The organism is Thioclava sp. PTB-PU3-1 (assembly GCF_055666785.1).
In genome coordinates, this window is the sequence record NZ_JBVNVL010000004.1 from 1 (window position 1) to 112,026 (window position 112,026).

The 112,026-nt window shown below is 62.9% G+C and carries 102 protein-coding genes, 2 tRNA genes, 1 other RNA gene and 4 pseudogenes (1 of these 109 only partly in view); 59 read left to right on the forward strand and 50 right to left on the reverse strand.

Going from position 1 to position 112,026, the window contains the following annotated elements; all coding sequences use genetic code 11:
• Window positions 1-20: 20 nt before the first annotated feature.
• The 3 genes from tnpC to tnpA form a co-directional block, all read right to left on the reverse strand.
• Window positions 21-1,586 (reverse strand): IS66 family transposase, encoded by a 1,566-nt coding sequence (gene tnpC, locus ACZ7GB_RS11935; protein ID WP_472158831.1) that lies wholly within the window; start codon window positions 1,584-1,586, stop codon window positions 21-23.
• A 71-nt stretch (window positions 1,587-1,657) separates the two neighbouring features.
• Window positions 1,658-2,011, reverse strand: a complete 354-nt coding sequence (tnpB, locus tag ACZ7GB_RS11940; protein WP_472158832.1) for an IS66 family insertion sequence element accessory protein TnpB — start codon at window positions 2,009-2,011, stop codon at window positions 1,658-1,660.
• A complete protein-coding gene (tnpA, locus tag ACZ7GB_RS11945) occupies window positions 2,008-2,445 on the reverse strand; it encodes an IS66-like element accessory protein TnpA (protein ID WP_472158834.1) in 438 nt (145 codons plus the stop codon). Before tnpA ends, tnpB begins: the two co-directional genes overlap by 4 nt.
• A 258-nt stretch (window positions 2,446-2,703) precedes the next feature.
• Between tnpA and ACZ7GB_RS11950 the strand changes: the two genes are divergently transcribed.
• Window positions 2,704-3,828: a hypothetical protein gene (locus ACZ7GB_RS11950; protein ID WP_472158835.1), complete on the forward strand. Its 1,125-nt coding sequence runs from the start codon at window positions 2,704-2,706 to the stop codon at window positions 3,826-3,828.
• Between the two features lie 810 nt (window positions 3,829-4,638).
• On the opposite strand, the gene ACZ7GB_RS11955 is transcribed toward ACZ7GB_RS11950, so the two are convergent.
• On the reverse strand, window positions 4,639-4,854 hold the full coding sequence (locus ACZ7GB_RS11955) for a DUF5678 domain-containing protein (RefSeq protein ID WP_472158836.1): 216 nt from the start codon (window positions 4,852-4,854) through the stop codon (window positions 4,639-4,641).
• 3 nt (window positions 4,855-4,857) lie between these two features.
• Complete coding sequence (locus ACZ7GB_RS11960) at window positions 4,858-5,169, reverse strand: trypco2 family protein (protein WP_472158838.1); 312 nt, start codon at window positions 5,167-5,169, stop codon at window positions 4,858-4,860.
• Between the two features lie 256 nt (window positions 5,170-5,425).
• Between ACZ7GB_RS11960 and ACZ7GB_RS11965 the strand changes: the two are divergent.
• Window positions 5,426-5,821: pseudogene (locus tag ACZ7GB_RS11965) on the forward strand (ParB/RepB/Spo0J family partition protein); the annotation flags it as partial.
• 746 nt (window positions 5,822-6,567) lie between these two features.
• Here the strand turns inward: ACZ7GB_RS11965 and ACZ7GB_RS11970 are convergent.
• Window positions 6,568-6,657: transfer RNA gene (locus ACZ7GB_RS11970), tRNA-Ser, on the reverse strand.
• Between the two features lie 109 nt (window positions 6,658-6,766).
• A complete protein-coding gene (locus tag ACZ7GB_RS11975) occupies window positions 6,767-7,513 on the reverse strand; it encodes an SDR family oxidoreductase (RefSeq protein WP_472158839.1) in 747 nt (248 codons plus the stop codon).
• 251 nt (window positions 7,514-7,764) lie between these two features.
• Between ACZ7GB_RS11975 and ACZ7GB_RS11980 the strand changes: the two genes are divergently transcribed.
• The gene (locus ACZ7GB_RS11980) at window positions 7,765-8,358 is read left to right on the forward strand and encodes an outer membrane protein (protein WP_158522152.1); all 594 of its coding nucleotides are present in this window, start codon (window positions 7,765-7,767) and stop codon (window positions 8,356-8,358) included.
• Window positions 8,359-8,458: 100 nt separating this feature from the next.
• On the opposite strand, the gene ACZ7GB_RS11985 is transcribed toward ACZ7GB_RS11980, so the two are convergent.
• From ACZ7GB_RS11985 to ACZ7GB_RS12015, 7 genes are all read right to left on the reverse strand, one after another.
• Window positions 8,459-9,067 carry a TetR/AcrR family transcriptional regulator gene (locus ACZ7GB_RS11985; protein WP_472158841.1) on the reverse strand — a complete coding sequence of 203 codons (609 nt, stop codon included), beginning with the start codon at window positions 9,065-9,067 and terminating at the stop codon, window positions 8,459-8,461.
• Entirely contained in the window at window positions 9,060-9,956 is an 897-nt protein-coding gene (gene ppk2, locus ACZ7GB_RS11990) for a polyphosphate kinase 2 (protein ID WP_472158843.1), read from the reverse strand. The genes ACZ7GB_RS11985 and ppk2 overlap by 8 nt, the downstream gene beginning before the upstream one ends.
• A 134-nt stretch (window positions 9,957-10,090) precedes the next feature.
• Window positions 10,091-11,074: an alpha/beta fold hydrolase gene (locus tag ACZ7GB_RS11995; protein WP_472158844.1), complete on the reverse strand. Its 984-nt coding sequence runs from the start codon at window positions 11,072-11,074 to the stop codon at window positions 10,091-10,093.
• On the reverse strand, window positions 11,049-11,969 hold the full coding sequence (locus ACZ7GB_RS12000) for a homoserine O-succinyltransferase (RefSeq protein WP_472158845.1): 921 nt from the start codon (window positions 11,967-11,969) through the stop codon (window positions 11,049-11,051). Before ACZ7GB_RS12000 ends, ACZ7GB_RS11995 begins: the two co-directional genes overlap by 26 nt.
• A gap of 54 nt (window positions 11,970-12,023) precedes the next feature.
• The gene (locus tag ACZ7GB_RS12005) at window positions 12,024-12,878 is read right to left on the reverse strand and encodes an ATPase (protein WP_472158846.1); all 855 of its coding nucleotides are present in this window, start codon (window positions 12,876-12,878) and stop codon (window positions 12,024-12,026) included.
• 50 nt (window positions 12,879-12,928) lie between these two features.
• Window positions 12,929-13,834 carry a DMT family transporter gene (locus ACZ7GB_RS12010; protein ID WP_472158847.1) on the reverse strand — a complete coding sequence of 302 codons (906 nt, stop codon included), beginning with the start codon at window positions 13,832-13,834 and terminating at the stop codon, window positions 12,929-12,931.
• 118 nt (window positions 13,835-13,952) lie between these two features.
• The gene (locus ACZ7GB_RS12015; RefSeq protein WP_078523201.1) at window positions 13,953-15,071 is read right to left on the reverse strand and encodes an outer membrane protein transport protein; all 1,119 of its coding nucleotides are present in this window, start codon (window positions 15,069-15,071) and stop codon (window positions 13,953-13,955) included.
• A gap of 469 nt (window positions 15,072-15,540) precedes the next feature.
• Between ACZ7GB_RS12015 and ACZ7GB_RS12020 the strand changes: the two genes are divergently transcribed.
• On the forward strand, window positions 15,541-16,443 hold the full coding sequence (locus ACZ7GB_RS12020) for a GNAT family N-acetyltransferase (protein ID WP_472158849.1): 903 nt from the start codon (window positions 15,541-15,543) through the stop codon (window positions 16,441-16,443).
• A gap of 39 nt (window positions 16,444-16,482) precedes the next feature.
• On the opposite strand, the gene speB is transcribed toward ACZ7GB_RS12020, so the two are convergent.
• Complete coding sequence (gene speB / locus ACZ7GB_RS12025; RefSeq protein ID WP_472158850.1) at window positions 16,483-17,472, reverse strand: agmatinase; 990 nt, start codon at window positions 17,470-17,472, stop codon at window positions 16,483-16,485.
• Between the two features lie 107 nt (window positions 17,473-17,579).
• On the opposite strand from speB, the gene ACZ7GB_RS12030 reads away from it, so the two are divergent.
• From ACZ7GB_RS12030 to ACZ7GB_RS12060, 7 genes are all read left to right on the forward strand, one after another.
• On the forward strand, window positions 17,580-18,542 hold the full coding sequence (locus ACZ7GB_RS12030) for a TDT family transporter (RefSeq protein WP_472158852.1): 963 nt from the start codon (window positions 17,580-17,582) through the stop codon (window positions 18,540-18,542).
• 300 nt (window positions 18,543-18,842) lie between these two features.
• Complete coding sequence (guaB, locus tag ACZ7GB_RS12035) at window positions 18,843-20,291, forward strand: IMP dehydrogenase (RefSeq protein WP_078605199.1); 1,449 nt, start codon at window positions 18,843-18,845, stop codon at window positions 20,289-20,291.
• Window positions 20,292-20,461: 170 nt separating this feature from the next.
• Complete coding sequence (locus tag ACZ7GB_RS12040) at window positions 20,462-20,947, forward strand: TrgA family protein (RefSeq protein ID WP_472158854.1); 486 nt, start codon at window positions 20,462-20,464, stop codon at window positions 20,945-20,947.
• Window positions 20,948-21,034: 87 nt separating this feature from the next.
• On the forward strand, window positions 21,035-22,168 hold the full coding sequence (locus ACZ7GB_RS12045; RefSeq protein WP_472158855.1) for an NUDIX domain-containing protein: 1,134 nt from the start codon (window positions 21,035-21,037) through the stop codon (window positions 22,166-22,168).
• An 86-nt stretch (window positions 22,169-22,254) separates the two neighbouring features.
• Complete coding sequence (locus tag ACZ7GB_RS12050) at window positions 22,255-23,286, forward strand: cysteine synthase A (RefSeq protein WP_078601507.1); 1,032 nt, start codon at window positions 22,255-22,257, stop codon at window positions 23,284-23,286.
• On the forward strand, window positions 23,283-25,832 hold the full coding sequence (locus ACZ7GB_RS12055) for a DUF3772 domain-containing protein (protein WP_472158857.1): 2,550 nt from the start codon (window positions 23,283-23,285) through the stop codon (window positions 25,830-25,832). Before ACZ7GB_RS12050 ends, ACZ7GB_RS12055 begins: the two co-directional genes overlap by 4 nt.
• Window positions 25,816-26,562 carry an alanyl-tRNA editing protein gene (locus ACZ7GB_RS12060; protein ID WP_472158859.1) on the forward strand — a complete coding sequence of 249 codons (747 nt, stop codon included), beginning with the start codon at window positions 25,816-25,818 and terminating at the stop codon, window positions 26,560-26,562. The genes ACZ7GB_RS12055 and ACZ7GB_RS12060 overlap by 17 nt, the downstream gene beginning before the upstream one ends.
• Window positions 26,563-26,702: 140 nt before the next feature.
• Here ACZ7GB_RS12060 and fumC read toward each other — a convergent pair whose 3' ends face one another.
• From fumC to ssrA, 5 genes are all read right to left on the reverse strand, one after another.
• The gene (gene fumC / locus ACZ7GB_RS12065; protein ID WP_078550727.1) at window positions 26,703-28,097 is read right to left on the reverse strand and encodes a class II fumarate hydratase; all 1,395 of its coding nucleotides are present in this window, start codon (window positions 28,095-28,097) and stop codon (window positions 26,703-26,705) included.
• Between the two features lie 96 nt (window positions 28,098-28,193).
• Window positions 28,194-28,595 (reverse strand): ester cyclase, encoded by a 402-nt coding sequence (locus tag ACZ7GB_RS12070; RefSeq protein WP_281480113.1) that lies wholly within the window; start codon window positions 28,593-28,595, stop codon window positions 28,194-28,196.
• Window positions 28,596-28,599: 4 nt separating this feature from the next.
• A complete protein-coding gene (locus ACZ7GB_RS12075) occupies window positions 28,600-29,064 on the reverse strand; it encodes an SspB family protein (RefSeq protein ID WP_078601505.1) in 465 nt (154 codons plus the stop codon).
• A 154-nt stretch (window positions 29,065-29,218) separates the two neighbouring features.
• Complete coding sequence (locus ACZ7GB_RS12080) at window positions 29,219-29,644, reverse strand: ester cyclase (RefSeq protein ID WP_472158861.1); 426 nt, start codon at window positions 29,642-29,644, stop codon at window positions 29,219-29,221.
• Between the two features lie 95 nt (window positions 29,645-29,739).
• Window positions 29,740-30,095: a transfer-messenger RNA gene (gene ssrA / locus ACZ7GB_RS12085) on the reverse strand.
• Between the two features lie 89 nt (window positions 30,096-30,184).
• On the opposite strand from ssrA, the gene ACZ7GB_RS12090 reads away from it, so the two are divergent.
• The 3 genes from ACZ7GB_RS12090 to ACZ7GB_RS12100 are packed head-to-tail and all read left to right on the forward strand — an operon-like array spanning window position 30,185 to window position 33,902.
• Complete coding sequence (locus tag ACZ7GB_RS12090) at window positions 30,185-31,753, forward strand: glycosyltransferase family 4 protein (protein WP_472158862.1); 1,569 nt, start codon at window positions 30,185-30,187, stop codon at window positions 31,751-31,753.
• A complete protein-coding gene (locus tag ACZ7GB_RS12095; protein WP_472158864.1) occupies window positions 31,750-32,895 on the forward strand; it encodes a glycosyltransferase in 1,146 nt (381 codons plus the stop codon). The genes ACZ7GB_RS12090 and ACZ7GB_RS12095 overlap by 4 nt, the downstream gene beginning before the upstream one ends.
• Window positions 32,892-33,902 carry a sulfotransferase family 2 domain-containing protein gene (locus tag ACZ7GB_RS12100; protein WP_472158865.1) on the forward strand — a complete coding sequence of 337 codons (1,011 nt, stop codon included), beginning with the start codon at window positions 32,892-32,894 and terminating at the stop codon, window positions 33,900-33,902. The genes ACZ7GB_RS12095 and ACZ7GB_RS12100 overlap by 4 nt, the downstream gene beginning before the upstream one ends.
• Before the next feature lie 19 nt (window positions 33,903-33,921).
• On the opposite strand, the gene ACZ7GB_RS12105 is transcribed toward ACZ7GB_RS12100, so the two are convergent.
• A complete protein-coding gene (locus tag ACZ7GB_RS12105) occupies window positions 33,922-35,103 on the reverse strand; it encodes a hypothetical protein (RefSeq protein WP_472158867.1) in 1,182 nt (393 codons plus the stop codon).
• A 103-nt stretch (window positions 35,104-35,206) separates the two neighbouring features.
• Window positions 35,207-36,259 carry an ABC transporter substrate-binding protein gene (locus tag ACZ7GB_RS12110; RefSeq protein WP_078550536.1) on the reverse strand — a complete coding sequence of 351 codons (1,053 nt, stop codon included), beginning with the start codon at window positions 36,257-36,259 and terminating at the stop codon, window positions 35,207-35,209.
• A gap of 206 nt (window positions 36,260-36,465) precedes the next feature.
• Here ACZ7GB_RS12110 and ACZ7GB_RS12115 point away from each other — a divergent pair, with 206 nt between their 5' ends.
• Window positions 36,466-37,878 carry a cryptochrome/photolyase family protein gene (locus tag ACZ7GB_RS12115; protein WP_472158868.1) on the forward strand — a complete coding sequence of 471 codons (1,413 nt, stop codon included), beginning with the start codon at window positions 36,466-36,468 and terminating at the stop codon, window positions 37,876-37,878.
• Window positions 37,879-37,900: 22 nt separating this feature from the next.
• Here the strand turns inward: ACZ7GB_RS12115 and nusG are convergent, their stop codons facing one another.
• Window positions 37,901-38,407: a transcription termination/antitermination protein NusG gene (gene nusG, locus ACZ7GB_RS12120; RefSeq protein ID WP_472158869.1), complete on the reverse strand. Its 507-nt coding sequence runs from the start codon at window positions 38,405-38,407 to the stop codon at window positions 37,901-37,903.
• 195 nt (window positions 38,408-38,602) lie between these two features.
• On the opposite strand from nusG, the gene ACZ7GB_RS12125 reads away from it, so the two are divergent.
• The 4 genes from ACZ7GB_RS12125 (at window position 38,603) to ACZ7GB_RS12140 (ending at window position 43,367) form a co-directional block, all read left to right on the forward strand.
• Complete coding sequence (locus ACZ7GB_RS12125; RefSeq protein WP_472158870.1) at window positions 38,603-40,033, forward strand: mannose-1-phosphate guanylyltransferase/mannose-6-phosphate isomerase; 1,431 nt, start codon at window positions 38,603-38,605, stop codon at window positions 40,031-40,033.
• A 140-nt stretch (window positions 40,034-40,173) separates the two neighbouring features.
• Window positions 40,174-42,288, forward strand: a complete 2,115-nt coding sequence (locus tag ACZ7GB_RS12130; RefSeq protein ID WP_472158872.1) for a YjbH domain-containing protein — start codon at window positions 40,174-40,176, stop codon at window positions 42,286-42,288.
• Window positions 42,285-42,932, forward strand: coding sequence for a YjbF family lipoprotein (locus ACZ7GB_RS12135; protein WP_472158873.1), 648 nt, complete (start codon window positions 42,285-42,287; stop codon window positions 42,930-42,932). The genes ACZ7GB_RS12130 and ACZ7GB_RS12135 overlap by 4 nt, the downstream gene beginning before the upstream one ends.
• Window positions 42,933-43,031: 99 nt before the next feature.
• On the forward strand, window positions 43,032-43,367 hold the full coding sequence (locus ACZ7GB_RS12140; protein WP_078541095.1) for a hypothetical protein: 336 nt from the start codon (window positions 43,032-43,034) through the stop codon (window positions 43,365-43,367).
• Between the two features lie 462 nt (window positions 43,368-43,829).
• Here the strand turns inward: ACZ7GB_RS12140 and ACZ7GB_RS12145 are convergent, their stop codons facing one another.
• Complete coding sequence (locus tag ACZ7GB_RS12145) at window positions 43,830-44,915, reverse strand: MraY family glycosyltransferase (RefSeq protein WP_472158875.1); 1,086 nt, start codon at window positions 44,913-44,915, stop codon at window positions 43,830-43,832.
• A 387-nt stretch (window positions 44,916-45,302) separates the two neighbouring features.
• Here ACZ7GB_RS12145 and ACZ7GB_RS12150 point away from each other — a divergent pair, with 387 nt between their 5' ends.
• The 4 genes from ACZ7GB_RS12150 (at window position 45,303) to ACZ7GB_RS12165 (ending at window position 50,133) form a co-directional block, all read left to right on the forward strand.
• Window positions 45,303-46,460 (forward strand): polysaccharide biosynthesis/export family protein, encoded by a 1,158-nt coding sequence (locus ACZ7GB_RS12150; RefSeq protein WP_472158876.1) that lies wholly within the window; start codon window positions 45,303-45,305, stop codon window positions 46,458-46,460.
• 3 nt (window positions 46,461-46,463) lie between these two features.
• Entirely contained in the window at window positions 46,464-46,910 is a 447-nt protein-coding gene (locus ACZ7GB_RS12155) for an arsenate reductase/protein-tyrosine-phosphatase family protein (RefSeq protein WP_472158877.1), read from the forward strand.
• A gap of 61 nt (window positions 46,911-46,971) precedes the next feature.
• Window positions 46,972-49,188, forward strand: coding sequence for a polysaccharide biosynthesis tyrosine autokinase (locus ACZ7GB_RS12160; RefSeq protein WP_472158878.1), 2,217 nt, complete (start codon window positions 46,972-46,974; stop codon window positions 49,186-49,188).
• Between the two features lie 39 nt (window positions 49,189-49,227).
• Window positions 49,228-50,133: a glycosyltransferase family 92 protein gene (locus ACZ7GB_RS12165; RefSeq protein ID WP_472158880.1), complete on the forward strand. Its 906-nt coding sequence runs from the start codon at window positions 49,228-49,230 to the stop codon at window positions 50,131-50,133.
• Here the strand turns inward: ACZ7GB_RS12165 and ACZ7GB_RS12170 are convergent.
• From ACZ7GB_RS12170 to ACZ7GB_RS12185, 4 genes are all read right to left on the reverse strand, one after another.
• The gene (locus tag ACZ7GB_RS12170; RefSeq protein WP_472158881.1) at window positions 50,130-50,942 is read right to left on the reverse strand and encodes a glycosyl transferase; all 813 of its coding nucleotides are present in this window, start codon (window positions 50,940-50,942) and stop codon (window positions 50,130-50,132) included. The genes ACZ7GB_RS12165 and ACZ7GB_RS12170 overlap by 4 nt on opposite strands.
• 72 nt (window positions 50,943-51,014) lie before the next feature.
• Window positions 51,015-51,710 (reverse strand): sulfotransferase, encoded by a 696-nt coding sequence (locus tag ACZ7GB_RS12175; RefSeq protein ID WP_472158882.1) that lies wholly within the window; start codon window positions 51,708-51,710, stop codon window positions 51,015-51,017.
• A gap of 113 nt (window positions 51,711-51,823) precedes the next feature.
• Window positions 51,824-53,170 (reverse strand): TadG family pilus assembly protein, encoded by a 1,347-nt coding sequence (locus ACZ7GB_RS12180; RefSeq protein WP_472158883.1) that lies wholly within the window; start codon window positions 53,168-53,170, stop codon window positions 51,824-51,826.
• 1 nt (window position 53,171) lies between these two features.
• Window positions 53,172-53,561: a TadE/TadG family type IV pilus assembly protein gene (locus ACZ7GB_RS12185; RefSeq protein ID WP_158522156.1), complete on the reverse strand. Its 390-nt coding sequence runs from the start codon at window positions 53,559-53,561 to the stop codon at window positions 53,172-53,174.
• A 230-nt stretch (window positions 53,562-53,791) separates the two neighbouring features.
• Between ACZ7GB_RS12185 and ACZ7GB_RS12190 the strand changes: the two genes are divergently transcribed.
• Both ACZ7GB_RS12190 and ACZ7GB_RS12195 read left to right on the forward strand, forming a co-directional pair.
• Window positions 53,792-54,952 (forward strand): RsmB/NOP family class I SAM-dependent RNA methyltransferase, encoded by a 1,161-nt coding sequence (locus ACZ7GB_RS12190; RefSeq protein ID WP_472158884.1) that lies wholly within the window; start codon window positions 53,792-53,794, stop codon window positions 54,950-54,952.
• 153 nt (window positions 54,953-55,105) lie between these two features.
• Window positions 55,106-57,472: an ATP-binding response regulator gene (locus ACZ7GB_RS12195; protein WP_472158886.1), complete on the forward strand. Its 2,367-nt coding sequence runs from the start codon at window positions 55,106-55,108 to the stop codon at window positions 57,470-57,472.
• Here the strand turns inward: ACZ7GB_RS12195 and ACZ7GB_RS12200 are convergent.
• Window positions 57,464-58,066, reverse strand: coding sequence for a hypothetical protein (locus ACZ7GB_RS12200; protein WP_472158887.1), 603 nt, complete (start codon window positions 58,064-58,066; stop codon window positions 57,464-57,466). The two genes, ACZ7GB_RS12195 and ACZ7GB_RS12200, sit on opposite strands and share 9 nt — an antisense overlap.
• A gap of 215 nt (window positions 58,067-58,281) precedes the next feature.
• Here ACZ7GB_RS12200 and recA point away from each other — a divergent pair, with 215 nt between their 5' ends.
• The 9 genes from recA to ACZ7GB_RS12245 all read left to right on the forward strand — a co-directional run bounded on the left by recA (window position 58,282) and on the right by ACZ7GB_RS12245 (window position 71,427).
• A complete protein-coding gene (recA, locus tag ACZ7GB_RS12205; protein WP_078523378.1) occupies window positions 58,282-59,349 on the forward strand; it encodes a recombinase RecA in 1,068 nt (355 codons plus the stop codon).
• A gap of 125 nt (window positions 59,350-59,474) precedes the next feature.
• Entirely contained in the window at window positions 59,475-62,129 is a 2,655-nt protein-coding gene (gene alaS, locus ACZ7GB_RS12210; protein WP_472158889.1) for an alanine--tRNA ligase, read from the forward strand.
• Window positions 62,129-62,434, forward strand: coding sequence for a DUF1330 domain-containing protein (locus ACZ7GB_RS12215; RefSeq protein ID WP_078523379.1), 306 nt, complete (start codon window positions 62,129-62,131; stop codon window positions 62,432-62,434). The genes alaS and ACZ7GB_RS12215 overlap by 1 nt, the downstream gene beginning before the upstream one ends.
• A 258-nt stretch (window positions 62,435-62,692) precedes the next feature.
• Window positions 62,693-64,132 (forward strand): cysteine--tRNA ligase, encoded by a 1,440-nt coding sequence (gene cysS, locus ACZ7GB_RS12220; protein ID WP_472158890.1) that lies wholly within the window; start codon window positions 62,693-62,695, stop codon window positions 64,130-64,132.
• Window positions 64,133-64,262: 130 nt separating this feature from the next.
• On the forward strand, window positions 64,263-65,885 hold the full coding sequence (gene cimA / locus ACZ7GB_RS12225; RefSeq protein WP_078572269.1) for a citramalate synthase: 1,623 nt from the start codon (window positions 64,263-64,265) through the stop codon (window positions 65,883-65,885).
• Complete coding sequence (locus tag ACZ7GB_RS12230; RefSeq protein ID WP_472158891.1) at window positions 65,882-66,646, forward strand: squalene/phytoene synthase family protein; 765 nt, start codon at window positions 65,882-65,884, stop codon at window positions 66,644-66,646. The genes cimA and ACZ7GB_RS12230 overlap by 4 nt, the downstream gene beginning before the upstream one ends.
• Before the next feature lie 124 nt (window positions 66,647-66,770).
• On the forward strand, window positions 66,771-69,824 hold the full coding sequence (locus ACZ7GB_RS12235) for a methyl-accepting chemotaxis protein (RefSeq protein WP_472158892.1): 3,054 nt from the start codon (window positions 66,771-66,773) through the stop codon (window positions 69,822-69,824).
• Between the two features lie 20 nt (window positions 69,825-69,844).
• The gene (locus tag ACZ7GB_RS12240) at window positions 69,845-70,909 is read left to right on the forward strand and encodes a protein-glutamate methylesterase/protein-glutamine glutaminase (protein ID WP_274963627.1); all 1,065 of its coding nucleotides are present in this window, start codon (window positions 69,845-69,847) and stop codon (window positions 70,907-70,909) included.
• A complete protein-coding gene (locus ACZ7GB_RS12245) occupies window positions 70,906-71,427 on the forward strand; it encodes a chemotaxis protein CheD (RefSeq protein WP_472158893.1) in 522 nt (173 codons plus the stop codon). The genes ACZ7GB_RS12240 and ACZ7GB_RS12245 overlap by 4 nt, the downstream gene beginning before the upstream one ends.
• An 80-nt stretch (window positions 71,428-71,507) precedes the next feature.
• Here ACZ7GB_RS12245 and ACZ7GB_RS12250 read toward each other — a convergent pair.
• The 13 genes and pseudogenes from ACZ7GB_RS12250 to ACZ7GB_RS12310 all read right to left on the reverse strand — a co-directional run.
• Window positions 71,508-71,792 (reverse strand): annotated as a pseudogene (locus tag ACZ7GB_RS12250) (IS3 family transposase); the annotation flags it as partial.
• A 13-nt stretch (window positions 71,793-71,805) separates the two neighbouring features.
• Window positions 71,806-72,498 (reverse strand): annotated as a pseudogene (locus tag ACZ7GB_RS12255) (integrase core domain-containing protein).
• Window positions 72,499-72,561: 63 nt separating this feature from the next.
• Window positions 72,562-73,441 (reverse strand): annotated as a pseudogene (locus ACZ7GB_RS12260) (transposase); the annotation flags it as partial.
• A 41-nt stretch (window positions 73,442-73,482) separates the two neighbouring features.
• Window positions 73,483-73,845, reverse strand: coding sequence for a hypothetical protein (locus ACZ7GB_RS12265; RefSeq protein ID WP_078550487.1), 363 nt, complete (start codon window positions 73,843-73,845; stop codon window positions 73,483-73,485).
• Entirely contained in the window at window positions 73,845-74,231 is a 387-nt protein-coding gene (locus tag ACZ7GB_RS12270; RefSeq protein WP_078550485.1) for a response regulator, read from the reverse strand. The genes ACZ7GB_RS12265 and ACZ7GB_RS12270 overlap by 1 nt, the downstream gene beginning before the upstream one ends.
• A gap of 24 nt (window positions 74,232-74,255) precedes the next feature.
• The gene (locus ACZ7GB_RS12275) at window positions 74,256-75,095 is read right to left on the reverse strand and encodes a CheR family methyltransferase (protein WP_472158895.1); all 840 of its coding nucleotides are present in this window, start codon (window positions 75,093-75,095) and stop codon (window positions 74,256-74,258) included.
• The gene (locus ACZ7GB_RS12280; RefSeq protein WP_347431153.1) at window positions 75,092-75,562 is read right to left on the reverse strand and encodes a chemotaxis protein CheW; all 471 of its coding nucleotides are present in this window, start codon (window positions 75,560-75,562) and stop codon (window positions 75,092-75,094) included. The genes ACZ7GB_RS12275 and ACZ7GB_RS12280 overlap by 4 nt, the downstream gene beginning before the upstream one ends.
• A gap of 3 nt (window positions 75,563-75,565) precedes the next feature.
• Window positions 75,566-77,803, reverse strand: coding sequence for a chemotaxis protein CheA (locus tag ACZ7GB_RS12285; RefSeq protein WP_472158896.1), 2,238 nt, complete (start codon window positions 77,801-77,803; stop codon window positions 75,566-75,568).
• Between the two features lie 10 nt (window positions 77,804-77,813).
• The gene (locus tag ACZ7GB_RS12290) at window positions 77,814-78,179 is read right to left on the reverse strand and encodes a response regulator (RefSeq protein ID WP_078520611.1); all 366 of its coding nucleotides are present in this window, start codon (window positions 78,177-78,179) and stop codon (window positions 77,814-77,816) included.
• Complete coding sequence (locus ACZ7GB_RS12295) at window positions 78,170-78,460, reverse strand: STAS domain-containing protein (RefSeq protein ID WP_472158898.1); 291 nt, start codon at window positions 78,458-78,460, stop codon at window positions 78,170-78,172. The genes ACZ7GB_RS12290 and ACZ7GB_RS12295 overlap by 10 nt, the downstream gene beginning before the upstream one ends.
• A 113-nt stretch (window positions 78,461-78,573) precedes the next feature.
• Window positions 78,574-79,530, reverse strand: a complete 957-nt coding sequence (locus ACZ7GB_RS12300) for a glucokinase (RefSeq protein ID WP_472158899.1) — start codon at window positions 79,528-79,530, stop codon at window positions 78,574-78,576.
• Entirely contained in the window at window positions 79,527-80,855 is a 1,329-nt protein-coding gene (locus ACZ7GB_RS12305) for a GH1 family beta-glucosidase (protein ID WP_472158901.1), read from the reverse strand. Before ACZ7GB_RS12305 ends, ACZ7GB_RS12300 begins: the two co-directional genes overlap by 4 nt.
• Window positions 80,856-80,902: 47 nt before the next feature.
• Window positions 80,903-81,934 (reverse strand): LacI family DNA-binding transcriptional regulator, encoded by a 1,032-nt coding sequence (locus ACZ7GB_RS12310; RefSeq protein ID WP_472158902.1) that lies wholly within the window; start codon window positions 81,932-81,934, stop codon window positions 80,903-80,905.
• A gap of 256 nt (window positions 81,935-82,190) precedes the next feature.
• Here ACZ7GB_RS12310 and ACZ7GB_RS12315 point away from each other — a divergent pair, with 256 nt between their 5' ends.
• From ACZ7GB_RS12315 to ACZ7GB_RS12340, 6 genes are all read left to right on the forward strand, one after another.
• Entirely contained in the window at window positions 82,191-83,555 is a 1,365-nt protein-coding gene (locus tag ACZ7GB_RS12315; protein WP_078520615.1) for an ABC transporter substrate-binding protein, read from the forward strand.
• A gap of 73 nt (window positions 83,556-83,628) precedes the next feature.
• Window positions 83,629-84,606, forward strand: coding sequence for a carbohydrate ABC transporter permease (locus tag ACZ7GB_RS12320; RefSeq protein WP_078520616.1), 978 nt, complete (start codon window positions 83,629-83,631; stop codon window positions 84,604-84,606).
• Window positions 84,606-85,763 (forward strand): carbohydrate ABC transporter permease, encoded by a 1,158-nt coding sequence (locus ACZ7GB_RS12325; protein ID WP_078605265.1) that lies wholly within the window; start codon window positions 84,606-84,608, stop codon window positions 85,761-85,763. Before ACZ7GB_RS12320 ends, ACZ7GB_RS12325 begins: the two co-directional genes overlap by 1 nt.
• Entirely contained in the window at window positions 85,763-87,403 is a 1,641-nt protein-coding gene (locus tag ACZ7GB_RS12330) for an alpha-glucosidase (protein WP_078550466.1), read from the forward strand. Before ACZ7GB_RS12325 ends, ACZ7GB_RS12330 begins: the two co-directional genes overlap by 1 nt.
• 10 nt (window positions 87,404-87,413) lie before the next feature.
• The gene (locus ACZ7GB_RS12335; protein WP_472158904.1) at window positions 87,414-88,499 is read left to right on the forward strand and encodes an ABC transporter ATP-binding protein; all 1,086 of its coding nucleotides are present in this window, start codon (window positions 87,414-87,416) and stop codon (window positions 88,497-88,499) included.
• Window positions 88,500-88,570: 71 nt separating this feature from the next.
• Window positions 88,571-90,127: a trimethylamine methyltransferase family protein gene (locus ACZ7GB_RS12340; protein ID WP_472158905.1), complete on the forward strand. Its 1,557-nt coding sequence runs from the start codon at window positions 88,571-88,573 to the stop codon at window positions 90,125-90,127.
• A gap of 4 nt (window positions 90,128-90,131) precedes the next feature.
• Here ACZ7GB_RS12340 and ACZ7GB_RS12345 read toward each other — a convergent pair whose 3' ends face one another.
• The 6 genes from ACZ7GB_RS12345 to ACZ7GB_RS12370 all read right to left on the reverse strand — a co-directional run bounded on the left by ACZ7GB_RS12345 (window position 90,132) and on the right by ACZ7GB_RS12370 (window position 96,304).
• A complete protein-coding gene (locus ACZ7GB_RS12345) occupies window positions 90,132-90,407 on the reverse strand; it encodes a putative quinol monooxygenase (RefSeq protein WP_078520621.1) in 276 nt (91 codons plus the stop codon).
• A gap of 52 nt (window positions 90,408-90,459) precedes the next feature.
• Window positions 90,460-92,022, reverse strand: coding sequence for a glutamine-hydrolyzing GMP synthase (guaA, locus tag ACZ7GB_RS12350; RefSeq protein ID WP_078601468.1), 1,563 nt, complete (start codon window positions 92,020-92,022; stop codon window positions 90,460-90,462).
• 148 nt (window positions 92,023-92,170) lie between these two features.
• The gene (locus ACZ7GB_RS12355; protein ID WP_078550460.1) at window positions 92,171-93,493 is read right to left on the reverse strand and encodes an HlyC/CorC family transporter; all 1,323 of its coding nucleotides are present in this window, start codon (window positions 93,491-93,493) and stop codon (window positions 92,171-92,173) included.
• Window positions 93,494-93,526: 33 nt separating this feature from the next.
• Window positions 93,527-94,504: a site-specific tyrosine recombinase XerD gene (locus ACZ7GB_RS12360; RefSeq protein ID WP_472158906.1), complete on the reverse strand. Its 978-nt coding sequence runs from the start codon at window positions 94,502-94,504 to the stop codon at window positions 93,527-93,529.
• Window positions 94,501-96,105, reverse strand: coding sequence for a hypothetical protein (locus ACZ7GB_RS12365; RefSeq protein ID WP_472158907.1), 1,605 nt, complete (start codon window positions 96,103-96,105; stop codon window positions 94,501-94,503). Before ACZ7GB_RS12365 ends, ACZ7GB_RS12360 begins: the two co-directional genes overlap by 4 nt.
• Window positions 96,095-96,304: a hypothetical protein gene (locus ACZ7GB_RS12370; RefSeq protein ID WP_078520626.1), complete on the reverse strand. Its 210-nt coding sequence runs from the start codon at window positions 96,302-96,304 to the stop codon at window positions 96,095-96,097. Before ACZ7GB_RS12370 ends, ACZ7GB_RS12365 begins: the two co-directional genes overlap by 11 nt.
• A gap of 234 nt (window positions 96,305-96,538) precedes the next feature.
• On the opposite strand from ACZ7GB_RS12370, the gene ACZ7GB_RS12375 reads away from it, so the two are divergent.
• The 5 genes from ACZ7GB_RS12375 to ACZ7GB_RS12395 all read left to right on the forward strand — a co-directional run bounded on the left by ACZ7GB_RS12375 (window position 96,539) and on the right by ACZ7GB_RS12395 (window position 100,265).
• Complete coding sequence (locus tag ACZ7GB_RS12375) at window positions 96,539-97,111, forward strand: shikimate kinase (RefSeq protein WP_472158909.1); 573 nt, start codon at window positions 96,539-96,541, stop codon at window positions 97,109-97,111.
• Window positions 97,104-98,210, forward strand: coding sequence for a 3-dehydroquinate synthase (gene aroB / locus ACZ7GB_RS12380; RefSeq protein WP_472158911.1), 1,107 nt, complete (start codon window positions 97,104-97,106; stop codon window positions 98,208-98,210). The genes ACZ7GB_RS12375 and aroB overlap by 8 nt, the downstream gene beginning before the upstream one ends.
• A gap of 51 nt (window positions 98,211-98,261) precedes the next feature.
• Window positions 98,262-98,338: transfer RNA gene (locus ACZ7GB_RS12385), tRNA-Arg, on the forward strand.
• Between the two features lie 87 nt (window positions 98,339-98,425).
• On the forward strand, window positions 98,426-99,424 hold the full coding sequence (gene dusA, locus ACZ7GB_RS12390) for a tRNA dihydrouridine(20/20a) synthase DusA (RefSeq protein WP_472158912.1): 999 nt from the start codon (window positions 98,426-98,428) through the stop codon (window positions 99,422-99,424).
• Window positions 99,425-99,449: 25 nt separating this feature from the next.
• Window positions 99,450-100,265, forward strand: a complete 816-nt coding sequence (locus ACZ7GB_RS12395) for a sulfite exporter TauE/SafE family protein (RefSeq protein ID WP_472158913.1) — start codon at window positions 99,450-99,452, stop codon at window positions 100,263-100,265.
• A gap of 60 nt (window positions 100,266-100,325) precedes the next feature.
• Here the strand turns inward: ACZ7GB_RS12395 and mazG are convergent, their stop codons facing one another.
• Window positions 100,326-101,168 (reverse strand): nucleoside triphosphate pyrophosphohydrolase, encoded by an 843-nt coding sequence (gene mazG, locus ACZ7GB_RS12400; protein WP_472158914.1) that lies wholly within the window; start codon window positions 101,166-101,168, stop codon window positions 100,326-100,328.
• 63 nt (window positions 101,169-101,231) lie between these two features.
• Here mazG and ACZ7GB_RS12405 point away from each other — a divergent pair, with 63 nt between their 5' ends.
• The 10 genes from ACZ7GB_RS12405 to ACZ7GB_RS12450 all read left to right on the forward strand — a co-directional run bounded on the left by ACZ7GB_RS12405 (window position 101,232) and on the right by ACZ7GB_RS12450 (window position 109,048).
• Window positions 101,232-102,395 (forward strand): M20 aminoacylase family protein, encoded by a 1,164-nt coding sequence (locus ACZ7GB_RS12405; protein ID WP_472158915.1) that lies wholly within the window; start codon window positions 101,232-101,234, stop codon window positions 102,393-102,395.
• Window positions 102,396-102,651: 256 nt separating this feature from the next.
• Complete coding sequence (gene yajC / locus ACZ7GB_RS12410; RefSeq protein WP_078520633.1) at window positions 102,652-102,990, forward strand: preprotein translocase subunit YajC; 339 nt, start codon at window positions 102,652-102,654, stop codon at window positions 102,988-102,990.
• A gap of 21 nt (window positions 102,991-103,011) precedes the next feature.
• The gene (gene secD, locus ACZ7GB_RS12415) at window positions 103,012-104,682 is read left to right on the forward strand and encodes a protein translocase subunit SecD (protein ID WP_078541013.1); all 1,671 of its coding nucleotides are present in this window, start codon (window positions 103,012-103,014) and stop codon (window positions 104,680-104,682) included.
• 13 nt (window positions 104,683-104,695) lie between these two features.
• Window positions 104,696-105,682, forward strand: coding sequence for a protein translocase subunit SecF (gene secF / locus ACZ7GB_RS12420; RefSeq protein ID WP_078541011.1), 987 nt, complete (start codon window positions 104,696-104,698; stop codon window positions 105,680-105,682).
• Window positions 105,666-106,046 (forward strand): Mth938-like domain-containing protein, encoded by a 381-nt coding sequence (locus tag ACZ7GB_RS12425; RefSeq protein WP_472158916.1) that lies wholly within the window; start codon window positions 105,666-105,668, stop codon window positions 106,044-106,046. The genes secF and ACZ7GB_RS12425 overlap by 17 nt, the downstream gene beginning before the upstream one ends.
• On the forward strand, window positions 106,043-106,675 hold the full coding sequence (gene ccmA, locus ACZ7GB_RS12430; protein WP_472158918.1) for a heme ABC exporter ATP-binding protein CcmA: 633 nt from the start codon (window positions 106,043-106,045) through the stop codon (window positions 106,673-106,675). Before ACZ7GB_RS12425 ends, ccmA begins: the two co-directional genes overlap by 4 nt.
• 163 nt (window positions 106,676-106,838) lie before the next feature.
• The gene (gene ccmB / locus ACZ7GB_RS12435; protein ID WP_078550436.1) at window positions 106,839-107,495 is read left to right on the forward strand and encodes a heme exporter protein CcmB; all 657 of its coding nucleotides are present in this window, start codon (window positions 106,839-106,841) and stop codon (window positions 107,493-107,495) included.
• 80 nt (window positions 107,496-107,575) lie between these two features.
• Window positions 107,576-108,304: a heme ABC transporter permease gene (locus ACZ7GB_RS12440; RefSeq protein WP_078520639.1), complete on the forward strand. Its 729-nt coding sequence runs from the start codon at window positions 107,576-107,578 to the stop codon at window positions 108,302-108,304.
• Window positions 108,301-108,519 carry a heme exporter protein CcmD gene (ccmD, locus tag ACZ7GB_RS12445; RefSeq protein ID WP_078601456.1) on the forward strand — a complete coding sequence of 73 codons (219 nt, stop codon included), beginning with the start codon at window positions 108,301-108,303 and terminating at the stop codon, window positions 108,517-108,519. Before ACZ7GB_RS12440 ends, ccmD begins: the two co-directional genes overlap by 4 nt.
• Window positions 108,512-109,048, forward strand: a complete 537-nt coding sequence (locus ACZ7GB_RS12450; protein WP_143594747.1) for a DsbE family thiol:disulfide interchange protein — start codon at window positions 108,512-108,514, stop codon at window positions 109,046-109,048. Before ccmD ends, ACZ7GB_RS12450 begins: the two co-directional genes overlap by 8 nt.
• 88 nt (window positions 109,049-109,136) lie before the next feature.
• Here the strand turns inward: ACZ7GB_RS12450 and ssb are convergent, their stop codons facing one another.
• Entirely contained in the window at window positions 109,137-109,655 is a 519-nt protein-coding gene (gene ssb, locus ACZ7GB_RS12455; RefSeq protein WP_472158919.1) for a single-stranded DNA-binding protein, read from the reverse strand.
• A gap of 275 nt (window positions 109,656-109,930) precedes the next feature.
• Here ssb and ACZ7GB_RS12460 point away from each other — a divergent pair, with 275 nt between their 5' ends.
• From ACZ7GB_RS12460 to ACZ7GB_RS12475, 4 genes are all read left to right on the forward strand, one after another.
• Window positions 109,931-110,194, forward strand: coding sequence for a PepSY domain-containing protein (locus ACZ7GB_RS12460; RefSeq protein WP_158522159.1), 264 nt, complete (start codon window positions 109,931-109,933; stop codon window positions 110,192-110,194).
• 85 nt (window positions 110,195-110,279) lie between these two features.
• On the forward strand, window positions 110,280-110,879 hold the full coding sequence (locus ACZ7GB_RS12465; RefSeq protein ID WP_078601454.1) for a cytochrome b/b6 domain-containing protein: 600 nt from the start codon (window positions 110,280-110,282) through the stop codon (window positions 110,877-110,879).
• 54 nt (window positions 110,880-110,933) lie between these two features.
• Complete coding sequence (locus ACZ7GB_RS12470; RefSeq protein WP_232621768.1) at window positions 110,934-111,425, forward strand: helix-turn-helix transcriptional regulator; 492 nt, start codon at window positions 110,934-110,936, stop codon at window positions 111,423-111,425.
• A gap of 116 nt (window positions 111,426-111,541) precedes the next feature.
• Window positions 111,542-112,026: the 5' portion of a lytic transglycosylase domain-containing protein gene (locus tag ACZ7GB_RS12475; RefSeq protein ID WP_472158921.1), read on the forward strand. It continues 139 nt past the right edge of the window; the window shows 485 of its 624 coding nt (coding positions 1-485); its start codon is at window positions 111,542-111,544; its stop codon lies beyond the right edge, outside the window.

The following is a 112,026-nucleotide window of genomic DNA, read 5'->3' on the forward strand; positions in this document are numbered from 1 at the left end:
GTAAGCGTTTTGCCGATCCCCTACGCGGCGATGCTTGACGGGATCTGGTAGTTCCAGGGCATGAGTGCGTCGATGCGGCTTTTGGGATGCCCATCGAGCAAGGCGCGCAAGGTGTCGGAGAGGTAGCTGACCGGATCGACGTCGCACATCTTGCAGTTTGCGATCAGGCTCGCGAGCAATGCCCAGTTCTCTGCTCCGACCTCGTGCCCCGCGAAGAGCGCGTTTTTCCGTGTCAGAGCGATCTTCCTGATCTGGTTCTCGACCGGGTTGGTATCCAGCTCCAGACGGCCGTCTTCAAGGAAACGCGTGAGGCTGGGCCAGCGCGCCAGAGTGTAACGGATGTCCTCGGCCAACTTGGATGAACGCGGGATGCGCGAGAGCTGTGCCTCGAGCCAGGGACGGAAAGCGGCGATGACCGGTGCCGAGAGGTCGCGCCGGGCAGCAAGTCGGGCGTCTGGAGCAAAGCCGCGCACGGATTTTTCGACGGCATAGAGCTCGGCGATCTGGCGCAGAGCTTCCTCGGCAATCGGCGACCCATCTTTTTCCAGACGCTTCACGAACCGCCGACGCGCATGCGTCCAGCAATGGACGAGCGTCCATGGGCCTTCAGGCCGGTCGACCTTGGTGAGCTTGTCATAGGCTTCATAGCCGTCGCATTGCACGAACCGCCCGCGATAGCCCTCAAGGAATCGAAGTGCATGCACGGCACCGCGGCCGGGCGCGTAGTGGAACATCACCACGGGAGGGTCTGCGCCACCGTGCCCCCGATCATCGGCAACGATGGCCCAGAAGTAACCGGTCTTCGTCTTCCGTCGCCCGGGGTCGAGCACCGGTGCTCTTGTTTCGTCCATGAAGATCCGGTCCGCACCTTTCAGCCGCTCCTTCAGGTGATCGGCGATCGGACGCAGGTGGAAACAGGCGCGTCCCACCCAGTTGCCGAGCGTGGCCCGGTCCAGGGTGATCCCCTGCCGGGTATAGATTTCGGCCTGCCTGTAGAAGGGAAGATGATCGCCGAACTTGGCCACCATGACCTGCGCGATCAGGGCCTCTGTGGGCAACCCGCCGGGCACGACATGTTCCGGGGCGTGGGCCTGCGCTACCGTGCCGGAGCAGCGCCGGCAGGCATATTTGGGCCGGCGGGTGACAAGCACGCGGAGCTGGGCCGGAACCACGTCGAGCCGCTCGGAAACGTCCTCGCCGATCCTGGCCATCTCGCCGCAACCGCAGGGGCAGAGGGTGCTTTCGGGTTCGATGATCCGTTCGATCCGGGGCAGATGTTTTGGAAGGTGACCCCGGTTTCGGTTCGGCCTGCCGCTCTCGGCAGCGCCTTGTCCCTTCAGGGCGCGTCGCGCCTTCTCCTGCGCCGCCTCCAGCACACCCTGCGCCAGTTCAACATCTTCGAGCGGCAAATTGAACTGCTCCGGATCGAGCTTCTCGGATCTCCGCCCGAACTTCTCCCGCCGCAGTTCGCTGACGATGCTTTCCAGTCGTCGCTGCGACTCGACCGCATCGACAAGCGCCGCCTCGGTCTCGGCGAGGCGGGCTTTCAGAAGTGCGTTTTCTTCGGCCAGAGCGGTGTCGGTCATGACTGCGATCAAGCACACGGGGCGGCGCCCTGCCACCGACAAATCATCCCCGAGTCATTCTGCCGCAGCTCCTACCCCGCCAAGTCTGGTCGCCGCACACGCTCGGGGCGAACAAGCCGCCAGTCGAGCCCTTCGAACAATGCCGAGAACTGTGCTGGCGATATCTTGATCACACCCTCCTGCGCCTTGGGCCAGACGAATTTCGCACCTTCCAGGCGCTTGTGGATCAGCACGATGCCGGTCTGGTCCCAGACCAGCACCTTGATGCGGTCCGCGCGCTTGGCGCGGAATACAAAGGCCGCGCCGCTGAACGGATCGAGATCCATCGCCTCCTGAACCAACAGCGCCAGACCATCCATGCCCTTTCGGAAATCGGTCGGACGCGTGGCCACATAGACGCGCAGCCCACCAGCCGGCGAGATCATTGCGATGCCGCCCGGATCGCGCGGATTATCCGGGTTAATTGCGCGTCGTCGATATCCGGCGGCACATGCAGGGTCACACCGTCGACCACCATCTCGATCCTGCCGGGTTTGATCGCACTGCCGCACCCTTTCGGGATGGATGCAGGCCGAGCCGGCTTCGGCTCCACGACAAGCGCCGCGAACATCGGTTCGTCAGTTGCCCCAGCGGGCAGAGCCAGCGCCCCGGCCATCAACTTCTTGCGCCAATCGTAGACCTGCCAGCGGGTCACGTCATGTCGCCGTGCGACATCCGCCACCTTCGCTCCGGGCGCCATGCTTTCCGCCGCGATCCGAGCCCGTTCCGCCTCGCTCCGCATTCGCCGGCCCGACCGGCCCTCGTAAATCTCGATCCTGCCCGCGTAGCCATCCGCTGAGCTGCCTAAAGAGCCGTCCATTTTGCCGTCCTCTCCTATGCCTCATCTCGGCACAGGACTCCCACAGATGATCCCAGAGCGGCAGGAGGGGGGCGGCAAAGCGCTTACGCTGCCATCGACTCTGAGTTTGGCGAGCAGTCACCAAGCATATGGTCTTTCAACCTTTCTGGCGCTTCCAAGTTCACAAAAAACCCCAAGGCTGTCGCGGTAAGTGATGGGTCGTTTGTCAGCCTGCCTGAGTTTGGCGCAGCAGGCCTTCCCAGCCTAAATGCAGAGTCCATGGAAAGCCTCTGGCGGCTTTATATGGACGTAACAAATGAAGTTGATGTTCGCGGACTGCAAGTGCGGCTTGAAACAGTCATCTCTGAACTTGAAGACAGCGCGGATCAGGCAGGGATGTTGGTTGGATTATCTGAAAGCTTCTCAGCGAGAGCAGCAACTTCAGACGACAGTTTTGCATCCACGCAGTCCTTGTGTGCTTTCCTTTTTGCAGCTCAAGCTATTGATGATCAAGCAATACGCAGCGATGTGATCACTTATCTTCTAGCCCAGGTTGATCGTAGCCTTTTCAATGCTCTGGAAGAAATCTCCGCTGCGTTAGACGAGGGTTTTGGACTCATTGCAAAGGGCGGGGCGTATGCGGAGTTCTTTTCCCTTCCTATTCGTATTTCCCAAGTTGCGGCGTGGTCGCTAACTTCTGTCTTCCTTGCGGGAGACATGGAGGCAGAGGCGACGAGTAGGCAGGCGGCTGCCTCCAGTGTGTTGGATAGGCTGAAAGAGCAATACGCTGACTCCTTCTCGCTTATGTCCGAGGAGCAAGCAGCATTTTTGTTCGTAATTTCTGAATTGGCTCAACGTTATGGGCTGAGCGACTGGAGTGAGGAATATCTATCTACGCTTTACTTCAACTACTTCACAGTCAAACGACGCATCGCAAAAACATACCTGCCGCCCGACAAAGTCTTTTCCTTTCTGCGCTGGCGCTGTGGAGACGACAAAATTGATGGCTCACAGTTCACCGCGAAGCCTACTGAGCTGCTATTCGTGCTGCTTTACCACTATTCGGCGCGCGGCATGATGGAAGTAATTAGGTATGACTTTGAAGAACTTGATCATACGATCGTTAGCACCTTTGTTCCTGCGAAATATGACCATTTCTCAGATCAGATGATCTACGACGGTGCAAATATTCACTTTCACATTGGCTTTGATCTCTTCACCGCAAAAGAATTCGAAGACTTCCTTGCTCTGCATTTGGCTCCTGCCGTTGAAAGCGCCGCTGCAGGGCTGGACCAGAAGGCCATTGCTTTGGCGCTTCTTGCGTCTCTGATTTATCCAGATCGCGTTCCTTGGCTCCTAAGACAGTCAGATCAGAAGTCGCCTGATAAGAGCAGCGACGAATGAGGAATGCTTTTGATCAATATGGACTGCCTGAGAACCGTTTGACCCATGCCCTGTTTACGGAATTGAACCAAGATGAGCGTCTTCTAAAGTCCTTTATTCAGGATGTTTGTGGTTTCAACCGTCATGCAAAAGCTCAAAAGGAGACAGTCTCTGTTCAGACCTATCCAGACGGAACTGAATACAGTGATGATGAGGCTCTGAATTCGCGTATCCTAGATGCTTGTCACGAAGCTCATCGAGCATTGAGAAACCACTAAAGAGAGGATACTCGCTGCGAGCTAACTAAGGTTCAACTTGGCCTGAAAGCCGTCATTTGCCGCGAAGCGGTCAAATTAGATGTAGAAAAGTCGGCTCTTGCCTCAATGATCTTTTTCGAATGGATTGGCAAACTCCACTAGGTTCGAAATAGCCAGCCACACCTGTCAAAACCGACATCCATAGCGGCTAGGAATGCAGACCTACCCAGCAACGGAGGAACATTGTGGTTCGAGATCAACCAAGGCAGGATAAACCGTTTGCCTTCGATTTCGATTTCGACGTCCTTATAACGCTTGAATGCAAAGTTGCAGAAGGAAGCATCCATAACGTTCACCGTTCCCCAAGCAGGATCCCAAGAAATTCCGATCGCGTTGAGCGCGTGCTCAGGAACCTGTAAATAGTCTGCACCACTGTCCACAATGCAGAACTGCCGGTAACTAGCGGGGCCGTAAGGACCATAGAGAATGACCTCGCAGTATGGCCGATTTGCAGGCATATTTCCCGGCTGGGAATGCCATGGGTAGTCACCGCTAAAAGTGACAGTACGCGACATTATTGAAACGCCCCGCTGTAGCAGAAGAAGAAGAGTGGGGATTGTCCTTCCTTGATTTGACCAGAGAACCGCTCAATCATCTCCGCCACATCTCGACCGGCCGCAACCACTTCAGATCGGAATATCGCAATCCATTGCCCATCATACTGTAAGATGAAATCTTGGTTCTCCATTACTCGATTACGCAGCCAATGTGCGTCTTCACTTTCTGCCATGGCTCACACTCGATCTGGAATTGGCGGCGCATCGCCGTTGCTATCAGTTTGCGCAAACTGGCTAGCTTTCCCCGGCAGAGATTTGAACCGGAGTTTAATTTTACTCACGGTTGACGATGAGGCATCTGCGCCAACTGAAATAATTGAGAATTTAAGCGCCCCACCACCGGACACCGAAGCCGTTACAGCAAGTTCAATCTCACAATCTTCAAGCTGAATCACGGGCTGATGGCTTTGTGTTTCAGCGCTTGCATCCCTGATTCCATCAGACAAACTCTTGATTAAATCAGATATTCCAATTGCATTTGTCGTCATGGCACTCCCCAAAATAGCTTACAGCCTTCGCCGACTCCGCAGGACGGCTCCGTCCCGCAGCAGGCAAAGCATAAGCGAAGGCAGACCTTGTCGCAAAGCCAGTAGTAGCCAATCAAACGGTTTTCTTGGCGATTGGGGGCGTGTCTATCTCCCAAGAGAGTGAGAGGGGTGCCGGGTTTTCCGTGACGGGTTTGGAGGTTGGGGGGAGAGGCTTCCGGCTGGCCCGTCCGGAGATAGCCCGTCGGGAGATATCCCGATGACCAAGCAACAGAAAATCACCCTCAGCGCCTCGCGCGACATCCCCTTCAACAAGCTGATGCTCAGCCAGTCGAACGTGCGCCACGTGAAGGCGGGCGTGTCGATCGAGGAACTGTCCGAGGACATCGCCCGGCGGACGCTGCTCAGCTCCATCACCGTGCGGCCCGTGCCGGACGACAGCGGCGCCGAGACCGTAATGTATACGATTCCCGCCGATGGACGGTGGTCCCGGGCGCTCGAACTGCTCGTCAAGCAGAAGCGCATGAACAAGACCGCGCTGGTGCCTTGCATCGTGCGCACCGACGGGCTCGCCCAAGCGGACAGCCTCGTCGAGAAAGTCCAGCGCGCGCCGCTGCACCCGCTCGACCAGTTCCGCGCCTTTCAGGCGATGCGCGTCGCCGACAACTGAATTATCGGTTTTCCAAGAGCCACCTTTGATCGAACGGCAGCGTCACACACTGCGGACCTTGCACTGTCGACCTATGCTAGGTGACTCCACCAATGGCCGGTTTGCGTAAGCTGCGCCGCAGCGATGACCACCCCTGCGAAGGTCGGCACTGGGCCGAAACCTGTTGTCTTGAGAGGCAGGAGAAGCTTGCGCAGCCACTAGGTTTATTTGTCCTGCATCGCGTAGATTCTAATTTGACCATTGAACGTCGTCGACTACGGCGGGTGGTTGAGAAGTGGATAGGCATTCGATCTGGTCGGCGGCGACATCGTCGCCCGGGGCTTTGAAGTTCTTGGGAGTTGGTGTGTCGCGGAATATGATCCAAAGGCGGTTCATAAGAACGGAAGCTATCAGCTCCTCGTTGAAGGACAGCATGTCGTGATGTTTGCCGCGGAATTTGCGTTGCTATCCATTTGGGCCGGTGGGGGGCTTGCGCTTTCAGGGCGAACGCGGGCGATCAAAGCATGACATGACTCGCTGCGCCAAGGGCGACCCAGCATATATCTATCTTCCTGCCATGATTGCGACAAGGCGCGCCGTTGCTCAGAGCCAACTCTTAGCTTGCAGCGATCGCTCAATTCATGGCCAACTAGAATCTCTGAATTAGTCCAACTTTGCTGCACAAATTGCTGCACATTTCGCAACACGGAAAGGCCGTTATGGCCTTATTTTATTGATGTCGTGAAAATGGATGGCGGAGAGACAGGGATTCGAACCCTGGGTCGGCTCTCACCGACAACGGTTTTCGAGACCGCCGCATTCGACCACTCTGCCACCTCTCCGCATCAGGGGTCGTCTTGTAGGGCGGGATTTAGCCGCCCTCGCGCGCCCTTGCAACCCGTTTTTCGACGAAATTTTCAGATACTTCGCAAAGCCGTCATAAACGTGAGGTCAACGCATCCGCAGCGCCCCGTCGAGGCGGATGACTTCGCCGTTCAGATAGCCGCTCTGGACGATGAAACCGGCGAGTTTCGCGTATTCCGACGGATCGCCGAGCCGTTTCGGGAAGGTCACTTCCTCGGCGAGGCTGTCTTGCACCTCCTGCGGTAGGCCCTTCATCATCGGGGTGGCGAAAATGCCCGGCGCGATGGCACAGCAGCGCACGCCCTGGCTGGCGAGATCACGGGCCAGCGGTAGGGTCATCGCGACGATACCGCCCTTTGAGGCCGCATATGCTGCCTGACCCTTTTGCCCGTCGAAGGCGGCGATGGAGGCTGTGTTGACGATCACGCCGCGCTCGGGGCCGGGGTTGCGGGCCATCTCGGCTGCGGCGAGGCGGGCGACGTTGAAGCTGCCCACGAGGTTGATGTCGATCGTGCGCGCGAAGCTCTCGAGCCGGTGCGGACCCTCGCGGCCCACGACGCGCTCTCCGGTGGCGATGCCCGCGCAATTGACGGCGACGTCGATGCCACCCATCGCCCTCACAGCGGCGGCGATCCCGGCGGCGACGCTGTCCTCGGAGGTCACGTCGACCTCGGCGAAGGTCGCGCCGATCTCGGCGGCAAAGGCCTCGCCGCCGGCGCGGTCGCGGTCGAAGAGCGTCACCTGCGCCCCCGACTCAGCGAAGTGCCGGGCGGTCGCAGCCCCGAGACCCGAGGCTCCGCCGGTGATGACGGCACGAATTTCACTCAACTCCATGTGATCCTCCCTGGAAATGAACGTGTGTTCATTAACCAAAGGAACCCCCGCTTTGTCCAGTCTTGCCAATGCATTTTGCGCCTGCAGCATTCGTCACTTCGATCACGTCTTGTGACACGTTCGGCAAAGCGCCGCTCATGCTTGGAACCAACCGGATTGATTTCGCATTCAGGGGGCATAGGTCCGGGCAACGGATCTGATCCAAAACGTCTCAACGGGGGATGAACCCCCAAGACAGGAGAGAGAGAAACATGAAACGTATCATCGTTACGTCGAGCATTCTGGCACTCGCTGGCTCCGCCGCAATGGCGGGCGGTTACACCACCCCGGCACCGGCCCCCGAGGTCACCCCGGCTCCGGTCGCAGTGGCGCCCGCACAGTTCAGCTGGGACGGCTTCTACGCCGGTGTTCAACTCGGCTACGGCAAAGCCAACGAGTCGATCGACGGCGACGGCGTCGTCGGCGGTGCCCACGCTGGCTACCTCTATGACTTCGGCAACTATGTCCTCGGTGGCGAACTGGCCTATAACGCTGCGAACATCGACGACAGCAACTCCGGTGCGAAGGTCAAATCGATGACCGACCTCAAGATGATCGCCGGTGCGCCCTACAACAACATGCTGTTCTACGGCACGCTCGGTGCGTCCTATGTCGACGCCGAAGACGGTGCGGGCAACGGCTATTCCGACACCGTTCCGCTGGTTGGTATCGGCATGAAATATGCCATCAACCCGAAGTGGACCGTCGGGACCGAGCTCGACTATCGTGACGGCAACAACTTCGACGGCACCACCAACGATCTGAACACCACGACGCTGAACCTCACCGCGTCCTACAAGTTCTGATCTCAGGCGGATCGTCTGATCTACGCGGGCGGGGGGAAACCTCCGCCCGTTTTCTATGCGCGGGTGATGCCGCGGCGCGGCAAGATCGGGGCAGGGTGGCTCAATCCGGGGCGATCAGGCCGAGGCCCCGCAGATAGACGCCGATGCCGCTTTCCAGCAAATCTTCGGGCGCATAGGGCGAGCGATTTCCCTCGCGCGCGTAAAGCTCCACCACGCCGTGGCTCATCGCCCAGACATGGGCTGCGACCATCGCGACGGGTGGGCGTTTAGCCGGCGGCACATGTTCCATCAGGGCCCGCGTTGCGCGTTCCATCGCGGTGCTCGATTTACTCGCCACCGCCGCCAGATCGGGCGAGCGGTTGGGCGAGATGCCGCTTTCGAACATCGCCATGTAGTGACCCGGATATTTCCGGGCGAAAGCCAGATAGGCGCGGCCCACGGCAGAAAACGCCGCCAGCGCCGAAGGCTTCCCACCGTTCCACGCATGATCCAGAAGATCGCCGAAAATCATATAGCCCTGACGCGCGCATTCCGCGATCAGGTCCTCGCGCCCCTCGAAATGGCGATAGACCGCAGCCGGAGTCACGCCCGCGCGTTTGGCCGCCTCCGAGAGCGTGAACCCGGTCGGGCCCTTCTCCTCGATCAGCTCTAGCGCGGAGGCTACGAGCGCCTGACGCAGATTGCCGTGATGATAGCCTTGCTTAGACATTCAGAACGTCGATGCCGCCGCAGATTTTTTCGTCGATCTCGCCAATCGCCTCAGGGTCCTTATGCGCGTAATCGACCGCGTTCAGCACCGTCTGGATCGCGGCGATCCGGGCGCGTTTCTTGTCGTCCGAACGGATCACGGTCCAGGGTGCATGGTCGGTGTCGGAGCGCTCGAGCGTCTCTTGGATCGCCTCGGAATAGGCATCCCAGCGCTTGAGCCCCTCGACGTCGATCCAGCTCAGTTTCCACTGCTTGAGCGGATCCTTCTCGCGCTTGAGGAAGCGGCGCAGCTGCTCTGCACGATCCACGTTCAGCCAGAGCTTCACGAGGATGACCCCGTCATCGACCAGCATTTTCTCGAAATCGGGGAGCTGGTAGAAGAAATGCTCGCGCTGCTGGGGCGTGCAGAAATCGAAGACATGCTCGACCACGCCCCGGTTGTACCAGCTTCGGTCGAACATCGCGATCTGGCCCGCCGCGGGCAGCCAGTCGATATAGCGCTGGAAATACCATTGCGTGGCTTCGGTCTCGGTGGGTTTGGGCAGCGCCACGACATAGGCCGAACGCGGGTTCAGGTTCTGCCGCATCCGCCCGATCGTGCCGCCTTTGCCCGCCGCGTCGCGCCCCTCGAAGATCACCGCGATGCGTTTGCCGGTTTCCTTGGCGTCCCAGAACATCTTGACCAGTTCGACCTGAAGCGCCTCCATCTGGCGGTCGTATTTCTTGCGCTTCATCTCTTCGTCATAGGGATAGGAGGGCGAGAGCATGTCATCCTTGCCCGCCTCCTCGATCGCCTCGCGCACGGCATCGGGCGCTTCGTCTTCAAGGTAGCGGGTGATGTCGCCCACGAAGGGGATGTCGAACGGCGGTTCGCTCTTGTCCTTGGCCATGATCTGCCTTTTGTCGTTTCACGGCAGTATGCTGCGCGGGCCGAGGCGGTGCAAGCGGCGCCGCATCCGGAGAAAGCGGCGCCATATGTCTGTGACGTGCGTGCAAAGCCGGGGGCCGGGCGCTCAGGCGGCCCTCATTCCGCCGCCGGGCGCATCGGGATCGAATAGCCCGCGCGCTCGGCCACACGATCCACCGCGGCGACCGTCTGCTGCAACGCGACATGCGGAACCATATGGCCGATCCCGTCGAGCGAGATCAGCTCCGCTCCCGGCACCTCCTTCGTGAACGGCACCGCATGGATCTGCTCGCCCACGATGGTGTCGGCCGTGCCATGAACCGAGACCACCGGCAGATCGAGATCGGGGTAATGCGGGATCATCGCCTGAATTTCCGACTTCAGGCTGGCGCGCTGACGGGCATTCACCCGCATCGTCTGCACCCGCAGCGTCATGCCGGGGCCGAACCAGTGCAGATAGCCGATGGGCATCTCCTGCGGCGTGAAAACGCTCTCGACTTCCGAGCGGATGATCGCAGGCGGTGTCCAGGCCGAGATCAGCGGCACCACAACCGCCTGACCCAGCGGCGGCGAGGTGATCTCATAGAGCAGCGGCAGTCCGGTATCCCAGCTATGCGAAGGCGCGGAGACCGGCACCAGACCCGAGAGCGTGTCGGGCTGATACACCGCCCAGGCAATCGCCACCGCGCCACCATAGGAATGGCCGAGAACGATGGGATCGTCCGCGCCCGCCATCTTGGTCGCTTTCTGCAGCAGCTTGGCCTGGTTCTCGATCGTGTCCTGATCCGCGGGCAACGGGTCGGAATAGCCGAAGCCCGGACGGTCGGGAACGAAGACGCGATAGCGTTTCGCCAGTTCCGGGGCGAGATCGAAGGTCAGATCGCGGGCCGAGCCCGACGCGCCGTGGATCAATACCACCGCCGGGCCGTGATCGCCTTTGATCACCATATGAACGCGCTGATCGCCGACATCGACAAATGTGCCGTTGGGCGGGTAGCGCTGCTCCGCCATTCGGGCCCGCCAGCTCTCCAACCCCCAAGTCGCGCCGCTCAGGATGAGCAGCAGCACGACAAGGCTAGTTACCAATCTCGGCCAGATCATACGGCGTTTCCTGATAAATCTCGTTTATCCAGTTGCCGTAAAGCAGGTGGGCGTGACTTTTCCACCTGTTGGTTGGCACCCGGCTCGGGTCGTTCTCAGGATAGTAATTCGCGGGGACGTTGATTGGTTTCCCCGACGCGACGTCACGATCGTATTCTTCCTTCAGCGTGCCGCTGTCATATTCGAGATGGTTGAAGATATAGAGCGCACGATGGGCGCGATCTTCGACCAGACAGGGCCCGGTTTCGTCGGAATGAATCAGCGTGACCAGCCCCGCCGCTTCCAGCTCGTCGCGCCGCATCTCGGTCCAGCGGCTGACCGGGATCAGCAGATCGTCCGAGAAGCCCCGCAGATAGGGCGAGGCAGGCGCGCAATTGCGGTGCCGGAAGCAGCCGAAGGCCTTGTGATCGAGCATATGCTTGTTCACGCCGTGGAAGTAATAGGCCATCGCCATGCCGCCCCAGCACACGCCGAAAGTCGAGAAGACATGGGTCTGGGTCCAGTCGAAGATCCTCTTGAGCTCTTCCCAGTAAGTCACCTCTCCGAAGGGCAAATGTTCGATCGGGGCGCCGGTGATGATCAGCCCGTCGAACTTCTCGCCAGTGGCTTCGACCTCCTCGAACGGACGGTAGAACTCTTCCATATGCGCGGCGGCGGTGTTCTTGGTCTGGTGCTCGCTCATGCGGATCAGCTGGAAGTCGATCTGCAGCGGCGTCGCACCGATCAGCCGGGCGAACTGGTTCTCGGTCTGGATTTTCTTCGGCATGAGATTGAGAAGACCGATCCGGATGGGGCGGATTTCCTGCCGGGATGCCCGTTCGGGCGACATCACCATCACGCCTTCCCGCGACAGGATGTCGAAGGCGGGGAGGTTTTCAGGCAACTTGATCGGCATTGTTTCTCAGTCTCTTGCAGGGTGAAGTTAAAGTGATGCGTGAAGTGTCTTGGTTCACGCGGGCAAAGCATCAGCGATCAGCGATGTAAAATCTTTTGCATCGCGGACAAGGTAGAGATCTTCGGCACGGATCGTCACGCCCCAGTATTTCGCCATCGCCGCGTAGCGCGGCTGACGGTGCGCCAGCGCCTGCGCATAGGTCCAGCGCACGAAATCGTCTGGGTCGACCTCCGTCTCCGCCACGCCTTTCAGATCGCGATATTCGGCCCATTTCGCGGCCAGAAATTCGGGCTGATAATACATCGGCTTCGGCGCACGCGAGAAGCGGTTGATCAGCTCCTCGGTATGCGCCTCCGACCCTTCGATCCAGACCATCAGCAGGTTCTGCGACAGCGAGGTGAGGATCGGGTCCGCGGGATCGTCGGGGTCCACCACCTCGCAGATCGAGCCGCCGGAATCGCACAGGAAATTCTCGATCCCGTAGATTTGCTTCGCGCGGTCGATGAAATGCGCCGTATCCAGAAGCGCCGCCATCTCCGCCGTGCGGTGCTGGCTCTGCCGTTCCAGATATTCCTCGAAGGGCAGCCCGCCCTTCGCCGGATCGCCCGGCTTGCCGAGATAGGTCGAAAGCGGCGCGAGGTTCTCAAACGTGATGTTCGACGCGATATAGACCGAGTCCGACAGCAGAAGCTCCGCCAGAAACGGGTTCTTCATCGCCTCGCGCTTGAAGTTGTCAGCGATATATTCGCCCATGTAGCGCGTGCCGATCCGGTAATCGACGGAGTAGTGGAACCAGCCCTCGTCGCGCAGCAGGTTCGCAGCCCAGGTCTTGCCGAGGCCGGACATGCCGAACAGCGCAACCTTCCTCGATTTGGCGGCCAGCCACTCGGCGCGATTGGAATAGATCATGTCGTCCCCATTGGTCTTTCGCCCCGGTGTAGCCCGGCAAGGCGCGCGCGTCACGGGGTTTTGGGGCGGCGGTTGAGGATCATCAGGCCAAGCGCGAGGATCGCGAAGCCCAAGGCCTCCGCCCAGCCCAGACGTTCGCCATAGACCGCCCAGCCCGCGAGGATCGCGACGGGCGGGATCAGGAGCGTGACGAGGGCGAGGTTGGCAGCGCCTGCAATCGCGAGAATGCGGTAATAGAGCAGGTAGGCCAGCGCCGAACAGCCAAAGCCGAGCCAGAGCATCGCGATCCAGACCGAAGGCGCGTAGTCGAAGCTCGGCACGCCTTCGGTGAACAGCAGGATCGGCAGGGTCCAGATCGCGCCGCCAGTCAGCATGCCGGCCGCGGCAACTTCGGGTCGTAACCCCTTGATCGCAAAGCGCGCATAGGCTCCGGCGAAGCCGTAGCTCAGCGCCGCGCCCAGCACGGCAAGCTGGCCCGCCGAGGTCAGATCGAACCCTTTCAGCGCATCCGGTCCGATCGCCACCACGACTCCCGCGAAGCCCACCGCGATGCCGGTGGCCTTACGCGCGCTCAGCCGCTCGTCGGTGAAGACAACAGCCGCGACGAGCGCCCCGAAAATCGCGGTCGATGCGTTCAGGATCGAGGCCAGCCCGCTATCGATATGCTTCTGACCCCAGACGATGAGCGAGAAGGGAATGGCGTTGTTCAGCAGCCCCATGATCAGGAAATGCCCGAGATAGATCGGGTGCCGCGGCACCGTCAGGCGGCGCAGCGCGACATAGGCCCAGATCAGAACCGCCCCCGAGGCGACCCGCAGGAAGACCACGGTAAAGACGCCCGCACCTGCCAGCGCCGCGCGGTTCGACAGGAAGGACGACCCCCAGATCAGCGCCAACGCTGCGAGCAGCGCCCAGGCAAGCGGGGTGAGGGATAAAGGGGCGGGTGCGTGTTTCATCGCTTCGATCTAGCGGGCGACGGCGATGCGCACCACCCGGAACTTGCGGCATTGCCGAGGAACAAAGAAATAGCCCCGCACGAGGCGGGGCTATTCCTAATTTTTCAGTGACTTGCGATCAGAAGTTGATCCCGACGCGCAGGCCCGCGCCCCAACCGTCATTGCCGGTGAAGTCGCCGTTGATGCCATTGGTGGTCGCGTCGCCGATATCGACGTAGCGAACGCCGCCGGTCACCTTGATGTTCTGGGTCGCCTGGTAGCTTGCAGCCAGCGAGACCGACTTGAAGCCATCGGTCGGGCCGAGGTTCCCGGTCGGTTTGCCGGTGTGCTTCTCGTAGCCGAACATGATCGCACCCGACCACTGGTCGTTGAAGCGACGGCCAACGCCGAGGTTATAGGTGATCGTGTTGTCCGTGTATTCGACGAGCGCACCTTGACCATAGACGCCGCCATTCAGAGGGCTCTGCGTGTATGCGTTGGGCGAGATATCGAACTGGGTCCAGTGCACCCAGCGAACCGAGCCCATCAGCAGAGTATCCTTCATGATCCCAGTCTGGAATTCGAGGTTGACCGATTCCGGTACGGTGGTTTCGAAGTTCGAATTGAAGGTACCGGCGACGGTTTCTTCGGTTGCGCTGAAATCATGCGTGATCTTGGAGTTGTAGGTCAGAGCCACGCGGGCCGCGATTTCCGGCTTTTCCCAAGCCACCCCGACGACATAACCGAAATCGGTCTCGTCCGAAGTCTTCATCTTGTAGTTCAGGAACGGAAGCGAAACCTTGCCCGACGCGCTCTCGCTACGAACACCGCCGTAGAACGATACGTTGTTCGGCATCTTGTAGCGCAGCAGTGCCGTAATAGCCGCGGACTTGATCGATGCCTGAGAACCACCGAGCGGATAGCCTGCCGGCGGAGCGGGCTGAGCGGGATAGTTCACTTTTGCACCGATCGGCTGATCGAAGATAACCGCGAGGTCCCATTGATCGCTCAGATGCTGCTTGTAACCAAGGCTCACCGTGCCATAGCCGGGCGCCATGTCGCCCGAAGAGGGGTTGCCAAAGGGTCCGTAGCTCACCGAACCCGACACGTCCGGATTGAACGCGCCGAAGCTCACTTCGCCGTAATTGCCCTGTTCGAACAGGATGCCGACCGATTGCGTCGAGCGCTCCACCCCGCCCGCATGGGCCGCGCCTGCGCCAATCGCAAGTGCGGCCATCGAAGTCATCACACGTTTCATAATGTTCCTCTTCCCTAACGTGTCCCGAAGGAGATCCTAACGTCTCGAAGGAATTCCTTTCGGTGACGCTATCAGCCGGAAGGTGTAAATCAATCTGCGCTTCACGATGACGTCACGTTCTGTTGCCGGCATGCACGGAAAAATGTGTCTTTGCGGCCACTCGAAGGTGACGTTTGCGTCAAGTTCTGAACTGAAGCGTTTAGAAGCCGTTGGAAAACTTGAGAATCGCAAGAAGGCCGAGCCAGAGAGCCGCGCCGAAAAGCGCGACCAGAAGCGCACTCCAAAGCGTGGCGCGCGGAGCTGGCAGGTGTGGCGGCCCGTCGGTCTTGCGCGCCTGCAACGATGTCCCGGCAGGCGGGGGCTGTCTGCGCTTTGCGCGCGATGGATTTTCAGGAGCGCGGGCCATTTCGCCTCAGGGTTGTCATGTTTCACGCCGTCATTAACCCCAGCTTAGGTAAAGCAAGCCTTAATGGCGGCGATGAAACCTGTCCGTCTCACGCAACTGTCAGGCCCCGATGCGGGCTGGGATCGGGCGTTGCGCGCGCTCGCACCGGGGCAGGCGCCGGCCTTTCAGCAGGCGGCGCTCTATGGGACGCTCGTCGCCGCGAGGGGGCGGCGCGTTCTGCGGCTCGAGATCATGCATGAGGGCAGGCGGATCGCATTGGCCCAGATGATCGGGCGCGGCGGGCTGTGGCTCTTGTCGCGCGGACCGGTCTTCGGTCCCGGTCTGGATCACTCTCTCCGGGTCGCCGTGCTCCGCCGGATCGCGCGCCGATGGGGGATCATTCTCGCAACGCCGGACGCGCCGCTGGCGGGGGGCGGGCTGGTCCCGCTGATCACGCCCCGCCACCATGCGCTTTGGTCCTTGCAGCCCAATCCGGAGGCGCTACGCGCCGGGCTGGCCGGTAAATGGCGCAATCGCTTGGTGGCGGCGGAGCGCGCGGGGCTGCGGGTGAAGTTAGCGCCCAAGATCGACTGGCTTCTCGCCGCCGATGCGGCCCAGCAACGGGCGCGTGGCTACCGTGCCCTGCCGCCCGGCTTCACGCGCGCTTGGGCGGATCACAACCCGGCGGATCTTCTCGCGCTGCACATCGAGGATACCAAGGGACAGCGCCTCGCGGGCGGTATCTTTCTGCTCCATGGCGACGGGGCGAGCTATCATATCGGCTGGACCGGGCCGGAGGGGCGCGCGTCGGGCGCGCACAACCTGATGCTCTGGCACGCGGCGCTGCGGCTGAAGGCGCGTGGGATCCGGCAGCTCGATCTCGGCGCGGTGGATAGCGAGGACGGGGCAGGGCGGATGCGCTTCAAACTGGGTACCGGCGCGCAGCCGCATAGCCTCGGGCCGACCCTGTGGGTGCTGCCGGGGTAACCCTTCCCCTTGAGGAAAATATCCCCGCCGGAGGCTCCCTCAACCTGCTGCGGGCGCACCGCCGGACTGTCGTGCATGAAAGATGAAGCCGAGGAAATTCAGCAGCACTTGCGCGGCAAGGATCGGGGTGGAGCCGGTGGGGTCGTAATCGGGGGCGACCTCGACCAGATCGATGCCCACGACCTCGTGCCGCTTCGCCACGCCCTGCAGGACCTCCAGCACCTCGTAATAGAGAAACCCGCCATGGCTCGGCGTGCCGGTGCCGGGCGCGATCGAGGGGTCGAACCCGTCGATATCGATCGTGACATAGATCCGCGCGCCGTCGGGGATGCGGGCCAGCACGCCCTCGGCCCCCAGCTTGCGCACCTGCCGCACACTCAGGAAATCGTCGCCCATCGCGCGGGCGGCGTCATAGCCCTCCTTCGAGGTCGAGGAGACGTTGCGAATGCCGAGTGCGGTGATCCCCGAGACGTACCCCTTCTCGGCGGCGCGGCGCATCGGGTTGCCGTGGCCCTCGGTCACGCCGTGACGCTCGTCCACGAAATCGAGATGAGCGTCGATCTGCAGGATATGGATCGGGCCCTTCTCGGCGCAATCGCCCTCGAAGGCGCGGATGCAGGGGATATTGATCGAGTGGTCGCCGCCGATCACCACCGGCAGCGCGCCCGCCTTCAGCATCGCCCGCACGCCGGTCTCGATATTGGCATGGCTCTTCACCGTGTCGGTATGGACGATATCCGCATCGCCGATATCGACGATCGTGACCTCCGGCCCGAGATAGGTCGCGTCATCCTCGTGATCGTAAGCCCCGGCATGGCCGAAGGAGAATAGGGTCGAGGCCTCGCGCACCGCCCGCGGCCCGAACCGCGCGCCGGGGCGGAATTGCGTGCCGAAATCGAACGGCGCGCCCATCACCGCCACATCCGCCTCGATCGCGTCCCAGTCGGAGACATATTGCCGCTTGCCGAAAGTGGAAATCCCCACGAAGGGCAGGTTCAGCCGCCCCGATTCATACCCATGTCCCGCCATCTTGCCTCCAGACACCCTGTCGCACCTCGGACAGCTTTCCGCCGCGCGCGAAATATTGCAAGCTTCTGCGCGACCGAAATGATTTGCCGATTGCCCGAGGTAAGCACATGTCCTTCGCCCCGCCCAAGATGACGCCCAAGGGCCTGTTTCGCCGCACGCCTCCCGCGATGTTCCCGCCCGTGCTGGGGCTGATGGGCCTCGGGATCGCGTGGCGGCGCGGCGTCGGGCAATTCGCGCTGCCGCCCGATCTGGCGGAGCTGTTTCTGGGCGCGGTGACGCTGCTCGCGCTGTTCACGCTGCTGGCCTATGGCGCGAAGGTGGTGCGGCGTCCGGGCGTAGTGTTCGAGGATCTGCGCGTACTTCCGGGGCGTGCGGGGCTCGCCGCGGGAACGCTGACGATCTACCTGATCGCGGCCTCGCTCGCGCCCTATGGCGGGCTCGCCACCGTCATCTTCTGGCTGGGCGTCATCTTGCATCTGGGGCTGATCGCGGCGGTGATCTACACGCTCGCCACCGGCCCGGCCGAGCAGCGCCGCGTCAATCCAACATGGCAGCTGACCTTCTCGGGCTGGATCGTCGGCGCGGTGGCGGGCGTGATCCTCGGGCTCGATACGGTGGCGCTGGTGATGTTCTGGGTCGCGATGCTGTCGGCGGTCGTGATCTGGATGATCTCGCTGCAGCAATTCTCCCGCGAGCGCGTGCCGGCACCGCTGCGCCCGCTGCTGGCCATTCACCTCGCGCCTGCGGCGCTGATCGGCACCGTGGCGAGCGCGTTCGGCGCGATGGGGATCGCGCAGGCGATGGCGATCCTCGTGGCGGCCTTTCTTCTGGCGCTGGTCGTGTCGATACGCTGGCTGCTCGCAGGAGGCTTCTCGCCGCTCTGGGGGGCGTTCACATTTCCGGCGGCTGCGACGGCGGGGTGCTGGCTCGCGCTTGGCGGGGTCTGGGCGCTACCCGGCGCACTGATGCTGACGGCGGCGACGCTGATCGTGATGCCGATTGCGCTGAAAGTGTTGCAGCTTTGGGCGAAGGGGCAGCTTGCGATGAAGACCAACGCCGCGATTGCCTGAGCGCGGAGGGCGGCGCCCGAGCCTCGAGTGGGCGCTTTGCTCCGCACGTGCTGGGCGGTTTATCCCGCAAGCCCGTAAGTCGGTCGTTCCCGCGATGATAGCGCCAATGCGCCCTCCCGTGGGGAGGGTCGGGCGCGGCCCGGGGCTGGTCGCCCCGCGCCACCGTAGGAGGCTGACACGATGGCGCCATACCCCTCGTTCGCGCACACCCCCTGCGCACCGCGTCCGCGAGGGGTTGCCTTCGCGTCCATTGCGTGAAACAGCAAACTGCCAAACGCATCTGGACACTGGAGACCCCCCATGCAGATTCGCGAGGCGCTCACCTTCGACGACGTTCTTCTTCTTCCCGCAGCCTCTTCGGTGCTTCCTGCGACCGCAGATGTCTCGACCCAGGTGACGAAGAAAATCCGGCTCAACATCCCGCTTCTGTCCTCCGCAATGGACACCGTCACCGAGGCGCGCATGGCGATCGCGATGGCGCAGGCGGGCGGCGTGGGCGTGATCCACAAGAATCTCACCGTCGAGCAGCAGGCCGATGAGGTCCGCCGCGTGAAGCGTTTCGAGAGCGGCATCGTCTACAACCCGATCACGCTGCGCGCCGATCAGACGCTCGCCGATGCGAAGGCGCTGACCGAACGCTACGGCTTCTCCGGCTTCCCGGTCGTCGATGAAAACCGCCGCGTCGTTGGCATCGTGACGAACCGCGATATGCGGTTTGCCCAGAAGGACGAAACCCCGGTCTCGGTGATGATGACCACCGACCGTCTCGCGATCCTGCAAGAGCCTGCCGACCGCGCCCAAGCCATCGCGATGATGCGCGAGCGCCGGATCGAGAAGCTGCTGGTGACCGATGACGAAGGCAAGCTGACGGGCCTCCTGACGCTGCGCGACACCGAGCAGGCCGTCCTCAACCCCACCGCCTGCAAGGACGATCTGGGCCGCCTGCGCGTGGCCGCTGCGACTTCCGTGGGCGATGCGGGATTTGAGCGCTCCGAGGCGCTGATCGACGCGGGCTGTGATATCGTGGTGGTCGACACGGCACACGGCCACAGCCAGGGCGTGATCGACGCGGTGAAACGCATCAAGCAACTGTCGAGCGACGTGCAGGTGATCGCGGGCAACGTGGCCACCGCCGACGCCACGAAGGCGCTGATCGACGTGGGCGCGGATGCGGTGAAATGCGGCATCGGCCCGGGCTCGATCTGCACGACGCGTATGGTCGCGGGCGTGGGCGTGCCGCAGCTGACCGCGATCATGGATTGCGTAAGTGCGGCGGGCGACGTGCCGATCATCGCCGATGGCGGCATCAAGTTCTCAGGCGATTTCGCGAAAGCCATCGCGGCAGGCGCAAGCTGCGCCATGGTCGGCTCGATGATCGCGGGCACCGATGAAAGCCCCGGCGAGGTGATCCTCTATCAGGGCCGCTCGTTCAAATCCTATCGCGGCATGGGCTCGCTCGGCGCAATGGCGCGCGGCTCGGCGGATCGCTACTTCCAGAAGGATGCGGCGAACGACAAGCTCGTGCCGGAAGGCATCGAGGGGCAGGTGCCCTACAAAGGTCCCGCAGGCGCGGTGATCCACCAGCTCGTGGGCGGTCTGCGCGCGGCGATGGGCTATACCGGCTCCGCTACGGTCGCCGAGATGCGCACGAACTGCAATTTCGTCCGCATCACCGGCGCGGGCCTCAAGGAAAGCCACGTCCACGACGTCGCTATCACCCGCGAGAGCCCGAACTACCGGATCGGCTAAGGCGCGCTGCGCCGCATTGCGATAGACACGAAAGGCCCGGCCAGCGATGGTCCGGGCCTTTTTTACGGCATATTACGCTGCGTAAACTTTTCATAGTTTCGCCGTAATCGCCCGTTAACCAGAGGGGATCACCCTCAAACCGTTCCTTGGTTTCGAGATGGAGGCCCGACATGATGCACCGAATTGCCGTGCGCAACTCTCAGGCGCAAATCCCTACGATCGCGAAACTTTTCGCGGCGCTGGCGCTTGGGGCGACCGGGTTCTTCGCCGCGCAGCAGATCATGCCCGCGATTCCCGCCGGGACCGACGGGGCGAAGGAATTATGGCTGATCATGGGCTCGTTCGGGCTGCTGTTCGGCTGGCGCGTGGTCGGGGTTTCCGCCGGGCGCCGCTGGGTCGATGCGATCAATGACGGTCTTCGCGGCGGGCTTTACGTTCTGCTGTGGACCTTCGCCTTCCTCGGTGTGATGCAGATGCTGAAACTGGCGCTGCGCATGCGCTATGACGATGTGCTCTCCGCCGTGACCGACGTCATCGGGCAGGGCACCGCGATCGGGTTGGCCTCGCTTGGGTTAATGCCGGTCATCACGCTGGGCTTGGGCGCGATGGGCGCAGGGCTCCTGTCGGAACTCGCGCATCGCCGCTACGGGCGCTGAGCACGAAACCCACCACACCCTCCGCTTGACATCGCGCGCCTGCCTTGCAGGTTGTGGCGCATGATGTGCCAAGCTGCGGGGACGGTCATGCAACCACATTTCTTTTACGGCACGCTGTGTCATCCGCCTCTGCTGGAGGCGGTCATCGGACGTGTGCCGCAGCTCGTTCCGGCGCGGTTGGAGGGCTTCGCCCCGCATGAGGCCTGTCGCGAGGGGCAGGGCTTGGGCTTTCCGATCCTGATCGCGACACAGGGGGCCGTGACGCGCGGCGTCGTGGCGGATCTGACCGAGACCGAGGCGGAGCGTATCGCGTGGTACGAGGATGGCTACGATGCCGAGATCCGCGATCTCGAGACCGGATCGGGGCCGCGCGAGGCGAAGCTTTGGCTGCCGAAAGCGGGGCGCTGGGATGTGGGCGACGCGTGGGCCCTCGGAGACTGGGCGCCGAAATGGGCCGCGCTGAAGACCGAGGCCGCGCGGCTCTTCATCGCCGAGGCGCAGGCCGTGGGGCCCGACGCTGCAAATGCGCGCTATCACGCGATCCTCGTGCGCGCGGCGTCTACCTTGCGCGCCCGCGCAACCCCGATGGCGCAGCATTTGCGCCGGGATCTGCATGAAGGTGACATCAAGATCGACGCGCAACAGACTGCTTACGCGAAGTTTTTCGCCGTCGAGGATTACAAGCTCGAACATCGGCTGTTCGCGGGCGGGATGAGCGCCAAGCTCGACCGGGCGGCCTTCGTCTCGGGCGATGCGAGCGTCGTTCTACCCTACGATCCGGTGCGCGACCGGGTGATGCTGATCGAACAAATCCGCACCGGGCCACTGGCGCGCGGCGAGCCGAACCCGTGGATGATCGAGGCGATCGCGGGCCGGGTCGATCCCGGAGAGACACCGGAAGAGGCGGCGCTGCGTGAGGCGGGCGAGGAGGCCGGGATCACGATTGCGCGCCTGATCGAGGCCCCGCGCTATTACCCGTCGCCCGGCGCGAAAAGCGAATTCGTCTATTCCTATATCGGGATCACCGATCTGCCCGATGAGGCCGCACAGCTTGGCGGCAAGGCCGATGAGCACGAAGATATCCGCGCGCATCTGGTGCCGTTCGAGCGCTTGATGACGCTGGTTGCGACCGGCGAGGCGGGCAATGCGCCGCTGGTCGTGCTCGCGCTCTGGCTCGCCGGGCAGCGCGCTGCACTGCAGCGGATGGCTGGCGTCGCGTAATCGCGGGGTTGAGGTGGCGCGCGCCGCGTCCTAAGTCTGATTTCAACGGCCCCGTTGGGGGTTACTCGATACGGGAGGAATGCGCGATGCGTATCTGCAGCGATCTGGCGTCGGCGGTGGGAAATACCCCGCTCATCAAGCTCAGGAAGGCATCGGAAGAGACCGGCTGCACGATCCTCGGCAAGGCGGAATTCCTCAATCCCGGCCAATCGGTGAAGGACCGCGCGGCGCTGTTCATCATCCGTGACGCGATCCAGCGCGGCGAGCTTGCGCCCGGCGGGACGATCGTCGAAGGCACGGCGGGCAATACCGGCATCGGTCTCGCGCTCGTCGGCGCTTCGATGGGCTTCCGCGCGGTGATCGTGATCCCCGAGACGCAGAGCCAGGAAAAGAAGGACATGCTGCGGCTGGCGGGGGCCGAACTGGTGCAGGTTCCGGCCGCGCCCTATCGCAATCCGAACAACTACGTGCGCTATTCCGAGCGGCTCGCGAAGGAACTCGCCAAGACCGATCCGCATGGCGCGATCTGGGCGAACCAGTTCGACAATACCGCGAACCGGCAGGCCCATATCGAAACGACCGGCCCCGAAATCTGGGATCAGACCGGCGGCAAGGTCGATGGCTTCATCTGCGCGGTGGGCTCTGGCGGCACGCTCGCGGGCACCGGCATGGCGCTGCAGCCCAAGGGCGTGAAGATCGGCCTCGCCGACCCCGACGGCGCGGCGCTGCACAGCTATTACACGACCGGCGAGTTCAAATCCGAGGGCTCCTCGATTACCGAAGGCATCGGGCAGGGGCGGATCACCGCCAATCTCGAGGGCTTCACCCCGGATATGAGCTTCAACATCCCCGATAGCGAGGCGCTGCCGGTGGTCTTCGACCTGCTGCAGGAAGAAGGCCTCTGCTTGGGTGGCTCCTCGGGGATCAATATCGCGGGCGCGATGCATATGGCGCGCGAGATGGGGCCCGGCCACACGATCGTGACGGTGCTGTGCGATTACGGCAACCGCTACCAGTCGAAACTGTTCAACCCCGACTTCCTCAAGGGCAAGGGGCTGCCTGTGCCGGAATGGCTCGACCGGGCTCCGCGTGAGATGCCGGAGGTTTTTGAGGGATGATCCTGCGTCTGGCGCGTCTGCTCTTGCTGGCCGTCGCGCTGGCGCTCCCCGGGATTGGTTTCACGCAAAGCCCCGACACGCCCGATTACAAGGCGTGGGAACAGACCGCGACCGAAGCCGAACAGATGGTGCAGGCCGACAAGGCTCAGCGTCCAGCCTTCGACAAGATCCGGCAGGAGGTCGTCGACTGGCGAGAGAAATTCAAGGCGGCGGAGGATATCAACGCCAGCCAGATTTCGACCGTGAAAGCGCAGATCGACGCGCTCGGGCCTCCGCCAAAGGAGGGTCAGAGCGAGGATCAGGCGATTGCCGACCGGCGTAAGAAGCTCAATGACGAGTTGGCGCAGCTGCAGTCCCCGGGGTTGCGCGCGACCGAGGCCGCCAGCCGCGCGGATTCCATCGTCGCCAATATCGACCAGCTTTTGCGCGCACGGCAGACCGACAAACTCCTGCGGCTGACACCGTCGCCGCTGAACCCGATAAACTGGCCCGAAGGGTTGAAAGTCCTCACCGGGCTGACCTCCGAGCTTGCCTCCGAGATGGGTCAGCAACTCGATCAGCCGGACCCCTACGCCAATGCGCGCAACAACGCCCCCGCGATCGTGGGCCTTTTGTTGGTGGCGCTTATGCTGGTGCTGCGCGGGCGGACATGGATCGACAAACTGGCCGATGTGCTGGAGGCGCGTCTGGCGCGCAATGCGCAACGGGTGATCGATTTCATCGTCTCGCTGGGTCAGCTCCTGCTGCCGATCGCCGGGATCGCGCTGCTTGAAGCGGCGCTGGTGCAGACGGAGCTGTTCGGCGCGCGCTGGTTGGAATTGTTGCTCGCGATCGGCGTGGTTCTGAGCGCAGCCTTCGTCGCCTTCTGGCTCTCGGGCCGTATCTTCCCGCGCAATGACCGGCAGGCTGCGCCCTTCACGCTGCAAAGCGAACGGCGCCGCGAAGGCCGGGTGCTGACGATCTCGCTGGCCGTGTTCGCCGCGATCCAGGGCCCGTTCGGTGACTGGCTTGTGGCCCGCGGGCAGGACGTATTCGAGGGCAGCGCGAAAACCGCCAAGGAGATCGACGCGGCGGGGCACACGCTCGATGCCGGTTTCGGCGTTCTGGTCTTCCCGTTGCAGGTTCTTGCAGCGATTGCGCTGTTCCGCTTCGGCCAGCTACTGCGCCGTCACCTGCGCAACGAGACCAACGGGAGCGAGGAAGGCGCGTTTCGCGACCGTCTTGTCGGCGCGCTCGGCAATGCGCTGATTGGCGTCGCGGTGGTCGCGCCGGTTCTGGGCGGGATCGGCTATATCAACGCCGCCAATGCGCTGATCTTCCCGACCATCCTGACGCTGGGGCTGATCGCGCTGGTTCTCGTGCTCAACCAGTTCTTCACCGATGTCTACGTGCTGGTCACCCGGCGCGAGGATGACGGCCGCGACTCCCTGATCCCGGCACTGATCGGCTTCCTGCTGGGCCTGCTAGCCATGCCGCCCGCGGCGCTGATCTGGGGTGCGCGCCCGGCCGATCTGGCCGAGATGTGGACGCGGTTCCAGAACGGCATCTCGGTCAGCGGCGTCACGATCTCGCCCGGCATTTTCCTGACCTTCGCGATCGTCTTCGTGATCGGCCTGATGGTCACGCGGCTCCTGCAAGGGGCGCTGAAGACCTCGCTGCTGCCCAAGACCAAGATCGACAAGGGCGGCCAGAACGCCATCGTCTCGGGCCTTGGCTATCTCGGGATCTTCCTCGCCGCGATCATCGCGATCTCTTCTGCGGGGATCGACCTCAGTTCGCTCGCCATCGTCGCCGGTGCGCTCTCGGTCGGTGTCGGTTTCGGTCTGCAGACCATCGTTCAGAACTTCGTCTCGGGCATCATCCTGCTGATCGAGCGCCCGATCTCCGAGGGCGACTGGATCGAGGTGAACGGCCAGATGGGGATCGTGAAGGCGATCTCCGTGCGCTCCACCCGGATCGAGACCTTCGACCGCACCGAAGTCATCGTGCCCAATGCGGACCTGATCTCCGGGCAGGTGACGAACTGGACGCGCGGCAATGTCACGGGCCGCCTGATTGTCCCGGTGGGCGTGGCCTATGGCACTGACACGCGCAAGGTCGAGAAGATCCTGCACGAAGTCGCCGAGAACCAGTCGCTGGTGATGATGAACCCCGAGCCGGTGGTGATGTTCAAAGGCTTCGGCGCGGACAGCCTCGATTTCGAGGTCCGCGTGATCCTCTCGGACGTGAACTTCATCCTGCGCGTCCAGAGCGAGATGAACCACGAGATCAATCAACGCTTCGCCGAGGCCGGGATCGAGATTCCCTTCGCACAGCGCGACGTGTGGCTGCGCAACCCCGAGGTTCTGCGTCCCAAGGACGAGCAGACCGAAGAGGACGCGGACGCGGAGGAGACCTCCGCGGACGAGGGCGAAGACGACAGCGACACCAAGCACCCCGTCACCCGCGCCGATTACGGCAAGCCTCAGCCCGGGGAAGGGCCCGAGGGGATGGAGGAGCAGCGCCACGACACTTCAGACGGAGAGGCCGATGCCGGAGACCGCTAAACAGCCGCAGCAGCAGAGCTACCGCATTCACCCCTATGCCCGAGATCTCGAGGTCCGGGTGACCGGGCTGACCGATGAGGGCGGCATCTATTGCGCGGATTCGATCTTCTACCCGACCGGCGGCGGCCAGCCCGGCGACAGTGGCAAGCTGGTCTGGGACGGCGGCGAGATCGAGATCGCGACGGCGGTGAAGGCCGAGCCCGGTGCGCCCGGCGCGGTGATCCTGGTGCCTGCGGAGCCGCAGCCGCTGCCGCCCGTCGGCGCGCAGGTCCAGCAACATCTCGACTGGGAGCGGCGTCACCGTCACATGCGCGTGCATACCGCGCTGCACCTGCTGTCGGTCGCGATCCCGCTGCCGGTGACGGGTGGGCAGATCGGCTCTGAAAAGGGACGGCTTGATTTCGATATGCCGGAGCGGCCCGAGGATCTGGAGGCAATCGAGCGTCAGTTGAACGACTGGATCGCGCAGGACCTCAAGGTGGTCGAGCATTGGATTACCGATGCCGAACTCGAGGCGCAGCCCGATCTGGTCAAGACGCTCTCGGTCGCGCCGCCCAAAGGTCAGGGCTGGGTGCGGCTGGTCGCGATCGGCGACGAGGCGGACCGGATCGACCTGCAGCCCTGCGGCGGCACGCATGTCGCCTCGACCGGCGAGATCGGTGGCCTCAGGATCGGCAAGATCGAGAAGAAGGGCAAGATGAACCGCCGCGTTCATCTTCACCTGGCCTGAGAGCTGCGGGCCGGGCAGGGGCGCTGCCCCTCTGCCTGCGGCATTCACCCTGGGATATTTGAGCAAAAGCGAAGGGGCGTGCCCCGCAATGCAAAAGGGCGGCCACCGGGGCCGCCCTTCGTCATTCAGGAGAGCTTGGATCAGGCTTTCGGGCCGATCATCTGCTCGGGGCGCACGACCTTGTCGAAGGTTTCCTCGTCGACGAAGCCAAGCTTGATCGCTTCTTCCTTCAGCGTGGTCCCGTTCTTATGCGCGGTCTTCGCGACCTTGGTCGCGTTGTCGTAGCCGATGGTCGGCGCGAGCGCGGTGACCAGCATCAGCGACTCGTGCAGCAGCTTCTCGATGCGCGGCTCGTTGGCCTCGATGCCCGCCACCATGTTGTCGGTGAAGGCCGAGGCGCTGTCGCCCAGAAGCTGCATGGATTGCAGCACGTTGTAGCTCATCATCGGGTTGTAGACGTTGAGCTCGAAATGACCCTGCGAGCCGGCGATGCCGACGGCGGCGTCGTTGCCCATGACATGCGCGCAGACCATGGTCAGCGCTTCGGCCTGCGTCGGGTTCACCTTGCCCGGCATGATCGAGGAGCCCGGCTCGTTTTCCGGCAGGATCAGTTCGCCCAGACCGCAGCGCGGGCCCGAGCCCAGCAGGCGGATGTCATTGGCGATCTTGAAGAGCGAGGCGGCCACGGTCTTCAGCGCGCCCGAGAACATCACCATCGCGTCATGCGCGGCGAGCGCTTCGAACTTGTTAGGCGCAGTGACGAAGGGCAGGTCGGTGATCTCGGCCATGTTCGCCGCGACCGTCTCGGCCCAGCCAACTTGCGTGTTCAGGCCGGTACCGACGGCGGTGCCGCCTTGGGCCAGTTCGTAGATGTCGCCGAGCGAGGCTTCGACGCGCTCGATCCCCTTCTTCACCTGATGGGCGTAGCCGGAGAATTCCTGACCAAGCGTCAGCGGCGTCGCGTCCTGCGTGTGGGTGCGGCCGATCTTGATGATGTCCTTGAAATCCTCGGACTTGGCTTCCAGCGCCGCGTGCAGCTTGCGCAGTCCCGGCAGCAGCACGTCGCGCGCCTGCATCGCGATCCCGACATGCATCGCGGTCGGGAAGGTGTCGTTCGAGGACTGCCCCATGTTGCAGTGATCGTTCGGGTGGACCGGGTCTTTCGAGCCCATCTCGCCGCCGAGAATTTCGATCGCGCGGTTCGAGATCACCTCGTTCGCGTTCATGTTCGACTGCGTGCCCGAGCCGGTCTGCCAGACGACCAGCGGGAAGTTGTCGTCGAACTTGCCTTCGATCACTTCGCCCGCAGCCTCGATGATCGCATCGGCGATCTTCGCGTCCATCTTGCCCTGCGCCTTGTTGGCCATCGCACAGGCTTTCTTGATCACGCCAAGCGCGCGGATGATCGGGACGGGCTGGCGCTCCCAGCCGATCGGGAAGTTCATGATCGAGCGCTGCGTCTGCGCGCCCCAATATTTGTCGGCGGGAACTTCAAGCGGGCCGAAGCTGTCGGTCTCGGTGCGGGTCGCGGTCATCTGGGCCTCCATGATTGCGCGCAATCTTTCGCTCGCACTGATAGGGCGCGCGGAGGGATTTTGCAACGGTATACGGAGGTATACTTGGTGTGGCTCTCAGATCTGTGCGGCGATTGCGTCGCGGTCGATCAGGGAATGCACCTCGCGGATGCGGCCATCGGTGACGCGATAGAAGACATGTTCGTCGAAGGTCACGCGGCGGCCGTTCACCGGCAGATCGAAGAGCATTCCCACGGGCGTGCAGTCGAAACGCAGCCGGGCGGCGATCACCGGCGGATCGGCCACGAGCGTTTCTGCGCGGAAGTGCAGGTCGGGGATCGCGCGATGGTCACCCTCGAGCATCTGCCGGTAGCCCGCGAGGCCGAGCGGGCGCGCGTTGTGCGTAACTTCTGGATGCACGAAATCGCCGAGCTGCGCCCAATCTTGGGCGTTCAAACAATCAAGATAGCCGCGATAAAGCGACAGGAGTGCTTCGCGGTCCAGAGGCTCCGAAGGCACCGGATTACTTGCGGAATTGATCGAGGCTGACGACCTCGGCCTCGCCACGCTCGGCAGGGGCGGCCTCTTCCTCCTCGGTCACCTCATCCTCTTCGATCTCGTCTTCTTCGTCATATTCCTGCGTCTCGAAACGCAGGCCGAATTCGACGGAGGGGTCGACAAAGGTGGTGATCGCGTCGAGCGGCACATAAAGCGGCTCGGGAGAATTTCCGAAATTCAGCGTGATCGAGAACCCGTCCTCGCCCACTTCGAAATTGTCATACCAGTTCTGGATGACGATGGTCATTTCCTCGGGATAGCGCTCGCGCAGCCAATCGGCCAGCTCGGCATCGGGGTGACGGGTGTCGAAGGTGATGAAGAAGTGGTGCTCGCCGGGCAGACCATTGGCTGCGATGTCGCTCAGCACTGTCTGGATCAGCCCGCGCATCGCGTGATGCATCAGGTTGCCGTAATCAATGGATTGCGTCATGGCCGGGTCCCTTTCTTCTCGGGCTCAGCATAGGGGATTCGTGGCGGGCCGCAAGGCGGGCAGAGCCGCGCGAAGGCTGACGTCGAGGGCATGTGCCGGGCGTGGCGGCATCCGATCTTGCGCAACCTTGGGGAGAACCTCACGGGGGCCGCGCCTATCCCAGCACTTCGCCCGACAGGCAGAGCGCGACGGTGTCGCGCGGCATCATCTCCAACGCCTCGAAAAGCGCGATCACATCGTAATTATTATACGCCTCCACGATCCTGTCGCCGCGAAACCGCATCGTCAGTTGCCCGGTGAATTCCACCGCGCGCGCCGATTGTGCCGATTTCCCCGCGATTTTCAGAAGCGTCCAAAGCCAGTCCTCCGTCTCGACATGGCGCAGCACGGTGATCTTGATGTCCTGCAGATGGGCGCGCAGGGCCGGAACCAGCTCGCGAAACTCCTGCGGTCGCAATTCGAGCCCCGGCATCAGCCCATTGGTCTGCGCCTCGGCGTCGAACAGCCCGTCGACCTCGTCCAGCCGACCTTCGCCCCATACGGCATGGAGCCACGTTTCGATCCTCGCAAGCCGGGACATCGCACCCCTCCGTTTCCCGTCGGTCCTGGGGGCCACCATGGCAGGCACGGATTTCAAACCGGTTAACGCCGGTCGCATCGCAAAAAGAGGGAGAAAGTGCAGGATTCTGTTGCAAGGCTCCTGCGGGCCCCGCCTTACGCGGCTAAGCGCAAGGAGTTAAGTTTCGGTTACCCGAGCTGCTTACGCAGCCAGAGCGACCGGAGCACGGTTGTCGTTGGCAACTGTACAAATCGCACCGATAACGGTGGTAGCTCACCGGGACAAAGCAAACATCTTTACACGTTCGTCGATCCTATTTCGGCCCCATTCTCCCCCAACGAGGGTCGATTGGTGGAGCCGCCGGGTACCGCCCCCGGGTCCGATCCGCTTATTACATGCGCGTTTATGCCCATAGTTCCCGTTGCCGGGAACGTCTTGGAATATAGGGGGAAGATCGGGGCGCTTCAAGGCGTCGGATGGGATGGATGCGCATTAACCGGACGTGAACTTGCCGTGCGCTATAGCTCGAGTCGGGTCAAGAACTGGCCACGGAGGGGCGCGATGCGCGACAAGACGATCTTGATCGATCTCAGCACCAGCTATCAGTTCCGCCATTGGCGGCCGATGGGCATCCTGCGGGTGGAGCATGAGGTCTGGCGAGCGTTTGCCGCCCGGTTCGGGGCGCGCGCGGTACCGGCGATCTATGATGGGGCGCGCGGCGGGTTCTATCGCATTCCGCAGGCGATCTTCGAGGAGGTCATCTTCCGCAACGGCTGTCAACCGGAGGCGCCTGTGCGCGCTTTGACTGCGCCGAGGCGCTGGCGCTCCTGGGCGCGGATCGGACGGTTTTTCTGGCGCGCCCGGCGCAGGGTGCGGGCGGTCGGGCAGGGCGGGCGATACAACGAGGCCGAGACCCGCGTGCGCCGCGAGAGCGCCGTGGCGGAGGAATTGCTGCGGTTGAGCGGTGACGAATATGCCCTGATGCGCCGTGGGCTCGTGGCTCTGGAACGGTTCGCGCCGGGGATCGCGCCGCGCATCCGGGCGCTCGATGCGCTCAATCACCGGGCTCATTACGGGCTGGTGCATACGGTCCACGACCAGATCTGCGCGGATCGAAATCGGATCGCGCCGGAAGAAGTTGGCGAGTATGTCTCTGCCGGTGGGTTCTGGGGCGATGCGCGCTACCGGGCCGCCTATGAGATGCGGACCGCTCATGGGTGGCGGCTGAGCTATTACATCCATGACCTGATCCCGATCCTTTGGGGGCATGTCGCCGAGCCCACGACGCGCAAGACCTTTCCGCCCGCGCTGCATTGGATGCTCTGGGGCGTGGATCGGATCTGGACGAATTCAGAGGTGACGCGGCGCGATCTGGTCGCCCATGCCGCCCGCTGCGGCTATCCCGAGTTGCAATCGGAGAAAGTGCGCGTCGTGACGCTTGGCGCGGATGCGCTGAGCGAGACCGCGCCCGCCACCGATCTCGCGGGCCTCTTCGCACATCGCGATCTGGAGCCTGGGGGCTACGTTTTGATGGTCGGCACGCAGGAGCCGCGCAAGAACCATGATTTTGCCTATCGGCTCTGGCGCGAACTCGCTGCGCACCGCGACGATATCATGCCGCTGGTCTGGGTCGGACAGCCCGGCTGGTCGATCGGCCCGCTTCTGGAAATGGTGCGCGCGGATCCCGGCCTGCCGCATGGCGCGATCCGCATCCTCGATGATGTCGACGATGCCGAGTTGCAGGCGCTCTATGCCCATTGCCGCTACACGATCTACCCGTCCCATTACGAGGGTTGGGGGCTACCGGTTGTCGAGTCGCTTTTGCATGGCAAACCCTGTCTGACATCGGATGCGCCCGCCTTGCTCGAGGCGGCGGAGGGTTGCGCGGAGGCGATCGGGTTGTTCGAGGGTGAGCGGTGGCTGGCCCGGGCCGAGGCGCTGATGGACGACGAGGCGGCCTATCGCGCGGCCTGTGCGCAAGCGGAGCGGTTCACGCCGCATCGCTGGGCCGATTTCCGAAAGGCGCTCACCGACGGGTTCGACGCGACCGACAATACAGCCTCAACGCGCAACCCTGCATGGACACAACAGCCGGGCCAGCCGATCCCCTATAGCGAGGATGCCGCATGAAGATCGCAGCTTTCGGTCATTACCCGATCCACCGCCCTCTGCATGGCGGCCAGCGCCGGGTTGCAGCCATCGCCCGGCAGGCGCGCGCGGCGGGCAACATCTTCCGCTACGTCCCGATCTACTCGACGCGCGGCTATCCCGATGGCTCCCCCGATGAGCGCCGCACGGCGGTGCCGGAGGCGCTGCTGCCGCGTCTCCACGATCCGCAGCGCCGTGAGGATCTTCATTTCTCCGACACGCTCAAAGACCATCCGCTGATCGAAGGGTTGATCAGGGAGCTGCGCGATTTCGCCCCCGATGCGGTGCAGTTCGAACATCCGTGGCTATATCCGCTATTCGCCGAGGCGTTGGACCGCGATCCGGTCCTGCGCCGCGCTCGGCTGATCTATTCCGCGCATAATGTCGAGGCCGCCCTGATCGATCCGCATTGGCGAGCGGAGGCTGAGGCGCTCGAGTCCGCGCTCGTCGCGAGGGCCGATCTCACTGTCGCTGTCTGTGAGGCCGACGCGCATCATTTTGCCGGTCTTCCGGGCGCGACAGAGGTGGCCGTCGCGCCAAACGGCTGCTGGGCGCCAGATCCCGAAACGGTCCCGTCCGCGCCGCTAGACGGACCCTACGCGCTTGTCGCGGGCTCAGCCCATCCGCCGAACGCGCGTGGCTATTGGGCGTCCTTCGGTGAAATTCCCGGCTTTCTGCCACCGCGCAGCCGCCTCGCCGTTGCAGGCGGAATGACCCATCTGATCACCGCCGACGACCGCTTTCGGCGGTACGCGCAAATGAACGCGGAATTCGTCGAGCCCCTTGGTGTGGTGGGGGAAGAAACCTTGAGCGGTCTTCTGCATCATGCCCGCGCCATATGCCTGCCGATCACCGAGGGCGGCGGCACCAATCTCAAGACCGCCGAGGCGCTTTTGTCGTGCAAGCCGGTCGTCGCGATGCGCCCCGCGATGCGCGGGTTCGAAGAGGCGGAACGCCTCAGCGGCGTGCATGTCGCAGACGACCCGGAGCAGTTTCGCCGCTTGCTGCGCGATGCCATGACCGGCGCGATAGGCTCGCAGCGCCGTCCGGACGAGGTCGCGCAATATGGCTGGCCCGCGCAGCTTGCGCCGTTGATCTCCCGCTATGAAAGTCTTGCCGCATGAAAGATTTACCTCCGCACCCTGTCGGCTTTGCTGATCCCGATCTCGCCGCGCAGACGCAGGCCACACCCGGCGCGATTGACACCTTGTTCCAGACCTATCTCGGACGGCCCGCGAAAGAGGCGGCGCAGAGCGCGTTGAAGGAGCGGCGCGCGTCCGTCGCCGATGTCGAGCGTGAGTTGCGGGGATCGGAGGAATATCGCCGCAAGGCGCGGCTGCTGCGCGATCACGATCGCAGCCAATACGACGGCGCGATGCTGTATATCGCACCTGCGCGCGCCGTTTTCTGCCCGATTGCAAAGGTCGCCAATACATCGGTCAAGGACTGGGCGCTGCGGCTGGTCGGCGACGGGCGGCCCGAACCCGGCATGTCGCATTACTGGCTCGATTCCGGACAAAGCCAGATGCAGGCGCGCCATTGGGCTTTCGCCGCGCGCGACCGCGTCGATCATGCGCCGGACTGGGTCTCGGTCGCGCTGCTGCGCGATCCCGTCGACCGGCTGGTCAGCTGTTATTGCGACAAGTTCGGACGCAATCGAATGCAGGACTCGGTGCTGCATCACACGCGCCCGGTCTATGCGTTTTTCGCGCGCGGGGGCGATTCAGACCGGGAGATGATCGAACGCGGTTTGAGCTTTCGCCAGTTCTGTTTCTACATCAACGCCACCGCGCGCGAGGTGCAGGACAGCCATTGGGCCGCGCAATGGAGCTACCTGCAAAATCGGCGCTGGGATCGGCTGTTCGCGCTGGAGAAGATCGAGAGTTTCGAGAGTTTCATGCGCGATCGCCTGCCGGAGGAGCATCGGGACATTCGGTTGGGGCTGACCAATGCCGCGCAAAAGGCGCGCGGGCGGCCGTCCCATAATCTCTCCGATGCGCTTCCGGGGGAGTGGATGGGCGCGCGGACGCCGCCCTATGAGGCGTTCCTGACGGACGATATTCGCGGCTTCATCGGCGATTACTACGCGCTGGATGCACGGCTGCATGCGCAGGCGCTTTCCGAGAGTTGAGCCGCGGCGACCTCGCGTCTCAGTCGCCTTCGGCCGGAATGCCAAGAAGCGTGATCGCCACCCCCAATGCAGCGAGCACCCAGAACGCGTAGCGCTTCGTGCCCTCGGTCTGCAGTGCGGCGAGCACCGCTTGCAGCGTGTAGTAGCCGGCGAAGGCGCGCGACGCATAGGAGATGATCTGGAATAGATCGGTCGTCCAGGTCAGCGCGATCCCGGCGCCGATCAACACCGGATAGGCCGCTTTTTGCGGGATTTTCCCGCGCGAGAATTCCGCGATCAGTCCGCCCGCGCCCCCGGTATCGGCCACGGCTGCGGAGAATTGCGCCGCCAGCGCTGCGGCCACCAGCATCGCGGGCAGGATCGGAGCGACGACGCGCATCATGTCGATGATCGCGGTCTCGGTCAGGTTATGGGCGTTGGGCGTGAAGATATAGGCCAGCAGCGCAATATAGACCATGTAGATCGCCGTCGCGAGCATCTGCGCCCATTTCATCGCCGCGACCCGGGTGTCGGCATCGTAGCTCTTGCCCAGATACCGCGCGGTCTCGAACCCCTGCACGGTCACGATCAGGCCGAAGAGCAGCCGCAGCGAGTCCCACGGCCCCAGCGTCGGCGCATCGACCACAAGATCGCCGGCGACGGCCACCTTGCCGAAATAGACCGCCAGCCCGAGGATCAGCCCGGCGATGATCGCGAGTTTGAGCGCGACCGAGGCATATTCCATCTGCTCGAGCCGTTTGAACCCGCCGGAGAACCCGGCGATTGCCACGATCGCAAGCATTGCCGTGGTTACCGCGCGGGCCGCGAAATCCGTGTTCCACGGCGTGAGCGAGACGGCGAAGGCCCCGAACAGGTTGAGGTAATAGGCGACCGAGATGACATAGGCGAAGGCGAGCGCGAGCTGCGCCACCTCTTCGATGCGCTTGATCACGGCGGTGTCGGGCACCTCCTCGGCGCGGATGTTGGCGCGCACGGCCGCGCCGAAAAACCATCCCAGACCGCACAAAGCCGCCATCGCGAGCGGGGCGAAGCTGCCGTAGCGGACCTCCAAAATCGGGCCAAGTACCAGAAAGCCAGAGCCGATGATCGAGGCCAGCGGGGTCACCATCGCGCGCCATTTCGGGCGATCGCGTAGCTGGGGCAGGAACATCGCCGCAAGGACGATCAGGGCGAGAAGGATAATGGCGGCGTCGAGTATCATGGTCTGTCTCAAATGGTCGGTTGGACGCAGCTAGGGCGAGGGGGGCATTAAAAAAGGGCCGCGTCAGACGCGGCCCTTCGCTGTGATCTATTCGGCGCAGTGATCAGAAGCCAGCCTTGATTTTCTCGAACTCGGCGAGCTGCTTTTCGCGCAGTTCCGGCGAGTTCGGCGTCTGGGCGAGGATCGGCGCGTTGATCTCGGTCAGGCCCGCCGTTTCCAGCTGCTCCGGCGGGATCAGCTTCATCGCTTCGGTGTTCGTGTGACCGTAGCCGATCTCGTCGACGAGAACCGGGCCCGCCTCGGGGCGCAGCCATGCGTTCATGAAATCGTAAAGCTTCTCTTCCGAGCCGGGACCGTCCTTGAGGTTCACGAAACCGCAGAACCAGGTCGACGAGCCCTCTTTCGCTTCGCGCTGGAAGGCGACCGGGTAGTTGTCGTCCTGCAGATAGGCGACGCCGTCATTCCACGACCACGCGACCAGCACCTCGCCCGATGCCATCAGCTGTGCCTGCTGCGAGGGGTCGGTCCAGTAGCTTTGGACGTTCTTGTTGGCCTCGCGCAGCCAGTCGGCGGCGGCCTGGAACTGTTCGTCGGTGACATTGGTCCAGTCGGTCACGCCGGTCGCGAGATAGGCCAGCGCCCAGACGTCATCCGAGCTGTCGGGCAGCGAGGTGCGGCCCGCATATTTCGGATTGATGAAGACATTGAGGCTCGCCACGTCTTCGGCCGGGACCTTGTCGGGGTTGTAAGCGATCGCGGTCGCGCCCCAGTCGGTCGGCAGATACCAGACGTTCTTGTCGTCATCGACGAAAATCTTCGAATTCAGATACTTGGGGTCGATGTTCTTGAATTCCGGAATCTTCGAGACGTCCCAGGGTTCGATCAGCCCGGCATCCTTGTATTTCGAGATCATCTGCGAACAGGGATGCGCCGCGTCTGCTTTGAAACCCGAGGCGAGTTTCTGATAGGCCTCGTCGTCATCGCCGAAGAAAGCGTAGGTCGGGCTGTCGCCGTATTTGTCGATGTAAGGCTGGAAGAGGCCGGGGATTTCGAAACCGGCCCAATCGAAGATGGTCAGGTCCGGATCGGCGGCACGGGCCGGGGCGCTCAGCGCGGCCACGGCAATCCCCGCCAGTAGGAGAGCAGAAGTCTTCATTGCATATTCCCTGTTTTGTGTTCGTTTTGTGAAAACGCTAGAGCGGCTTTTTCGCCCTCGCAAGAGGCATTTGCACGGCAGATAGGCAGGAGCCCTGCGGCAAAGTGTGGAAAAGCCTCGACGCGGAGGGGCGTTGCGGAAAATTTGGGCGCGACTGAACCGGATCGGGCGCGGCGCGTAGGGAAAGGGAGGCAAAGGAGACGAGCATGAGTGACACCCCCGTCCTATTATGGCTGCGGCGCGACTTTCGATTCCACGATCACGAGGCGATGGCGGCGGCTGCGAAGACCGGTGCGCCGGTGATCCCGGTTTTCATCCATGACGACCAGGTCGAAGCCTTGGGGGCGGCGGCGAAATGGCGGCTCGGCCTCGCCGTCGAGGCCTTCGCGGGCAGCCTCGCGGAGAAAGGCTCGAGGCTGATCCTGCGCAAAGGCGATCCGCTGAAGGTTCTGCAAGCACTGATCGAGGAGACAGGAGCAGGCGCGGTTTACTGGTCGCGCCGCTACGACAAGCCGGGCCGCGACACCGATACGGAGGTCAAATCCACGCTCTCCGAGGACGGGGTCGAGGCGAAGAGCTTCACCGGACATTTGTTGTTCGAGCCGTGGACCGTAGAGACGAAAACGGGCGGGCCCTACAAGGTCTATTCGCCCTATTGGAACGCGGTGAAGGGCACGGACATCCCGCCGGAAGTTAAGACAGTGTCTGAGCTTCGTGCTCCAAATAACTGGCCGAAAAGCGAAAAGCTGGACGACTGGAAGATGGGCGCGGCGATGCGGCGCGGTGCGGCAATCGTCGCGAAACATGTGAATGTCGGCGAGCGCGCCGCCCAGTCGCGGCTGTCGAGTTTCCTGCGTGATCGCCTTTCGGACTACAAGACGCAGCGCGACGTGCCCGCCTCGGGCGGCACCTCGGGCCTGTCGGAAAACCTGACCTATGGCGAGATTTCTCCGCGTACGATCTGGCACGCCGGGTATCGCTACATGAGCGAGGACAATCAGGGCGCCGAGACCTTCCTGAAGGAGCTCGTCTGGCGCGAATTCGCGTGGCATCTGTTCTTCCACTGGCCCGACATGGCCGAGCGCAATTGGCGCGAGGAGTGGAACGGTTTCGACTGGCGGCGCGATAATAGTGACGCCGAGGCATGGCGGCGCGGCATGACCGGCGAGCCCTTCGTCGATGCGGCGATGCGCGAGATGTATGTCACCGGCACGATGCATAACCGCGCGCGCATGATCGTGGCCTCCTATCTCAGCAAGCACCTGATGACCGATTGGCGGGTGGGGCTGCGCTGGTTCGAGGATTGCCTGATCGATTGGGATCCGGCGAGCAACGCGATGGGCTGGCAATGGGTGGCCGGGCCGGGGCCGGACGCGACGCCTTATTTCCGCGTGTTCAATCCCGAGACGCAGCTCGAAAAATTCGACAAGGACGGGCGTTACCGGAAGGATTTCATCGCCGAGGGACAGGCCAACCCGCCCGAGACGGCGACGGATTATTTTGAAGCGATCCCAGAGAGTTGGGAGTTGTCGTTAAACCAAAAATACCCCGAGCGCCTGATCGATCTCAAGAAAGGCCGAGAGCGCGCCTTGGCCGCGTATGAGCAGCACAAAGGCTAGGTTGCCGCGGTAATTGAGAGTCTTAGATCAAGGCGTCGGATGTCGCCTTGATCCGGGTCTCGCGGCCCATGAAATCCAGCAGCAGCCAGACCCGTTTCTCGGCATCGACCTTTTCGACTGTGGCCACGAAATCCGCGAAGGGGCCGGTCGCCAGCGTGACCTCGTCTCCCGGCGCGTATTCCGGCAGCGGCTGCAGCTGGTCCTCCGCGTCGCAGCGCGCCTGCAGCGCCTTGATCATCGCGTCGGGGACTGGCGTCGGGCGCCCCGCAAGCGCCACGAGCCGCGTGATCCCCTGCGTGCCGTTCACCGCGCCCAGACGCGCCGATTTCTCTTGTTCGCGCACGAAAAGATAGCCCGGAAAGAGCGGCGCACTGCGGGTCACGAATTTGCCCGACTGGCGACGCGTCGTCTCTACCATCGGCAGGAAAATGTCGAACCGCTGCCGCTCCAGATTACGCCGGGCGATCGCGGCGCTGTTGGGCTTGAACTGGGCCACATGCCACGCGCGGGCCGGGCTTTGATCGGTCATGAAAGGGCTTTCTGTTCAATCGGATTACGCCCGTATTGGCTGAGGGATCGGGCGCGGAAAGTCAATCAGGCAAGGCGAACCTGCGCGAAAACGTGCGCGCTTAGGTTGTCCGATCCGAAGTTAACCTTGCGTTAGGGATGCCTGTGCCAGGCTCGTGGCAGGCAGAAAATCTGCCGCTGTTTTGGGAGGATACGCATGATCACTCCGGTTCTTCTCGCGGGCGGATCGGGCACTCGCCTATGGCCACTGTCCCGGCGCAGCTACCCGAAGCAATTCGCAGAACTGACTGGCCCCAAGACGCTGTTTCAGGCCACGGCCGAACGGCTGTCGGGCGAGGGTTTCGCGCCCCCCGTGGTCCTGACACAGTCCGATTTTCGGTTCATAGTGACCGAGCAGCTCGCCGATACCGGGATCGACCCGGGCGCGGTGATGCTCGAGCCCGAGGGCCGCAACACCGCGCCCGCCATACTCGCGGCCGCGCTTTGGGTCGCGCAAAAGGCCGGGGAGCAGGCGCTGATGCTGGTCGCTCCGTCGGATCATGTCATCGCGGATCCAGACGCGTTTCGGCATGCGATCGCGGCGGCGGAGCCAGCGGCGCGGGCAGGGCGGCTGGTAACTTTCGGCATCACGCCCGACCGTGCGGAAACGGGGTATGGCTATCTCGAACCCGGTCGCGAGGCAGATGCGCAGGGCGTCGTGCCTTTGCTCCGGTTCATCGAGAAACCCGACATCGCGCAGGCCCGCGCGATGTATGAGAGCGGGGATTACCTGTGGAATGCCGGGGTGTTCCTTTTTTCGGCAGGGGCAATCCTCGACGCAGCCCGAACCCATGCGCCGACGGTTCTCGCTCCGGTTGAACAAGCCTTTGCCGCGGCGCGCGCCGATCTGGGATTTCTGCGCCTCGATCCGGAGGCATGGAGCGACGCCCCCGACATCTCCATCGATTACGCGATCATGGAGCGGGCAGAGACTGTCTCCGTCATGCCGGTGCAGGCGGGCTGGTCCGATCTTGGCGACTGGGAAGCGGTGCGCCGTGCGAATCCGGGGACACGCCCGGATGGGGTGACGCTCTCGGGGCCCGCGACGGCGATTGACTGTCGCGACAGCCTGCTGCGCTCCGAAGATCCGCGTATCGAGATGGTCGGGATCGGGCTTGAGGACGTGATCGCGGTGGCGATGCCCGATGCGGTGCTTGTCGCGCATCGCTCGCGGGCGCAGGATGTGAAAGCGGCGGTCAGCGCGCTAAAGGCGCGAAACGCCGCGCAAGCCACGGATTTTCCACGCGATCACCGGCCCTGGGGCTGGTTCGAACGCCTTGTGCTCAGTGATCGTTTTCAGGTGAAGCGGATCACGGTCAAGCCCGGCGCTGCGCTCAGCCTGCAAAGCCATCACCACCGGGCGGAGCATTGGATCGTTGTGCAAGGCACCGCGCTGGTGACGCTGGGCCCCGAGACCCGCCTCGTGACGGAAAACGAATCCGTCTACATCCCGATCGGCGAGACGCATCGGCTCGAAAACCCCGGGAAGCTGCCGATGGTGCTGATCGAGGTGCAGACCGGCGCATATCTGGGCGAGGATGACATCATCCGCTACGAAGACGTCTACATGCGCTTGGCCGGCGAATAGCGGCCAACTCGGCGGTGCACCGCCACCCGTCCGTGCAAATCTGCGACAGCTCCTTAAGAAAGCGTGAATTCGCGTTTCGGAGGAGTGCGACTCTCTGCTAGGTCTCCGATTGATTGTGACCGAGCCGGATTTTTGCAGACATGTTGGTGCGCCCCTACCGCTCCCGTTTCCTCTTCCTCGCGATGGCGAGCAGCGCGCTCGCAGGGGTCGGGTTTGGTCCCGCCTGCGCGCAATCCGCCGATCGCGCGTGGGGCTATAACAGCTATGGCATCCCCGGCCTGATCGACATGCCTGTCGCGGGCAGCCGCGAGGATGCGGAGCTCGGCTTCAACGTCTTCACCTTCGCAGGACAAACCCGCGTCTCGGCCGCGTTCCAGATCACGCCGCGCCTGTCGGCAGGCTTCCGGTATTCGACGATCAAGAACTACATGGGCGGCGATACGCTCTACGACCGCAGCTTCTCGATCCAGTATCGTTTCCTCGACGAGGGCCGCCTTCGGCCCGCGATGGCCATCGGTATCAACGACATGACCGGCACCGGTGTCTATTCCGGCGAATATGTCGTCGCGACCAAGTCGGTCACGCCGAAACTGCGCGCGACGGCGGGGATCGGCTGGGGGCGGCTCGGGTCGAATAACGGCTTCGACAATCCGCTGGGCGTGCTGGGAGATCACTTCAAGACACGCGGCGAACGCACCGGGGCGCAGGGTGGGACATTCCAGCCGCAGCAATGGTTTACCGGAGATGCGGCGCTGTTCGCTGGTGTCGAATGGCAGGCGACCGACCGGCTGCGGCTGATGGCGGAATATTCCTCCGACGCCTATACGCGCGAGGACGGCCCGACCTTCGATCGCAAATCCCCGATCAATATCGCCGCGCAGTACAAGCTCAGCGACAACGCCTCGATCACGGCGGGTTATCTCTACGGCACCGATCTGAGCGTACAGTTGAGCTATGCGCTGAACCCCAAACACAACGCGCATCCGAGCGGGCTCAATGACGCGCCGCCGCCGGTCGTACCGCGAGCTGGCGTCGAGGCGGCGCAAAGCTGGACGAACGATCCGGCCTATCTCGCGGCGAAGCTCCGTCCGGGCTTGGCGCAGCAAGGCCTCGTGCTGGAAGGCGCGAAGCTCAGCGGTTCCACCCTCGCGATCCAGATCCGCAACGATCGCTACAACGCGCCGCCCGAGGCGATTGGGCGCGCCGCCCGCGTGCTGAGTGCGCAGGCCCCGGCGAGCGTCGACCGGTTCGCGATCACTCTGTCGGAAAATTCGCAGCCCGTCTCGACCACGACGATCCGCCGTGACGATCTCGAGGCCTATGAATTTCACCCGGTCGGCGGCGAGCTGATGCGAGCCCATGCGCAGATCGATGGCGCGCCCGCTCACCTTCCGGATGCGCCCGGGACCTATCCCCGCTTTTCGTGGAATGTCGGCCCGTATCTGCGCCCGGGCCTGTTCGATCCCGACGATCCGATGCGCGCCGATCTGGGTGTCAGCGTCAATGCGCAATACGAGATCGAACCGGGTCTGCTGCTGTCCGGGCGCGTGAACCAGAAGGTGATCGGCAATCTCAATCAGGCGAACCGGCCCTCGGACTCGGTGCTGCCACATGTGCGCTCGGATGCTTGGCTCTATTACAAAGGATCCGGCCCTACGGTTCCCGAACTGACGGGGGCCTATTTCTTCCGTCCCGGTCGCGATCTCTTCGGGCGAGTGACGGCAGGCTATCTGGAGCCGATGTTCGCGGGCGTCTCGACCGAGCTGCTCTGGGCGCCCGAACACAGCCGCCTCGCGCTCGGGGCCGAGCTCAACCGGGTGCGCCAGCGCGGCTATGACCAGCGTTTTGATCTGCGCGATTACGAGGTCACGACGGGCCATCTGTCGGCCTATTACCAGTTCACCGACCAGTTCTATACGCAGCTCGATGTGGGCCGGTATCTCGCGGGCGACTGGGGGGCGACGCTGAGCTTCTCGCGCGTTTTCGACAATGGCTGGAAAGTCGGCGTCTATGCGACGAAGACCGATGTGTCCTCGGCAGATTTCGGCGAGGGCTCCTTCGACAAGGGCTTCATGATCACGATCCCGCTGCACTGGGCGACGGGTCAAACGACGAAGCAACGTTATTCGACCGTGATTCAGCCGATCGTGCGCGATGGCGGGGCGCGGCTGGGGGTGTCGAACCGGCTTTACGGGATGGTGCGCGAGGATCAGCCCGCCTCCTTTGACGGCAATTGGGAGCGGTTCTGGCGATGAGATCACTCGTTTTCGGTGCGGCGCTGCTTGCGCTGGGGGGCTGTGCGCAGCTCGAAAATCTGAGCAATACCGTGACGCTCTCGGGCAGCCGTTCCGCGGGGCAGGGCGCGACTGCGCCGACTGCTCCAGCTCAAGGCGAGGGCATCGGCGTGAAGGTTGTGACGCAGACCGCTCCCGCGCGCGGGCTCGAAGTGGTCATCCCGTCGCGCGACGCCAATGCGACCCTGTCTCTGGCCGGGCGTAACGGCACGGTCGAAACCTGGCGCACGGATGACGACATCACGGTGTCCGTGGATCGTGGCGTGGTTGTTGCAACCAGAGGTTTAGGCGATGATCTGATGGCCGCGGACTCCGGACCGACGCTCGCCGCCCTTCGCGGGACGAAGATCGGCGCCTATCGCCGGACCTACCGCTTCCTCACGGCGGACAACCATTCCGATTATGTCCTGCTTGGCTGCGAAATGACGACAGCCGGAAACGAAACCCTCGCGGGGCAGAATTTGCTGCGTCACGAAGAAAAATGCAGCAATCCGAAAATGACCGTCACCAATATTTATTGGACCAATAAAAAGGGACGGGTCCAAGCCGGGCGGCAATGGGTTTCCCCTACTGTCGGGCAGATCGCGATTGGTGTGCTCAACTAAGCCGGTTGAACCGTTCGGGATTAATTAACCCTATGGTTCACCAAAAGATTAATATAAGATTATCATGTCTTACCTATCCCAACCTAATCGGAGGTTTCGATGACGAAGTTCTTTACCGGTGCCATTGCAGTGGCAGCTACTCTCGCCGGCGCCCTTCCGGGTGCGGCCCAGGATCTGCAAGCGCCGGCCAATCTCAGCCATGACGCGCTCGTCGCTTGGGCAAAAGCCAATAACGTTTGTGAAACGGCCGTTTCCGATGCCGTTTACAACGCCGACGGGAACGTCGCTGTGACTTGCACGCCCAAGGCGACGAAGAGCACTCTTAGCGGCGCCACCCCGGTGGCAGCGGTGATCATTGGTGTCGGTCTTGCAGCGGCTGCGATGGGCAGCGGCGGCGGTACCAATGGGACCAACGGGACCAACGGCACGAACTGATCCGTTCGAGCCGAGAATAAGAAGGGCCCCGCATCTGCGGGGCCTTTTTGATTCGGGCTAAACCTAAGTCAGGCCAGAGAAACTGTCCAAATGGACAGCGGCTCCAGCAACTTTATTTCATGCCGATTCGCGCATCCTGTGATATGACATATTTGTGACGGGTATGAGGTGAATGGGGATTCACGCGATGCTTACGGGACTCGCAATTTTTCCTCTCGCGGCTCTGGTGTGGATGATGCTCTGCGAGAGTGTTGCACCTATGCAGGACGAAGCGCCGTATCGCGAGGTGGCTAAGTAGGGACCGCTTGGGCCGGTTACGGCCCCGGCGAGGTGGTGACGAGCGCCGATCCGCGCAGGATAGGTAAGACTCAATGCGCCAATCAGCGCTCGGCGCCACCTGAAAAGATACACGCAGACATGCTGCGCAACTTTGCGGGCCGAGTTGATAAGGGCCTATTTGCGTTAGATTTTTACCCGTTCACGGCGGGAAGTCGCCATCGCGCGACGCAATTTGCTGCCAAGCGCGACGCGGCGGTAGATCAGCATGTAGCAGACGAAGACCACGCCCACGCCTGCACCGAGGGCTGCGGGGGAGGTCGCGCTGAGCACAGTGATGGAACATGCGATCAAGCTGAGCGACCAGAGCACAACCGAGGTGATCGGATTGCGCATCTCCGGGCGTCCGAGCGACTCGGCGATTCGTTTCGCGCGGCTGCGATAGACGAGGCTGTGGAGATGCAGGCGGTCCGCCGCCCCAGGATGCGTGCCGTCCCGCTTCACGCGACGCCGGATCGAGACCACGGTTTCGATCCACGGATAGGCGAGTGCGAGTACGGCGATCAGCGGGGAAATCTCATGATTTCGGGCGGGAAGGACAATTCCGATCACCGCGAGCACGAACCCCGTCGCATAGGCCCCGGCATCGCCGTAAAACAGCTTGCCGGAGGGGAAATTCATCACAAAGAACCCCGCAATCGAGCCGATCATCAGCAGACAAATCGCGAGGATCGGTCCGTCATTGGTCTGTCCGGCGATCACCGCGAAGGCGGAGAAAACAATGATCGCGGAGCCGGATGCGAGCCCGTTCACGCCATCGATGATGTTGAGCGAATTGGCGATCCCGCCGATCGCGATGGCGCTGAGCGCGATGCCGAAGGCCGGGTAGTGGAGCAGCACGTAGTCGAGGCCGGGAATATCCGAGCGATGAATATGATAGCCGGATACGAGGCAGAAGATCAGCCCGGCGCACACGGTGGCGATCAGGCGCCATTTAGCAGAGACTTTCTTGGTAATGTCCTCGATCGCGCCGGAGCCGAAGGCGGGAATGGCGCAAAGGCAGATCGTCCACCAGAGCGCCTGCGTCTGCGCATCGAGCGTCAGGCCGGCAGCCAACGCGCCTGCGAGGAGCGCAAAGCCCCCGATGCGCGGAGTTGGAGCTGCGTGGATTTTCTGGACACCATGATCGCCGTCGAGCGTGAGTTTGCCATGAAAGCTCTTGGTCGCAACGATCAGCACCGCCATTAACAGCGACGCAACAAAAGCTGTCACAACATACTCAAGACCAATCATACACTGCCCCCCGGCAATAAAAATCATTATCGCGGTGGCAAATCTTAATATTTTGCTAACGCGATAGAGTGAAAAATACTGAAAATCGTACGAATACCGTCGATAGAGAGATACTTAACTTTGTTCCCGGGGGTCAACGTCCTTTCACACGCCTTAGGCGAGTATTCGCGACAACGCCTCATCACCTCTTCGTGAGACCCGGGGTGACGTTGCGTCGCCTGAACGGTGTCACGAACGCGATGAAATCAATCCGGTTTCACGCTGTGCGCTGCTCGCCACAAGGTTGAAAGGCTTGGCGGGCGATTCATGCCGAAGTATGAATGGGCGGTTGAAAACAGCGACAGCTTCTCTATTCAGAGGCGCTAGATGAAGCCCGTCTCAGGTCCCTTGGCCGAGGAATGGGTGGCAGGCATAGGTAACGAGGCTCAGGAGGGCACGATGGGGGCAATGACGAGGATTTTCGCGGCGCTTTGCGCGTTGCTCTTTTTGGCCTCCTGCGACACCTCGGCCACAAATTTTCCGGTCAACACCCGCAATGTCAGTTCCGTCGAGGATCCGGCGGCGGGCGATGTCGCGATCGTTCGGCTCAGCCTCGCCAATGTTGCCACCTTCGGCGCACCGTCCGATCTGAGCGGCGGACGCACGACGCTGCCCTCGAGCGACTACTGGAACTACCGGATCGGGCCGGGCGACCTGCTTGATATCGTGGTTTACGAGCATCCCGAGCTGACCTCGCCCGCGGGTTCGACCCGGACGCCCGCCGAGGGTGGTCTGCGCGTCAATTCGGACGGCACCTTCTACTATCCCTATGTCGGCAATGTGCGCGCCGCGGGCCGCACGCCGGAGCAGGTGCGCGCCGATCTCTCGCGCCAGCTGAAGGAATTCATTCCCTCGCCGCAGGTGTCGGTGCGCGTCGTGGGCTACAATTCGCAGACCGTCTCCGTCACCGGCGAGGTGGGCAAGCCTGCGCGGATCCCGCTGACCTCCAAGTCGCTGACGCTGCTTGATGCGATCAACGAGGCGGGCGGCCTGAATGAGACGGCCGATGCGCGCCAAGTGCTCGTTCGCCGCGGCGGGCGAAGCTACGCGGTCGATCTGCAGGCTTTCCTCAATCAGGGCATCGCCTCGAACAACCCCGTGCTGCGCAATGGCGATGTCGTCTCGGTGCAGCGCGCGACGAAGCTCGAAGCCTATCTGCTGGGTCAGTTGGTGAAACCCGGCCCGATCGATCTGACCAAGGACGATGTGAGCCTCACCGAAGCCGTCACCTTCGTCGGCGGGCTGAACACCAATCAGGCCGATGCGCGCGGTGTCTTCGTGTTCCGCGACAGCCCGAGCGGGGTGATCGTGTTCCAGCTCGATACGTCGAGCGCGGCGGCCTACGTGGTCGGCACGAAATTCTTCCTACACCCGCAGGACGTCGTCTATGTCACGACCGCACCAGTCGCGAAATGGAACCGCGTGGTCTCCAACATCCTTCCGACGCTGAGCACGGCGCGCGCGGCCTCCGCGCTCGCGAACTGATCCATGGCGAAAGTCGGATCCATCCTCGTCGTCTGCGTCGGCAATATCTGCCGCTCCCCGGTGGGCGAACGGCTTCTGGCCGCGGCCCTGCCGGACTGCAAGGTCAGCTCGGCGGGCATCGGCGCGGTTGTTGGCGCGAGCGCGGACAGGACCATGAGCGAAGTCGCGGCGGAACACGGGCTGAGCCTTGAGGGTCACGTCGCGCGCCAGTTCACCGCCGAGATCGGCGCCGAGCATGAATTGATCCTCGCAATGGAGGCGGGCCACAAGCGCGAGATCTCGCGTCGGGCGCCGCAACTGGGCGGGCGGGTGATGCTGTTCGATCAGTGGATGGGGAGCAAAGGGATCGCCGACCCGTACCGGGAGCCGATCGACGCCCATCGCAAGGCCTTCACCGAGATTTCCGCCGCGAGCGAGGCATGGGTCTCGCGGCTCGCACCGAAACGGTGATCCGCGTCACGGCGGCATAGGCGCGGTTTTGAATAAGCATTTGAGAGTTTGAACGGGACAGATGAAGCAAATTTCCGAAATGACGCAGAAACACGCCGCGCAGCCCGAAGTCGAGGATGACGAGATCGACCTGATGGCGCTGGCTGGCGCGCTTCTGGCGGGCTGGAAATGGATCGCGCTGGCTTTCGTCGTCGCTGTCGTTCTCGGTGCCTTCATCGCGCTGCGCAAACCGGTGATCTATCAGGCCACCGGTCTCCTGCAGCTCGAGCAATCGCAAAACGCGTTGGCGGCACTCCCGACCTCGATGCAGGACATTCTCGGCAGCGACGGTGGCGGCAAATCGGAGGCGGAAACCCAGATCGCGATCATGTCGTCGCGGCTTGTTCTGGGGGAGGCGGCCAACAAGCTCAATCTGCAGAACTTCGTGATCCCGCAGCGCTTGCCGGTGATTGGTCTGCTGCCGACCAATCTGCATCTGCCCGATCCGGGACTGCTCGATCAGTATCAATGGGGCAATGAGAGCCTTCAGATCGGGCGCATGAAGGTGCCGGAGCAATGGCTGGGCGAGATGATCGACCTGCGCGTCACCGGTGCGGATAGCTACGAAGTCACGCTGCCGGACGGGACCGATCTCGCTGGCACGGTGGGCCATGAGATCACGGCGCGTGATGGCGATTTCACCTTGGCCGTGGCGTCGATGGATGCCCCGACCGGACGGGAATTCTACGTCGGGCGGCAGTCTCTCAACGCCGCGATCAAGACGATGAAGGAGAATTTCTCGGTCTCCGAAAGCCCGCGCGGCTCGAACATCCTTCAGACCTCGTATCAGGACACCGATCGGCAGCGGGCCGAAGCGATCCTGAATGCGATCGCGACCTCCTTCGTGGAACAGAATATCGAGCGCAATTCGGCTTCCGCCGAGAACAGCCTCGATTTCATCGAGAAGCAGCTTCCCGACGCCCGCCAGAACGTGTCCGACGCGGAGCAGGCGCTGAATGCCTATCGTCAGAAGCAGAAATCGGTCGACGTGAAATACGAGACCCAGGCCCTGCTGGAACGCGTCACCAAGATCGAGGGGGAGCTGTCCGCGCTCGATCTGAAAGAGGCGGAGCTGAAGAACCAGTACACGGTCAATCACCCGGCCTATCAGGCGCTGCTGCAGAACCGCAAAGAGCTGCAGGCGCAGCTCGATCAGGCGAAGAAGGCGACCCAAGGTCTGCCTGAGACGCAGAAGGACATCTTCAACCTGCAGCGCAATCTCGAAGTGGCGCAGCAGGTCTACACCCAGCTGCTGAACCGTTCGCAGGAACTGAAGGTCGTGCGCGCCTCCACGGTGGGTTCGGTGCGCGTGATCGACAAAGCCTATGCGAGCACGATTCCGGTCGCGCCGCGCAAATCGCGGATCGTGGCCCTCGCAGCCATCCTCGGCCTGATCATCGGCGCGGCCATCGTGCTGATCCGTCGCGCGCTGCGCCGGGGGATCAAGGGTGCCGAAGAGATCGAGGCGCTCGGCCTTCCGGTCTTCGCAACCGTCCCCTTCGCACAGGAAGCCGCCGATCTGCGCAACCGCAAGGGCGACCTGCCGATTTTCGCATTGGAGCACCCCGAGGCGGTCGCGACCGAGGCGCTGCGTTCGTTGCGCACTTCGCTGCATTTCGGGCTGCTGGATGCGCAGACCAACTCGATCCAGATCACCTCCGCCGCGCCGGGTGTCGGCAAGACCTTCATGTCGATCAACCTCGCCGTGGTCGCGGCGCAGGCGGGGCAGCGGGTCTGCGTGATCGATGCGGATATGCGCAAAGGCTACCTCGCGCGCTTCCTGCATCTGCCGAAAACGGTTGAAGGCCTCTCCGACTATCTCGGCCATGAAAAATCGCTGGCGGAGGTAATGCGCGACGGGCCTGTCGAGGGGCTGAAGGTCATCACCTCGGGTCGTTACCCGCCGAACCCGTCTGAACTGCTGATGCGGGCCGAGTTCGGCACCATGCTGAAACAGCTCGACGGCGAATTCGACCTGATCATCATCGATGCGCCGCCCGCGCTGGCCGTAACCGATCCGGTCGTGATCGGACGCTCCGTGGGCGCAAGCATCGCGATCGCGCGCCATCTCGAGACGATGCAAGGCGCGGTGCGCGCGGTGCAGGCGAGCTTCGAAGCGGCGGGCACGTCGATTACCGGTGCGGTCCTCAACGGCTTCAAGGCCGAGGCGAGTGAGCGCTATGGCGGCCATTACCAATATCATTATAACTACCGCTACAGCTACAAATCCGACGATTGAGCGGGGGCGTCCCGTTCGTGACTCGGACGGGAGGCGCGAATGCTGCGAAAACTGCTGGGCCGGGCGAAAATCTCGAAGCTCGGGATCACCACGCCCGAGCCGCGTCCGGACCGTCACGGCATCGCCATCGCCGCGATCGTGCGCAACGAGGCGCGGTTCATCGGCGAATGGGCTCGGTTCCACCATGCGGCAGGCGTGCGGCATTTCGTGATCTATGATGACGCAAGCACGGACGAGACCCGCGCGGTGTTGCAGGACACACTGCCGCCCGAGGCGCTCACGATCATTCCCTGGGCGCAGCGGCTCAGCGATATCCGTCTCGGGCGCGAAATCCACAATCAGGTGCTCGCCTACGCGCATGCGGCGGGGAATTTCGGCGGCGATCACCGCTGGATGGCCTTCATCGACGTGGACGAATTCCTGATCCCGACCGCGGGCGACGATCTGAACGCCGCACTTGCGCCTCTGGGCGATATCCCGAATGTCTCGCTGCCGTGGCACATGTTCGGCTTCTCTGGCCATGACACGACGCCTGAGGGTGGGATGCTCGCCAATTTCACCACCCGTGCGCGCGATCCGATGGGCGACGCGCCGGGGCTGCGGGCGTTCAAGATGCTCGTCGATCCGTGCCGCCTGACGGCGCTGCGCGTCCATTCGATGGAGACCGAGGACGGGCAGGCGACGTGGAACGACGCGGGGGTGAAATCCGACATGAGCGCGCGCGACAAGCCGGAGTTCTACTCCACCGCCGCCGTGCAGCTGAACCACTATTACACGCGCTCGAAAGCCGATCTGGAGGCCAAGATCGCGCGCGGGCCGAACCTTGTGGCCAAGCGTGAGGCCTATCGCCGTAAGGTGATGCGTACCGTGAACAGCGTCGAGGCCGACACGGTCGAGGATACGCGCGCCCGCGATCTGGCCGCGCGGCTCGGGATCACCGGTTAAGGATCCTTGCGCCAGTTCTCCTCGACCCATTTCGTGGGCCAGAGGAAGTGGCGCAGGTGGCGCAGCATCGAGCCGTCCCGTTCGCCGCGCAGGCCCGCCTTCACATGCTCCATCGGTGTCATGTGGGTCGAGCGGCTGTTCCAGCGCCCCTCGATCGCGTCGATCGGGTTCAGCCCGCCAGGGAAGATCACGACCTTCGCATCTTTCGGCAGTTTCGGCGGCGCGAAGAAGTTCATCGGGAATTGCCGGATGCAATGCCACTTGAAGGTCGCAACCCAGCCCTTCGGCCAGAACTTCACGCCGCCCGGCGTGCGCCGCGTCACGAAACGCTGCTCGAAGACGTATTTTTCCGCCGTGCCCTGCGGATCGGCGAGGAATTCCTCGCGCAGCGGTGCCAGCTTGCCAATCGGGAAACGGTAGAGCGAGGTCTGGCCCAGCCGCTCGAACGGGGTGTTCGGATTGCGGGTCAGGATGACGTCATCGGGGTCGCCATATTCGAACATCGCATCGAGATTGCCGGTCACGACCACGTCGAGGTCGAGAAACAGCACCGGCCCGGATAGCCCGCCGAGGTCCGAGCGCCACAGCCGCGACTTGCCCCAGATGCCCTGACGCACATTGGGCATGTCGCAATCAAGCTCGGGCAGGGGCATCGCGGTGATGCCGGGATCGAGCCCCTCGAACGTGTCGGTGAAGCAGTAGAAATCGAAGGGCGGCGTCACATGGCGCGCTACCATTCCGTAGAGGCGGTTGACGTAATCGACGCCGTATTTCTCGCCCCAGCGGATACAGATGATCTGTTTCTTCATGCGACACCTTTTTGAGTTACGCGCCCTCAATAGCCCCAGCGGGCGGGGCCGTGCAATCGCGGATCGGAGCGGTCAGCGGAAGAAGCGCGGCCGCAGATGGGCGTTGAGCTTTTTCGCCAAGCGCTTGAGCGGATGCATCTTCTTGCCGCGCGTGCGCCCGATATCCTGCAAATCGGCCGCATCGAGCCCATAGGCGGGCAGGCGGGCCGCAAGGTCGTCGGCGCTGTCATTGTCGAGATCGAATTCCACGTATTGATCCGGCTTGTCGGCCATATAGGCGCGCACATCGGCCAGATGCGCATCCCATTCCGCGCGCCATTGATCCTTCAGTACTTCGAGATCGGTCAGCCCCCGTGCCGCCAGTTCGCGCTTGGCAAACTCGCCATGGCCATGCTTGAGGCGCGAAGCGATCCAGCCTTCGCGGTCTCGGAAGTTCAGCAGCAGGATCGTGTCGGGATAGTCGCGCAAGATCTCACGGAAGGCTGTCGCGCCTTCCCAGCTGACGGTGCCGTCGCTGTAGATCAGGTCGCAATAGAAGGTGAAATCCTCGGCGCTGGCAAAGACCTTTCGCCCCGCGGCGAGGTTCTCGCGCATCATCCGGCCGATGCGGCGCGGCACGGGGCGGCCTTCGCGGATCTTGTGGTGAACGGTGGGATGGTCTGCTGCGCGGAACAACTCTGCCAGCGAGCGCGTGCCGCATTTGTTGAAACCGATTGCGACGACGCGCGGCAGGGCGTGCGGTTGCGCGGAAGCGGCGCGATCTTGCATGGCGACCTCGGAGCGGGTGAGACAGGAGCGGCGATAGCCTAGCCTCTCCTATCCCATCTTGGGCGGACCGTTTCAATCGCGCTTTGCGCGTCTGGCGACCCGCCGCAAGCCGGTTACATCCGCAGCCGGAAGTAGCTCATCTCGATATTGCCTTCCATTCCAGTATCGCAATGACCGAAACGCGAATTGGAGGTGCCGTCGATCTTGCCGCCGGAGACAATCGCGACGCCTTCGATCCCGTCGGCCTGCGCCGAGAAGCTCACATCCTTCACCGCGAGGATCTGGCCGCCGAAGAACGAGATTTTCGCTGCCGAGGAGACACCGCCCATGGTGATCAGCTTCGCGCCGCCGTCAGGTGCACAATTGTCATCGCGCCCAATGCGCAACCCCTGCGGAGCAGAGAAGCTGCGATCATCGGTCGAGGTGTTCGCGAAAATCGCGTTTTCGAGTGCAACGCCATTGCCGAATTTCACCGGGCAATCCGCGATCACAGCGACTTCCGAGATCACGGCGGGATCGGTCGTCACGGTGTCGTCGACTTTATTCGGGACCGAGATCGTCACGCTCGAATTACAGTTGAGCACATAAAGATTGCCGGGTTCGAAATCGGTGGTGTCGAGCTTGGTGCCGGTCAGCACGGTCGGGCTCTTGTTGGTGATGTAGGCGGGCAGATAGCCGGTGCCGTCCCGCATCGACTCGATGATCTTTGGAATGCGATCGATGACGCGCAGCTTGTAGAACGAGGTGCGCAGCGCCTCTTGCAGCCCGTCATTCTTCGTGAAGCCCGAGGCGGGAATGTCGAGCTTGCTGGTGTCGGGCATCGACACGATCGCGCCGCTCTCGAAGAGGTTGTTCTGATTGAGCGAAACATATTGCGCCGCATAGAGGCAGAAGCCCGAAGCGAAGCTGTTGCCCGATTGCAGGTCGATAACGCCTTTCGCGGCCAGACCTTCGGTGAGGCAGGCGGGCTGATAGGCTTCGGCCACGGCGCCGGTGTTGATTTGCCAACCGTCCTGACCGATCACCTTGCCGAAGAAGGTGGGTGCGGCGTTCGCGCGCTCGGTCGTGCGATGGGCCATCACGCGGACGGCCGGGCTCAGATCGAGGTCTTCGGCGTAATCCGTGACGAAGCGGTGATTGGTCGCGTCGTAATAGCCGAAGGTCACGTCGTCTTTGGTGATCACCGAAGTCCCGTCATCGGAGGCGAGGTTGGAATGGGCCAGCTCGGCCGCACGGGTCTTCGCCTCGTCTTTGGTGATCAGCGGGTCGGATGAGAGGTACATCGCACCGAGCGCCGCTGCATCGGCCGCGTCCTGCATCACCACCCGATTGCGATAGCCGTTCGAGACGTCGAGCGCGAGGCTGCCGACAGCGAGGAACAGGATCGTCCAGAACAGCGAAAGCTGGGTGATCATGCCATCTTCTTCAGCGGTAAAATCGGTAATCGTTACGCGGTTCATGTCAGGACTCCATGTAGCGGTAGTCGTGGACCGTGAGGTCCATGTTGAGAACTCTGGTGAAAAGACCTGTAGCGACGAGTTCGGACATCGGGATCGTGACGCGGGTCTCGATGATCCCGTCGGTGACTTGCGTGTCGACCGTGTATGTATTTTCGTCATAGGGCAGCAGGGCGCGCAGACGCGCCATCGTGTCCTCGTCATTCTCGAACCGCCCGACCGAGTAGGCGCGATCGACATCCTGCACGATACCGAGGATCCGTGACTGTGCGTTGAAGATGAGGGAAACGTCGACGGTCGCGGCGAGCATCCCGATAAACAACGGCAGCCAGAGCAATGCTTCGATCGTTGTGGCGCCGTCTTCGGCGGAGAAGAAACTCTTTAAACGCTTCAAGACAGGACGCCCCATGGTTGAAAACGGTTGATTAACTATCTCCAGTTGCAAAAAGCGAAACTACCGCGGCGTAAATATGGCGAAATTGCGAAAATGGGGCTGAAATTGATCGGAATCGACACATTTGGGCGCGCGATGCTTCGGGCTGCGGTCTTTGCAGCGCGACGTTGCGCCGGTCCCCGGCGCCGCCTACAACGCCCCCAGACCACAGCTTAATTCGGAGCTCGCCCATGACGCCCGCCGCGCGCTATGCCGCCGCCATCGATATTCTCGACCGCATCCAGACGGGCGAGGTGGCCGAGCGCGCGCTGACCAACTGGGCGCGCGGCCACCGGTTCGCGGGCTCCAAGGACCGCGCGGCGATCCGCGATCACGTCTTCGATGTGTTGCGCTGCAAGGCGAGTGCCGCGCTTGCCGGGGGCGGGGCGCAGGGACGCGCCTTGGTCGCCGGGCTGCTGCGGCTGCAAGGCGTCGATCCCGCAACGGTCTTCACAGGCGAGGGCTTTGCGCCTGATCCTCTCTCCGACGAGGAGCGCGCGGCCCTGTCCGAGCCTTTGCCCGACGCTATTGCGCAATTGGACTGGCCCGACTGGCTGCGCGACCAGCTTGCCGCCGATCTCGGGTCCGACTTCGACACCATTTCCGAGGCGATGCGCGCCCGGGCGCCGGTCTTCCTGCGCGTCAATCTCGCAAAAGCAGACCGCGCCGAGGCGATCGCGGCGCTCGCGAAGGACGGGATCGAGGCGTTCCCGCATCCGCTCGCAGGGACCGCGCTGGAGCTTGGCGAGGACGCGCGGCGCATTCAGCAGGCTGAGGCTTACACGAACGGTCTGGTGGAGTTGCAGGATGCGGCGTCGCAAGCGGCCATCGCCTCTGTCCCGATCGCGGCGGGTCAACGCGTGCTCGATTATTGCGCGGGCGGCGGAGGCAAGGCGCTGGCGCTGGCCGCAGCCTGTCCCGAGGCGCAGATCGCCGCGCACGACATTGATGCGGGGCGGATGCGCGATCTGCCCGTCCGTGCGAAACGGGCTGGGGCGAAAGTGACCCTGCGCGCGCCGGGCGATCCGGGGACGGGCTATGACCTCGTCTTGGTCGATGCGCCCTGTTCGGGCTCGGGGACCTGGCGCCGGACGCCGGATGCGAAATGGCGTCTGAGCGCTGCGCGTCTGACCGAACTCGTGACCCTGCAGAGCGAAATCCTCGACGCCGCCCGCGACCTCGTCGCCCCCGGCGGACGTCTGGTCTACATGACGTGCTCGCTTCTCTCGGTCGAGAATGGCGCACAGATCGCCGATTTCGTGACGCGTCACGGCTACAAAGTCCTGTCTCAGCGGCAATTCACGCCGCTCTCCGGTGGCGACGGGTTTTTCGTCGCCCAGCTCCAGCTCTGATTTTTCTGCCACTTTTGTCGGCCGGTTCACGGCTCCGTGATTGACTCAATCGACAGTTGAAAGTCTAGTCGCGTTAATTGGGTTTTAATTATTTTACCGCGCTATGGGGCCGATCTGTCAGGCAGGGAGGCGAGCGTGGGGCGGAACGAATTGATGCTGCAGCCACTCTCGAAGACGATGGCGGCGCTGGCGCCGGGTGCGGTCTATTTGCTGCTTGCAGCGGGAATTGCGGCGGCGATTGCTTTCGTGATGCCCGATGAGGTGGTGACCTGGGCCATGTTCTCCGTCGCGGGGACGCTCGTGATCACCGCCGCTTGGCTGCGTCTGGCCTTGGCGCAGGACCGAAGGCGGCGCGCACGACAGCAGGAAACGCTCGCGAATTTCATCGCCCATGACGCCGCGCCGAGTTTTACCACGGATCCCGAGGGCGAGATCGGCTATCAGAACCGCGCCGCCGTGGAGCGGTTCGGCTCGCGCGGCGGGCAGGGCTTGGCGCGAACCCTGGCGGAGCTTTTCGCGGATCCGGGCGCGGTGTTGCGCCGCCTGCAAAGCAAGGCAGAGGCGACGGGGGCCGCGCGCGAGGATCTCGTGACCCGGCGAGGCCATCTGCGGCTCTCTGTTCACCGTATCGGCTCTGGCGATTTTCTCTGGCGGCTCGAAGATATGGCCGAGCGGGCGATTGGCGGGCGCGGCGCAGAAACGATCAGCCTGCCGATGCTTACCGTCTCCAAGGGCGGCACGATCCTGTTCATGAACGAGGCGCTGCGGCGGCTCGTGGGGGAGCGGGTGCGCTCCCTCGATCGCATCTTCACCGATCTGCCGCTGCGCTCGGGCGAGGAGCACGAGATCAAGGGAGAGGATGGCCCCGTCACCGCGGTCGTGGCCCAGCTTGAAGGCGTGGGCGGTCGATCCGAGGTTTATCTGCTCCCGATCGGGGGTGCGCGCTCCGCCGAGGAAGGCGCGAATTTCGAGGCGCTGCCCGTCGCTATGCTGCGCCTGTCGGCCCATGGTCGGGTGCGCGCAGCCAATCGCGCGGCGCGCGGCCTCCTTGGCGGGATCGAGCCTCAGACCCGCCTTGCCGACCTCCTCGAAGGGCTCGGGCGCCCGGTCTCGGACTGGGTGAACGACGCGCTCGCAGGCCGTGCCGATGGCCGACCCGAGGTGCTACGGGCGCGCCGTGGCGACAAGGAGGTCTTTCTTCAGGTCACACTCTCGCGGATCGTGGAAAACGGGCGTGCGGGGCTGCTCGCCGTGCTGTCCGACGCGACGCAACTCAAGACGCTCGAAGCGCAATTCGTGCAAAGTCAGAAGATGCAAGCGATCGGTCAGCTGGCAGGCGGTGTTGCGCATGATTTCAATAACCTGCTCACCGCGATTTCGGGTCATTGCGACCTGCTGATGCTGCGCCACGACAAGGGCGATGGCGACTATGCCGATCTCGACCAGATCAGCCAGAACGCCAATCGTGCGGCCGCACTGGTGGGGCAATTGCTAGCCTTCTCGCGCAAGCAGACGCTGAAGCCTGAGATCCTCGATCTGCACGACACGCTTTCCGATCTGACCCATCTGCTCAATCGGTTGGTTGGCGAGAAGGTCGTCCTGAGCGTCAAGCATGAAAGCGATCCCGGACGGGTGCGCGCGGACAAGCGGCAGCTCGAACAGGTCATCATGAACCTCGTGGTGAACGCGCGCGACGCGATGCCCGGCGGGGGCGAGATCCGGATCGAGACCGACGCGGTGCACCTTGCCGAAAACCGCACCCGCGACCGCGTGGCGGTGCCCAAAGGCGACTATGTCGCGATCAAGGTCACCGATACCGGTACCGGTATCGCGGCCGATAAATTAAGCAAGATTTTCGAGCCTTTCTTCACCACCAAACGCACCGGCGAGGGCACGGGGCTGGGTCTTTCGACGGCCTATGGCATCGTGAAGCAAACCGGCGGTTATATCTTTTGCGATTCCGTCATCGGGACAGGAACGAGTTTCACGATCCTTTTGCCCGCCTATGACGCCGTCGAAGAGGCGGACGTGTCGAGTGCCGAAAACGCAACGGCGGAGGCGCGAACTGCCCCGCGCATCCGCGCAACGCCTTCCGTCGTGCCCAAAGCGGAAGCTGCGCCGCTCGCGACTAAGTCGACCCCGGTGATTGTCGGCGAGGCGACCGTGCTTCTGGTCGAGGACGAGCCGCCGGTGCGCGCCTTCGCCGCGCGCGCGCTCAAGCTGTGCGGCTACACCGTGCTGGAAGCCGAGAGCGCGGAAGAGGCGCTGGAGCTGCTCGAAGATACCGATTTGCAGGTCGATATCTTCGTCACCGACGTGATCATGCCCGGGCTCGACGGGCCAAGCTGGGTCAGCCGCGCGCTCGAGGCGCGGCCGGGCACGCGCACGGTCTTCATGTCGGGCTATGCAGAGGAAGCGTTCCAAAACGGAACGTCCCCCGTACCGGATTCGATCTTCCTGCCGAAACCTTTCTCTCTGAGCGAGTTGACCGCGACGGTGCAGGACTTGCTCTCACGCTAAGGCGCGGGTGACCCGATCATAGAGCGCAAGATCGTCTTGCATCGCAACCCGCAGCGCGGCCTCGGTCTCGGGGGCGAGCCCGGTCTCGACTGCCGGGGGGACGTTTACGCGGGGCAGGGTGATGGCGAAGCCGAGCTGATCTTCAAGAAAATGAACGAAATCCTCGATCCGCTCATACGGAAAAATCCGGTCCACCAACGGCGTGCCCTCATCATCACAGAGGAACGCGGCCTGACTGGGCACATCGCTGAACCCTGCGCGCGGGTCCTCGATGTAATCGCGCGCGAACTGTTCGAAGGAATAGCCGGCTGAAATGTCGCTTTCCTCGATCAAATCGCGCAGTCGAAAACGATAGAGCGACCGCAACCAGTCGAGCGGCTCGCGCATCAACGCGACCGTGGTGAAGCTGGCCTCGGTCTTCGACGACAGCAACGGCGCAAGATGATCTCGGAAATCGCGGGCCGAGGCATGTTTGAGAACAGCCGGACGGGTCAGTGCGACGTCGGCCAAAGACTCCAGCGCGGTCTCGACCGCAGAGGAACCTGCCTTCGGCGTGGCGAGGAAGACGAGTTTTTGTGTCCAGAAAATCAGCATCTTGGCGGGTCAGCTCCTAACTGAGCCGGTGATAATCATTCCGCCGACGCGGGTAAACCGTTTCTTAACCGAATTGGCGGTTCAGTGAGTTGTGGAAAATTTTGTTGTAATGTTCATGTTCTGTGCGCATAGTGCGATCAGAACATGAGGTGAACATCCGCGCGAGGGCGTCGCATTGCCGACCAGCCGTCGCTGTGAAATAAGGAAGCGGACAAATGGCAGTAGCGAAGCTTTTCGATATGGATAAATCTCCCAAGGCAGACAAGCAAAAGGCGCTCGACTCGGCGCTGGCGCAGATCGAGCGGCAATTCGGCAAAGGCTCGATCATGAAGCTCGGCGGCGACACGCCCGCGCGGGAAATCGAAGCGACCTCGACCGGTTCGCTGGGTCTCGATATCGCGCTCGGGATCGGCGGGCTGCCGAAAGGCCGGATCGTCGAGATCTATGGGCCGGAAAGCTCGGGCAAGACGACGTTGACGCTGCACGCGATTGCGGAAGAGCAGAAGAAGGGCGGCGTCTGCGCCTTCGTCGACGCTGAACACGCGCTCGATCCGCAATATGCGCGCAAGCTTGGCGTCGATCTCGACGAGTTGCTGATCTCGCAGCCCGACGCAGGCGAGCAGGCGCTGGAAATCGTCGACACGCTGGTGCGTTCCGGCGCGGTCAGCCTCGTCGTGGTCGACTCGGTCGCGGCGCTGACGCCGAAGGCCGAAATCGAAGGCGATATGGGCGATCACACCGTGGGTGCGCAGGCCCGTCTGATGAGCCAGGCAATGCGCAAACTGACCGCCTCAATCGGGCGTTCGAATTGCATGGTCATCTTCATTAACCAGATCCGGATGAAGATCGGCGTGATGTTCGGCTCGCCGGAGACGACGTCGGGCGGCAACGCGCTGAAATTCTACGCCTCCGTGCGTCTCGACATCCGCCGCATCGGGTCGATCAAGGATCGCGACGAGGTGGTGGGCAACCAGACCCGCGTGAAAGTGGTGAAGAACAAGGTGGCCCCGCCGTTCAAGCAGGTCGAGTTCGACATCATGTATGGCGAGGGCATCTCGAAGATGGGCGAACTGGTCGATCTCGGCGTCAAGGCCGGGGTCGTCGACAAGGCTGGCGCCTGGTATTCCTACGGGGACGAACGCATCGGCCAAGGCCGTGAAAACGCGAAGACGTTCCTGCGCGAACACCCCGATGTCGCCTATGAGATCGAGGACAAGATTCGCGCCAGCCACGGGCTCGAATTCGACAAATTGTCCGAAGATGACGCGCTGACCGAAGACTGATCGTCACCGCAAATTCATGCAAAGGCCGGGAGCGTCGTCTCCCGGCCTTTTTGCGATTGCTGGACAGGGGGAAAGGGCGGCGTTAAACGGGACCGAACATGCCCGATCAGGCGAGACAGGACGATATGCCCAGCCTTAACGAAATCCGCTCCACTTTCCTTAATTACTTCGAGCGTAACGACCACCGGGTCGTTGACAGCTCGCCCCTCGTTCCGCGCAACGACCCGACGCTGATGTTCACCAATTCCGGCATGGTGCAGTTCAAGAACTGCTTCACCGGGGTGGAAAAGCGCGAATACAACCGCGCAACGACCGCGCAGAAATGCGTGCGCGCCGGCGGCAAACACAACGACCTCGACAATGTCGGCTACACCGCGCGCCACCATACGTTCTTCGAGATGCTGGGGAATTTCTCCTTCGGGGATTATTTCAAGGAAGACGCGATCCCGTTCGCCTGGGAATTGCTGACCAAGGATTTTGACATTCCGAAGGACAAGCTGCTGGTCACGGTTTACCACACCGATGACGAGGCGGCGAATATCTGGAAGAAGGTCGCAGGTCTGCCCGACGAGAAGATTATCCGTATCCCGACCTCGGACAACTTCTGGCAAATGGGCCCGACCGGTCCCTGCGGCCCCTGCACCGAGATTTTCTTCGATCACGGCGATCATATCTGGGGCGGCCCGCCCGGTTCGCCCGAGGAAGATGGCGACCGGTTCATCGAGATCTGGAACCTCGTCTTCATGCAGAACGAGCAGTTCGAGGACGGCTCGATGCGCGCGCTCGACATGCAGTCGATCGACACGGGCATGGGGCTCGAGCGGATCGGCGCTCTGCTGCAGGGCAAGCACGACAATTACGACACCGACCTGATGCGCCACCTGATCGAGGCTTCGGCCAACGCGACCGATGGCGCGCCGGACGGGCCGGGCAACGTGCATCACCGTGTGATCGCGGATCACTTGCGGTCGACCTCGTTCCTGATCGCGGATGGCGTGATGCCCTCGGCGGATGGGCGTGGCTACGTCCTGCGCCGGATCATGCGCCGCGCGATGCGTCACGCGCACCTGTTGGGCGCGAAGGATCCGGTGATGCACCGTCTCGTGCCGTCGCTGATCCGCGAGATGGGTGCGGCTTACCCCGAGCTGGGCCGGGCGCAGGCGCTGATTGAAGAGACGCTTCTGGGCGAGGAAACCCGTTTCAAAACCACGCTCGATCGCGGGCTCAAGCTGCTCGACGAGGCGCTTGTGGACCTGCCCGAAGGGGAAAGACTGCCGGGCGAGACTGCGTTCAAACTCTATGACACGTTCGGCTTCCCGCTCGATCTGACGCAGGATGCGCTGCGCGAACGTGAGCGCGAGGTCGATACCGAAGGGTTCGACGCCGCGATGGAAGAGCAGAAGGCGAAGGCGCGCGCCAGCTGGTCCGGGACCGGCGAGGCGGCCAATGCCGCGATCTGGTTCGATCTGTCCGAGAAGCTCGGTGCGACCGAATTCCTGGGCTACGACACCGAGACCGCCGAAGGTCAGATCACCGCGCTCGTGACCGACGGGGCCGAGATCGGCAAAGCGACCGGCGAGGTGCAGATCGTGGTCAACCAGACCCCGTTCTACGCCGAAAGCGGCGGTCAGGTCGGCGATCGCGGTTGGATTGTGACCGAGACGGGTAAAGCCGAGGTTACCGACACCAAGAAAGTCGCAGGCGTCTTCATCCATTTCGCGCGTGTCACCGAGGGCGAGATCGCCAAGGGGCAGGGCGCGAAACTGGAAGTCGATCACGCACGCCGCAGCGCGATCCGCGCGAACCACTCCGCCACGCACCTGCTGCACGAGGCGCTGCGTCGCACGCTGGGCGATCACGTGGCGCAACGCGGCTCGCTCAATGCCGAGGACCGTCTGCGCTTCGATTTCTCGCATAACAAGGCGCTCTCGGCTGAGGAAGTCGCGAAGATCGAACGCGAAGTGAATGAATTCATTCGCCAAAACACGCAGGTCGATACTCGGATCATGACGCCGGATGACGCGCGCGATCTGGGCGCGCAGGCGCTGTTCGGCGAGAAATACGGCGATGAGGTCCGTGTCGTCTCGATGGGCGAGCTGGCCAATTCCGGCAAAGGCACGAACGGGAATGTCTATTCGCTCGAACTTTGCGGCGGCACCCATGTGAAGCGGACCGGCGATATCGGCACCTTCGTCCTGACCGGCGAAAGCGCGTCCTCGTCGGGCGTGCGTCGGATCGAGGCGCTGACCGGTGATATCGCGATGGCCGAGCTGCGCCGCCGCGACAAGCTGCTGGGCGAGATCGAAGGGCTGGTGAAAACCTCCGAGGCCGATCTGCTCGGACGTCTGCAGGCGATCCTCGACGAGCGCAAGGCGCAGGCCAATGAGATCGCGCAGCTTCGTCGTGAGCTTGCGATGGGCGGCGGTGCCTCCGGTGGTCCGGATATCAGCGAAATCAACGGCTTGAAGTTCGTTCCTCAGGTTGTTTCCGGTGTGACCGGCAAGGACCTTCCGGGGATCGTGGACGAGCTGAAAGAGAATGTCGGCTCCGGCGTGATCCTCGTGGTGGCCGATGCGGGCGGCAAAGCTGCCGTGGCGGCTGGCGTCACCAAGGACCTGACCGAGCGCGTCAGCGCCGTCGATCTGGTGAAAGCCGCGGCGCAGGCGCTTGGCGGCAAAGGCGGCGGCGGCCGTCCCGATATGGCGCAAGCCGGTGGGGCCGATCCGTCGAAAGCCGATGAGGCCATCGCGGCCGTGAAAATTGTTCTGGAGGGATTGTAATGGCAGGCGCATTCTGGATCGCCCATGTGAAGGTGCTCGACGACGAGGCCTATGGCAAATACGCGGAGGGCGCGGGCCCCGCGATCGCGAAACATGGCGGGCGCTTCCTCGCCCGTGGCGCGCGCTATGTGCAGCTCGAAGGCAATGACCGCGCGCGCAACGTCGTCGCATGGTTCCCGTCGCTGGAAGCGGCCGAGACTTGCTACTACTCCGACGACTATCAGGCGGCGCTCGCCCACGCCAAAGGCGCATCCGAGCGCGACCTGATGATCGTCGAGGCGATGGACGACGTCGAAATCAAGTGAAGATCGACCTCTAAGACACTGATCGGAAAACTTTTAGAAGGCGGCTACGGCCGCCTTTTTCTATGACGCTGCACCCGGTCGTTTTTGCTCTGGACCTTCGGGCGCGCTGCGTCCTATGCTGCCGCCATGACCACGAAGACCATCATCATCTGCTGCATTATCCGCTGACATACGTCACGCGGGCCGGTCTTCTCTTTCCAAATTTCTCATGACCTTGTAAGCCCGCCGGCAGGTGCCGCCGACCCTTTGCGAGGACACATGACCCAGATCCGTTTGCGCAATTCCCTGACCCGGAAAGTCGAGGATTTCCAACCCATCGATGCCGACAACGTGCGGATGTATCTCTGCGGCCCGACTGTTTACGACCGGGCGCATCTCGGCAACGCCCGTCCGGTGGTGGTGTTCGACGTGCTCTACCGGCTGCTGCGCCACGTCTATGGGCCGGAGCACGTCACCTATGTGCGCAATTTCACGGATGTGGATGACAAGATCAACGCGACGGCGCTGGCGCGAAAAGAGGCCGGAGCCGAAGGCTCGCTTGAAGATCTGATCCGCGCGCGGACCGAGGAGACCATCGGCTGGTATCATGCCGACATGGATGCGCTCGGCGCCTTGCGTCCCAATCAGGAACCGCGCGCGACCGACTACATCGGCGCGATGATCGCGATGATCGAGACGCTGATCGAAGACGGTCACGCCTATGCCGCCGAGGGCCATGTGCTGTTCCGGGTGCGTAGCTACAAGGATTACGGCGCGCTGTCGGGGCGGACGGTCGACGACATGATGGCGGGCGCCCGGGTCGAGGTCGCGCCGTTCAAGGAAGACCCGATGGATTTCGTGCTGTGGAAGCCCTCCGACGAGGGGCTGCCGGGTTGGGAGAGCCCGTGGGGCCGGGGCCGACCGGGCTGGCATATCGAGTGCTCGGCCATGAGTTACGAATTGCTCGGCGCGTCGTTCGACATCCATGGCGGCGGCATCGACCTGCAATTTCCGCACCACGAGAATGAGATCGCGCAAAGCTGCTGCGCCCACCCCGAGGGGTCGTTCGCGAACTACTGGCTGCATAATGAGATGCTGCAGGTCGAGGGCAAGAAGATGTCCAAGAGCTTGGGCAATTTCTTCACCGTGCGCGATCTGCTGGACGGCCATGACGGCGAGAAGGGTATTCCGGGCGAGGTGATCCGCTTCGTGTTCCTGCAGACGCATTATACGAAGCCGATGGATTGGACGGCGGAGAAGGCCGCGGGGGCTGCCGCGAAGCTCGATGATTTCGTGCGCATGGCAGATCGCTATTGCGATTTCGAACAAGCGGCGAACCGTGCGCCGCACGAAGCCATTCTCGACGCGCTCGGTGACGATCTAAATACGCATGGGGCATTGGTCGCCATCGACAAGTTCGCGGGGCAGGCTGATCTTGTGACCGATATGGCTATTGGTTTGGATTTTCTCGGGTTGATATCGCTTGAGGAGATGGAGAGCCGGGTGCACCAACTTCGTTCGAAGACTGACGACTTGAAAGAACTTGCCGCCAAGCTCGCGGCTTTGCGTGCGAATGCCATGGCAACCAAAGATTTCGCGCCGGTCGATGCAATGAAACAGGCGCTCGTCGCCGCAGGCGTGGAGGTGCGCATGTCGAAGGCCGGGGTGGAGTTGCTGCCCGGACCCGATTTCGACCCCGCCAAGCTGGAGGCGCTGTGATGGCGCGCAGCTACAGCGATAAGGGACGCGCCGGACCCGAGGGGGGGCGCAATCGCGCCCGCCCTGGGGGGCGGGTCGGGCGCGGCCCGGCGTGCCGCCGGGCGGAACGTAACCTCGACGGAGGCAACCAATGACCAAACAACGCCTCTATCTCTACGACACGACCCTGCGTGACGGGCAGCAATCGGCGGGCGTCCAATTCTCGGTGCCGGAGAAGATCGAGATCGCCAAGGCGCTCGACGCGATCGGCATCGACTATATCGAAGGCGGCTGGCCCGGTGCGAATCCGACCGACAGCGATTTCTTCGAAGCGCGGCCCGAGACGCGCGCGACCTTCACCGCCTTCGGGATGACCAAGCGGGCAGGGCGCTCGGCCGCGAATGACGACGTGCTCGCGGGCGTCATGAACGCGAATACGCCCGCCGTCTGCCTCGTCGGCAAGACGCATGACTACCACGTCACCACCGCGCTCGGGATCACGCTGGAGGAAAACCTCGAGAATATCCGCGCCTCGGTTGCGCATATGGTGGCGCAAGGTCGCGAGGCGCTGTTCGACGCCGAGCATTTCTTCGACGGCTACAAGGCGAACCCCGACTATGCGCTGGAGTGCTGCCGCGCGGCCTATGAGGCCGGCGCGCGCTGGATCGTTCTGTGCGACACCAATGGCGGCACGCTGCCGGGCGAGATCGGCAAGATCGTTGAAGCGGTGATCGCGGCGGGCATTCCCGGCGACCGTCTCGGCATCCATTGCCATGACGACACCGGCAACGCCGTGGCTGGCAGCCTCGCGGCCATCGAGGCCGGTGCGCGCCAGATCCAAGGCACACTGAATGGGCTGGGAGAGCGCTGCGGCAACGCAAACCTGATCACGCTGATCCCGACGCTTCTGCTGAAAGAGCCCTACGCCTCGACGCTCGACACCGGGATCGCGCCCGAAAGCCTGCGCGACATCACCAAGCTTTCGCGCAAGCTCGACGATATCCTGAACCGTGTGCCGCTGCGCTCCGCGCCCTATGTCGGCGCCTCGGCCTTTACCCATAAGGCGGGGCTACACGCCTCGGCGATCCTAAAGAATCCAGACACTTACGAGCATATCGACCCCGCCGTGGTGGGGAATACGCGCCTCATCCCGATGTCCAATCAGGCGGGCCAGTCGAACCTGCGTGCGCGGCTGAAAGGCATGGGGATCGAGGTCGCGAAGGACGATCCGCGCCTCGCCCGCATCCTCGATCTGATCAAGGAGCGCGAGGATCAGGGCTATGCCTATGACGGGGCGCAGGCGAGTTTCGAGCTGCTCGCGCGGGCCGAGCTGGGGCAATTGCCGAAGTTCTTCGAGGTGAAGCGCTACAAGGTCACGGTGGAGCGCCGCAAGAACCGCTACGACAAGATGGTCTCGATTTCCGAGGCGGTCGTGGTGGTAAAAGTCGGCGGGAAGAAGATGCTCTCGGTCTCGGAAAGCATGGACGAGCAGGGTCATGACCGCGGCCCGGTGAACGCGCTCTCGAAAGCGCTGTCGAAGGATCTCGGCCCCTATCAGAGCCTGATCGACGACATGAAACTGGTCGATTTCCGCGTCCGTATCACGCAAGGCGGCACCGAGGCCGTCACCCGCGTCATCATCGACAGCGAAGACGATGCGGGCCAGCGCTGGTCGACCGTGGGCGTGTCGCCGAACATAGTGGACGCGAGTTTCGAGGCGCTGCTCGACGCGATGATCTGGAAGCTGATGCGCGACGGGGCGAAACCGGCATGAGCGATCTGGCCGCGTCTCTTCAAGCGGCAGCCGAGGCCGTGCGTCAGGGCGATCCCGACCGGTTCGCCGCCACGATGGCTGCGCCTGCGGAGCTGCGTGACCGCCTCTGGCCGCTCTACGCCGCCAATCTGGAAATCGCGCGTGCGCCCTGGGCGTCGTCAGAGCCGATGGTCGCCGAGATGCGCCTGCAATGGTGGGTCGATGCGCTGGAGGCTCTGTCCGAGGGCCGCGAACCGCCGCATGAGATCGGCCCGGCGCTTGTCTCGGTGGCACAACCCGCGCGCCATTTGATTGCCGCGGCCGAAGCCCGTCGTGCCGATTGCTGGCCCGATCCTTTCGACGATATTTCAAGCCTTTGGGCCTATCTCGATCAGACTTCCGGCGCGCTTTACTGGGCCGCGGCCGAGGCGCTCGGCGCGCCCGAAGAGACGGAAATTACCGTGCGCAGTTTCGGTGCAGGTGCCGGGCTCGCGGCGCTCATGCAGGCATGGTCCGATCTCGCCGCGCGGGGGCGCCCACCGCTTGCCGCGCCAGACAGCGCAACGCTGCATCAGCTCGCGGCGGAGGGCCAAGCGCGACTCGAGCCCGCGCGTAAACTGCGTCTGGGATCGGCAAAGGCGGCACTCTTACCGGGATGGCAGGCACCGGCGCTCCTCGCGCGCGCGCGCGATATAGAAGACCCGCTTGCGCCGGGTGCGCTGGCGCTGTCGGAATTCCGCCGCAGATCGGGACTTTTGCGCGCCGCGCTGCTTGGCGTCTGAGCCCTTTTGAGGCCAGCGTGCGGGAAATTTTCGGAAATTAGAGGAATCTTCAACTCTTCTCCTGATGGTGATCGCGATTGCCCCGATAGGTCGGGTCGCTGCCGCAGTTCGCCGGAGGACGTTGATGCGCTTTCTCGACAATCTGAAACTTGGATTGAAATTGCCGCTGATGCTGGTGACGATTGCCATGGTCGCGCTGACCATCATGGGAATTTCAGCCTATCGTACCGCCTACGGACTGCTGGAAAGCGAAGGGACGCAGCGCCTCACGCGAACGCTAGCCGCACGCGTCGCCCTCGCGGAGGACTGGGCGCAGACACTGGCCTCCAATACCCGCACGATTGCCGCCAATCCCGACACGGCGCGGGCGCTTTACGATTTCACCAAGAGCCTCAACCGGCTCGATCCTCCCGCCATCGAAAGCCTGCGGACCGGGGCCGCAGAGGCCGGTGCATCCGAGGGCGAGGTGAGCGGTCCGCTCCGAGACTACCACCTGCTACTGGATCGCTATGGTCCCGCCATCGATCAAATTCTGGCAGAGAATGGCCTGAACGATTTCTATCTTATCGATCGCGACGGTCGCATTGTATTTGCCGCGCGCGATCGCAGCGCCATGGGTCACGCGCTTGCGGATGAACCGGCGGGGCTGATCGAGGCCGCGACCGCTGCGCTGGATTGGTTGAGCGCGCCGACGGGCATGGTGGCGGCCGATACCGTCGCCGTTTCCCCCCCGCATTTCGAGTTTGCCAAGGGTCGGTTCTTCGCCGCACGCCCCGTGCGAAGCGGAAATGGTCTCAAGCTCGGTGCTGTGGTCTTGCGAAAGCCAATGACCGAACTTGGGGGGATCATGGCCAACCCGCGCGGCATCGGCGAGACCGGTGAAGGTTTCCTGATTGACGGGAAAGGGAGGCTGATGAGCGATCTGCGCTTTCCGGCCAACGCTCCAAAACCGGGGGAGGTTTTGCCCGCGGCTACCGTGAGTGCTGTGGAACAGGCGCAGGAAGAGGTGATCTCTTTGCAGGGGCACCCATCGATCGAGAGAACCCAAAAGGTCACTCTATTCGATCAGCCCTATTGGGCGGTCGTCGAGCAAGACCGTGCAGAGCTGTTCGCTCCTGCCACGTCACTTGCCCGTGCGATGCTATTCAACGCCTCCTGGCTCATCCTTCTATTGGCGACCCTTTCTGCCTGGATGGCACGATCCGTCTCCAGCCCTCTCAAGTACCTCGAAAGATCCATTCGCAAGATCAGCGGAGGCGATTACGCGAGCGAGATCGCACAGACTCGCCGTGGCGACGAAGTCGGCGCAATCGCCTCCGCGCTGAGCAACCTGCGCGACGAGCTTGATCAGTCTGAAGGGATCAAACGAGAGGCCACGCGCCAGGGCGCAGCCTATGCCAACGCCTCCGCCGCCCTGATGATCGTCGATCGCGACTTCCGTATCACCCATGTCAATCGCGCGCTCGTCGATCTGGTCGAGTCGCGGATCGACGAGTTTCTCGTTGTCAGTCCTGACCTTGACCCCAAGAATCTTGTGGGCCGCTCGATGGATGATTTTCACGCCAATCGGGGACATGCTCGTGCGTTGCTTGGGGATCCAACTCAATTGCCCCTTCATGTCGATATCAAGGTTGGCGAGGGTCGTTTTGGCGTCGACGTCACCGAATTCGTCGATGGGCAGGGCAATCAGGCGGGGTTCGTGGTCGAGTGGCGTGACGTGACCGAACGACGGATGAAGGATGCCCTTATCGCGGCCATCGAGCGTGGCCAGCTCGTTTGCGAGGCCAATCCTGCCGGGAAGGTTGTTCGAATGAACGCAAACCTGCAATCGCTCCTCGGGGGGCAGGCACCAAACCTCATGGGAGAGCCACTGAAGGACTGGCTAAGCACGGTTGATGGCAGTGATCCTTGGCCTTCGATTGCCGCCGGTGAGCCCGTCACTGCCCGCTTTTCGATACGTGACCCTCAGGGCAATACCTTTCTGCTCGACGGCTCACTCAATCCGATCTCGGATAAAGCAGGGCGCTTGATGAAGATCGTGCTCATGGCCAGTGATGTGACCGTCGCGGAAGCCGCGCTTGCCTCCGCACAACAGCGAAATCTCAAATTGCTCGAGGCTCAGAAATATGTCGTCGAGACGCTTCAGCTCGGTCTCGCGGCCCTGTCGCGCGGCGATCTGAGCCTGACGCTCGACACGGAGTTTTCCGATGAATACGAGGCGTTGCGCAACGACTTCAACGCTGCGGCGCAAAACCTTGCGGCAGCGATCGTTTCAGTCATCGACAACGCTGCGGCGATCGATACTGAGGCCAGTGAGATCGCCTCTGCCTCTGATGACCTCAGCCGCAGAACGGAACAGCAGGCCGCGACGCTCGAAGAGACCGCAGCCGCACTCGATCAGCTCTCATCGTCTGTCACGACCTCGGCGCAAGGCGTGGCTGAAGCGGATCGGGTGGTGTCAGAAGCCCGCAGCAGCGCGGAAATCTCTGGTGAAGTGGTCAAGCAGGCCATACAGGCGATGAGCGAAATCGAAACCAGCTCACAGCAGATTTCCAAGATCATCGGCGTGATCGACGAGATTGCCTTCCAGACCAACCTACTTGCGCTCAACGCTGGCGTCGAAGCCGCGCGCGCCGGTGAAGCGGGTCGCGGTTTCGCCGTTGTCGCTTCAGAAGTACGCGCCCTCGCGCAACGGTCTTCCGAAGCCGCACGCGAAATCGACACCCTGATCACCGCGTCGAGCGAACAGGTGACCCGAGGCGTGGGCCTCGTCGGCGAAACCGGCCGTGCGCTCACGGAAATTCTTAACGCTGTCGTCGATATTTCGGCGCGTGTCTCTGAAATAGCGGGCGGTGCCCATGAGCAGGCAGAGGGGCTGAAAGAGATAAATACCGCGGTGAATCAGCTGGATCAGGTGACGCAACAAAACGCAGCAATGTTCGAAGAAACGACCGCGGCCAGTCACGCTCTGATGACAAATGCGACATCCCTGCGCGACATCACTGCCCAGTTCAAAGTCAGTATGCGGACGACGTCAAACGAAGGCGAGAGCACTCTGTTGGCGCAAAATCAACATGGGGTTCAGGCAAGCGAAGGAGGCCGTGAACTTCCGCAAGCGGTGGGCGAAACCGCTCCGCGCGGTACCACCTTTTCACCTGAAGACTGGGAAGAGTTTTGAATTCGCACGAAAGACACGCGATGCCAAACGAATTGCCGCTCGCCAAGAAAGTTCTCATCGTCGATGACTCGGCTACGATGCGTCAACTTATTCGAGCGCGTCTGGCAAACGACGCGCGCCTAGTCGTCGTCGGCGAAGCGGCGGACGCGTTTGAGGCGCGTGAAAAAATTAAAGCGCTTTCGCCGGATGTGATCACGCTCGATGTCGAGATGCCGCGGATGAACGGCCTCGATTTTCTTGAACGTCTCATGCGTTTGAGACCGATGCCTGTCGTCATGGTGTCGACGGAAACCCATAGCGGATCGCGCGCCGCAATCGAAGCGCTCGCCCTCGGTGCGATCGATTGCGTGGGAAAGCCGAGGTCCGGTCACCTCGAAAAGAGTTTTGAGACGCTTCCAGATATTCTTCTTGCGGCAGCAAACGCGCGCCTGCCTCAGAGTGGGGTCGAGCGAGCTGCGGTGAGGCCCGCACGAAACTTTCACTGGGCCGGTCAAATCGTGCTGATCGGGTCCTCGACCGGCGGCGTTGACGCCCTCGAGACGATCTTGAAGGGATTTCCTGAAAATTGCCCGCCCACGCTCATAGCGCAGCACATGCCAGAGAGCTTCCTCGCGAGCTTCGCCGAACGGCTCGATCGTATCATCGCGCCAAGTGTGCGGCTTGGCCAAACGGGCCTCCCTCTCGCACAAGGGCAAGTCTATCTTGCGCCTGGTGGCCCGACGCATCTCACGGTTCAAAATGACAGAACACCTTACCTGTCATTGCTTGAAAGCGAGAAGCGAAACGGACATCGACCGTCGGTGGATATTCTGTTCGAATCCGCACTGGATATGGCTACGAATGCCGTCGTCGTTTTACTCACCGGTATGGGCCGAGATGGCGCAGAGGGGATGATGCTCTTGCGCCGAGCCGGTGCACATTGTTTTGCCCAAGACAAGGAGACGTCGACTGTTTTTGGAATGCCGAGGGCAGCGCTCGAAATTGGCGCGGCGTCCTATTCGGTGGCCCTAGAAAAAATCGCCCCAGAAATTCTCAGGAGATGTGCTCAGAGCCCGGCAAAGGTCAGGCGAGTAGGTGAAACATGAATGCAGTTTCCACAGACAGACCGATCCATATTTCGCAAGGCGAGTTTCTCGTCGCCGGCAAGGGCGCGCAATCTATTACAACGATCCTCGGCTCTTGTGTCGCCTGTTGTCTCTACGATGAAAATGCGCAGGTCGGTGGTATGAACCACTTTCTATTGCCGAATACGACTGGTTCAACCTTTCAAGCGGCAAGCTTCGGCGTGAATGCAATGGAGCTTTTGATCAATGAACTTATTAAACACGGGGCGCAGCGCAGTGATCTACGTGCGAAGCTATTTGGTGGTGCGCGCATGGTCAACGGCCTCTCGGACATCGGCTTTAAGAATAGCGAGTTCTCAATCGCGTTCCTAGCTAAGGAGCGTATCACATGTGTCAGCCAGAGTTTGGGCGGTTCTCAAGCGCGTAGGGTAGAGTTCTGGCCCGATACTGGCCGCGCGCGCCAGAAAATGCTTGGTAATGCAGAAGTCTTTGAGCGCGATGTTACGCCCGCGCCGACTCGCGAAATCGAACTGTTCTGACGTGTTGGATGGCAGCAATACATGTCAAATGAATAGCCCCGCATTTCTCAGGCGCCTTCGTGTTTCAGTTTCTGCTGCCGCTAAAAGTCGACGGGCGATAGCATTCCGTTCCGGGCGTGCGTGCGCTTTTGATTGTAGAACATCTCGATGTAGTCGAACACATCCTGTCTGGCTTCTTCGCGTGTTCGGTAGGTCCGTCGTCTGATCCGCTCACGCTTGAGCAAGTTAAAGAAGCTCTCAGCTACCGCGTTATCATGGCAGTTCCCACGGCGGTTCATCGAGTGCTCCAGGTTGTGGGCTCGCAGGAACGCCGCCCAGTCCATGCTGGTGAAATGGCTTCCCTGGTCCGAGTGGATCAGCTGACCCGCCACGGGTCTTTCATTCAGCAGCGACCGGAGCCCGGTTGGTATTTACGCCGATCGGCGTAGGTTGAGCAATCGCCTGACGCGCGGAGTTGTCATCTCGCGTAGCGGCGCGGGCGATTGCGGTGGTCAGTACCCGCGCGTAGTCAGCCGGGGTCTCGTAATCCAAGGCCGAATGCGGACGCTCGGTGTTGAAGTCGGCAGCCCAAGCGGCGATCATGACGCGCGCATGAGCCAAGTTACGGAACATGGTCTCGTTGAGCAGCTCATCGCGAATCCGGCCGTTGAAACTCTCCACGAAGCCGTGTCTCGCATCGGCTTGCCCGGCGCGATGTAGTGCCATTCGATCCGGTGCTCGGCACACCACCGCAGGATGGCGTTGGAGGTCAGTTCCGTGCCCCTCGCCATTGTCCTCGGACCAATGGCATGACATGGCTCATCGTCACCACTTTTTTGAAACCAGTTCCTTCATCGGCGCCAAGTCCGGCATCTGCTCGGCCAGCAGCTTCTTCAGTTTGGCGTTCTCGTCTTCGAGCGTCTTCAGCCGCTTTGCCTTCGGCACCGTCATGCCGCCGAACTTCACCTTCCAGTTATAGAAGTTCCCTTCCGACATGCCGTGCTTGCGGCACAGGTCCGCGCACTTCACGCCTGCCTCGTGTTCGGCTAGGACGCCGATGATCTGCTCGTCCGTGAATCTCGTTCGCCTCATTGTCCATCCTTAAGTTGGGTCGGAATCTAATCGATGGTGGAGGAAAAAAACTGTGGCAGGTCACAAAACCTTTGCGCGGGGTTTCCTCCGGCATGGCGCCATGAGTAGCGCTTGCAGGACAACGTCTGTCGTCTGGCGGCTCTGCATTGCCCAGCCGACGACACGACGCGAGAAAGATGAGGATGAGAAAACGATCCGGGGGATCGTTTTCCTGACGACCATCAATGACCACGGCGAGATAGGCGAAACCTTCCTGTTTGCGGATAGGAAATCTCGGTCACCCAGGCCTTATCCGGTGTCGCCACGCTGAACTGTCGGTCTAGAGTGTTGTCGATCTGCGCCTTGATGCCCGCCAGCCTGGCCAAAAGGGCGACCCGGTTCAGGCAGATGCTTTCGCCCGGCTCGAGAAGGTCGTCATGTAGCTTGCGGTGACCACAGACCTTGCCGTTTTCCACCCATGCCTCCTTCAGCAGCGCAATCTGCCGCTCGTCTTCTCGAGCTCGCTTGCTCAGTGGGGCCTTCAGCCACGCGTAGAAGCCACTCGGCTGGATACGTAAGCAACGCCACATCGCCCGAATAGAGAACTGCCCGCGATGCTCGGCCACGAACGCGTATCTCACTTGGCATCCCTGGCGAAATAGGCGCTCGCCATCGTCCTCGGACCAATGGCGGACAATGGCTCGCACTTTTTTTTAATGTCCCGCTCCGCCATCACTCTCAGGAGGTCACGCTTGAGCCGACGGATCTCGGCATCCTTCTCCGAGTCGCCAGTCGAGGCTTTCGAGAACTTCTTCTTTCAGAAGTAGAGGGAGTATTGGCTCACGCCCAAGCGCTCGGCTACCTCCCTGACCGGGTAACTCCTCTCCGAGAGCTGCGCGACGGCATCTCGCTTGAAATCGTCGCTGAACGTGGGTCGCCGCTCATCATGGCCTCCTTGCCTCAAAATTAGCAAAGAAGGCGTCCACGATACACGGGGCTATTCAATCAAAGCCAACTGACGTCACCTTCTGAGGCGCGCGTTTCAATTTCCGTGAAGTGCTGCGGATCGAGTGCATCAGCGAGATCTTGAAGTCGAAGCGAGGCGAAAATTGGGTCCGCATCACAGGCTAAGTCGGGTGAAATCTGTTCAGCTAGTGTGCTGACGAACACCCCGAGATCTTCGAGCGATTGGCTGATGCGATCAATGCTTTGTAACTCGCGAATGATCTGCGGAGCAAGGCTGCTGTCGATCCCGCTCGCCGAAAGGGCACGCTGGAGTGAAATCGACATGCGAGCGAGCGCTTCCAGTTCACGCCCGACGCGCGCAATTAGATCAGCAAGCGGAACTCGGCGTGCCTGCTGTTGCATTACAAACGTCCTACAACTGCTTCAATACACGCTTTTAGTTCGGGCGGAGTGAATGGTTTCTTGATGAAGTTATTCATCCCGAACCGTCGACCCGTATCGATGACTTCACGATCGGCCCGCCCGGTGATCAGGATGAAGCCTAACCCCTTTGTGCGAGCATCCTTTCGCATCGCCTGAAGGAATTGCAGTCCGTCCATTCCCGGCATGTTATAGTCAGAAATCACAAGATGGACAGGCTTGGCTTCGAGGATCTGGAGCGCGCTTTTGCCGTCGGTTGCGTATCCGACCTGCCGGATTCCCATCGCGTCAAGCGCCTGCATGATGAGCCCGCGGCTTGTCGACATGTCATCGACCACGAGGATGCGTAATTGGTCTCGTAATGCCATAAAATGCGATCCTGTCCAGTTAGGTTAAGTCAGTTTATAAGAGGTGACACCAGCTGTTCTGAGTTTAGACTGATCGCCATCTGTCACCCTTTCCGAATGGCCAACAAACAAGTATCCGCCTGGCGCTAGCTGTTCCTCAAACCGTTCCCAAAGACTGACTTGTGCCTCGGGCGCGAAATAGATGACGACGTTGCGGCAGAAGATCACGTCAAATTTTCCGCGCATTGGCCAAGGATTGTGAAGATTGAGTTCGCGAAACTTCACGATATCGCGGAGCTCTGAGATGATCTGAAAGTCTTCACCCTCCGGTCGGAAATATTTCTTTCGCAAAGTCTCGGGCACAGCCGCAACTGCGGTCGCGGGATAGAAACCCTTCGACCCTGCTGCGATCATAAGAGGGTCGATGTCGGTTGCGAGTATCCGAAGGTCTAGCTTCGCAAAATCAGGCGCGCATTCGGCAATCGTCATGGCTATCGAATAGGCTTCTTGTCCGTTCGACGATCCCGCAGACCAGAGCCGAACGCGACCACCATTCCTTGCAGTTTCCAAGAGGGTGGGAAGAACGATACGGCGCAAAGATTCGAAATGATGGTTCTCGCGGAAGAAATGGGTCACGTTTGTGGTGAGTGCGGACACCATTTGTCGACGCTCTTCGCGACCAGATTCGGAGGTCACGAGAGCGATATAGTCTTTGTATTGCGCGAGCCCCAAGGTCCGAAGTCTCTTTGCAAGACGGCTTTGCACCATCGAAGATTTTCCGGGCGCAAGCACAATGCCCGTCGTGTCGTGCAGGAGCTGAGCGATAGCTCTGAATTCGGACTCGGTCGGTGCGACCTGCCCCAATGTGGACAGGGGCACGTTCATGCTGCTTCAATCGCCTCTTGTGGCAACACCGAAGTGAGATCGAGAATCCTGATCATCCGGCCTTCCACGATCGTGAGCGCAGAGATATATCGTTGCGAGATGTCGGCATTAAGGTCGGGCGGAGATTGCATTTCCGAGCGGGGCAGCGCCAGGATGTCCGAGACCGCATCGACGAGAAGTCCTGCAGTTTGGCCGGCGACCTGGACGACAATGATAACGTTGCGTGCATCGCCGGCGACCGGTTCCATGCCGAGACGGATGGAAAGGTCAACGACGGGCAGAACTGTACCGCGCAGATTGATCACGCCGCGAACAAATGCCGGGGCGTGAGGGAGCGGCGTTGCGCGGGTCCAGCCTCGAATTTCGCGCACGGACATTATGTCGACGCTGTATTCTTCTTCACCGAGGCGGAAGGAGAGAAGCTCAACCTCTAAGCCTTCGGTTTTCGGTATGGTATCTTCGGTCATGGCTTATCCTGCGAGTGAGAGATCAATGGCGCGGGTATTGCCCGATGCGGATTGGACGAGATCGGCGGGATCAAGAATGAGCGCGATTTGACCGTCGCCGAGAATCGTGGCGGCAGCGACGCCCGGGATGTGACCGTAGGACTGCTGCAGCCCCTTGATCACAACCTGGCGCTGCTCGAGGATTGAATCGACGACGAGGGCGGAACGGGCGCCATCTTCCTGAGCGGTGAGCAGAACGACGTCGCCGCTATACGAGCGCTTCGGTGCGCGGTATCCGAGTTCTGCACCGAGATCGAAAAGGGGGACGAAGGCGCCCCGCAGATGGATGACGTTCGTCGATGGACCGAGCGCGCGGATGTCTTCGCTTGTGAGCGTCGCGGTTTCGAGGATCGAGGAGAGCGGCACCACGAGGGTTTCGCCCGCGACATTGACGACCATTCCGTCGAGCACGGCTAGGGTCAGTGGTAAGGAAATTGAGAAACAGCTGCCCTTTCCGGGTTCAGAGGTGATCGAAATCCGACCCCCTAGCGATTGGATCGAGCTTTTCACGACATCCATGCCGACGCCGCGGCCAGAGAGCGCGGAAACCTGGTCCGCGGTAGAGAAACCGGGCAGGAAGAGAAGGTTGTCAATTTCGCTGTCGGAAAGCTGGGCATCCGGGGTGACAAGCCCCTTTTCGATGGCTTTTTCGAAGACCTTCTTGCGGTCGATGCCACCACCATCATCACTGACTTCGATCACGACGCGGCCGGATCGGTGGTGAGCGGAGAGGGTGACGATGCCTTCGCGCGGTTTGCCAGCGGCTTCGCGCATGTCGGGAGATTCGAGGCCATGATCTACGGCGTTTCGGATCATATGGGTGAGCGGATCGGCGAGGCGCTCGATGACAGTCTTGTCGACCTCGGTTGTTTCACCTTCGGTTTTGAGACGGACATCCTTGCCGATCGCTGAAGAGGCTTCGCGCACGATCCGGGCCATCCGCTGGAACAGCGGCTTGACCGGCTGAGCGCGGATCATCATCACGCTGTCCTGAATGTCACGGGTTAGCATCATGAAGGCTTCGAGCCCGGTATTCACGGCGGAGTTTGGCGGCAGACCGGCTTCGGCGACGGATTGGGCAAGCATGGCTTGGTTGATCACCAACTCGCCGACGAGGTTCACCAAGCGGTCGATGCGCTCGATATCGACGCGCACGGTGGCGCCGGGCTCTGTAGCGGGAGCGGTGTTGGCTGCCGCAGGCTGAGCGGCGGAGGGCTTCGCGGCCTCTGCCTGTTGCTCGGCCGGACCCGGGTCAGGCGTGAGCGCGGGAGCTTCGGTTGCGATCTTTGCTATGTCATCGGTTGGAGGCGGCGCGGGATTGACGCTAACGGGGCCATTCACTTCCGCCTCGGGTTCAAATTTCTCATCTTCGTCAGTGTCGACGGACGGTTCGCCATCTATTTCGGGCAGCTCCGGGAGGGGCGTTTCAGATGACTTTGGCATCGATGAAATTTCGATCTGGCAGACGTCTTCGACGAATTCGAACACTTCCCGGATTTCGTCTTCCGTTAAATCCCCCGTGATCTGGACGGTCCAGCTCAGATGGTTCTCCTCAGGGTCGAGCGCATCGAGTGGCGGGACCGCCGATGCGTCGGTCATGATCGAGACCTCCGCAATCTCGGCGAGGGCGCGGAGGAGCTGCAGCGGCTCGTTGCCCGAGGCATAGAGCGCGCCGTCCGGGCGGAACTGCAAGGTGAAGCCGGTCGGGGACGCATCCTCTGGCGTTAAATCGAAGTCGAGGTCTAGCGCGAGGCCCATCGGCTGAAAGTCCGCGGCCTCGGTCTCGTCTTCCGCATCAGCCGTATGTGCAGCTCCGCGATCCCCCAAAAGCGCCTCAAGTGCCTGAAGGCATTCCTCGGCGTCCTCGGGTTCGGAAGCCCCTTCGCGCGCGGCGTGGATTTCGTCTGCAAGCAGATCGGCCGCCTGAAAAAAGAGTTTCACCGCCTCAGGTGTCAGGTCGAGCCTCCCGGCGCGTAGCTCGTCCAAAACGGTTTCGAACCGATGCGCAAAAGCGACAAGCGCATCGAGCCCGAACGCGCCTGCGCCGCCCTTGATCGAATGGACCGCCCGGAAGACGACATTGATCGTCTCCCCATCGTCAGCGTCCTCGTCGAGATCGGAGAGCGCATCTTGCAGGCTTTCGAGCAGCTCTTCACATTCGATGAAGAACGATGCTTTGATTTCTGCCATCGGGTCGGACATGTCGCACTCCTTATCCGGCAACCATGTTGAGCGCCTTGACCAGTTTGGTCGGGTCGAAGGGCTTCACGATCCAGCCGGTCGCCCCGGCGGCGCGGGCGCGGGCTTTCAGCTCGGCCGCGGATTCGGTGGTGAGGACGAGGATCGGGGTCGCGCGGTGGCGGTCCTGCCCGCGCACGGCCTCGATGAAGCCGAACCCGTCGAGGCGCGGCATGTTGATGTCAGAGATGATCGCGTCAGGCTCCAGCCCGTCGAGCACCTCTAGCCCGTGCACGCCGTCTTCGGCGAGGTAGAGCTCCATCCCGGCATGTTCGAGGGTGAGCTTGAGCATGTCGCGAATGGTGCGACTGTCATCGACCGCGAGAACTTTCAGTGACATGGGGCCTCCGCATCCGGCAGGTGCTGGAGATCCTCATGCGAGACGCCGAACCGGGTCAGGGCGCTGTCGAACGCCTCCGAACTTTCGGCGATCTCGAGGCGGTGACCTGCGTTGCGGGCGGTCTTCGCCGCAGAGAGCAGCAATTGCAGCCCCAGCGCGCCGAAATGGGTCACGCTGGAGGCATCTAGGGCGACATCTTCCGTCGCCACGCATTGCAGCGACGCCTGCAGGGGGCGCACGGTCGCAAGGTCGATCCGGTCGGGCAGGGCAAGCGCGGTCATGGCGCCACCACAAAGTCACGAAGGCAGAGCGTACGCATCGGCAACCTCTTTCAAACACATCCGTGAAAGAGGTCTAAGACCAAGCCGTTAAAATAGCCTTGACGGAAACGCGCCTATCGCACCATGCGCGAAGAAAGATAGGAGGCGCAGCCCTGAAGCGCTGCATAGTCGTCTTCGACCACGCTGACCGGGAAGGCACGCAGGAATTCCGAGAAGCGCCCCTTGGCCTGCATCGCCTCGGCGAAACCGAACTCGTCGAGCCACGGGACCACGCCGCGCGCAGCCCCGCCGATCAGGTAGATGCCGCCGAAGGGCAGGTGGGTCAGCGCCAGATCGCCCACGACCCGGCCCAGCATCTGAACGAAAAGCTGGCCTGCCGCGACGGCGGTTTCCTCGCCACGGGTGATCGCTTCGAGGATCTCCTGCCCCGAAGTGGTCGCGTCATCCTCGCCTCTGAGATAGGCGTAGAGCCGTTCCAGACCGCGCCCCGACACGACATGCTCGACACTGGCGAAATCGTGTTTCGCATCGAGATAGGTCTTGAGCGCGAAATCCTCCTCGGTCTCGATCGGCAAGGTGGTGTGGCCTGCCTCAGAGGGCGGCACGACGCGCCCGCCGGGCCCCTCATGCACCGGAGCTGCGTTGAACCCGGTGCCGATCCCGACCACCAGCCGCGCAGAGCCCTCTTTCGCAGGCAGGCCCGGCAGGATCGAGTGCACGGCATCCTCGGCGAGGCTTCCCAGCGCATGGCCCTGCGCCTGCAGATCGTTGAGCACGAAGACATGATCGGTCCCGGTCAGCCGCGCGATATTATCGGCGCGGATCACCCAGGCGAGATTGGTCATCTCGGCCACGTCGTCGCGCACCGGACCGGCGGCGGCCACGCAGGCGCCCGCGATCTCGCCGCAATCCTCGTCGCGGATATACTCCTCGAGGATGTCCTCCAGCGCCCCGCGCCCCTTGTTCGAGAAGCGGCGGATCGTGGAATGGATCAGCTTACCGTCGCGGGCCATCGCCACGCGTGTATTGGTGCCGCCGATATCGGCCAGCAGGGTGATCTGTTCGCTCATCCGCGGGTCCCCAATGCGTCTTTCCATGCCAGATAGGACGCTTTCGGGGTGCGCTGCAAGCTGTCGAAGTCCACATGGACGAGCCCGAAGCGCTTCTCATAGCCCAGGGCCCATTCGTAATTGTCCATCAGCGACCAGCCGATATAGCCCTTTACCGGCACGCCCTCGGCAATCGCGCGCTGGACGGCGGCGAGGTGATCGCGGTAATAGGCGATGCGATGCGGGTCTTCGACCTTGCCATCCTCGACCACATCGGGCGCGGCCATGCCGTTCTCGGTGACGTAGAGCGGCAGATCACCGGTGTAGTCGCGCGAGAGCCGGGTCAGGAACCGATAGAGCCCCTCGGGATAGATCTCCCAGCCCATCGCGGTCTTGGGCAGCGGGCCGTCGACCTCGTGATGCGCGGGCCACGGGCCTTCGGTGGGCGCGATGCGTTTGCAGGTGTAGTAATTTAGGCCTAGCCAGTCGAGCTTCTCGCCGATCAGAGCGAAATCGTCTTCCCAATTGTGCGGCATATGTGGGGCGAAGGCCTCCATCACCTCCTGCGGATAGCGGCCCTTGAAGATGCCCTCCACGAAGAAGCGGTTGTAATAGGCGTCATAAAGATTGGCGGCCGCCGCGGCCTCGGGCGTCTCGTCGGCGGGGATCGGGTATTCGAGATTGCACACCGCGCCGAGGTTTTTCATCCCATGCGCGCGCATCACGCGGATCGACTTGCCATGGGCGAGCAGCACGTGATGCATCGCATGGGCCGTGGCGCGGATGTCGCGCAGGCCCGGTGCGTGATGGCCGAGGAAATGGCTGAGCCAACCGACGCACCACGGCTCGTTGATGGGGGCGGCGGACCAGATACGGTCGCCGAGCCGATCCGCGATGACTTGCGTGAAATCGGCGAACCACGAGGCTATGTCGCGATTGCGCCAGCCGCCCTTGTCGGCGAGCGCTGCGGGCAGTTCCCAGTGATAGAGCGTGAGGGCCGGTTTGAGCCCGCGCTCCAGCATTCCGTCGACCAGCCGGTCGTAGAAATCCAGCCCCTCGCGGTTCACCGGGCCGCGGCCTTCCGGCATCACCCGCGCCCACGACGTCGAGAAGCGGTAGATGTCGAACCCCGCATTCGCGATCAGGTCGAGGTCTTCCTCCCAGCGGTGATAGTGGTCGCAGGCGACCGCACCGTTCTCGGCGCGCACGACATTGCCCGGCGTGGCGGCGAACGTGTCCCAATGGGTCGGGCCCGCACCGCCGAAGGAATGACCCTCGATCTGATAAGAGGAGGTGGCGACGCCGAATTGGAAATCGGCAGGAAAATCAGAGCGTTTCGGGAGCATCTTCATCCTGTATATAAAATTGGTTTCAACTGCGGGCGCAGCGCGCCTCATTGGGTGGGGACCGGCCCGGTGGACTGGCCGACGACCAGAACCGCCTCCATCAATTCATGGCGCGGGCTGCGGTCGCCGCTCTCGATCTGTTCGATCAGAAGCGCCGCGCAGCGTCGTCCCGCCTCGCGCACCGAGGAACGCGTTGCGGTGAAGATCGGCTCTTCCGCCGTGCCGTTTCTCAGATAGCCCAGCTCGTCGTCATGGGTCACAATCGAGACGTCGCGCCCCATCACCAACCCGGCCTCTTCTATGCCGCGCCGCGCGCCCATCGCGGAGAGCAGCGAGGCGGTCAGGAAAGCCGTCGGCGGGTCGGGCCATTGCAGCATCTCGCGCGCCGCATCATGGCCCTGCGCTTCGGTCATCTCGCCCTCGACGATCAGAGCCGGGTCGATCGGCAGATCGCGCGCCCTGAGCGCCGCCTCATAGCCGCGCCGGCGCCTGCGGGCGAAATCCATCTCACCGATGCCGTTGATCAGCGCGATCCGGCGATGCCCCAGATCGAGCAGGAAATTCGTGGCCCGCTCGAAAGCGCGCTTGTTGTTCACATCGACCCAACTGAAGGCGGAATCCGATCCGCTGACGCGCCCGTGCAGAACGTAGGGCAGCCCCAGCGCGTCGAGCATGGCGATGCGGTGATCCTCGACCTTGGGTGCGTGAATCAGCACGCCGTCCACATTCCCTTTCGAGCGCAGCTCAGCATAGGCGCGGGCCTCGGAATCGTCGGGCACGATGGTCATGACCATATCGTAGCCCGCACGCGCATAGACTTCACCGGCGCCCGCGATGAAATCCGCGAAAACCGGATTCACGATCTCGTGGCGGTCCGAGATCGGAATGATGTGGCCGATGGCCATCGCACGGCCCGTCGCGAGGCGCTTGGCCTGCGTGTTGGGATGATAATTGGCGGCCTCTGCCGCTTCGCGCACCCGACGCCGCGTGGCCTCGGAGACTTCCGGGTAGCCGTTGAGCGCGCGACTCACAGTGGTGGGCGATAGCCCCAATTCGAGTGCCAATGTCTTGAGATTCATGAGCCAAACCGCTTTGGATTATCGAGAGGGTAGGGTGCGCATCTAACGGCGTCAATGATGCGCGTGCGGCGCGGCATATGCTGCGATGCGGCATAAACTTCTGGGTAAGTCATGAGTATATAAAGCGGAATTGATTTTAGCGTGAGCAGGCACAATTGACTTCTTCGCGAGGCTCTGAAACGGTCGGAACTGTCCAAAGCGCTTTGGGCGGGCGAGTCGCCTTGGGCCAAAAAGCGCGACACACCGGGAGGATTTCATGACCAAACATCTGATGCTTGGGATCGCGGCGCTCGCGCTGTCGGCGGGGCTCGCTCACGCGCAGGATCTCAAATTCGCGCCGGGCAGCGATGCCGACAAGTTTGACTGGGCGAGCTATGATCAATTCAAGAACGACACCGATCTGAGCGGCGAGACGCTCACGATCACCGGCCCGTGGACGGGCAACGACAAGGCGCTTTTCGAGAGCGTTCTGGCCTATTTCTCGGCCGCGACCGGCGCCAAGGTGAACTACTCCGGTTCGGAAAGCTTCGAGCAGGATATCGTGATCGCCGCGAAGGCTGGCACGCCGCCGAACATCGCGGTCTTCCCGCAGCCGGGCCTCGCCTCCGACATGGCCAAGCAGGGCTACCTGACGGCGATGCCCGATGGCACGGGTGACTGGATCAAGAACAATTACGCCGCCGGGAAGTCCTGGGAGGACCTGTCCACCTACAAGGGTAAGGACGGCGAGAACCACACCTTCACCTTCCCGTTCAAGGCGGACCTGAAATCGCTCGTCTGGTATGTGCCGGAGAACTTCAAGGAAGCGGGCTACAAGGTTCCCGAGACGATGGAGGACCTCAAGGCGCTGACCGAGCAGATCAAGGCCGATGGCGGCACGCCGTGGTGTATCGGTCTGGGCTCCGGGGCTGCGACCGGCTGGCCCGCGACCGACTGGGTCGAGGATTTCATGCTGCGCACGCAGTCGCCCGAAACCTATGACGACTGGGTCACCAACAAGCTGAAGTTCAACGATCCCAAGGTCGTCGAGGCGATCAAGGATTACGGCTGGTTCGCCAAGACCCCCGGCTTCGCGGAAGGCGGCGAGCAGGCGGTGGCCACCACCGACTTCCGCGACAGCCCGAAAGGTCTCTTCGACTTCCCGCCGAAATGCTACATGCACAAGCAGGCGAGCTTCATCCCGACCTTCTTCCCCGACGGGACCAAGGTGGGTCAGGACGTGAACTTCTTCTACTTCCCGTCCTATGCCAGCAAGGATCTGGGCAAGCCGGTTCTCGGCGCGGGCACGATGTTCGGCATCACCAAGGACTCCAAGGCCGCCGAAGCCTTCGTGAAGTTCCTCGAGACGCCGATCGCCTCGGAAATCTGGATGGCGCAATCGGGCTTCCTGACGCCGAACAAGAACGTCAATCCGGCGGCCTTCGCCAATGACGTGCAGCGTCACATGAATTCGATCCTGCTGGACGCGACGACCTTCCGCTTCGACGGGTCGGACCAGATGCCGGGCGAGATCGGCACGGATGCGTTCTGGAAAGCGATGGTCGCCTACACCACCGGCGACGAGACCGCGCAAGAGGCCGCAGACGCGGTTCAGAAGCGCTGGGACAGCATCCAGAAGTAAGTAACGCCTGCGCCCCCGGAGCCGTTCTCCGGGGGCGTTCGCATCTTTTCACGCCGGTTCGGGGAGGGGCCAGATGTCACCGATCTTGCAGGGTCTGATTACGATCGCGCTTGGGGTGGGCGGCTGTGTCGCCTATTTCTACGCCGCGAATATCGTCCTCGACAAAGTCATCTTCCCGCCGAGCGGCAAAGACCCGGGGCGCAACATCAACCGCGCGAACATGGTCCGCCCTTGGCTGTTCCTGTTCCCGGCGATCTTCGCGCTCGGCCTCTATCTGGCCTATCCGGTGGTCGGCTCGTTCTGGCGCTCGCTGTTCAACCGCGACGGCGGCACTTTCGTGGGCCTTGGGAATTACGAACGGCTCGCGATGGATCCGAGTTTCCGTCAGGCCGTGTTCAACAACTTCCTCTGGGTGCTGGTGGTACCCGCGCTCGCGACCTTCCTCGGTCTGCTTGCAGCGCAGCTCACCGACCGGATCAAATGGGGCAACATCGCGAAATCGTTGATTTTCATGCCGATGGCGATCTCCTTCGTGGGCGCCTCGCTGATCTGGAAATTCGTCTACGCGGTGAACCCCGATATCGGGATGATCAACGCGATCCGCGTGGCCTTCCACATGCAGCCGCTCGACCCGCTTCAGGTGCCGTTCTGGAACAACTTCTTCCTGATGGTGATCCTGATCTGGATCCAGACCGGCTTCGCGATGGTGATCCTCTCGGCCGCGCTGCGTGGCATCCCCGAGGAGACGATCGAGGCCGCGGTGCTCGACGGCGCCAACCCGTTCCAGCTGTTCTTCAAGATCAAGGTGCCGCAGATTATGCCGACGATCGTCGTGGTCTGGACCACGATCACGATCCTCGTGCTGAAGGTCTTCGACATCGTCTACGCAACGACCGGCGGGAATTTCGGCACGCAGATCCTGCCCAGCTACATGATGCAATACATGTTCCGCGATGACGGGCGCGCGACGGCTGTGGCCTTCGTCATCATGATCATCGTGCTGCCGGTGATGATCTGGAACATCATTCAAGCCCGTAGGGAGACGCGCTGATGGCCGCTATCGCAGGACAGAAATCGCGCCTGACATGGGCGGTGCAACTCTCGGTCGTCTTCATGGTGGTGCTCTGGCTCGTGCCGACGGTGGGGCTTCTGGTCAGCTCCTTCCGCACGACCGACCAGATCAGCCAGTCGGGTTGGTGGGACGCGGCCTTCTCGGTGGAGAAAGCCTTCCGCGACCGCATCCCGGCCGACGGTGAGAAACAGGTCGACGGGCTCTACGTGCTCGAGGGCGATCTGCTCAATAGTGGGCAGAACGCGAATGACCTGAAAGCGGGCACGACGATCACCGCCTTCGGCACCTCGGGCATCAAGCCGGGCGCCTACAAGGCGGGGGAGACGGTCGATACCGGCGACGGCGGCACGCTAAGCGTCGCCAAGGACGGCACCTACAAGGCCACGTCGAAGACGAGCTTCGACGGTTCGGGCCCGCGGGTCTATTTCGTGGCCGAGATGCCGCCCGCCTTCACGCTGGCCAATTATCGCAACGTGCTGTTCTCGGACGGCATGGGGCAGGCCTTCATGAACACGCTGACGGTGACGATCCCGGCGACGATCATCCCGATCCTCGTGGCGGCCTTCGCGGCCTATGCGCTGGCCTGGATGGAGTTTCCGGGCCGGGGCCTCTTGATCGCGGCGGTCGTGGGCCTTCTGGTCGTGCCGCTGCAGCTCGCGCTGGTGCCGCTCCTGCGGCTCCATCAGGAGATCGGTATCGGGCAGAGCTTCCTCGGGATATGGCTGGCCCATACCGGGTTCGGCTTGCCGCTCGCGATCTACCTGTTGCGCAACTACATGGTCGGTCTTCCGCGCGACATCATCGAGAGCGCGAAGGTCGACGGGGCGACCGATTTCCAGATCTTCATGAAAATCGTGCTGCCTTTGTCATTCCCGGCGCTTGCTTCTTTTGCAATCTTCCAATTCCTCTGGGTCTGGAATGACCTACTTGTCGCGAAGGTCTTCCTTCCGGCGAACGACGCCTCGAAGGTGATGACTGTGAAGATCGCCGACGACCTTCTGGGGTCGCGCGGCGGCGACTGGGGCATTCTGGCGTCCGCCGCCTTCATCTCCATCGCCGTGCCGCTTCTGGTGTTCTTCGCTATGCAGAAATATCTCGTCCGCGGTCTGCTGGCGGGTTCGGTTAAAGGTGGTTGATGAAAACCCTTACTAAGAAAGAAGACTGGTGGCGCGGGGCCGTGATCTACCAGATCTATCCGCGCAGCTTTCAAGACAGCAATGGCGATGGCATCGGCGATCTTCTCGGGATCGTCCGCCGCCTGCCGCATGTCGCGAGCCTCGGGGCAGATGCGGTCTGGATCTCCCCCTTCTTCACCTCGCCGATGAAGGATTTCGGGTATGACGTCAGCGATTACACCGATGTCGATCCGATGTTCGGCAGCCTCGCCGATTTCGACCAGGTGATCGCGACGGCCCACGCGCTGGGTCTGAAGGTGATGATCGATCTGGTGCTGAGCCATACCTCCGATCAGCACCCATGGTTCCAGGAAAGCCGGTCGAGCCGGGACAACCCGAAGGCCGACTGGTATGTCTGGGCCGATCCCAAGCCCGACGGCACGCCGCCCAATAACTGGCTGTCGATCTTCGGGGGGCCGGGCTGGCACTGGGACAGCCGGCGCGAGCAGTATTACATGCACAACTTCCTCGTGGAGCAGCCCGATCTGAACTTCCACAACCCGGAAGTGACGCAGGAATTGCTCAATGTCGCGCAGTTCTGGCTGGAGCGCGGTGTCGATGGCTTCCGCCTCGATACGATCAACTTCTATATGCATGACGACGAGCTGCGCGATAACCCGCCGCTGCCGCCGGAAGAGCGTAACGACCAGACCGCGCCCAAGGTGAACCCCTACAATCACCAGCGCCATATCTACGACAAGAACAACCCCGAGAACCTGCGCTTCCTGCGCAAGCTCCGGACGCTGATGAACAACTACAACGCGGCGGCCGTGGGCGAGGTGGGCGACAGCCAGCGCGGGCTGGAGATTCTGGGCGAATACACCTCCGGCGCGGACAAGATGCAGATGTCCTACGCCTTCGAGCTGCTCTCCGGGCATGAACCGCTCAAGGCGAGCTATTTCAAATCCGTCTTCGACAAGGTCGATGCGGTCGCCAAGGACGGCTGGGTCTGCTGGGCCTATTCGAACCACGATGTGGAGCGCCATATCTCGCGCTGGCAGCTGACGCCGGCCTCGGCACGTCTCTATACCTCGCTGATGATGTGCCTGCGCGGCTCGCTTTGCCTGTATCAGGGCGAGGAACTGGGGCTGCCCGAGGCGGAGCTGTCCTACGAAGACCTGCAGGATCCTTACGGCAAGGAGTTCTGGCCCGAATTCAAGGGCCGCGATGGCTGCCGTACACCGATGGTCTGGGAACGCGACGCCGCCTATGCGGGCTTCTCGCAGGCGCGCCCGTGGCTTCCGGTGCCCACCACGCACCAGAACATCGCGACCGATGTGGCCGAGCACGATCCCGCCTCGCTGCTGCACCATTACCGCCGCGCCATCGGCTTCCGTCGCAATCACGACGTGCTTCGGACCGGCGCGATGGAGGATATGTATTGCTCCGGCGACCTTCTGGTCTTCACGCGCAGGAACGAGGAGGAGACGATCCTGTGCTATTTCAACCTGTCCGATCATCCGGTGAACGCCACCGTTCCGCCGGGCAACTGGGTGACGGTGGGGGGCGAGCTGGGCTCGATCCGACCGATGCCCGATCACACTTTGCATCTCGGCCCATGGCAGCCGAGCATTCTGCGCCTCGACGAACACGAGGCCTGAGGGGGAGACTATGGCCGAACTCAAACTGGAAAACGTCGCGAAGAGCTATGGCGAGGTGTCGGTTCTCGAGAACATCAACCTTGACATCAAAGCGGGTGAGCTGATCGTCTTCGTGGGGCCCTCGGGCTGCGGGAAATCGACGCTTTTGCGGATGATCGCGGGGCTCGAGAAAATCACGGGCGGCACGCTCGAGATCGACGGGGTGCGGATGAATGACGTGCCGCCGTCGAACCGCGGCATCGCGATGGTCTTCCAGTCCTACGCGCTCTATCCGCACATGACGGTGCGCGACAACATGGCCTTCGCCTTGAAGATCGCGAAGATGAGCAAGGACGAGATCGATGCCGCCGTCGAGAAGGCGGCGGATATGCTGCAACTGACCGACTATCTCGACCGTTTGCCCAAGGCGCTCTCGGGCGGTCAGCGGCAGCGTGTCGCCATCGGGCGCGCCATCGTGCGCGACCCGAAGGTCTATCTCTTCGACGAACCGCTCTCGAACCTCGATGCGGCGCTGCGCGTCGCCACCCGGATCGAGATCGCCCAGCTCAAAGAAGCGATGCCCGATCGCACGATGATCTACGTCACTCACGATCAGGTCGAGGCGATGACGCTCGCGACGCGGATCGTGGTGCTGGCGAATAAGGGGATCGCGCAGGTCGGCACGCCGCTGGAACTCTATGAGCAGCCGCGCAACGAATTCGTCGCGCAGTTCATCGGGTCTCCGGCGATGAATCTTTTGTCGGGCGAGATCTCCGAGACGGGCGAGATGACCACGGTGAAACTCGATGGCGGCGGCATCGCACGCTCCACCATCCCGACGCGTCCCGAGGACCTGTCGCGCCGCGTGAAAATCGGGGTGCGCCCGGAGGATTTCGTGCCCACCGAGGATGCGGCGATCTACACCGGTCGCGTCGATATCGTCGAAGCTCTGGGCGAGGTGACGCTTCTCTATTTCGAGGCCGAAGGCGGTCACGACCCGATCATCGCCAAACTGCCCGGCATCCATCACGACCGCCGCTATACCGAGATTTCTCTCGGCGCCGATCCGTCCAAAGTGCATCTCTTCGCGGACGGTCAGTCGCTTCTCTACCGCTGACGGACGCAAACAGGCCATCGCGCATCCCTCTGCCCGTTAGTTTGAGGCGAGATAAACGGGCGGAGGCAATCATGGCCGATTCGGAACTGGGTGAACGTGTGGGGCGTCGCGCGCGCGGCGGTGGCGGGGCAGCCCGTCGGGCCGAACGCACGGCCGTGAAGGTGGAGTTCTCGCGCTTCATCACGCGCAACATTCCCGACATGGAAATCCTGAACGAGGAAGCCCTCGAGATCATCGAGCATAACGCGGAAACCGTGCTCGAAGAGATCGGCGTCAATTTCGTCGAGAACCCCGAAGCGCTGGAACGCTGGCGCGAGGCCGGGGCCTCGATCGAAGGCGAACGCGTGCGCATCCCGCGCGGCCTTGCCCGCAAGCTCTGCGCGACCGCGCCGTCGCAATTCACCCAGCACGCCCGCAACCCCGAACGCAATGTCGAGATCGGCGGGCGCAACCTCGTCATCGCGCCGGTCTATGGCCCGCCCTTCGTGCGCGACAGCCAGGGTGGCCGCCGCTACGCAACGATCGAGGATTTCCGGAACTTCGTGAAACTCGGCTACATGTCGAAATGGGTCCACCATTCGGGCGGCACCGTCTGCGAGCCGACCGATGTGGCGGTGAACAAACGCCATTTCGACATGCTCCACGCGCATATGACGCTTAGCGACAAGCCCTATATGGGCTCGGTCACCGAACCCTCGCGCGCCGCCGACAGCGTCGAGATGTCGAAGATCCTCTTCGGTGACGAGTTCGTCGACCAGAACACCGTGATGACCTCGCTCATCAACATCAACTCGCCGCTGACCTTCGACTCCACGATGATGGGGGCGCTCGAGGTCTATGCGAAGGCCAATCAGGCCTGTATCATCTCGCCCTTCATCGTCGGTGGCGCGATGGCGCCGGTCTCGGTCGCGGGCACGCTGACGCAGGTGCTGGCCGAAGTGCTGGCAGGCGTGGCTTATTCCCAGCTGATCCGTCCCGGCGCGCCGGTGATCTTCGGGGCGTTTGTCACCTCGATCGACATGAACTCGGGCGCACCCACTTTCGGCACGCCCGAAGCCTCGCTGATCACGCTGGGCGCGGGGCAGCTCGCGCGGCGTCTGAACCTGCCGTATCGCTCGGCGGGCGGTTTCACCGGGTCCAAGCTGCCCGATGCGCAGGCCGCTTACGAGACTGCGAATACGCTCAATAACGGGCTCTATGCGGGTGTGAACTTCATGCTGCATGGTTGCGGCTGGCTGGAGGGCGGTCTGGTCTCGTCCTACGAGAAATTCGTGATGGATGCCGACCAGCTGGGCATTCTGCACAGCCTCGCCAAGGGTGTCGACATCTCGGAGAACGGTCAGGCGATGGATGCGATCCGCGAGGTCGGCCCGGGCGGTCACTATCTCGGCTGCGCCCATACGCAGGCGAACTTCAAGGATGCGTTCTGGCGCACGAAACTGCTCGATTACCGCCCCTTCGAGACCTGGGAAGAACAGGGCGCGCCCGACACTATGGCGCTGGCGACGAAGCGGGTCGAGAAGATGCTCGGCGAGTATCAGCAGCCCGCGATGGATCCGAGCGTCGCCGAGGCGCTGGCGGCTTATGTCGCGCGCAAGAAGGCCGAAGTGCCCGACGCCTTCCTGTAACCGCTCAGTCTTCCTCGATCTGATAGTCCCGCGCGATCCCCTGGGTCGCGCGGCCCCATTCCGAGGCCTTCGTTCGCGCCTGATGCGCCTCGAACGCGGCCCGGTCGGTGAAGCGTTCCGTGACGGTGAAGACCAGCGGATCGGCTCCTTGCCTGACTTCGAACATCTCGCATCCCGGCTCGGCATGGGTGAGCGCGATATGCTCGGGCAGGTGAACGCGGACAATCCCCACCTCGGCGGCATCGGCGCAGATCAGGCGCCCAGTCAGTTTGACGGCCATCTTTGTCTCCCCAAAAGAAAAGGCCCGCGCCTTTCGGACGCGGGCCTGAAACTCACTCCCACTCGATCGTGCCGGGGGGCTTCGAGGTGATGTCGTAGGTCACCCGGTTGATGCCCTTCACCTCGTTGATGATCCGCGTCGCGGTCTCGCCGAGGAATTCATGGCTGAACGGGTAGTAATCGGCGGTCATCCCGTCGACGCTCGTCACCGCGCGCAGGGCGCAGGCGTAATCATAGGTCCGCCCGTCGCCCATCACGCCGACGGTGCGCACCGGCAGGATCGCGACGAAGGCCTGCCAGATCTCATCATAAAGCCCGTGCTTGCGGATCTGGTCGATATAGACCGCGTCGGCTTTGCGCAGGATTTCCAGCTTGTCGCGGGTGATCTCGCCGGGGCAGCGGATTGCGAGGCCGGGGCCGGGGAAGGGGTGACGGCCGATGAACGACGCCGGCAGACCCAGCTCGTGACCGAGCGCGCGGACCTCGTCCTTGAACAGCTCGCGCAGCGGCTCGACCAGCTTGAGGCCCATCTTCTCGGGGAGACCGCCCACATTGTGGTGCGACTTGATGGTAACCGAGGGACCGCCCGAGAAGCTCACCGATTCAATGACATCGGGATAAAGCGTGCCCTGCGCGAGGAAGCTCGCATCCTCGATCTCACCCGCATATTTCTGGAACACGTCGATGAAGAGGCGCCCGATCGTCTTGCGCTTGACCTCAGGGTCGGTGACGCCTTCCAGCTCGCCGAGGAACAGCTCGCTCTCATCGGCATGGATCAGCTTGATGTTGTAATGGTCGCGGAACATCGTGACCACTTCCTCGGCCTCGTTCATCCGCAGCAGGCCATGATCCACGAAGACACAGGTCAGCTGATCGCCGATCGCCTCGTGCAGCAGGATCGCGGTGACCGAGCTGTCGACGCCGCCGGACAGACCGCAGATCACATGGCTGTCGCCCACCTGCTCGCGGATCTGGCGGATCGCCTCGTCGCGATAGGCGTCCATCGTCCAGTCGCCGGTGAAGCCCGCGTCGCGCACGAAGTTCTCGTAGAGCGTCTTGCCGTTGGGCGTGTGATGCACTTCCGGGTGGAACTGCACCGCGTAGAAGCGACGGCTCAGATCGGCGGTGATCGCGTAAGGGGCGCCCGGCGAGGTGCCATAGACCTCGAAGCCCGGTGCGATGCGGCTGACATGGTCGCCATGGCTCATCCAGACCTGCTCGCGGCCCGCGCCATCCATGAACCAGCCATTGAGCAGATCGATCCGCGTCTCGGTCGGCGTCACATAGGCGCGCCCGAATTCGGCGGAGCCGTGCTTGGCCTCCACCAGACCGCCCAGATCCTGCATCATCACCTGCTGGCCGTAGCAGATGCCGAGGATCGGTACGCCCAGTTCATAGGCCGATTTCGGCGGCCGTGGAGAGCCCTCGCGCGTAACCGAATCCGGCCCGCCGGAGAAGATGATCGCTTTCGGGGCGAACTCTTTCAGGAAGGCGTCGGTGACGTTCTGATAGGGATGGATTTCGCAGTAAACATTCAGCTCGCGAAGCCGCCGCGCAATCAGCTGCGTGACTTGAGAGCCGAAGTCGATGATGAGGAGGCGCTGATGGTCTGTCATGCCGTTGGCATTAGGACGCGTTTTCGCGCTTGGCAAGAGGGCAGCTTGCGCGACGGTAATTTATCGCGCGGCTGACCCCTTCCTCTTGGCAAAAATATCCCGGGGAGCGGCGCAGCCGCGGGGGCAGCGCCCCCTCTGACATCGCCTCTCAGCTCTCCGGATAACCGCCCGGGATCAGCGGCCGGATCTTCAGCCGCGTGATCCGGTTGTCCTTGCGGCCTGCGACCTCGAAGCGGAAGCCGTGGAAGGAAAACACCTGCCCCTCGGTCGGGATCGTCTGCGCCTCGTGGATCACCAGACCGGCCACGGTATTGGCCTCTTCGTCGGGCAGCGTCCAGTCGGTCTCACGGTTCAGGTCGCGGATCGTCATCGCGCCGTCGACGATGTAATCGCCACTCTCGGTGGGCTTCAGACGCTTCTCGGCCTTGGGGTCGAACTCGTCGGTGATCTCGCCGACGATCTCTTCGAGGATGTCCTCCAGTGTCAGCAGACCCCGCAGGTCGCCATATTCATCCACCACCAGCGCGAAATGGGTGCGACGCTTCAGGAACTCCTGCATCTGCTCGTCGAGCGGCGTCGTCTCGGGGACGAAATAGGGCTTCATCATCACCTTGGCGATGTCGAGATCGGCGACGCTTTCCAACGTCCCGTCGCCCCCACGCACGACCTTCTCGACCGCGCGCAGCAGGTCTTTCGAGTGGATGACGCCCACCACGTTCTCGCGCTCGCCGCGATAGAGCGGCAGGCGAGTGTGCGGCGAGGACAGCACCGCCGTCAGGATCGTGTCGGGATCTTCCTCGATATCGATCATCTCGATCTGGCTCCGGTGGAGCATGATCTCTTCGACCGTGCGATTGCCCAGATCGAGCGCGCCCAGCAACCGGTCACGGTCTTCCTTGTCGACCGTGCCCTCGGATTGCCCCAGCGCCAGCGCGCCTGCGATCTCCTCGTGGATCGAGAACATATGGGTGTCCTTGTCGGTCCGCATCCCGAAGGCATAGAGGATGCCGCGCACGATCATCCGCACGATGGCGACGATCGGGGCGAGGACGAGCGTGACCACGCGGATCGGCCCCGCGACCTTCGAGGCGACTTTCTCGGGCAGGGTGATCGCATAGGTCTTGGGCAGCACTTCCGAGAAGACCAGCACCAGCACCGTCATCACCAGCGTCGCCAGCGCCACCCCCGATTGCCCGAAGACCCGCGTCATCAAAGCCGTCGCCAGCGAGGCGGACAGGATGTTGACGACGTTGTTGCCCAGAAGGATCGCGCCGATCAGCCGCTCGCTGTCCTCGGTGACTTCCAGCGCGGTCTGCGCGCCGCTTTCGCCCTTATCGGCCTGCGCGCGCAGCTTGGCGCGACTGGCCGCCGTCAGCGCCGTTTCGGAGCCGGAGAAGAAGGCCGAGAGCGCCAGCAGTAGGATGATCGAACCGGCGGTGATCCAGAAGGCAAAATCGAGAGTGTTTTCCATGGTGTCAGGTTATGGGGCGCGGGCAGGGCGCATTCAAGCGGTGCCGTCACTTTTGCCGCGCGGTTTCGCCAGCGGGTGATGCGTCAGCACCAGCTCCTTGAGCCGTTCGTCGAGGACATGAGTGTAGATTTCCGTGGTCGACAGGTCCGCGTGCCCCAGAAGCATCTGGATGGCGCGCAGATCCGCGCCGCCTTGCAGTAGATGGGTGGCGAAGGCGTGGCGCAAGACGTGGGGCGTGACCTTGGCGGGGCTTACCCCGGCCTTCACCGCGATGTCCTTCAGCAGCTTGTGAAAGCCCTGACGCGTCAGGTGACCTTCCTTGCCGCCCGAGGGAAAGAGGAAACGCGAGGGCGGCGCGCGATGCTCGATGCGGGCCTGCTCTTCAGCCTCGTCGCGCGCGGTCAGCCACGCGGCCAGCGCCTCGCGCGCCGGTGGCGAGAGCGGCACCATCCGCTCCTTGTCGCCCTTGCCGCGCACCAGAAGCATCCGCGGATCGCCGCGCGCGGAGGACACCGGCAGCGAGACCAGCTCCGAGACCCGCATCCCCGTCGCGTAAAGTAGCTCCATCAGGCAGCGATTGCGGATCTGATCCTTCTGCGAGCGCCCTTGATCGCGGGCGGCCTCCAGCAGCGCCTCGACCTCTTCGAGACTCAGTGTCTTCGGCAAGCGTTGCGCGCGCCCGGGGCCTGCGATGCGGATCGCCGGATTGTCGGCGCGCCAACCCTCCTCATAGGCAAAGCGATAGAGTTGCCGGATCGCCGAGAGCCTGCGCGCGCGGGTCGATTTCGCCAAGCCTTCGGCCTCGCAGCGGATCAGATAGGTCTCGATATCGGCGCGGGTGAGCGTCGCGTAGCTCAGGCCCTTCGCCTGACGAAAGCCCGCGAAGTCATTGAGATCGCGCCCGTAACTCAGGATCGTGTTGCGCGCGGCACCGGCTTCGGCGGATTGCGCATCAAGAAAACTCGGCAACCATTGCGGATCGGGCGGCGCGTCTGAACCGGGTCCGGTCATCCGCGATCTCCCAGCACGATCAGTTCGATCGCGGCGCGCCGCGCGACCGTTTCCAGTCCCGCCAGACGCAAGAGACTCAGACCGTCCTGCAGCCGCGGATAATCGCCCTTCGCGCCGTCGCCCACATCCCCGATTGCCTCGATCAGTGCGAGGCCCAGCTGATCGGGCAGCAATCCCTTGTAGCGGTCGGGCGCGGCGCCGGGCGGCGCATCGAAGACCTCCTTCAGCGCCTGATCGCGCGCGCCGCTTGCGGGGGTTGCGCTGGTATCGCCCGCGGCCAGTCCCTTGAACAGCGCGGCCTGCGCCGAACTCTGCGTGCCTTTCCGGGCGTTTTCCTCGTAATTCGGGGTCAGCAGGCTCAGCTCGTAGGCAAGGCGGCCCGCGCGGCCCGGCAGGTCCATCCCCGCGAGCTGGTCGCCGAACAGCGCGCCCAGAACCGGGGCGAGATCTTCCGAGGCCATCACGTCATAAGCGGCGGGCAGGGCGGTCGCGACCCTCTCGGTATCGCTCGCCTCGAGCGCCTCATCGAGCGCGCTCACTGCTGACACGCGATCCCAGAGCGCGCCGGACGCCGCCGCCTTGCGCTCGGTATAGAGGCCCAGCAGCCGGTTCGGGTCGAGCACGCCCGCACGGGCCAGACGCTCTGCGGCCTCCAATTGGGATTTCCAGCCGTTATTCTCGGTCAGATCGGCCTGCGCGAAGGCCAAAGGCAGCGTCGCGGTGGGTAGCGGCTGACCGATCGCCTCCATCATCTTGAACGCGAGCGGCGTGACGTGATCGGGGGGCGGTGCATCCCCGGCCTCTTCGGCCAGGGCCGGGTCGAGGAATTGCTCCAGCAGAGAGCGATCCTCCTGCGGGATCTGCCCCAGCGCGGCACCCGTGCCATAGGTCAGCTCGGCCGTGTCCCATTGCCCATTGCGCGCAAGGCAGAACACCCGCGCGGCATAAGAGGGCGCGATGCCGGGCGTGCGCTCGATGATCTTGCAGGCGCGGTTTTCCTGCCCCAGCAGCAGCGCCACGTCGAAGCTGCGGCGGAAAATCTCGGGGCTGGCGGTGCCCGCCTGTCCCAGAAGCGCATTGGCCTGTTCCAGCGCGCCCATATCCAGAAGCCGGTCGATCCGGGCAAGGAATAGCTGGTTGCGCTGCGACGGCGTCTCGATCTGCGGCGGGTTCAGCTCGGCCAGCAGCAATGTCAGGCTCAGCCCCCGCAGCGCGGGCAACTGATCGAGCGGCATTGCCCGCAGCGCCTGCGCCAGTTCCGGTTCGGGGGTCTTGCCCCAAAGATCGCGCGGCAACCCGGTGCGATCCGGCGTCAACAGCCCCAACGTATCGGCGGAGGGCGCGTCGAGCGAGAGTACCGCGATATCTTCGATTCCGCCCGCCCCGGTGACCGGGGCAGTCGAGCCCGCCGGGCCATCGCGCGGTGCCGACTTCAGGGAATGCGACAGCCAGTCGATCGCCGACATAGGGCTGCTGGCCGTAGCGGAGGCGTCCGCCGCGGCATTCGATTGCGCGGCGGCGGGACCCGCCACCAGACCGCCAAGCGCGAAACCGCTCAGCCAGATCAGGCCAAGGGTCGCCGCACGGCGATCAGTTGCCACTCGCAGCCTCGCTGTCAGTGCCTGTCGCAGTTCCTGCATCGGAATTACTCGTGCCCGCCATGCCCGAGCCGTCGGGCAGGGTGACTTCGATCCGCTGTTCCTGACTGTCGGGGCTCATGTCGCCCAAGTAAGCAAAGCCGATCACGCCGATCGCGCCAAGCACCAGAAGGATGACGATAAGCTTGAAGATGCGCCCCATAATCTCTCTTTTCTGCCGTCTGTCGCGGCCCGTCCCATAACGTGTCTCTCGGCGGGCGGGCCGTTCTTGGTTGCGGTTTCGCGTTGATCATATATGGCATTTCAGGGAAGTTCACGCCATTCAAGGGGTCCTGCGTCACGATTGTGCAAGGCTCCGCCGATGGCAAGCCTTGTCCGTCCCGCCGGGATTGACAGGGCAGGAATACCGCAGGCGACGCGAGGCAGGGGGCGCTAGGTGGAAGGCGAAACCGGGATCGAGGGGCATCTGACGCGCTCCGTCGTGCTCGTCGGCATGATGGGCTCGGGCAAGACGGCGGTCGGCACCGCCCTGTCCAAGGTGCTCGATTCGGCATTCCTCGACAGCGACCATGAAATCGAACGCGCCGCCCAGATGACCGTGGCCGAGATTTTCGCCCGCGATGGCGAGCCGTTCTTTCGCGCCCGCGAATCGGAAGTGCTGGAGCGGCTCTTGATGGGCCCGCCCGGCGTGATCTCCACCGGGGGCGGGGCCTTCCTTTCCGAGAAGAACCGCGAGCTGATCAACCGGCTCGGCGTCTCGGTCTGGCTGAAGGCGGATCTGGAGATCCTGTGGAACAGGGTGCGCCACAAGAATACGCGGCCCTTGCTGCGCACGGCCGACCCCAAACGGACGCTGAGCGATCTGCTGGCCGCACGCATTCCGCATTATCAAAAGGCTCAGATCGTGGTCGAGGCCGAACCGGGCCTCTCGGTGCAGGGCATGGCGCGCAAGGTGGTTTCGCATCTGCGCGAGGTGGATGGATTGATCGAAGAGGTGAAAGATGCGTGAGATCGTGCCGGTCGAGCTGGGCGAGCGTTCCTACGAGGTGCGCATCGGCACCGGGCTTTTGGAAAACGCAGGCACCGAGATCGCGCCTTTGCTGCGCCGTCCGCGCGTGGCTGTCGTCGCCGATCAGACGGTGGCCGATCTGCATCTCGCGACCCTGCGCCGCGGCCTTGGCGATATCGAGATGGTCTCGCTGACCCTGCCGCCGGGCGAGGGCACGAAAAGCTGGCCGCAGTTTACCCGCACCGTCGAATGGCTGCTGGAGCAGAAGGTCGAGCGCAAGGACATCGTCATCGCCTTGGGCGGCGGCGTGATCGGCGATCTGGTTGGCTTTGCGGCCGCCGTGCTGCGCCGGGGCGTACGTTTCGTGCAGATCCCGACCTCGCTTCTCGCGCAGGTCGACAGTTCGGTGGGCGGCAAAACCGGGATCAACGCGCCGCAGGGCAAGAACCTGATCGGCGCCTTCCATCAGCCCTCGCTTGTGCTGGCCGATCTCGACGTGCTGGGCACGCTCGAGCCGCGCGACTTCCTCGCGGGCTATGGCGAGGTGGTGAAATACGGGCTTCTGGGCGATGCGAATTTCTTCGACTGGCTCGAGGCTAACGCGCCTGCGATGGCCGCTGGCGATATGGAAAAGCGTCTGCATGCGGTCAAACGCTCGGTCGAGATGAAAGCCGAGATCGTGGCCCGCGACGAGACGGAGGAGGGCGACCGCGCGCTTCTCAACCTCGGTCACACCTTCTGCCACGCGCTGGAGGCCGCGACCGGCTATTCCGACCGGCTCCTGCATGGCGAGGGCGTGGCGATCGGTTGTGCGATGGCGTTCGAGCTGAGCCAGCGCCTCGGCATGTGCTCGCAAGAAGCCCCGAGCCGCGTTCGCGCGCACCTGCGCGACATGGGGATGAAGACCGATCTCGCCGATATCGAAGGCGATCTGCCGGGCCGCGACGCGCTGATCGACCTGATGGCGCAGGACAAGAAAGTGCTCGACGGCAAGCTGCGCTTCATCCTCGCGCGCGGCATCGGCGAGGCTTTCGTGACCTCGGATGTGCCGCGCGATGTGCTGGCAGGCGTGCTCGACGACGCGCTCGCCGCGCGGTAAGCCGATTTCCCAGTTGCGAGCCGCGCGCTCCTTCTTTATACGCCGCTTCAGGCACCCATAGCTCAGCTGGATAGAGCGCTGCCCTCCGAAGGCAGAGGCCGAAGGTTCGAATCCTTCTGGGTGCGCCACTTCCCCCAATCTCCGGAAATTCAGCGCCTTGGGGGCGACACAGACGCTATCGAGACGGCCCCGAGACAGACCCGATGAGAGACGCGATGACGACAGATGACGCCCTGATCCGCGCAGCGAAGCTCTCGGTCGCGCCGATGATGGACTGGACCGACCGCCATTGCCGCTATTTCCACCGCCAGATCAGCCGCAACGCGCTGCTGTATACCGAGATGGTGACCGCGCCCGCGGTGATTCACGGCGATCGCGACCGCTTGCTGGGGTTCGATGAGGCCGAACATCCGGTGGCGCTGCAACTCGGCGGCTCGGACGCCAAGAAACTGGCCGAGGCGGCGAAGGTCGGAGCGGATTTCGGCTATGACGAGATCAACCTCAATTGCGGCTGCCCGTCCGATCGCGTGCAATCCGGGGCCTTCGGCGCGGTTTTGATGAAGTCGCCCGATCTGGTGGCCGAGTGCTGTGCCGCGATGATCGCCGCGCAACCGATAGAAGTCACGGTGAAATGCCGCATCGGCGTGGACGATCAGGACCCGCAGGAGGTACTGCCCGAGTTCATCGAGAAGGTCGCCGCCGCAGGCGTGACCCGCATCACGATCCATGCCCGCAAGGCTTGGCTGCAAGGCCTCTCGCCCAAGGACAACCGCGAAATCCCGCCGCTCGATTACCCGCTCGTCCACGCGATGAAGGCGGCCTATCCGCAGCTGCATCTGTCGATCAATGGCGGCATCAAAGATCTCGCCGCAGCCGAGGTGGAACTCGCGCAAGGGCTCGACGGGGTGATGGTGGGCCGCGCCGCCTATCACCAGCCGATGGAGGTGCTGGGCGCCGCCGATCAGCGCATCTGGGGGCAGGGCGAGGCCCGCGATCCCTTCGACGTGGCGCAGGCGATGATCCCCTATATCGCGCGTCATATCGAGCGTGGCGGCAGGCTGCACCAGGTCACCCGCCACATGCTCGGCCTGTTCCACGGCAAGCCCGGCGCGCGCCGCTTCCGGCAGATCCTGTCGGAAGGCGCGACCCGCGACGGCGCCGGGGTTGAACTTTTCGAGAGTGCGTTGTCAGCCGTACGTGAACGGGTTAACTGAGCGGAACCCAAGGAGATTTCCCGACATGCCCGATTTCGCCACGCTCGCGCCGCTCGTCTTGATCCTGATGGCAGTGGGGGCGTTCGCAGGCGTCTTGGCGGGGCTTCTGGGGGTCGGCGGCGGGATCGTCCTCGTGCCGGCCTTCTTCTATCTTTTCAGCGGCTTGGGCTACGAGTCAAACGATCTGATGCAGGTCTGCGTCGCGACCTCTCTGGCGACGATCATCGTGACCTCGATCCGCTCGGTCATGGCCCATAACCGCAAGGGCGCGGTCGATTGGGACATCCTCAAGCAATGGATCGCGCCCATCGCCATCGGCGCGATCATCGGGGTGCTGGTCGTCCATCAACTGCGCTCTTCGACCATGCAGATCATCTTCGCGGTGATGGTGCTGGTGATCGCCTCCTACATGATGTTCGGCAAATCGAGCTGGCGGATCTCGGACGGGTTGCCGGGCGGCATCTTCCGCGCGTGGTTCGGCCCGCTGATGGGGTTCCTGTCGGTGCTGCTGGGCATCGGTGGCGGCTCGATCGGCACGCCGATGCAGACGCTCCACGGTATCCCGATCCACCGTGCGGTTGCGACCTCGGCAGGCTTCGGCGTGACCATCGCGCTGCCCTCGGCGATCGGCTTCCTGCTGACGCCGGTGGCCGACGCGCCACCTTACTCGATCGGCGCGGTCAACATCCCCGCCTTCCTGATCGTCATCGCGATGACGACGATCACCGCCCCCCTGGGCGCGGCACTGGCCCACAAGCTCGACCCCAAGAAGCTCAAACGCGTCTTCGCGGGCTTTCTGATGCTCGTCGCACTCAACATGCTGCGCAAAGCGTTTCTCTGAACTTACTCTTGGCGAAAATATCCCGGGGGGCGCGCTAGCGCGGGGGCAGAGCCCCCTCCATCACTTGATCTTGCGCGCCTTCGCCTCGTTCCAAAGCGCATCCATCTCGGCCAGATCGCTGTCCTTCGGCGCCTTGCCGCGCGCCTCAAGTTCGCGCTCGATATGATTGAACCGGTTGGTGAATTTCAGATTGGCCGCGCGCAGGGACGCCTCCGGGTCCAGCCCCAGATGCCGCCCGAGATTGACCATCACGAAAAGCAGGTCGCCATATTCCTCGGCCAGCTCTTCGGGGCCCAACTCGTCGCGCGCTTCTTCCAGCTCGCGCGCTTCCTCGACGATCTTGTCGAGCACCTCATCGGTCGAGGGCCAGTCGAACCCCACTCGCGCCGCGCGGTTCTGCAGCTTGATCGCACGGGTCAGCGCGGGCAGGCCCAGAGCCACCCCTTCCAACACACCGACACGCTCGGATTTACCCGCAGCCTTGCGCTCTGCCGCCTTGATCGCTTCCCAATCGGCGGTCTGCTGTTCGGCTGATTTCTCGCGGCTCTCGTCGCCGAAGACATGCGGATGGCGGGCCACCATCTTCGCGTTGATCGCACGCAGCACGTCGGAGATATCGAACCGCCCGTCTTCGGAGGCCATCTGCGCGTGATAGACCACCTGCAGCGCCAGATCGCCCAGCTCGCCCGGCAATTCCGACCAAGCCTGCCGCGCGATCGCATCGGCCACCTCATGGGCTTCCTCGATCGTGTAGGGCGCGATGGAGGCGAAATCCTGCTCCAGATCCCACGGGCAACCGCTCTCCGGATCCCGCAGGCATTCCATGATCGCGGTCAGCCGAGTGAACTGATGCGCGGCATCGCCCGTATCGTCGAAGATGAGTGCGTCGTCGGGTTTGGCCATTGCAGCTTGCCTCCTGCCATGCGAATGCCTCTGGCCTAACCAGCCCGCAAGGGGAAGTCCACTATGCCCGTTCTCAACCGTATCGCCGATCTCGGCCCGCAAATGACCGAATGGCGGCACTGGCTGCATCGCCATCCCGAGCTGCGCTTCGATCTGCACCAGACCTCGGAGTTTGTCGCAGCAAGGCTGCGTGAAATCGGGGTGGATGAGATCCATGAAGGGATCGCGCAGACCGGGATCGTGGCGCTGATCAAAGGGCAGGGCGAGGGGGCCACAATCGGCCTGCGCGCCGATATGGACGCGCTTCCGATCACGGAAGAAACCCATGCGGAGTACGCCTCCGAGACGCCCGGCAAGATGCATGCCTGCGGCCATGACGGGCATACGGCGATGCTTCTGGGGGCTGCGGCCTATTTGGCCGAGACCCGGAAATTCGCAGGCACCGTGGCGCTGATCTTCCAGCCCGCCGAGGAAGACGGCGGCGGGGCCGAGGTGATGGTCGATGCGGGCGTGATGGAGCACTTCGGCATCTCGCGCGTCTTCGCGATCCACAACGCGCCGGGGCTGCCCTTCGGGCATTTCTACACGACGCCCGGGCCCTATCTCGCCTCGGTCGACGAGGCGCGCGTGACGGTGACGGGGCGCGGCGGCCATGCGGCGACCCCGCAGGGCTGCATCGATCCGATCCCGGCGCTCTCGGCGATGGTGACCTCGCTGCAGACGGTGGTGTCGCGCAATGTCGGCGCGGGCGATGCTCTCGTCGTCTCGGTCACGCAGATCCATGCGGGCACCGCGCTCAACATCATTCCCGAAAGCGGCTTCCTCACCGCGACGATTCGTTGCTTCGAGCCGGAAGTCCGTGATCTGGCGGAAAAACGGCTGCGCGAGATCTGCGAAGGCATAGCGGCGGCCCATGGCGTCAGCGTCGAAATTGAATACGAGCGTGGCTACCCGCCCACCGTAAACGATCCCGACGAGACCGGATTCGCCGCCGAAGTCGCAGGCGAGATCGCAGGGCCCGAGCGTGTCGTGACCGACGCTCCGCGTGAGATGGGTGCCGAGGATTTCGCCTATATGTTGGCGGCCCGGCCTGGCGCCTATCTTTTCATGGGCACGGGCGAGGGCGCGGGGCTCCACCATCCGCGCTTCGATTTCAACGACGAGGCCGCGCCCGTGGGGGCCTCCTACCTCGCGCGTCTGGCCGAGCGCGCCTTGCCCCTGGGCTGAGCCGTCTCTCTTCCTCTTGGGAAAAATATCCCGGGGACGCTCCGCAGGAGCGGGGGCAGAGCCCCTTTTTCCTTGCCGATCACAGCCCTCTGGCGACAGGGGGCCTGCGCCCCGTTTCCTTTCGCCCCGTCACCGCGACGTGAGGACGCGTTCACAGGGGCCGCTTCGCCTTGCCAAGCCTCAGGGCCACGGCTAGGGTGCGCGCCGACAACCGGGGCTTGCTGCCCCCAAGGCCCATGACAAAGGACCATAGATCATGTTCGTGACCCCCGCTTTCGCGCAGGCCGCCGGTGGCGCCAGTAACCCCGCCGCCGCGTTCGGCCAGTTCCTTCCCCTGATCCTGATCTTCGTGATCATGTATTTCCTGCTGATCCGTCCGCAGCAGAAAAAAGCCAAGGAGCACAAGGCGATGCTCGAGGCTCTGCGCCGCGGTGATCAGGTCGTGACCCAGGGCGGCATTCTCGGCAAAGTCACCCATATCAAGGAAGACGGCGAGGTCGAGGTCGAGATCGCGCAGGGCGTCAAAGTCCGCGTGGTGAAATCGACCATCGTGCAGGTTGTTTCGCGCACCGAACCCGCCAAGACCTCCGAATAAGCCATAAAAGGCCCGTCCCCCATGTTGCACATCTCGCTGTGGAAGCGCGTGCTGATCCTGATCATCGTCGTGATCGGGGTCGTCTTTGCCGCGCCGAACATCTTTTACAACCGGGTGGAGGGGCATAACGATGCCGTTGCCGCCGCCGCGAAGGGCGAGTCTCTGACGCCCGAGCAGCAGGCCGCGCAGGCGGGCTGGCCCGATTGGCTGCCCTCCGACATCGTCAATCTCGGCCTCGATCTGCGCGGTGGCGCGCAGCTTCTGGCCGAGGTCAATGTCGATGAGGTCTACAAGGCGCGCGTCGATGCGCTCTGGCCCGAGTTCCGCAAGGCGCTCGCCGCCGAACGCGGTACGCTCGGCTCGATCCGTCGCCTGAACGCTGACCCGGGCGTCCTGCGGATCCAGATCGGCAATACCGATCAGATCGCGGAAGCCCAGAAGATCGCCGAGACGCTGAACAACCCGGTCTCGTCGCTGACCGGTGTGGGGCAGAAGACGCTCGCGATCACCACCGAAGGCAACCAGCTGATCATCCAGCTCTCGGATGCCGAGAAGGCCGCGACCGACGACCGCACGATGCAGCAATCGCTGGAGATCGTGCGCCGCCGGATCGACGCTGCGGGCACCCGTGAACCCACGATCGTGCGCGAAGGCTCCGACCGCATCCTGATCCAGGTGCCGGGCGCAAGCTCCGCACAAGAGATCAAGCAGCTGATCGGCACCACGGCGAAACTGACCTTCAACTCGGTGATCGGCACCAGCTCGAACCCGAACGAGGCGGTGGGCTCGGATCAGGAAATCCTGCCCTCGGCCGATCAGAAGGGGCTCTACTACATCCTCGACAGCCTGCCGGTCGTGACCGGTGAAGACCTGACGGATGCGCGCCCCGATACCGATCAGAACGGCTATCCGGCGGTGGCTTTCCGCTTCAATGCGAGCGCGGCCCGCACCTTCGGCGACTACACGCAGAACAATATCGGCAAGCCCTTCGCCATCGTGCTCGACAACAAGGTGATCTCGGCGCCCACGATCCAATCGCATATCGCGGGCGGCTCGGGCATCATCACCGGTCGGTTCACGGTGAAAGAGGCGACAGATCTGGCGCTGCTGCTGCGCGCCGGTGCGCTGCCCGCCTCGATGACCTTCCTCGAAGAACGGACCATCGGCCCGGAGCTTGGCGCGGATTCGATCGCGGCCGGCAAAATGGCCGCGGCCGTGGGCGCGGTGCTCGTGGTGGTCTTCATGATCGCGTCTTACGGCACCTTCGGCGTCTTCGCTTCGCTGGCACTTGGGATTAACATCGCGCTGATCTTCGCGATCCTCTCGGTGATCGGCGGCACGCTGACGCTGCCCGGTATCGCAGGGATCGTGCTGACGATGGGCACGGCGGTTGACGCCAACGTGCTCGTGTTCGAGCGTATCCGCGAGGAGTTGCGCAATCAGCAAAAGGCGAAAGCCGCCCGCGCGATCGAGCTCGGCTACGAGCGCGCGATGTCCGCCATCGTCGACGCCAACGTGACCACCTTCCTCACTGCGGTGATCCTCTTCGTGCTGGGCGCAGGCCCGGTGCGGGGCTTCGCCGTCACCTTCCTGATCGGGATCATCACCTCGGTCTTCACCGCGATCTGGGTGACGCGGCTGTTCGTGAGCATCTGGTTCGCGCGCCGTCGTCCCCGCGAACTGGTACTGTAAGGGAGATCAAGACATGGCATTCCGTCTGAAACTGGTCCCCGAGAAGACCAACTTCGACTTCTTCAAACATCAGGTCGCGACCTTCGGCTTCTCCGTCTTCATGGTGCTGGCCTCGATCGTACTGGTGCTCGTGATGGGGCTGAACCTCGGCATCGACTTCCGGGGCGGCACCACGATCCGGACCGAGGCCGATCAGACCGAGCCGGTCGACATCGGCGCCTACCGTTCGGCCATCGCGCCGCTCGATCTGGGCGACGTGCTGATCACGCAGGTTTATGACCCGAATTTCCGCGCCGATCAGAAGGTCGTCACGATCCGCATTCAGGCGCAGGACGGGCAGGAGGCGATCAGCCCCGACACCCAGGCCAAAGTGCTGGAATCGCTCAAATCGGTGAACAAGGACATCAAGATCGTCGCCACCGAGTCGATCGGCCCGAAAGTCTCGGGCGAGCTGATCTGGACCGCGATCTGGTCCGTTCTGGCCGCCGTGGCCGCAATCCTCGTCTATATCTGGCTTCGGTTCGAGTGGCAGTTCTCGGTGGGCGCGGTCGCCGCGCTGATCCATGACGTGACCGTCACGGTCGGGATCTTCGCGCTGTTCCAGATCAAGTTCGACCTGTCGATCATCGCGGCGCTGCTGACGATCCTCGGCTATTCGATCAACGATACCGTCGTCGTCTTCGACCGTCTTCGCGAGAACCTCGTGAAATACAAAAAGATGCCGCTCCGCGAAGTGATGAACCTCTCGGTCAACGAGACGCTGTCGCGTACCGTGATGACCTCGGGCACCACGCTGCTCGCTCTGATCTCGCTGCTCGTACTCGGCGGCGACGTGATCCGCAACTTCGTCTTCGCGATGACCTGGGGCGTGATCGTGGGCACCTATTCCTCGGTCTATGTCGCCAAGAACATCGTCCTGTTCATCGGGCTCGACCGCAACAAGGAGAAGAAGGACCCCTCGGAGAAGTTCTTCGACAAAACGGATGTCGCTACTGACTGAAGCCAATTTCGGGGCCTCGCTGCCGATCGACGGCTACGGGCCGGGTTTCTTCCGCGTGGCTGGTGAAGTCACGCTAGGCTCGATCTGGGTCGCGGGCCAGGAGATGGGCAGCTGGGGCGGTCTGGACGACCGCGCGCCGCTGCGTGCGCTGGCAGACAAGCTCGACGTGTTGTTCATCGGCACCGGCGAAGAGATCGCCCATCTGCCGAAGGACCTCGTGGCCGAGCTGGAGGCCGAGGGGCTGATGTGCGAGGGCATGGCGACGCCTTCGGCGGCCCGCACCTACAACGTGCTGCTGTCAGAAGGCCGCCGGGTCGGCTGCGCGCTGATCGCGATGCCGGAAAACCCCGAGACGCCTGAATGAGCATGTTGTCGGTCGAAGGGCTCGCGGTGTCGCGCGGTGGTCTCCCGGTTCTGGAAGACCTGAGCTTTTCGCTCGACGCAGGCCATGCCCTGGTGCTCCGCGGCCCCAACGGGGTCGGCAAGACGACGCTTCTGCGCACCTTGGCCGGGCTGCAACCGGCGTTGGCGGGTAGCGTCTCGATGCCGCCTGAGAGCATGGCCTATGCCGCCCATTCCGACGGGCTGAAATCGACGCTGACGGTGCGCGAGAATCTCGGCTTCTGGGCGTCGATCTATGCGACGAACGATATCGAACCGGCGCTGGAGCGGATGAACCTGCAAAGCCTCGAGACGCGGCCCGCCCATAGCCTGTCTGCCGGGCAGAAGCGCCGCCTTGGCCTTGCGCGGCTTCTCGTGACCGGCCGCCCGATCTGGGTGCTGGACGAGCCGACCGTGTCGCTCGACACCGCCTCCGTCGCGCTTTTCGCCGAGGCCGTTCGCGGCCATCTGGCGAGCGGCGGGGCCGCGCTGATCGCGACCCATATCGATCTCGGGCTAAACGAGGCCAAGGTTCTCGACCTGACGCCCTTCAAGGCCAAGACGCCGGAAGAGGGCGGGATGCAGGGCGCTTTCGACGAGGCCTTCCTATGATCGCGCGGCGCGCTATCGGCGCGGTCGGGAGCCTCCGGCGGGGATATTTGGACCAAGCCGAAAGCAGCTACGCGCTGTTTCGGATTGGCAGAAATATCCCGGGGGATGAGCGGCGCAGCCGCGAAGGGGGCAGCGCCCCCTTGGCGTCAGAAGGAGGCCGGGCATGATCGCACTTCTCATGCGAGACCTGCGCCTCGCCGTGCGCGCCGGCGGTGGCTTCGGCCTCGGGTTGGCCTTCTTCCTGATTGTGGTGACGCTGGTTCCGTTCGGGGTCGGCCCCGAGGGGAAAATCCTCGCGCGGATCGCTCCGGGTATTCTGTGGGTGGGCGCGCTTCTGGCGTGCCTGCTGTCGCTCGACCGGATCTTCGCGCTCGATTACGAGGATGGCTCGCTCGATCTGCTGGTCACCGCGCCGGTGCCGCTTGAAGGGGTCGTCTCGATCAAGGCGCTCGCGCATTGGATCACGACCGGGCTGCCGCTGGTCGTCGCAGCGCCCGTGTTCGGGATCTTGCTGCATCTGCCGCAAGGCGCGCATGTCTGGATGGTGATCTCGCTTCTTCTGGGCACGCCTGCGCTGTCGGTTCTGGGCACATTCGGGGCCGCGCTGACGGTCGGGCTGAAGCGCGGCGGTCTTTTGTTGTCGCTGCTGGTCTTGCCATTCTATGTGCCGACCCTCATCTTCGGGGCGGAGCTCGTGCGCCGTGGCGCCGAGGGGATGAACACTGAGACACCGCTTCTGATGCTGGCCGGGATCACGGCGGCGACGGTCGCGCTGGTGCCCTTCGCCTCGGCCGCCGCGATCCGCGTCAATCTGCGCTAGCGCAACGCGCGCCCGCGCCGTGATAGGAAGAGCCGTGATACACAGAGCCAACCTGGCCAGAAGGTGAGCAGAACAACAAGATGTCGATCTGGGAATACGCCAACCCCGTCAAATTCATGAAGACCACGGACAAGATCCTGCCCTGGACGGTGGGAATTGCCGCGATCACGCTGATCGTCGGGCTGGTCTGGGGCTATTTCTTCGTCCCGGCCGCCGAGAATTTCGGCGGCTCGGTGAAGGTGATCTATGTCCATGTCCCTGCCGCGATGATGGCGATCAACATCTGGGTGATGATGGTCGTGACCTCGCTGATCTGGCTTATCCGTCGCCACCATGTCTCGGCGCTGGCCGCCAAGGCCGCAGCGCCCATCGGCGCAGTGATGACGCTGATCGCGCTGATCACGGGCGCGGTCTGGGGCCAGCCGATGTGGGGCACTTGGTGGGAATGGGATCCGCGACTGACCTCGTTCCTGATCCTGTTCCTGTTCTACCTCGGCTATATCGCGCTCTGGGCTGCGGTCGAGAACCCCGACACGGCTGCCGATCTCACCGGCGTTCTCAGCCTCGTCGGCGGGGTGTTTGCCGTGCTCTCGCGCTATGCGGCGAATTTCTGGAACCAGGGGCTGCATCAGGGCGCGACGCTCTCGATGGATTCCGAGCAGCACATCGCCGATGTCTACTGGTTCCCGCTGCTTCTGTGCATGGCCGGGTTCATCTTCTTCTTCCTCGCGCTGGTGCTGATCCGCACCCGCACCGAGGTCCGCGCGCGCCGACTGGGCGCCATCCAGCAACGTGAGCGCATGGCATGAGTGATACGACCGAGCAAGGCGGCACCGTCACCGAGGGCGGCGTCGTCCTCGTGGACCCGTCCACCAAATCCTATACCGAAACCGTGAACATCGCCTGGGCCTCGACGGTCGTGCTTCTGGTGCTGATCGTCGTCGTCTCGCTGATGCGTGGCGCGAAGGTGAAACGTCAATTGGCCGAGGCCGAGGCCCGCCGGAAAGGGGGCGCACATGGTTAAGCCGCTGATGCTGTTGCCGCCGCTGATCTTCGCGGGGCTTGCGGGCGTGTTCATCTGGGGGATGACGCGCGAGGACCCGACGCAGCTGCCGACCGCTTTCGCAGGCAAGCCCGCGCCGCCGGTACAGCTTGAACCGCTGGGCGATTTCAAACCCTTCACCGATGCCGACCTGAAGGACGGTAAGGTCAAGCTGGTGAATTTCTGGGCCTCGTGGTGCGCGCCGTGCCGGGTGGAGCATCCCAATCTCGAAGCGCTCGCCGAAGAGGGTATCCCGATCTACGGGGTCAATTACAAGGACAAGCCCGTCAAGGCGCAGGGCTTCCTGAGCGAGATGGGCAACCCGTTCGCCGAGCTCGGCGCCGATCCGAACGGCAAGATGGCGCTGAACTGGGGTGTCTACGGCGTGCCAGAGACCTTCGTGATCGATGGCACGGGGAAAGTGCTCTATCGCTTTGCCGGTCCGCTGACCGAGCGCGTGATCGCCTCGGATCTGCGACCGCTCCTGAACGGCGAGACGGCCGAGAAGTAAACGGCAGGGCGCAAGCGCGCCACTGGCCCCGATCCCGATAGCTACAAAAGCAAAGGCCCCCGAACCGGGGGCCTTTCTTGTTTGGAACTTAGAACGGGATCTCGTCGTCGAAATCCGAGCGGCCACCGCCGCCACCGCCACCGGAGCCGCCCGAAGACGGGCCGCCATAGCCGCCGCCATCATCGTAGCCGCCGCCACCCGAGGACGGGCCGCCGTAGCCACCGCCACCGCCGCCTTGACCGCCGCCCGAGCCGCCAGGCCCGTCGAGCATGGTCAGTTCCGAGCGATAGGGGCGCAGCACGACTTCGGTCGAGTAGCGGTCCTGACCGTTCTGGTCCTGCCATTTGCGGGTTTCGAGCTGGCCCTCGATATAGACCTTCGAGCCTTTGCGCAGATATTGCTCTGCCACTTTCGCCAGCGGCTCCGAGAAGATCGCGACCGAATGCCATTCGGTGCGCTCCTTGCGCTCGCCGGTATTGCGGTCGCGCCACGTCTCGGAGGTGGCGATGCGCAGGTTGCACACCTTGCCGCCGTTCGAGAAGGTCCGCACCTCCGGGTCTCGGCCCAGATTGCCGACCAGAATGACCTTGTTGACGCTGCCTGCCATATTGCCTCCGCCTCGCGATTCTAGAATTGGTCCCAAAGGGTATAGAGCAGAGCCCCGCTGGAGCCTAGGGGCGAAGCTTCGCTCAACCGTGACGGAAAGCGGCGAAATCCCGCGTGCATCTTTGGTTTGAGAGCGATTTCGGCCCCGGATTTCCAACCTTGTGCCGATAGATGGCGCCGTGGGTTTGCCACAGGTCTGGACGAGCCGGACGGCACACGGGGACGAACCCCACCCGATCCGGTCGAGCAACCCTACATCCCATGAGGAGATACCCCATGAAATACCTGATGCTGATCGCCGCGAGCGCCACGATTGCCGCTGCCTCCACTCTCCCCGCTCTCGCAGAAGGTGGCGAAGGCGCCGTGGCCCCGGCGAAAGAGCAGAAGCTTTCCGCCGAGCTGAAAAATCAGGGCTACGACGTGCGCCGGATGGAAATGGAAGACGGCTATATCGAAGTCTACGCGATGAAGGACGGCAAGCGCGCCCAACTCTACTTCGATTCCAACCTCAAGCAGGTGAAGCGCTCGGGCGACAACTAATCGTCAGCGCCTTTTCGACGGGCCGGTATGATCCGGCCCGTCTTCCTCACGCCAGTCTTTCCAGAAGCAGCAGGAGGGCCCGATCATGGCCATCGAAGACGCGAGCTTTACCGATCTTCCGTCGCAGGAGACGACTCACGCAGAACCGCCGCCCGTCGGCGCGCATAGCGTATGGGACCCGTTCATCCGGGTGTTCCACTGGTCCATTGCGGGCCTCTTCACCGCCAATGCGTTTTTCACCTCGCCGAAGCACGATCTGCACCACTGGATCGGCTACACGGTCGCGGGGCTCGTGACCGCGCGCATCCTCTGGGGGCTGTTCGGCACCCGCCACGCGCGCTTCAAGGATTTCCCGCCATCGCCCACCGGCGCCCTGACGCAGCTGCGCGATATGGCGACGGGACGGCGGCACGCGCATCTGGGCCACTCGCCGCTCGGCGCGCTGATGATTTACAACCTTTTGATCACGCTTCTCGTCATTGCGGGATCGGGGTGGTTGATGACCACTGATGCCTATTGGGGCGTGAAATGGCCTCAGGAAGTGCATGAACTCGCCGTCAACTGGGCCGAAGTCTCGATCGCCGCCCATATCGCTGCCGTCGTCTTCGAAAGCCGCCGGTTGCGCGTGAACCTTGCGCGCGCGATGATCACCGGTAAGAAGGTGTTCCGCGGCAACAGAGGGTAAGCGCCGATGGCGGTTTCGCGAGAGCGAGTCTCAATCTGGACGAAAGAGGGCGCATTGGTCGCCCTCATCATATTCCAAGCCGCCTGCACATCGCTCTTCGTGGCCGACGTGTTCGACGACTTCCGCGAGGCCGGGCGTCTCTCCCTGCATCTCAACATGGAGCTTTTCGCCAATCTCGGCCTGATCGCGGGGATCGTCGTCGAGGCGGCCGTGCTTTGGGCGCTGCTGCGGCGTCAGGCGCATGCCGACCGCACGATCGGGGCTGCACAAGGCGCAATGGCCGAGATGATGAGCGCACAGTTCGACCAATGGGGGCTGACCCCCGCAGAGGCCGATGTCGCCGCGTTTACCATCAAGGGCTTCTCGGTCTCGGAGACCGCCTCTTTCCGCGGCTCCAGCGAGGCCACGGTGAAATCCCATCTCAATTCGGTCTATCGCAAGGCGGGCGTGTCCGGCCGCTCTCAGCTCGTTTCGATCTTCGTGGAGGAGCTGTTTCACGGCCCGATCAAGGCCGATGCGAAAAAGCAACAGGCGCACGCAATCTGACGCAACGGCAGCTTATCGGCGGGAGGTTGCCGAGGCGATTGGCGTTTTGCTTTAACTTTTCGCTGATTTCTCTATAGTTTGCCCCAGAATACGTGGACAGTGAGTGGTGGGGGCCGATGCGTAGAACGATCGGAATTCTCGGGCTGGCGGCGATTGCCGCGGCAGCGGTGATGGCGGGCCCAATGAGCGCCCAGGCAGAGGGGCTGCGGCTTCAGGGGAGTTCTTCGAAATCCCGCGCGATGCTGTTCCGAAACCAGACCAACATTCTCGATACCCGCGCCGCGCAGCAATACGAGCATTCCTCGCGGCTGACGCCCAAGGGCAAGCTGACCCAGACCGCCAGCGTCGAAAACGTGCCGCGCTACAACGGCAAGTATCGCGGCCAATACATGAATACCGCGAAATCGGTGGCCTCGCGCCATGGCATCCCGACCGATCTGTTCCTGCGCCTCGTGCAGCAGGAGAGCGGTTGGAACCCGCAGGCGCGCTCGCACAAGGGCGCGATGGGGCTGGCGCAGCTAATGCCCGCTACCGCACGCAAACTCGGCGTGAACCCGCGCGATCCGGCGCAGAACCTCGAAGGCGGCGCGCGCTACCTGAA

What these genes read in the sequence shown, in the direction of transcription:
- tnpC (WP_472158831.1), bottom strand. Translation starts at nt 1,586, where the DNA reads ATGACCGACACCGCTCTGGCCGAAGAAAACGCACTTCTGAAAGCCCGC.
- tnpB (WP_472158832.1), bottom strand. Translation starts at nt 2,011, where the DNA reads ATGATCTCGCCGGCTGGTGGGCTGCGCGTCTATGTGGCCACGCGTCCG.
- tnpA (WP_472158834.1), bottom strand. Translation starts at nt 2,445, where the DNA reads ATGGACGGCTCTTTAGGCAGCTCAGCGGATGGCTACGCGGGCAGGATC.
- ACZ7GB_RS11950 (WP_472158835.1), top strand. Translation starts at nt 2,704, where the DNA reads ATGGAAAGCCTCTGGCGGCTTTATATGGACGTAACAAATGAAGTTGAT.
- ACZ7GB_RS11955 (WP_472158836.1), bottom strand. Translation starts at nt 4,854, where the DNA reads ATGGCAGAAAGTGAAGACGCACATTGGCTGCGTAATCGAGTAATGGAG.
- ACZ7GB_RS11960 (WP_472158838.1), bottom strand. Translation starts at nt 5,169, where the DNA reads ATGACGACAAATGCAATTGGAATATCTGATTTAATCAAGAGTTTGTCT.
- ACZ7GB_RS11975 (WP_472158839.1), bottom strand. Translation starts at nt 7,513, where the DNA reads ATGGAGTTGAGTGAAATTCGTGCCGTCATCACCGGCGGAGCCTCGGGT.
- ACZ7GB_RS11980 (WP_158522152.1), top strand. Translation starts at nt 7,765, where the DNA reads ATGAAACGTATCATCGTTACGTCGAGCATTCTGGCACTCGCTGGCTCC.
- ACZ7GB_RS11985 (WP_472158841.1), bottom strand. Translation starts at nt 9,067, where the DNA reads ATGTCTAAGCAAGGCTATCATCACGGCAATCTGCGTCAGGCGCTCGTA.
- ppk2 (WP_472158843.1), bottom strand. Translation starts at nt 9,956, where the DNA reads ATGGCCAAGGACAAGAGCGAACCGCCGTTCGACATCCCCTTCGTGGGC.
- ACZ7GB_RS11995 (WP_472158844.1), bottom strand. Translation starts at nt 11,074, where the DNA reads ATGATCTGGCCGAGATTGGTAACTAGCCTTGTCGTGCTGCTGCTCATC.
- ACZ7GB_RS12000 (WP_472158845.1), bottom strand. Translation starts at nt 11,969, where the DNA reads ATGCCGATCAAGTTGCCTGAAAACCTCCCCGCCTTCGACATCCTGTCG.
- ACZ7GB_RS12005 (WP_472158846.1), bottom strand. Translation starts at nt 12,878, where the DNA reads ATGATCTATTCCAATCGCGCCGAGTGGCTGGCCGCCAAATCGAGGAAG.
- ACZ7GB_RS12010 (WP_472158847.1), bottom strand. Translation starts at nt 13,834, where the DNA reads ATGAAACACGCACCCGCCCCTTTATCCCTCACCCCGCTTGCCTGGGCG.
- ACZ7GB_RS12015 (WP_078523201.1), bottom strand. Translation starts at nt 15,071, where the DNA reads ATGAAACGTGTGATGACTTCGATGGCCGCACTTGCGATTGGCGCAGGC.
- ACZ7GB_RS12020 (WP_472158849.1), top strand. Translation starts at nt 15,541, where the DNA reads ATGGCGGCGATGAAACCTGTCCGTCTCACGCAACTGTCAGGCCCCGAT.
- speB (WP_472158850.1), bottom strand. Translation starts at nt 17,472, where the DNA reads ATGGCGGGACATGGGTATGAATCGGGGCGGCTGAACCTGCCCTTCGTG.
- ACZ7GB_RS12030 (WP_472158852.1), top strand. Translation starts at nt 17,580, where the DNA reads ATGTCCTTCGCCCCGCCCAAGATGACGCCCAAGGGCCTGTTTCGCCGC.
- guaB (WP_078605199.1), top strand. Translation starts at nt 18,843, where the DNA reads ATGCAGATTCGCGAGGCGCTCACCTTCGACGACGTTCTTCTTCTTCCC.
- ACZ7GB_RS12040 (WP_472158854.1), top strand. Translation starts at nt 20,462, where the DNA reads ATGATGCACCGAATTGCCGTGCGCAACTCTCAGGCGCAAATCCCTACG.
- ACZ7GB_RS12045 (WP_472158855.1), top strand. Translation starts at nt 21,035, where the DNA reads ATGCAACCACATTTCTTTTACGGCACGCTGTGTCATCCGCCTCTGCTG.
- ACZ7GB_RS12050 (WP_078601507.1), top strand. Translation starts at nt 22,255, where the DNA reads ATGCGTATCTGCAGCGATCTGGCGTCGGCGGTGGGAAATACCCCGCTC.
- ACZ7GB_RS12055 (WP_472158857.1), top strand. Translation starts at nt 23,283, where the DNA reads ATGATCCTGCGTCTGGCGCGTCTGCTCTTGCTGGCCGTCGCGCTGGCG.
- ACZ7GB_RS12060 (WP_472158859.1), top strand. Translation starts at nt 25,816, where the DNA reads ATGCCGGAGACCGCTAAACAGCCGCAGCAGCAGAGCTACCGCATTCAC.
- fumC (WP_078550727.1), bottom strand. Translation starts at nt 28,097, where the DNA reads ATGACCGCGACCCGCACCGAGACCGACAGCTTCGGCCCGCTTGAAGTT.
- ACZ7GB_RS12075 (WP_078601505.1), bottom strand. Translation starts at nt 29,064, where the DNA reads ATGACGCAATCCATTGATTACGGCAACCTGATGCATCACGCGATGCGC.
- ACZ7GB_RS12080 (WP_472158861.1), bottom strand. Translation starts at nt 29,644, where the DNA reads ATGTCCCGGCTTGCGAGGATCGAAACGTGGCTCCATGCCGTATGGGGC.
- ACZ7GB_RS12090 (WP_472158862.1), top strand. Translation starts at nt 30,185, where the DNA reads ATGCGCGACAAGACGATCTTGATCGATCTCAGCACCAGCTATCAGTTC.
- ACZ7GB_RS12095 (WP_472158864.1), top strand. Translation starts at nt 31,750, where the DNA reads ATGAAGATCGCAGCTTTCGGTCATTACCCGATCCACCGCCCTCTGCAT.
- ACZ7GB_RS12100 (WP_472158865.1), top strand. Translation starts at nt 32,892, where the DNA reads ATGAAAGATTTACCTCCGCACCCTGTCGGCTTTGCTGATCCCGATCTC.
- ACZ7GB_RS12105 (WP_472158867.1), bottom strand. Translation starts at nt 35,103, where the DNA reads ATGATACTCGACGCCGCCATTATCCTTCTCGCCCTGATCGTCCTTGCG.
- ACZ7GB_RS12110 (WP_078550536.1), bottom strand. Translation starts at nt 36,259, where the DNA reads ATGAAGACTTCTGCTCTCCTACTGGCGGGGATTGCCGTGGCCGCGCTG.
- ACZ7GB_RS12115 (WP_472158868.1), top strand. Translation starts at nt 36,466, where the DNA reads ATGAGTGACACCCCCGTCCTATTATGGCTGCGGCGCGACTTTCGATTC.
- nusG (WP_472158869.1), bottom strand. Translation starts at nt 38,407, where the DNA reads ATGACCGATCAAAGCCCGGCCCGCGCGTGGCATGTGGCCCAGTTCAAG.
- ACZ7GB_RS12125 (WP_472158870.1), top strand. Translation starts at nt 38,603, where the DNA reads ATGATCACTCCGGTTCTTCTCGCGGGCGGATCGGGCACTCGCCTATGG.
- ACZ7GB_RS12130 (WP_472158872.1), top strand. Translation starts at nt 40,174, where the DNA reads ATGTTGGTGCGCCCCTACCGCTCCCGTTTCCTCTTCCTCGCGATGGCG.
- ACZ7GB_RS12135 (WP_472158873.1), top strand. Translation starts at nt 42,285, where the DNA reads ATGAGATCACTCGTTTTCGGTGCGGCGCTGCTTGCGCTGGGGGGCTGT.
- ACZ7GB_RS12140 (WP_078541095.1), top strand. Translation starts at nt 43,032, where the DNA reads ATGACGAAGTTCTTTACCGGTGCCATTGCAGTGGCAGCTACTCTCGCC.
- ACZ7GB_RS12150 (WP_472158876.1), top strand. Translation starts at nt 45,303, where the DNA reads ATGAAGCCCGTCTCAGGTCCCTTGGCCGAGGAATGGGTGGCAGGCATA.
- ACZ7GB_RS12155 (WP_472158877.1), top strand. Translation starts at nt 46,464, where the DNA reads ATGGCGAAAGTCGGATCCATCCTCGTCGTCTGCGTCGGCAATATCTGC.
- ACZ7GB_RS12160 (WP_472158878.1), top strand. Translation starts at nt 46,972, where the DNA reads ATGAAGCAAATTTCCGAAATGACGCAGAAACACGCCGCGCAGCCCGAA.
- ACZ7GB_RS12165 (WP_472158880.1), top strand. Translation starts at nt 49,228, where the DNA reads ATGCTGCGAAAACTGCTGGGCCGGGCGAAAATCTCGAAGCTCGGGATC.
- ACZ7GB_RS12170 (WP_472158881.1), bottom strand. Translation starts at nt 50,942, where the DNA reads ATGAAGAAACAGATCATCTGTATCCGCTGGGGCGAGAAATACGGCGTC.
- ACZ7GB_RS12175 (WP_472158882.1), bottom strand. Translation starts at nt 51,710, where the DNA reads ATGCAAGATCGCGCCGCTTCCGCGCAACCGCACGCCCTGCCGCGCGTC.
- ACZ7GB_RS12180 (WP_472158883.1), bottom strand. Translation starts at nt 53,170, where the DNA reads ATGAACCGCGTAACGATTACCGATTTTACCGCTGAAGAAGATGGCATG.
- ACZ7GB_RS12190 (WP_472158884.1), top strand. Translation starts at nt 53,792, where the DNA reads ATGACGCCCGCCGCGCGCTATGCCGCCGCCATCGATATTCTCGACCGC.
- ACZ7GB_RS12195 (WP_472158886.1), top strand. Translation starts at nt 55,106, where the DNA reads ATGCTGCAGCCACTCTCGAAGACGATGGCGGCGCTGGCGCCGGGTGCG.
- ACZ7GB_RS12200 (WP_472158887.1), bottom strand. Translation starts at nt 58,066, where the DNA reads ATGCTGATTTTCTGGACACAAAAACTCGTCTTCCTCGCCACGCCGAAG.
- recA (WP_078523378.1), top strand. Translation starts at nt 58,282, where the DNA reads ATGGCAGTAGCGAAGCTTTTCGATATGGATAAATCTCCCAAGGCAGAC.
- alaS (WP_472158889.1), top strand. Translation starts at nt 59,475, where the DNA reads ATGCCCAGCCTTAACGAAATCCGCTCCACTTTCCTTAATTACTTCGAG.
- ACZ7GB_RS12215 (WP_078523379.1), top strand. Translation starts at nt 62,129, where the DNA reads ATGGCAGGCGCATTCTGGATCGCCCATGTGAAGGTGCTCGACGACGAG.
- cysS (WP_472158890.1), top strand. Translation starts at nt 62,693, where the DNA reads ATGACCCAGATCCGTTTGCGCAATTCCCTGACCCGGAAAGTCGAGGAT.
- cimA (WP_078572269.1), top strand. Translation starts at nt 64,263, where the DNA reads ATGACCAAACAACGCCTCTATCTCTACGACACGACCCTGCGTGACGGG.
- ACZ7GB_RS12230 (WP_472158891.1), top strand. Translation starts at nt 65,882, where the DNA reads ATGAGCGATCTGGCCGCGTCTCTTCAAGCGGCAGCCGAGGCCGTGCGT.
- ACZ7GB_RS12235 (WP_472158892.1), top strand. Translation starts at nt 66,771, where the DNA reads ATGCGCTTTCTCGACAATCTGAAACTTGGATTGAAATTGCCGCTGATG.
- ACZ7GB_RS12240 (WP_274963627.1), top strand. Translation starts at nt 69,845, where the DNA reads ATGCCAAACGAATTGCCGCTCGCCAAGAAAGTTCTCATCGTCGATGAC.
- ACZ7GB_RS12245 (WP_472158893.1), top strand. Translation starts at nt 70,906, where the DNA reads ATGAATGCAGTTTCCACAGACAGACCGATCCATATTTCGCAAGGCGAG.
- ACZ7GB_RS12265 (WP_078550487.1), bottom strand. Translation starts at nt 73,845, where the DNA reads ATGCAACAGCAGGCACGCCGAGTTCCGCTTGCTGATCTAATTGCGCGC.
- ACZ7GB_RS12270 (WP_078550485.1), bottom strand. Translation starts at nt 74,231, where the DNA reads ATGGCATTACGAGACCAATTACGCATCCTCGTGGTCGATGACATGTCG.
- ACZ7GB_RS12275 (WP_472158895.1), bottom strand. Translation starts at nt 75,095, where the DNA reads ATGAACGTGCCCCTGTCCACATTGGGGCAGGTCGCACCGACCGAGTCC.
- ACZ7GB_RS12280 (WP_347431153.1), bottom strand. Translation starts at nt 75,562, where the DNA reads ATGACCGAAGATACCATACCGAAAACCGAAGGCTTAGAGGTTGAGCTT.
- ACZ7GB_RS12285 (WP_472158896.1), bottom strand. Translation starts at nt 77,803, where the DNA reads ATGTCCGACCCGATGGCAGAAATCAAAGCATCGTTCTTCATCGAATGT.
- ACZ7GB_RS12290 (WP_078520611.1), bottom strand. Translation starts at nt 78,179, where the DNA reads ATGTCACTGAAAGTTCTCGCGGTCGATGACAGTCGCACCATTCGCGAC.
- ACZ7GB_RS12295 (WP_472158898.1), bottom strand. Translation starts at nt 78,460, where the DNA reads ATGACCGCGCTTGCCCTGCCCGACCGGATCGACCTTGCGACCGTGCGC.
- ACZ7GB_RS12300 (WP_472158899.1), bottom strand. Translation starts at nt 79,530, where the DNA reads ATGAGCGAACAGATCACCCTGCTGGCCGATATCGGCGGCACCAATACA.
- ACZ7GB_RS12305 (WP_472158901.1), bottom strand. Translation starts at nt 80,855, where the DNA reads ATGCTCCCGAAACGCTCTGATTTTCCTGCCGATTTCCAATTCGGCGTC.
- ACZ7GB_RS12310 (WP_472158902.1), bottom strand. Translation starts at nt 81,934, where the DNA reads ATGAATCTCAAGACATTGGCACTCGAATTGGGGCTATCGCCCACCACT.
- ACZ7GB_RS12315 (WP_078520615.1), top strand. Translation starts at nt 82,191, where the DNA reads ATGACCAAACATCTGATGCTTGGGATCGCGGCGCTCGCGCTGTCGGCG.
- ACZ7GB_RS12320 (WP_078520616.1), top strand. Translation starts at nt 83,629, where the DNA reads ATGTCACCGATCTTGCAGGGTCTGATTACGATCGCGCTTGGGGTGGGC.
- ACZ7GB_RS12325 (WP_078605265.1), top strand. Translation starts at nt 84,606, where the DNA reads ATGGCCGCTATCGCAGGACAGAAATCGCGCCTGACATGGGCGGTGCAA.
- ACZ7GB_RS12330 (WP_078550466.1), top strand. Translation starts at nt 85,763, where the DNA reads ATGAAAACCCTTACTAAGAAAGAAGACTGGTGGCGCGGGGCCGTGATC.
- ACZ7GB_RS12335 (WP_472158904.1), top strand. Translation starts at nt 87,414, where the DNA reads ATGGCCGAACTCAAACTGGAAAACGTCGCGAAGAGCTATGGCGAGGTG.
- ACZ7GB_RS12340 (WP_472158905.1), top strand. Translation starts at nt 88,571, where the DNA reads ATGGCCGATTCGGAACTGGGTGAACGTGTGGGGCGTCGCGCGCGCGGC.
- ACZ7GB_RS12345 (WP_078520621.1), bottom strand. Translation starts at nt 90,407, where the DNA reads ATGGCCGTCAAACTGACTGGGCGCCTGATCTGCGCCGATGCCGCCGAG.
- guaA (WP_078601468.1), bottom strand. Translation starts at nt 92,022, where the DNA reads ATGACAGACCATCAGCGCCTCCTCATCATCGACTTCGGCTCTCAAGTC.
- ACZ7GB_RS12355 (WP_078550460.1), bottom strand. Translation starts at nt 93,493, where the DNA reads ATGGAAAACACTCTCGATTTTGCCTTCTGGATCACCGCCGGTTCGATC.
- ACZ7GB_RS12360 (WP_472158906.1), bottom strand. Translation starts at nt 94,504, where the DNA reads ATGACCGGACCCGGTTCAGACGCGCCGCCCGATCCGCAATGGTTGCCG.
- ACZ7GB_RS12370 (WP_078520626.1), bottom strand. Translation starts at nt 96,304, where the DNA reads ATGGGGCGCATCTTCAAGCTTATCGTCATCCTTCTGGTGCTTGGCGCG.
- aroB (WP_472158911.1), top strand. Translation starts at nt 97,104, where the DNA reads ATGCGTGAGATCGTGCCGGTCGAGCTGGGCGAGCGTTCCTACGAGGTG.
- dusA (WP_472158912.1), top strand. Translation starts at nt 98,426, where the DNA reads ATGACGACAGATGACGCCCTGATCCGCGCAGCGAAGCTCTCGGTCGCG.
- ACZ7GB_RS12395 (WP_472158913.1), top strand. Translation starts at nt 99,450, where the DNA reads ATGCCCGATTTCGCCACGCTCGCGCCGCTCGTCTTGATCCTGATGGCA.
- mazG (WP_472158914.1), bottom strand. Translation starts at nt 101,168, where the DNA reads ATGGCCAAACCCGACGACGCACTCATCTTCGACGATACGGGCGATGCC.
- ACZ7GB_RS12405 (WP_472158915.1), top strand. Translation starts at nt 101,232, where the DNA reads ATGCCCGTTCTCAACCGTATCGCCGATCTCGGCCCGCAAATGACCGAA.
- yajC (WP_078520633.1), top strand. Translation starts at nt 102,652, where the DNA reads ATGTTCGTGACCCCCGCTTTCGCGCAGGCCGCCGGTGGCGCCAGTAAC.
- secD (WP_078541013.1), top strand. Translation starts at nt 103,012, where the DNA reads ATGTTGCACATCTCGCTGTGGAAGCGCGTGCTGATCCTGATCATCGTC.
- secF (WP_078541011.1), top strand. Translation starts at nt 104,696, where the DNA reads ATGGCATTCCGTCTGAAACTGGTCCCCGAGAAGACCAACTTCGACTTC.
- ACZ7GB_RS12425 (WP_472158916.1), top strand. Translation starts at nt 105,666, where the DNA reads ATGTCGCTACTGACTGAAGCCAATTTCGGGGCCTCGCTGCCGATCGAC.
- ccmA (WP_472158918.1), top strand. Translation starts at nt 106,043, where the DNA reads ATGAGCATGTTGTCGGTCGAAGGGCTCGCGGTGTCGCGCGGTGGTCTC.
- ccmB (WP_078550436.1), top strand. Translation starts at nt 106,839, where the DNA reads ATGATCGCACTTCTCATGCGAGACCTGCGCCTCGCCGTGCGCGCCGGC.
- ACZ7GB_RS12440 (WP_078520639.1), top strand. Translation starts at nt 107,576, where the DNA reads ATGTCGATCTGGGAATACGCCAACCCCGTCAAATTCATGAAGACCACG.
- ccmD (WP_078601456.1), top strand. Translation starts at nt 108,301, where the DNA reads ATGAGTGATACGACCGAGCAAGGCGGCACCGTCACCGAGGGCGGCGTC.
- ACZ7GB_RS12450 (WP_143594747.1), top strand. Translation starts at nt 108,512, where the DNA reads ATGGTTAAGCCGCTGATGCTGTTGCCGCCGCTGATCTTCGCGGGGCTT.
- ssb (WP_472158919.1), bottom strand. Translation starts at nt 109,655, where the DNA reads ATGGCAGGCAGCGTCAACAAGGTCATTCTGGTCGGCAATCTGGGCCGA.
- ACZ7GB_RS12460 (WP_158522159.1), top strand. Translation starts at nt 109,931, where the DNA reads ATGAAATACCTGATGCTGATCGCCGCGAGCGCCACGATTGCCGCTGCC.
- ACZ7GB_RS12465 (WP_078601454.1), top strand. Translation starts at nt 110,280, where the DNA reads ATGGCCATCGAAGACGCGAGCTTTACCGATCTTCCGTCGCAGGAGACG.